Origin of the sequence: Occultella glacieicola (genome assembly GCF_004353825.1) — a bacterium.
Taxonomy (GTDB): Bacteria; Actinomycetota; Actinomycetes; order Actinomycetales; family Beutenbergiaceae; genus Occultella; species Occultella glacieicola.
The window spans coordinates 168763-284105 of sequence record NZ_SMNA01000006.1; the positions used below are offsets into that span (position 1 = coordinate 168763).

General features: G+C 71.4%; 99 protein-coding genes and 1 pseudogene (2 of these 100 only partly in view). 42 read left to right on the plus strand and 58 right to left on the minus strand.

The features are described from left to right. The 4 genes from EXU48_RS13595 to EXU48_RS13610 all read right to left on the minus strand — a co-directional run. Window positions 1–323: the 5' portion of a DUF4395 domain-containing protein gene (locus tag EXU48_RS13595; protein ID WP_133108205.1), read on the minus strand. The gene continues 139 nt to the left of window position 1, outside the view; only the first 323 of its 462 coding nucleotides appear in the window; the start codon lies at window positions 321–323; its stop codon lies off the left edge, out of view. Beyond that, on the minus strand, window positions 320–892 hold the full coding sequence (locus tag EXU48_RS13600) for a thioredoxin family protein (protein ID WP_165962811.1): 573 nt from the start codon (window positions 890–892) through the stop codon (window positions 320–322). The genes EXU48_RS13595 and EXU48_RS13600 overlap by 4 nt, the downstream gene beginning before the upstream one ends. A gap of 88 nt (window positions 893–980) precedes the next feature. Beyond that, window positions 981–3500: an ATP-dependent helicase HrpB gene (hrpB, locus tag EXU48_RS13605; protein WP_207947731.1), complete on the minus strand. Its 2520-nt coding sequence runs from the start codon at window positions 3498–3500 to the stop codon at window positions 981–983. A gap of 47 nt (window positions 3501–3547) precedes the next feature. Then, window positions 3548–6406, minus strand: a complete 2859-nt coding sequence (locus EXU48_RS13610) for a cation-translocating P-type ATPase (protein WP_133108207.1) — start codon at window positions 6404–6406, stop codon at window positions 3548–3550. A 167-nt stretch (window positions 6407–6573) separates the two neighbouring features. Between EXU48_RS13610 and EXU48_RS13615 the strand changes: the two genes are divergently transcribed. The 3 genes from EXU48_RS13615 to EXU48_RS13625 are packed head-to-tail and all read left to right on the plus strand — an operon-like array spanning window position 6574 to window position 10569. After that, window positions 6574–8109: a leucine-rich repeat domain-containing protein gene (locus EXU48_RS13615; protein WP_133108208.1), complete on the plus strand. Its 1536-nt coding sequence runs from the start codon at window positions 6574–6576 to the stop codon at window positions 8107–8109. A gap of 33 nt (window positions 8110–8142) precedes the next feature. Next, window positions 8143–9294, plus strand: a complete 1152-nt coding sequence (gene rlmC / locus EXU48_RS13620) for a 23S rRNA (uracil(747)-C(5))-methyltransferase RlmC (protein ID WP_133108209.1) — start codon at window positions 8143–8145, stop codon at window positions 9292–9294. Window positions 9295–9342: 48 nt separating this feature from the next. After that, window positions 9343–10569, plus strand: a complete 1227-nt coding sequence (locus EXU48_RS13625) for a hypothetical protein (RefSeq protein WP_133108210.1) — start codon at window positions 9343–9345, stop codon at window positions 10567–10569. Between the two features lie 31 nt (window positions 10570–10600). Here the strand turns inward: EXU48_RS13625 and EXU48_RS13630 are convergent, their stop codons facing one another. The 6 genes from EXU48_RS13630 to EXU48_RS13655 all read right to left on the minus strand — a co-directional run bounded on the left by EXU48_RS13630 (window position 10601) and on the right by EXU48_RS13655 (window position 17906). Then, window positions 10601–11356 (minus strand): SDR family oxidoreductase, encoded by a 756-nt coding sequence (locus tag EXU48_RS13630; RefSeq protein WP_133108211.1) that lies wholly within the window; start codon window positions 11354–11356, stop codon window positions 10601–10603. A 115-nt stretch (window positions 11357–11471) separates the two neighbouring features. Next, window positions 11472–13499 (minus strand): glycoside hydrolase family 3 protein, encoded by a 2028-nt coding sequence (locus tag EXU48_RS13635; protein ID WP_133108212.1) that lies wholly within the window; start codon window positions 13497–13499, stop codon window positions 11472–11474. Window positions 13500–13573: 74 nt separating this feature from the next. Next, window positions 13574–14992, minus strand: coding sequence for an NAD(P)/FAD-dependent oxidoreductase (locus EXU48_RS13640; RefSeq protein ID WP_133108213.1), 1419 nt, complete (start codon window positions 14990–14992; stop codon window positions 13574–13576). A 159-nt stretch (window positions 14993–15151) separates the two neighbouring features. Next, window positions 15152–16066, minus strand: a complete 915-nt coding sequence (locus EXU48_RS13645; protein WP_235857018.1) for an RNA polymerase sigma-70 factor — start codon at window positions 16064–16066, stop codon at window positions 15152–15154. A gap of 48 nt (window positions 16067–16114) precedes the next feature. Further along, entirely contained in the window at window positions 16115–16858 is a 744-nt protein-coding gene (locus EXU48_RS13650; RefSeq protein ID WP_133108215.1) for a hypothetical protein, read from the minus strand. Window positions 16859–16973: 115 nt separating this feature from the next. Continuing rightward, window positions 16974–17906 (minus strand): hypothetical protein, encoded by a 933-nt coding sequence (locus EXU48_RS13655; protein WP_133108216.1) that lies wholly within the window; start codon window positions 17904–17906, stop codon window positions 16974–16976. A 120-nt stretch (window positions 17907–18026) separates the two neighbouring features. Between EXU48_RS13655 and EXU48_RS13660 the strand changes: the two genes are divergently transcribed. Then, window positions 18027–19526, plus strand: a complete 1500-nt coding sequence (locus tag EXU48_RS13660; protein ID WP_133108217.1) for an MDR family MFS transporter — start codon at window positions 18027–18029, stop codon at window positions 19524–19526. Window positions 19527–19578: 52 nt separating this feature from the next. On the opposite strand, the gene EXU48_RS13665 is transcribed toward EXU48_RS13660, so the two are convergent. The 14 genes from EXU48_RS13665 to EXU48_RS13730 form a co-directional block, all read right to left on the minus strand. Then, on the minus strand, window positions 19579–20406 hold the full coding sequence (locus EXU48_RS13665) for a hypothetical protein (RefSeq protein ID WP_133108218.1): 828 nt from the start codon (window positions 20404–20406) through the stop codon (window positions 19579–19581). Between the two features lie 123 nt (window positions 20407–20529). Next, window positions 20530–21603, minus strand: coding sequence for a sulfite oxidase (locus EXU48_RS13670; protein ID WP_133108219.1), 1074 nt, complete (start codon window positions 21601–21603; stop codon window positions 20530–20532). 34 nt (window positions 21604–21637) lie between these two features. Continuing rightward, on the minus strand, window positions 21638–22519 hold the full coding sequence (locus EXU48_RS13675) for an enoyl-CoA hydratase/isomerase family protein (protein WP_133108220.1): 882 nt from the start codon (window positions 22517–22519) through the stop codon (window positions 21638–21640). 8 nt (window positions 22520–22527) lie between these two features. Beyond that, complete coding sequence (locus tag EXU48_RS13680) at window positions 22528–23871, minus strand: Dyp-type peroxidase (protein ID WP_133108221.1); 1344 nt, start codon at window positions 23869–23871, stop codon at window positions 22528–22530. 17 nt (window positions 23872–23888) lie between these two features. Next, on the minus strand, window positions 23889–25010 hold the full coding sequence (locus tag EXU48_RS13685; protein WP_133108222.1) for a DUF4331 family protein: 1122 nt from the start codon (window positions 25008–25010) through the stop codon (window positions 23889–23891). Then, window positions 25011–25556 carry a hypothetical protein gene (locus EXU48_RS13690; protein WP_133108223.1) on the minus strand — a complete coding sequence of 182 codons (546 nt, stop codon included), beginning with the start codon at window positions 25554–25556 and terminating at the stop codon, window positions 25011–25013. Between the two features lie 134 nt (window positions 25557–25690). Beyond that, window positions 25691–26077 carry an SHOCT domain-containing protein gene (locus tag EXU48_RS13695; protein WP_133108224.1) on the minus strand — a complete coding sequence of 129 codons (387 nt, stop codon included), beginning with the start codon at window positions 26075–26077 and terminating at the stop codon, window positions 25691–25693. A gap of 99 nt (window positions 26078–26176) precedes the next feature. Then, on the minus strand, window positions 26177–27526 hold the full coding sequence (locus EXU48_RS13700) for a dipeptidase (protein ID WP_133108225.1): 1350 nt from the start codon (window positions 27524–27526) through the stop codon (window positions 26177–26179). Next, on the minus strand, window positions 27523–27987 hold the full coding sequence (locus EXU48_RS13705; RefSeq protein WP_235857019.1) for a hypothetical protein: 465 nt from the start codon (window positions 27985–27987) through the stop codon (window positions 27523–27525). Before EXU48_RS13705 ends, EXU48_RS13700 begins: the two co-directional genes overlap by 4 nt. Continuing rightward, window positions 27984–29465 carry an APC family permease gene (locus EXU48_RS13710; RefSeq protein ID WP_133108226.1) on the minus strand — a complete coding sequence of 494 codons (1482 nt, stop codon included), beginning with the start codon at window positions 29463–29465 and terminating at the stop codon, window positions 27984–27986. The genes EXU48_RS13705 and EXU48_RS13710 overlap by 4 nt, the downstream gene beginning before the upstream one ends. A gap of 72 nt (window positions 29466–29537) precedes the next feature. After that, window positions 29538–30659 (minus strand): aminopeptidase P family protein, encoded by a 1122-nt coding sequence (locus tag EXU48_RS13715; RefSeq protein WP_133108227.1) that lies wholly within the window; start codon window positions 30657–30659, stop codon window positions 29538–29540. Next, window positions 30656–32173 (minus strand): MFS transporter, encoded by a 1518-nt coding sequence (locus EXU48_RS13720; RefSeq protein WP_133108228.1) that lies wholly within the window; start codon window positions 32171–32173, stop codon window positions 30656–30658. The genes EXU48_RS13715 and EXU48_RS13720 overlap by 4 nt, the downstream gene beginning before the upstream one ends. After that, the gene (locus tag EXU48_RS13725) at window positions 32170–32484 is read right to left on the minus strand and encodes an SHOCT domain-containing protein (RefSeq protein ID WP_133108229.1); all 315 of its coding nucleotides are present in this window, start codon (window positions 32482–32484) and stop codon (window positions 32170–32172) included. The genes EXU48_RS13720 and EXU48_RS13725 overlap by 4 nt, the downstream gene beginning before the upstream one ends. Window positions 32485–32497: 13 nt before the next feature. Continuing rightward, window positions 32498–32935 carry a DUF6325 family protein gene (locus EXU48_RS13730; protein WP_133108230.1) on the minus strand — a complete coding sequence of 146 codons (438 nt, stop codon included), beginning with the start codon at window positions 32933–32935 and terminating at the stop codon, window positions 32498–32500. A gap of 189 nt (window positions 32936–33124) precedes the next feature. Between EXU48_RS13730 and EXU48_RS13735 the strand changes: the two genes are divergently transcribed. The 3 genes from EXU48_RS13735 to EXU48_RS13745 all read left to right on the plus strand — a co-directional run bounded on the left by EXU48_RS13735 (window position 33125) and on the right by EXU48_RS13745 (window position 37210). Then, entirely contained in the window at window positions 33125–35854 is a 2730-nt protein-coding gene (locus EXU48_RS13735; RefSeq protein WP_133108231.1) for a cation-translocating P-type ATPase, read from the plus strand. Between the two features lie 97 nt (window positions 35855–35951). Continuing rightward, window positions 35952–36440, plus strand: a complete 489-nt coding sequence (locus EXU48_RS13740) for a DUF1269 domain-containing protein (protein ID WP_133108232.1) — start codon at window positions 35952–35954, stop codon at window positions 36438–36440. A 128-nt stretch (window positions 36441–36568) separates the two neighbouring features. Then, window positions 36569–37210 (plus strand): hypothetical protein, encoded by a 642-nt coding sequence (locus EXU48_RS13745; protein ID WP_133108233.1) that lies wholly within the window; start codon window positions 36569–36571, stop codon window positions 37208–37210. Here the strand turns inward: EXU48_RS13745 and EXU48_RS13750 are convergent. The 3 genes from EXU48_RS13750 to EXU48_RS13760 all read right to left on the minus strand — a co-directional run bounded on the left by EXU48_RS13750 (window position 37183) and on the right by EXU48_RS13760 (window position 40899). Then, entirely contained in the window at window positions 37183–39798 is a 2616-nt protein-coding gene (locus EXU48_RS13750) for a LuxR C-terminal-related transcriptional regulator (protein WP_133108234.1), read from the minus strand. The genes EXU48_RS13745 and EXU48_RS13750 overlap by 28 nt on opposite strands. Window positions 39799–40036: 238 nt before the next feature. Next, entirely contained in the window at window positions 40037–40507 is a 471-nt protein-coding gene (locus EXU48_RS13755) for an SRPBCC family protein (RefSeq protein WP_133108235.1), read from the minus strand. Then, entirely contained in the window at window positions 40504–40899 is a 396-nt protein-coding gene (locus tag EXU48_RS13760) for an ArsR/SmtB family transcription factor (protein ID WP_207947733.1), read from the minus strand. The genes EXU48_RS13755 and EXU48_RS13760 overlap by 4 nt, the downstream gene beginning before the upstream one ends. A gap of 164 nt (window positions 40900–41063) precedes the next feature. On the opposite strand from EXU48_RS13760, the gene EXU48_RS13765 reads away from it, so the two are divergent. Then, the gene (locus EXU48_RS13765; RefSeq protein WP_133108237.1) at window positions 41064–41642 is read left to right on the plus strand and encodes a hypothetical protein; all 579 of its coding nucleotides are present in this window, start codon (window positions 41064–41066) and stop codon (window positions 41640–41642) included. 15 nt (window positions 41643–41657) lie between these two features. Here the strand turns inward: EXU48_RS13765 and EXU48_RS13770 are convergent, their stop codons facing one another. The 3 genes from EXU48_RS13770 to EXU48_RS13780 all read right to left on the minus strand — a co-directional run bounded on the left by EXU48_RS13770 (window position 41658) and on the right by EXU48_RS13780 (window position 44365). Continuing rightward, on the minus strand, window positions 41658–42107 hold the full coding sequence (locus EXU48_RS13770; RefSeq protein ID WP_235857020.1) for a nucleoside deaminase: 450 nt from the start codon (window positions 42105–42107) through the stop codon (window positions 41658–41660). 97 nt (window positions 42108–42204) lie between these two features. After that, window positions 42205–42840, minus strand: a complete 636-nt coding sequence (locus EXU48_RS25095) for a nitroreductase family protein (protein ID WP_235857021.1) — start codon at window positions 42838–42840, stop codon at window positions 42205–42207. A gap of 727 nt (window positions 42841–43567) precedes the next feature. Beyond that, a complete protein-coding gene (locus tag EXU48_RS13780) occupies window positions 43568–44365 on the minus strand; it encodes a DUF222 domain-containing protein (protein WP_133108240.1) in 798 nt (265 codons plus the stop codon). 245 nt (window positions 44366–44610) lie between these two features. Between EXU48_RS13780 and EXU48_RS13785 the strand changes: the two genes are divergently transcribed. Continuing rightward, on the plus strand, window positions 44611–45363 hold the full coding sequence (locus tag EXU48_RS13785; protein ID WP_165962812.1) for a chloramphenicol phosphotransferase CPT family protein: 753 nt from the start codon (window positions 44611–44613) through the stop codon (window positions 45361–45363). 96 nt (window positions 45364–45459) lie between these two features. Here EXU48_RS13785 and EXU48_RS13790 read toward each other — a convergent pair whose 3' ends face one another. The 6 genes from EXU48_RS13790 to EXU48_RS13815 all read right to left on the minus strand — a co-directional run bounded on the left by EXU48_RS13790 (window position 45460) and on the right by EXU48_RS13815 (window position 51915). Continuing rightward, window positions 45460–46485, minus strand: a complete 1026-nt coding sequence (locus EXU48_RS13790) for an ABC transporter substrate-binding protein (protein WP_207947734.1) — start codon at window positions 46483–46485, stop codon at window positions 45460–45462. 79 nt (window positions 46486–46564) lie between these two features. Next, window positions 46565–47386, minus strand: a complete 822-nt coding sequence (locus tag EXU48_RS13795) for an ABC transporter ATP-binding protein (RefSeq protein ID WP_207947761.1) — start codon at window positions 47384–47386, stop codon at window positions 46565–46567. A gap of 101 nt (window positions 47387–47487) precedes the next feature. After that, window positions 47488–48546 (minus strand): FecCD family ABC transporter permease, encoded by a 1059-nt coding sequence (locus EXU48_RS13800; RefSeq protein ID WP_133108242.1) that lies wholly within the window; start codon window positions 48544–48546, stop codon window positions 47488–47490. Then, window positions 48543–49616: a FecCD family ABC transporter permease gene (locus EXU48_RS13805; protein WP_235857022.1), complete on the minus strand. Its 1074-nt coding sequence runs from the start codon at window positions 49614–49616 to the stop codon at window positions 48543–48545. Before EXU48_RS13805 ends, EXU48_RS13800 begins: the two co-directional genes overlap by 4 nt. Window positions 49617–49699: 83 nt before the next feature. After that, window positions 49700–50725, minus strand: coding sequence for a siderophore-interacting protein (locus tag EXU48_RS13810; protein WP_133108243.1), 1026 nt, complete (start codon window positions 50723–50725; stop codon window positions 49700–49702). An 86-nt stretch (window positions 50726–50811) separates the two neighbouring features. Beyond that, the gene (locus tag EXU48_RS13815; protein ID WP_165962802.1) at window positions 50812–51915 is read right to left on the minus strand and encodes a hypothetical protein; all 1104 of its coding nucleotides are present in this window, start codon (window positions 51913–51915) and stop codon (window positions 50812–50814) included. A gap of 62 nt (window positions 51916–51977) precedes the next feature. Here EXU48_RS13815 and EXU48_RS13820 point away from each other — a divergent pair, with 62 nt between their 5' ends. Beyond that, the gene (locus tag EXU48_RS13820) at window positions 51978–52886 is read left to right on the plus strand and encodes a serine hydrolase domain-containing protein (protein WP_207947735.1); all 909 of its coding nucleotides are present in this window, start codon (window positions 51978–51980) and stop codon (window positions 52884–52886) included. Window positions 52887–53002: 116 nt separating this feature from the next. Continuing rightward, a complete protein-coding gene (locus EXU48_RS13825; protein WP_133108246.1) occupies window positions 53003–54745 on the plus strand; it encodes an Ig domain-containing protein in 1743 nt (580 codons plus the stop codon). Between the two features lie 217 nt (window positions 54746–54962). On the opposite strand, the gene EXU48_RS13830 is transcribed toward EXU48_RS13825, so the two are convergent. Together EXU48_RS13830 and EXU48_RS13835 are read right to left on the minus strand one after the other, a co-directional pair. Next, on the minus strand, window positions 54963–55925 hold the full coding sequence (locus EXU48_RS13830; protein WP_133108247.1) for an alpha/beta hydrolase: 963 nt from the start codon (window positions 55923–55925) through the stop codon (window positions 54963–54965). Window positions 55926–56044: 119 nt separating this feature from the next. Further along, a complete protein-coding gene (locus EXU48_RS13835) occupies window positions 56045–56371 on the minus strand; it encodes a hypothetical protein (RefSeq protein ID WP_133108248.1) in 327 nt (108 codons plus the stop codon). A 305-nt stretch (window positions 56372–56676) separates the two neighbouring features. Here EXU48_RS13835 and EXU48_RS13840 point away from each other — a divergent pair, with 305 nt between their 5' ends. The 10 genes from EXU48_RS13840 (at window position 56677) to EXU48_RS13885 (ending at window position 68529) form a co-directional block, all read left to right on the plus strand. Beyond that, window positions 56677–57789, plus strand: coding sequence for a LacI family DNA-binding transcriptional regulator (locus EXU48_RS13840; RefSeq protein WP_133108249.1), 1113 nt, complete (start codon window positions 56677–56679; stop codon window positions 57787–57789). Then, window positions 57786–59414: an FAD-dependent oxidoreductase gene (locus EXU48_RS13845; protein WP_133108250.1), complete on the plus strand. Its 1629-nt coding sequence runs from the start codon at window positions 57786–57788 to the stop codon at window positions 59412–59414. Before EXU48_RS13840 ends, EXU48_RS13845 begins: the two co-directional genes overlap by 4 nt. Before the next feature lie 64 nt (window positions 59415–59478). Next, window positions 59479–60780 (plus strand): ABC transporter substrate-binding protein, encoded by a 1302-nt coding sequence (locus EXU48_RS13850; RefSeq protein WP_235857023.1) that lies wholly within the window; start codon window positions 59479–59481, stop codon window positions 60778–60780. 38 nt (window positions 60781–60818) lie between these two features. Next, complete coding sequence (locus tag EXU48_RS13855) at window positions 60819–61742, plus strand: carbohydrate ABC transporter permease (protein WP_133108251.1); 924 nt, start codon at window positions 60819–60821, stop codon at window positions 61740–61742. Next, window positions 61732–62676 carry a carbohydrate ABC transporter permease gene (locus EXU48_RS13860; RefSeq protein WP_133108252.1) on the plus strand — a complete coding sequence of 315 codons (945 nt, stop codon included), beginning with the start codon at window positions 61732–61734 and terminating at the stop codon, window positions 62674–62676. The genes EXU48_RS13855 and EXU48_RS13860 overlap by 11 nt, the downstream gene beginning before the upstream one ends. Before the next feature lie 64 nt (window positions 62677–62740). Further along, window positions 62741–63493, plus strand: coding sequence for a sortase (locus EXU48_RS13865; RefSeq protein WP_207947736.1), 753 nt, complete (start codon window positions 62741–62743; stop codon window positions 63491–63493). Between the two features lie 135 nt (window positions 63494–63628). Further along, window positions 63629–64318: a ferritin-like domain-containing protein gene (locus tag EXU48_RS13870; protein WP_133108253.1), complete on the plus strand. Its 690-nt coding sequence runs from the start codon at window positions 63629–63631 to the stop codon at window positions 64316–64318. 9 nt (window positions 64319–64327) lie between these two features. Beyond that, window positions 64328–64939 carry a ferritin-like domain-containing protein gene (locus tag EXU48_RS13875; protein WP_235857024.1) on the plus strand — a complete coding sequence of 204 codons (612 nt, stop codon included), beginning with the start codon at window positions 64328–64330 and terminating at the stop codon, window positions 64937–64939. Between the two features lie 180 nt (window positions 64940–65119). Next, a complete protein-coding gene (locus EXU48_RS13880; RefSeq protein ID WP_133108254.1) occupies window positions 65120–67543 on the plus strand; it encodes a DUF4127 family protein in 2424 nt (807 codons plus the stop codon). An 83-nt stretch (window positions 67544–67626) separates the two neighbouring features. Next, on the plus strand, window positions 67627–68529 hold the full coding sequence (locus EXU48_RS13885) for a sulfurtransferase (protein ID WP_133108255.1): 903 nt from the start codon (window positions 67627–67629) through the stop codon (window positions 68527–68529). 55 nt (window positions 68530–68584) lie between these two features. Here the strand turns inward: EXU48_RS13885 and EXU48_RS13890 are convergent. From EXU48_RS13890 to EXU48_RS13900, 3 genes and pseudogenes are all read right to left on the minus strand, one after another. Continuing rightward, a pseudogene (locus EXU48_RS13890) lies at window positions 68585–68920 on the minus strand (HepT-like ribonuclease domain-containing protein); the annotation flags it as partial. Window positions 68921–68953: 33 nt separating this feature from the next. Beyond that, window positions 68954–69553: a GNAT family N-acetyltransferase gene (locus tag EXU48_RS13895; RefSeq protein WP_133108257.1), complete on the minus strand. Its 600-nt coding sequence runs from the start codon at window positions 69551–69553 to the stop codon at window positions 68954–68956. Window positions 69554–69563: 10 nt separating this feature from the next. Continuing rightward, window positions 69564–70907: an MFS transporter gene (locus EXU48_RS13900; protein WP_133108258.1), complete on the minus strand. Its 1344-nt coding sequence runs from the start codon at window positions 70905–70907 to the stop codon at window positions 69564–69566. A gap of 99 nt (window positions 70908–71006) precedes the next feature. Here EXU48_RS13900 and EXU48_RS13905 point away from each other — a divergent pair, with 99 nt between their 5' ends. After that, window positions 71007–72188 (plus strand): MalY/PatB family protein, encoded by a 1182-nt coding sequence (locus EXU48_RS13905; RefSeq protein WP_133108259.1) that lies wholly within the window; start codon window positions 71007–71009, stop codon window positions 72186–72188. 13 nt (window positions 72189–72201) lie between these two features. On the opposite strand, the gene cls is transcribed toward EXU48_RS13905, so the two are convergent. Both cls and EXU48_RS13915 read right to left on the minus strand, forming a co-directional pair. Next, the gene (gene cls, locus EXU48_RS13910; RefSeq protein WP_133108459.1) at window positions 72202–73644 is read right to left on the minus strand and encodes a cardiolipin synthase; all 1443 of its coding nucleotides are present in this window, start codon (window positions 73642–73644) and stop codon (window positions 72202–72204) included. Between the two features lie 165 nt (window positions 73645–73809). Beyond that, window positions 73810–74349 carry a GNAT family N-acetyltransferase gene (locus tag EXU48_RS13915; RefSeq protein ID WP_207947737.1) on the minus strand — a complete coding sequence of 180 codons (540 nt, stop codon included), beginning with the start codon at window positions 74347–74349 and terminating at the stop codon, window positions 73810–73812. A gap of 162 nt (window positions 74350–74511) precedes the next feature. On the opposite strand from EXU48_RS13915, the gene EXU48_RS13920 reads away from it, so the two are divergent. Both EXU48_RS13920 and EXU48_RS13925 read left to right on the plus strand, forming a co-directional pair. Continuing rightward, on the plus strand, window positions 74512–75459 hold the full coding sequence (locus EXU48_RS13920; RefSeq protein WP_165962813.1) for a phosphotransferase: 948 nt from the start codon (window positions 74512–74514) through the stop codon (window positions 75457–75459). A 49-nt stretch (window positions 75460–75508) separates the two neighbouring features. Continuing rightward, window positions 75509–75847, plus strand: a complete 339-nt coding sequence (locus tag EXU48_RS13925; RefSeq protein ID WP_133108261.1) for a hypothetical protein — start codon at window positions 75509–75511, stop codon at window positions 75845–75847. Window positions 75848–75872: 25 nt separating this feature from the next. On the opposite strand, the gene EXU48_RS13930 is transcribed toward EXU48_RS13925, so the two are convergent. The 4 genes from EXU48_RS13930 to EXU48_RS13945 form a co-directional block, all read right to left on the minus strand. Continuing rightward, window positions 75873–78746: a hypothetical protein gene (locus EXU48_RS13930; protein ID WP_133108262.1), complete on the minus strand. Its 2874-nt coding sequence runs from the start codon at window positions 78744–78746 to the stop codon at window positions 75873–75875. Next, entirely contained in the window at window positions 78746–82048 is a 3303-nt protein-coding gene (locus EXU48_RS13935; RefSeq protein ID WP_133108263.1) for a tubulin-like doman-containing protein, read from the minus strand. Before EXU48_RS13935 ends, EXU48_RS13930 begins: the two co-directional genes overlap by 1 nt. Window positions 82049–82120: 72 nt before the next feature. Continuing rightward, window positions 82121–84880 carry a hypothetical protein gene (locus tag EXU48_RS13940; protein WP_133108264.1) on the minus strand — a complete coding sequence of 920 codons (2760 nt, stop codon included), beginning with the start codon at window positions 84878–84880 and terminating at the stop codon, window positions 82121–82123. Further along, window positions 84877–85197 carry a hypothetical protein gene (locus EXU48_RS13945; RefSeq protein WP_133108265.1) on the minus strand — a complete coding sequence of 107 codons (321 nt, stop codon included), beginning with the start codon at window positions 85195–85197 and terminating at the stop codon, window positions 84877–84879. The genes EXU48_RS13940 and EXU48_RS13945 overlap by 4 nt, the downstream gene beginning before the upstream one ends. A 189-nt stretch (window positions 85198–85386) precedes the next feature. On the opposite strand from EXU48_RS13945, the gene EXU48_RS13950 reads away from it, so the two are divergent. Together EXU48_RS13950 and EXU48_RS24795 are read left to right on the plus strand one after the other, a co-directional pair. Beyond that, complete coding sequence (locus EXU48_RS13950; protein WP_133108266.1) at window positions 85387–86310, plus strand: HNH endonuclease family protein; 924 nt, start codon at window positions 85387–85389, stop codon at window positions 86308–86310. A gap of 32 nt (window positions 86311–86342) precedes the next feature. Continuing rightward, the gene (locus EXU48_RS24795) at window positions 86343–86573 is read left to right on the plus strand and encodes a PIN domain-containing protein (RefSeq protein ID WP_268958174.1); all 231 of its coding nucleotides are present in this window, start codon (window positions 86343–86345) and stop codon (window positions 86571–86573) included. Window positions 86574–86640: 67 nt separating this feature from the next. Here EXU48_RS24795 and EXU48_RS13960 read toward each other — a convergent pair whose 3' ends face one another. The 4 genes from EXU48_RS13960 to EXU48_RS13975 form a co-directional block, all read right to left on the minus strand. Continuing rightward, window positions 86641–88638, minus strand: coding sequence for a glycoside hydrolase family 127 protein (locus EXU48_RS13960; protein ID WP_133108267.1), 1998 nt, complete (start codon window positions 88636–88638; stop codon window positions 86641–86643). Further along, complete coding sequence (locus tag EXU48_RS13965; RefSeq protein WP_133108268.1) at window positions 88601–89455, minus strand: carbohydrate ABC transporter permease; 855 nt, start codon at window positions 89453–89455, stop codon at window positions 88601–88603. The genes EXU48_RS13960 and EXU48_RS13965 overlap by 38 nt, the downstream gene beginning before the upstream one ends. 2 nt (window positions 89456–89457) lie before the next feature. Next, a complete protein-coding gene (locus EXU48_RS13970; RefSeq protein ID WP_235857026.1) occupies window positions 89458–90393 on the minus strand; it encodes a carbohydrate ABC transporter permease in 936 nt (311 codons plus the stop codon). Window positions 90394–90464: 71 nt separating this feature from the next. Beyond that, window positions 90465–91778: an ABC transporter substrate-binding protein gene (locus tag EXU48_RS13975; protein WP_133108270.1), complete on the minus strand. Its 1314-nt coding sequence runs from the start codon at window positions 91776–91778 to the stop codon at window positions 90465–90467. 318 nt (window positions 91779–92096) lie between these two features. Between EXU48_RS13975 and EXU48_RS13980 the strand changes: the two genes are divergently transcribed. Next, complete coding sequence (locus tag EXU48_RS13980; protein WP_133108271.1) at window positions 92097–93131, plus strand: LacI family DNA-binding transcriptional regulator; 1035 nt, start codon at window positions 92097–92099, stop codon at window positions 93129–93131. 37 nt (window positions 93132–93168) lie between these two features. On the opposite strand, the gene EXU48_RS13985 is transcribed toward EXU48_RS13980, so the two are convergent. Together EXU48_RS13985 and melA are read right to left on the minus strand one after the other, a co-directional pair. Continuing rightward, window positions 93169–93657, minus strand: a complete 489-nt coding sequence (locus EXU48_RS13985) for a GNAT family N-acetyltransferase (protein ID WP_165962814.1) — start codon at window positions 93655–93657, stop codon at window positions 93169–93171. A 128-nt stretch (window positions 93658–93785) separates the two neighbouring features. Then, window positions 93786–95174 (minus strand): alpha-galactosidase, encoded by a 1389-nt coding sequence (melA, locus tag EXU48_RS13990; protein ID WP_133108273.1) that lies wholly within the window; start codon window positions 95172–95174, stop codon window positions 93786–93788. Window positions 95175–95259: 85 nt separating this feature from the next. On the opposite strand from melA, the gene EXU48_RS13995 reads away from it, so the two are divergent. Continuing rightward, entirely contained in the window at window positions 95260–96093 is an 834-nt protein-coding gene (locus EXU48_RS13995) for a helix-turn-helix domain-containing protein (protein ID WP_133108274.1), read from the plus strand. A 194-nt stretch (window positions 96094–96287) separates the two neighbouring features. Here the strand turns inward: EXU48_RS13995 and ppk2 are convergent, their stop codons facing one another. Beyond that, window positions 96288–97088 (minus strand): polyphosphate kinase 2, encoded by an 801-nt coding sequence (gene ppk2 / locus EXU48_RS14000; RefSeq protein WP_235857027.1) that lies wholly within the window; start codon window positions 97086–97088, stop codon window positions 96288–96290. Window positions 97089–97167: 79 nt separating this feature from the next. Then, entirely contained in the window at window positions 97168–97992 is an 825-nt protein-coding gene (locus EXU48_RS14005) for a CYTH domain-containing protein (protein ID WP_133108276.1), read from the minus strand. A 154-nt stretch (window positions 97993–98146) separates the two neighbouring features. Here EXU48_RS14005 and EXU48_RS14010 point away from each other — a divergent pair, with 154 nt between their 5' ends. From EXU48_RS14010 to EXU48_RS14020, 3 genes are all read left to right on the plus strand, one after another. Further along, entirely contained in the window at window positions 98147–99718 is a 1572-nt protein-coding gene (locus EXU48_RS14010; protein WP_133108277.1) for an MFS transporter, read from the plus strand. Window positions 99719–99879: 161 nt separating this feature from the next. Continuing rightward, on the plus strand, window positions 99880–100671 hold the full coding sequence (locus EXU48_RS14015) for a PIG-L deacetylase family protein (RefSeq protein ID WP_133108278.1): 792 nt from the start codon (window positions 99880–99882) through the stop codon (window positions 100669–100671). Window positions 100672–100860: 189 nt separating this feature from the next. Continuing rightward, window positions 100861–101478, plus strand: coding sequence for a hypothetical protein (locus tag EXU48_RS14020; RefSeq protein ID WP_133108279.1), 618 nt, complete (start codon window positions 100861–100863; stop codon window positions 101476–101478). Window positions 101479–101542: 64 nt separating this feature from the next. Here the strand turns inward: EXU48_RS14020 and EXU48_RS14025 are convergent, their stop codons facing one another. Continuing rightward, window positions 101543–101857, minus strand: a complete 315-nt coding sequence (locus EXU48_RS14025; protein ID WP_133108280.1) for a hypothetical protein — start codon at window positions 101855–101857, stop codon at window positions 101543–101545. 345 nt (window positions 101858–102202) lie between these two features. Between EXU48_RS14025 and EXU48_RS14030 the strand changes: the two genes are divergently transcribed. Further along, window positions 102203–102421, plus strand: coding sequence for a helix-turn-helix domain-containing protein (locus tag EXU48_RS14030; protein WP_133108281.1), 219 nt, complete (start codon window positions 102203–102205; stop codon window positions 102419–102421). 12 nt (window positions 102422–102433) lie between these two features. Here EXU48_RS14030 and EXU48_RS14035 read toward each other — a convergent pair whose 3' ends face one another. Further along, window positions 102434–103213 (minus strand): hypothetical protein, encoded by a 780-nt coding sequence (locus EXU48_RS14035; RefSeq protein ID WP_133108282.1) that lies wholly within the window; start codon window positions 103211–103213, stop codon window positions 102434–102436. 292 nt (window positions 103214–103505) lie between these two features. On the opposite strand from EXU48_RS14035, the gene EXU48_RS14040 reads away from it, so the two are divergent. The 10 genes from EXU48_RS14040 to EXU48_RS14085 all read left to right on the plus strand — a co-directional run bounded on the left by EXU48_RS14040 (window position 103506) and on the right by EXU48_RS14085 (window position 114546). After that, a complete protein-coding gene (locus EXU48_RS14040; RefSeq protein WP_133108283.1) occupies window positions 103506–103955 on the plus strand; it encodes a PIG-L deacetylase family protein in 450 nt (149 codons plus the stop codon). After that, window positions 103898–104425: a hypothetical protein gene (locus tag EXU48_RS14045; RefSeq protein WP_133108284.1), complete on the plus strand. Its 528-nt coding sequence runs from the start codon at window positions 103898–103900 to the stop codon at window positions 104423–104425. Before EXU48_RS14040 ends, EXU48_RS14045 begins: the two co-directional genes overlap by 58 nt. After that, window positions 104418–105431 (plus strand): Lrp/AsnC family transcriptional regulator, encoded by a 1014-nt coding sequence (locus tag EXU48_RS14050; protein WP_133108285.1) that lies wholly within the window; start codon window positions 104418–104420, stop codon window positions 105429–105431. The genes EXU48_RS14045 and EXU48_RS14050 overlap by 8 nt, the downstream gene beginning before the upstream one ends. 165 nt (window positions 105432–105596) lie before the next feature. Continuing rightward, window positions 105597–107216, plus strand: a complete 1620-nt coding sequence (locus tag EXU48_RS14055; protein WP_207947739.1) for an N-acyl-D-amino-acid deacylase family protein — start codon at window positions 105597–105599, stop codon at window positions 107214–107216. A gap of 3 nt (window positions 107217–107219) precedes the next feature. Continuing rightward, window positions 107220–107621, plus strand: coding sequence for a RidA family protein (locus EXU48_RS14060; protein ID WP_133108286.1), 402 nt, complete (start codon window positions 107220–107222; stop codon window positions 107619–107621). Continuing rightward, the gene (locus EXU48_RS14065) at window positions 107618–109936 is read left to right on the plus strand and encodes an alpha-N-acetylglucosaminidase (protein WP_133108287.1); all 2319 of its coding nucleotides are present in this window, start codon (window positions 107618–107620) and stop codon (window positions 109934–109936) included. The genes EXU48_RS14060 and EXU48_RS14065 overlap by 4 nt, the downstream gene beginning before the upstream one ends. A 3-nt stretch (window positions 109937–109939) precedes the next feature. Continuing rightward, complete coding sequence (locus EXU48_RS14070) at window positions 109940–111346, plus strand: ABC transporter substrate-binding protein (RefSeq protein ID WP_133108288.1); 1407 nt, start codon at window positions 109940–109942, stop codon at window positions 111344–111346. A gap of 4 nt (window positions 111347–111350) precedes the next feature. Further along, window positions 111351–112307 (plus strand): carbohydrate ABC transporter permease, encoded by a 957-nt coding sequence (locus EXU48_RS14075; protein WP_133108289.1) that lies wholly within the window; start codon window positions 111351–111353, stop codon window positions 112305–112307. Further along, the gene (locus tag EXU48_RS14080) at window positions 112304–113164 is read left to right on the plus strand and encodes a carbohydrate ABC transporter permease (RefSeq protein WP_235857028.1); all 861 of its coding nucleotides are present in this window, start codon (window positions 112304–112306) and stop codon (window positions 113162–113164) included. The genes EXU48_RS14075 and EXU48_RS14080 overlap by 4 nt, the downstream gene beginning before the upstream one ends. After that, entirely contained in the window at window positions 113161–114546 is a 1386-nt protein-coding gene (locus tag EXU48_RS14085; RefSeq protein WP_133108290.1) for a Gfo/Idh/MocA family protein, read from the plus strand. The genes EXU48_RS14080 and EXU48_RS14085 overlap by 4 nt, the downstream gene beginning before the upstream one ends. Before the next feature lie 54 nt (window positions 114547–114600). Here EXU48_RS14085 and EXU48_RS14090 read toward each other — a convergent pair whose 3' ends face one another. After that, on the minus strand, window positions 114601–115343 hold the 3' portion of the coding sequence (locus EXU48_RS14090) for a shikimate dehydrogenase family protein (protein WP_133108291.1). 115 nt of this gene lie beyond the right edge of the window; 743 of the gene's 858 nt are visible here — the last part of the coding sequence; its start codon lies beyond the right edge, outside the window — the gene reads right to left on this strand; its stop codon occupies window positions 114601–114603.

The following is a 115343-nucleotide window of genomic DNA, read 5'->3' on the forward strand; positions in this document are numbered from 1 at the left end:
AGGCCGAGAACGAGACCGACGCCGGTGATGATGAGGCCGACGAACTGCGCGAAACGAGGCGGCGCCGGATCCTCCCGCTCCGTCGGCGGGCTCAGGCGAGGCCGGATGAGCGCCGCGTAGAGCGTCCCCTGCCAGGTGCCCTGGACCCCACGGGCGACGCCGAGCGCGAACGAGGCCACGACGAGCGCGAGCAGCACGAGACCGGCCGGCGAGTCCCCGGCCAGGATGGTGGCGATCAGCAGGGCGGCGGTCAGCGCCGCTCCGAACCGGGGGCCGCGCGGGTCGATGCCTGCGGCCCTCCCGGTCGCGTCGGGTGCGGTCATCGTTCGGCTCCGATCCGGTCGGTCGTGGTCGAGTTGTCTGTGCCGGCCGAACCGGCCGAGTTGTTCGGGTCGGTCGAGTTGTTCGGGCGGGTCAAGCCGATCGTGTTGGCCGAGTGCGCCAGCGCCTGGGTGGCCTGGACGCGCGTGGGTGCGCCGCCGATCCGCCCGACGAGTGTCCCGTCGGTGTCGAACAGCAACGACGTGGGTGTGCTGAGCACGCCGAACTCACGGGTCAGGTCGAGGTGCTGGCCGCCGTCCACCTCGACGAACGCCAGGGCGGGGTCCGTGGCCACCAGGTCGGTCCAGAGCGCTGCGCTGCGGCGGCAGGGGCTGCAGTACTCCGCGGAGATCTGCACCACCGTGGCCCGGGCTCCGGCGGTGACGGCGACCGCCGTACGGACCCGGTCGAGGGTCGGTGGCGCCGGTTCGCGGCGGCCGGCGCTGGTCGACCGGCGGGTGCGGACCGGGCGCAGCTCGCCGCGCCGGCGGGTCGCGAACCACCAGGCGAAGCTGGTCAGCCCCAACAGCGCGACGACGGCGCTCGCGCGAAACAGCACATCCGGATCCACGGCACCGAGGCTAGGGCGGCCGACGGCCGCGTGACGGCGCACCCCCGATCCGTCCGGATCGTGGACGGGCTCCCCTGGGGGCGCGTGCTCAGGCTCTGCGCGCGGTGCCGCGATGCGCGGTCGCGGTGCGTGGGTCCTCGGGCCAGGCGTGCTTGGGGTAGCGGCCCCGCAGGTCCGCGCGCACCTGCGGGTAGCCCGTCTCCCAGAAGGACTCCAGGTCACCGGTGACGGCCGCCGGGCGTCCGGCCGGTGAGAGCAGCTGCACCACCAGCCCGCTCCGGCCGCGGGCCAGGCGGGGCGGGTGCCAGCCGAACGTCTCCTGCAGCTTGACCGCGACGACCGGCCGCTCGGCCGAGTAGTCGACCCGGATCGAGGAGCCGCTCGGGACCCGGACCCGCTCCGGCGCCCACTCCTCCAGGTGGGTCGCCTCCGGCCACGGGAGAAGTCGGCGCAGGGCGGCGAGGGTGTCGATCCGGGACAGCCCGGCGGTGCCCCGGACCCGGTCCAGATCGGGTCCGAGCCAGCGGTCAAGACTCTCGAGCAGCGCCTGGTCGCCGACATCCGGCCAGGGTTCGCCGAGGGCGACGTGCAGGAACGCCAGCCGGGCGCGCAGGCTCCGGCCCGCGTCCGTCCAGCGCAGCGCGCCGATCCCATCGGCGGCGATGCCCTCCTGGACGGCGGCGCGCACGAGATCGGGTGGCGGGTCGGGCAGCGTGGCCGAGGAGAGTTCGATCGCGCCGAGCCACTCACCCCTGCGGGCGACCACCCGGCCGCGCTCCCAGATCACCCGCTCCCCCGACGCCAGCAGCGCCGGGGCTGCGAGCCGGGCCAGGTCGGCGTCCAGCGGCGCCGCGGAGCGGATGGTGGCGTCCCGACGGCCCGGCGCCCGGTCCGCGTCCGCCACGGCCAGCCATTCGAGACCGGCCAGTGCGCCCTCGGGGAGGCTCGCCCCGGTGCCGGACGCCATCAGGTAGGCGCCCGAGGCCGTGCGCCTGCGCGCGATCCGGTCCGGATGGGCCAGCGCCACGACCAGCCCGACCGCGAGGTCGTCCCCGAGGGCGAGATCGCCGCGGCCCGCGTGCCCGCCGGTGTCGCCCGCCTGACGGGCGAACCGACCCGCCTGGTCCTGCCAGGCGCGGGTCCCCGGTCCGCCGCGGCGCACCGACCGCAGGGCCGCGACCAGATCGCCACCCGGGGCCCTGATGTCCTCGCCGAGGAGAGCCACCACCTCGGCCGCCCGCCGGGTCCCGACCGCCGGCGACGCGTCGAGCAGGGCCCGGGCCAGGCGCGGGTCGGCACCGACGGCGGCGATGGCTCGCCCGCGGCCGGTCAGCGCCCCGTCGGGGTCCAACGCGCCGAGACCGGAGAGCGTCTTCCGCGCGGCCGCCAGCGCGGTCGGCGGTGGTGGGTCCAGGAGTGCCAGTCCGGCGCCGTCGGGGCTGCCCCAGCACGCGAGTTCGAGGGCGAACGCGGTCAGGTCGGACGTCTCGATCTCCGGTACCGGGTGGGCGTCGAGACGGGCATGGTCGCCCTGCGACCAGCATCGGTGCACGGCTCCGGGACCCTCCCGCCCAGCCCGGCCCGCCCGCTGCTCGGTCTCCGCCCGGCTGGCCCAGGTGGTCACCAGACCGGCGAGCCCGCGGCGGTGGTCGGTCCGTGGCCGCCGCGCGAAGCCGGCGTCGACGACGACCCGAACGCCGGGAACCGTCAGCGAGGACTCGGCCACCGCCGTCGACACCACGACCCGGCGCCGCGGGCCCGGCGTGAGCGCGAGGTCCTGCTGCTGCGCGGGCAGGCGTCCGTGCAGCGGGCGGATGTCGACGTCGGCTCCGACGGCGGACGTCAGGGACCGGCACACGGCGTCGACCTCGTAGGCGCCGGGCAGGAACACCAGCACGTCGCCGTCGTCGTTCGCCAGGGCCTCGCGGGTGGTCGTGGCGACGTGTTCGAGGTAGGCCCGGGTGACGCCCCGCTCGTCGGTGCGGGCCACCCGGGTGGGCGGTGGGTGCCAGTGCTCGACCACGGGGTGCAGCGTGCCGGGTACGGTGACGACCGGTGCGGCGTCGCCGGCCCCGAGCACCTGCGCCGTGCGCTCGGCGGCGACGGTCGCGGACATCGCCAGCACGGGGAGGTCCTCGCGCAGGTTCGCGCGGACGTCGACGCACAACGCCAGGGTCAGGTCGGCGTCGAGCTGGCGTTCGTGGACCTCGTCCAGGATCACGGCGCCGACGCCCGGCAGGTCCGGGTCGGCCTGCAGGCGGCGCAGCAGCAGGCCGGTGGTGACGAACTCGATGCGGGTGCCCGGGGCGACCCGGCGCTCACCCCGGACGCTGTAGCCGACGGTGCGCCCGACCCCTTCGCCGAGGAGCCCGGCGAGGCGCCGTGCGGCAGCACGGGCGGCGATCCGGCGGGGCTGGGTGACCACGATCCGGCCGGGAAGCTCGGCGGCCAGCGCCGGCGGGACCAACGTCGTCTTCCCGGTGCCGGGCGGCGCCTGCACCACGGCGACGCCTCGGCCGAGGGCTGCGGCGACCACCTCGGGCAGTCCGGCCACGACCGGGTAGTCCGGGGGTGCGGCCAGCAGCCGGGCGATCGGGTCGGTGGGCACGTCCTGCAGTCTGCCAGCCACCCGCGCCGCCTGGCGGCGGCCGGCCGTCAGGCGGCGCGAGCGTCCCGGCCCCGCAGCACCAGCTTGCGCACCTCGTCGAACCAGAGGACGGCGGACGCCATCGCGAGGCAGACCAGCCAGTGCGCCAGGTCGAGCGACGCGGTGCCGAACGCGATCTGCAGGAACGGGACCTCGACGATCGCGAACTGCAGCACGAGCCCCAGGATGATCGCCCCCCAGAGCCACCGATTCGAGAACGGACGCGAGAACGCACTCGTGGTCTCCGACCGCGAGTTGAACGCGTTGAACAACTGGGCGAGCACCAGGGTGGTGAACCCCGCCGTCCGCGCCACCTCGAGGGAGTCGCTTCCGGCGACCAGCCCCCCGGGCAGGAAGATGTCGATCGTGAGCAGGGTGATCAGTCCCATCACGAGCCCGATGCTGAGGATGCCGAGCCACATCCGCCGGTCGATGATCCGCTCGCTGAGCGGCCGGGGTCGCCGGGCCATGACGTCGTCCACCTCGGGATCCACGCCCATCGCCAGGGCCGGCCCGGAGTCCGTGACCAGGTTGATCCACAGGATCTGGGTCGCGAGCAGCGGCACCACGACGGCGTCGGACGAGGCGTCCGTGAGGCCGATGGCCCCCGCGAACACCACCCCGAGGAACACGGTGGCGACCTCGCCCATGTTCGAGGAGAGCAGGTAGCGCAGGAACTTCTTGATGTTCTCGAAGATGATCCGGCCCTGTCGCACCGCGGAGACGATCGTGGCGAAGTTGTCGTCAGCGAGGATCATCTTGCTCGCCTCCTTGGTGACCTCCGTCCCGGTGATGCCCATGGCGACGCCGATGTCCGCGGACTTCAGGGCCGGTGCGTCGTTGACGCCGTCACCGGTCATGGCGACGACCTGACCGTCGGCCTGGAGCGCGTCCACGATGTCGTTCTTGTTCTTCGGGGCGACGCGCGCGTACACGCTGACCTCACGGACGACGTCCCGCAGTCCGCCCCCGTCGAGCCCGTCCAGTTCGGTACCGGTGACGGCCCGCGCGCCCTCGCCCACGATGCCGAGGTCCTGGGCGATCCGCGCTGCCGTGCTCGGGTGGTCGCCGGTGATCATGATCGTCCTGATGCCGGCACGGTGGGCCTCGGCCACCGCGACCGCCGCCTCGGGACGGGGCGGGTCGATGATGCCCACGACCCCGAGGTAGATCAGGTCCCGTTCGTCGCTCTCGTCCAGGACATCGTCATCCAGCTCGTCGAACCTGCGGTAGGCGACGCCGAGCGTGCGCAGGGCGGCTGCCGAGAGCTCCTCGACGTCGGCCAGGGCCTGGGCCCGGCGCTGCGCCGTGAGCTCGATGACCTCCGTGCCCACCTGGACCCGGTCGCACAGTCCCAGGAGTACGTCCGGTGCCCCCTTGGTGACGATGCCGTGGGCGTCCTCGGAGGGCCGGAAGTGCTGGGTGCTCATCCGTTTGCGTTCGGACGTGAAGGGCACCTCGGCCTCACGCCGGAACTCGGCGATCACCTCCCTGGTGCCCGGGAGCTTGTGGGCCGCCACGAGGAACGCGGCCTCGGTGGGGTCGCCGTGGATCTGCCAGGTGCCGTCGGTCTCGCGCAACTGGGCGTCGTTCGCCAGCGACCCGCCACCGAGCACCATCCGCGCCTCGTGGAGCAGCGCGGCGTCGGTGACCGGCAGCCCCCCGGTGAGCGCCTCGCCGTCGGGCACGTAGCCGACGCCGGTGAGTTCGACCCGGCCCGAGGCGGTGACGACCCGCTCGATGGTCATCTCGTTCTTCGTGAGCGTGCCGGTCTTGTCCGAGGCGATCACCGAAGCGGACCCGAGCGTCTCGACCGAGTGCAGCCGCTTCACGACGGCGTTCTGACGGGCCATCCGCTGGACCCCGATGGCCAGCACCACCGACAGGATCGCGGGCAGGCCTTCGGGCACGGCGGCGACCGCCAGGGAGACTCCGAGCAGGAGCACGGTCACGAACTCGGTGGGGGTGCTGACCTGGTTCACAAGTGCGGTGACCACCATGACCACGACCGCGATGACGATGACGGTGATGCCGAGCAGACGGGAGACGCCGGCCAGATCCTTCTCGAGCGGGCTGGCCTCCTCGACCGTCGCGTCGAGCATCTCGGCGATGGAGCCCATCTCCGTGCCCATCGCCGTCCCGGTGACCACGGCTCGGCCGGTCCCCTGGGCGATGGCGGTGCCCTTGAACACCATGTTGAGACGATCGCCGAGCGGCGCGGGCTCGTCGAGGGCGGCGGCGTCCTTCAGGACCGCCTCGCTCTCCCCGGTCAGCGACGCCTCCGCGACCCGCAGGGCGCTCGTCCGGAGCAGCCGGGCGTCGGCGCCGACGGCATCGCCCTCACCGAGCACGAGGATGTCACCACGGACCAGTTCGCTCGCGGGCACGGCGCGCAGCTCGCCATCCCGGAGCACGGTCGACGACGCGGCGGTCATCCGGGCCAGCGCCGCGACGGCGTTCTCGGCCTTGTTCTCCTGGACGAACCCGAGCACCGCGTTCAGCAGAACCACCGCGGTGATCACGATGGCGTCGATCGGAAGTCCGTGCCCGCCCTCCACCGTCCACGCGGCCAGGGAGATCACCACCGCGACCAGCAGCAGGTAGATCAGCGGGTCCTGGAACTGGGCCAGGATCTTGCGCCACAGCGGGACCGGCGGCGCCGACCGCAGTTCGTTGGGGCCGTCGGTCACCAGCCGGCGGGCGGCCTCGGCCGTGCCCAGCCCGGCGTCGGGATCCACGCCAAGATCCGCGGCTACCTGCGCGGCGTCGGTGATCGTCGGGTCCGGCCCCGACGTCGGTGGACCCGGATCGCCGGTGGTCCGGTCCTTGACATCCCTGGCATCCTGACTCGGCCCTACCGCCTCCATGATGCTCCCCTCACGCCGTGGGTCGTCCCTGTGCCAGTGTCCCAGCCGTCGCCCGCGGCGCCACGGGACGAACGTCCGAACAGACGTCGAACTCTCGGCCCAGCGGCCGGGCGGACCGCAGGGCGGTCGCACACACCTCGTCCACCCCGAACGGCTAGCGTGTCGGCGTGCCCCTGAAGTCCGTCTGGTGGGTGGCGGCCGGGCTGGTCGCCGCCGTCGCCGTCGTCCTTTGCCTGGTTCGCCTCGCCTCCGGGACCCCGTTGCCGTTGCCGTTGGTGCTGCTGATCGCTCTGGCGGGTGCCTCTCCGGTGCTGGTCGCCGCGGCGGCAGGGACCACGCGGCGGCCTCGAGCGCCGGGTGCGGCGGTGTCCGCGCTCGTGGCGGCCGGTGTCCTGCTCGCCGGGGGCGGGCTGCTGGTCGCGTCGACCGACGGCTTCCTCGCCTTGCGGCTGGCGACCATCGACTGGCGGATCCTGGCCCGGGCGGCCACGGCGACGGCGCCCCTCGGGCTGGTCGGGGTCGGTGCGGCCTGGGTGGTCGCCGCGGTCGGTCTGGCCCGCCGGCGGCGTGCCTGGATCCGCGCCGCCGCGGGGGTCCTCGCGCTGACGTCCCTGTGGTTCGCCGCCTCCCTGACCGCCGCCTCCGTCTGGCGGGTCCGCGCCGGGACGCCTCTGCTCGTCGACGGCGGCGGTATCGCCGTCGCGGTCCCGCTCGCCGTGGCCGGGGTGCTCGCGCTCGGCGTGCCGTGGGTGGCCGGCGCCCGCGACCCGGGCCGCTGGGCCGAACCACGGCCCCACCCGCACGCCCGCCCGGTCGCGGCAGGGCTCGCCCTCATCCTCGTGGCCGGTGGTGCCGTGGCGCTCTGGGTCGAGCGGGGCGAGCGGCACGTGCTCGCCGAGGTCTTCCCCGATCCGGCGTTGGCCGCCTGCGTGGCGGACGCCGTCGGGGCGAGCACCCCCGCGGCGCAGGTCAGCGACGCCGACCTCACCGACGTGCTCTCCCTGGAGTGCCCGGGGCCCGGGACCGGCCCCGACACATCCGTGGCGGCGATCGTCGATCTCACCGGTCTGGACCGTCTCAGGGAGCTGTCCAGCCTCGATCTCACCGGAAACACGGTCACCGACCTGACCCCGCTGACCGGACTGGACCTCTGGGGCGTCGTGATCACCGACAACCCGGTCAGCGACCTCACCCCGCTCCAGGGGATGGCGACCCTGACGAACCTCGGCGCGAGCGGCACCCGGGTGGTCGACCTCACGCCCCTGGCCGGGCAGGCTACCCTCGCCTACCTCGGACTGCGCGGTACCGGAATCAGCGACCTCCGCCCGCTCGCGTCGATGGGGAACCTGAACGAGGTGGACCTCGGCGACAACGCGATCACCGACGTCGCGCCGCTCGCCGAACACCCCTATCTCACCAGCCTGGACCTCGCCGGGAACGACGTCGCCGACCTCGGCCCGCTCGGGCCGCTCCCGCAGTTGTGGACCCTGGAGCTCTCCGGGAACCGGATCACGGACCTGTCCTCGGTGCCGGCGTTCCCGGTGCTGTCCGAGCTGTGGCTGGGCGAGAACCCGCTCACCGACGTGACCGCGTTGACCACGCTCCCGGCGCTGACCGGGGTGGACCTGGCCGGCGCGCCGCCGGGTCTGCCCGGGATCGCCGAACTGCGCGCCACGGGGGTGTACGTCGGCGGGCTCGCCTAGGCCGGGCCGGCCGGCCGTAGGCTTGACCTTCTGATGCAGTGCTCCTACTTCGACGCCGGCCGGTGCCGTTCGTGCACCCTGATGGGACACGCCTACGCCACCCAGCTCGCTGGCAAACAGGCGCACTGCCAGGAGGTCCTCGCCGACTTCCCGATGGCCTGGTCCGAGCCCGTCACCAGCCCCGAGTCCGGGTTCCGGAACAAGGCGAAGATGGTGGTCGGCGGGAACGTGGCGGCGCCGACCCTCGGCATTCTGGACCGCGCCGGGCACGGGGTGGACCTGTCCGACTGTGGCCTCTACCCACCCGAGCTGTCCGCGACGTTCGCGCCGCTGGCCGCGTTCATCACCCGCGCCGGGCTCGAGCCGTACGACGTGCCCGGGCGGCGAGGTCAGCTGAAGTACGTGATCGTCACCGTCTCGCCCGACGGCGAACTCATGGTCCGGTTCGTCGTCCGGACCGCTGAGGTGCTCGGGCGCATCCGCGCCGGGCTCGGCTGGCTCCGGGAGCAGCTGCCGTCGCTCGCGGTGCTCTCGGCGAACATCCACCCCGAGCACAAGGCGGTCCTCGAGGGCGCCGAGGAGATCATCCTGACCGACCGGGATACCCTGCCGATGGTCGTCAACCGGACCGTGCTGCACCTGCGCCCCCGTAGCTTCTTCCAGACGAACACGGTCGTGGCCGCCGCGCTGTACCGCCAGGCCACACAGTGGCTCGACGAGATCGCACCGGCGACGGTCTGGGACCTCTACTGCGGCGTCGGCGGTTTCGCGCTGCACGCGGCCGGTCCGGGCCGCTCGGTACTGGGCGTGGAGACGTCGGCGGAGGCGATCGACGGCGCACGGCGCAGCGCCACCGAGCTGGGACTGTCCGGGGTGCGGTTCGAGGTCGGTGATGCCGGCGCGTTCGCGGTCGGCGGGCACCCTGCCGGACTCGCCGGCCCGGCTGCGGCGCAGGCACCGGACCTGGTGATCGTGAACCCGCCGCGCCGGGGCATCGGGCCCGAATTGGCGGGCTGGCTGGAGTCCTCGGAGGTTCGCAGCGTCCTGTACTCGAGCTGTCGCGCCGAGTCGCTCGCGCGGGACCTGGCCGCGATGCCCTCGTTGCTTCCGCGCCGGGCTCGAGTGCTCGACATGTTCCCGCAGACCGATCACTACGAGGTCCTCGTCGAACTCCGGCGGGCCTGAGACCCGACCGAGCGGACGGGGCATCGGTCCCTTTGACATGATGCACGCGTGAGCACCGCGAAGTCCCCACGGACCTCGCCCGCCGAGCCGCGGCCGTCGGGCACCGGACGCACGCCGACCACCGGGCCGCCGGTCCCCACCACGAGCGAGCCGACGCCGTCGGGAGCCGTTCCGGACCACGAACGCTACGTGCGTGGCGAGACGGAGGCGTTGGTCGCGGCGGCCACCGCCGCCGTGCTCGCGGCGGGCGTGGGGCTGATCGTGTTCCGTGGCAGCGCGACGCCCCTCTGGGGCGAGTCCTCGATCGGGCTGGTCGCGCTGGCCGTGACCCTGGTGGTCGCCGCGGTCGCGGGGGGCGTCGGCTATCTGCGCTCCTGGAGCCTGCCCGGCCGCCAGTGGCGGCGCTCCCTGCGCCCGTGGCTGAAGGCCCTCGACGTGCTCGGCGTGGTCCTGGTGCACACCGCGCTCGGTGGGCTGCTCACCCTCGGGGCGTTCGCACTGCTGCAGCAGAGTTTCCGTGGGCTCGCGCTCGACCCGTTCCTGGCGTCCGGTGCCGTCGCGCTCGCCGCCGGCCTGGTCGCCTACTGGGTGTACCTGTCGGTCCAGTCCACCTCCACCGTGCGGCTCGCGAGCCTGCTCGTGGCCTTCCTGGCGATCGGCACGTTCACGTCGATGGCGACCGCGCAGGATCCCCGCTGGTGGGAGTACCACTTCAGCCAGCTCGGCAGCTTCGGGGACGGCTCGAGCGGCCTGTTCAACATGACCCTGGCGATCGCCGGGTTGCTCGTGACGAGCTTCGCGCTCTCCCTTCATCGCAACCTCCAGGCGCTGCACCGCGCGGGCGTGCTCGTGTACGACTTCGCGCCCCGGGTCGTCGCGGCGGCGTTCGTGGTGATGGGGCTGATGCTGTCCTGTGTGGGCATCGTCTCGATCCCCGTGAACGAGTCGCTGCACAACGTGTTCGCGTGGGGCCTGGTGCTGGCGTTCGGGGTGCTCCTGCTCGGCTCACCGATCCTGCTGCGTGGCCTGCCCGGGCAGTTCTTCGGGGTGACCGCCGTGATGGTCGCGGTGCTGATCGGGGCCGCGGTGGCCTTCTTCCTCGGCAGGATCGTGTTCACCGCGTTCGAGCTGACGGCGTTCGTGGTCATCTTCGCCTGGATCATGGTCTTCATCCGGATCGTCGACGCCTCGGCGCGGCCGGGGCAGGATGCCCCCGGCGCGGTCACCGACCAGGGACCGACCTCGGCCTCGGAGCGAGGTCGCTCCGAGGCCTGAGACCACGCCCGGGCGCTGCCCGCGGCCGGCGCTAGACCGCGGCTCGGGCCGCCGACCAGTCCGCCAGGTGGGTGGGCGCGAGCTCGGCGTCCTCCGCGGTCGCCGCCAGGGAGGTCTCGCCGAGAGTCGTGCCGAAGTACCGCGCCCCCGGGTCGTCGATCACGTCGCGGGGGTCGTCCTTCGCGGCCAGGGCGCCGCGGACCAGATCCGCCATCCGGAACCGCTCCGGACCGCCGACCTCGTGCCGCCCGTTCAGGGGTGCGTTCGCGGCGGTCCGGGCGACCACCGCGGCCACGTCGGCTGCCGCCATCGGCTGGAAGTACGCGGTGGGCAGGCGGACCTCGTTGCCGTCGGTGGCCTCGTCGGTGATCCGGGCCAGGAACTCGAAGAACTGGGTGGCCCGGATGATCGAGTAGGGCAGCCCGGAGTCCTCGATGAGGCACTCCTGCGCGACCTTCGCACGCAGGTAGCCGCTGTCCGGCAGCTCGTCGGCGCCCACGACCGAGAGCGCCACGTAATGACCGACCCCGGCCTCCTTCGCGGCGGCGACGAGGGTGTTCGTGGAAGTGGTGAAGAAGTCCAGCACGTCCTGGTCGGCGAACGAGGGCGAGTTCGAGACATCGACCACCACGTCCGCCCCGGCGAGTGCCTGCGCCACCCCCTCCCCGGTGATGGTGTTGACACCGGTGTTCGGGGCGGCCGGTACGGCCTCGTGCCCGTGCTCGGCCAGCCGGGTGACGACCTGTGAGCCGATGAGTCCGGTGCCGCCGATGACGACGATCTTCATGATCAGAGCCTTCCTGGGTCCGCCAGGCAGGCTGTCCCACCCGGTCGTCCACTAGGACCGGACAGCACCCCGGGCTGTGACAGCCGGGTGGGATCGGCGTCGGCCGGGTCCGTCGTCAGAACGAGGTGCGCCCGTACCCGAACACGTACTCCGCGCCGGTGGCGTCGGTGTAGGCGTACCCGGTCGGCTCGTCCGCCCCGGGGATGTCGGAGGCCTTCCCGAGGACCTTCTCCCGGCTCGCCGGGATCGAGTACGGGAGCCTCCCGGACGGCGACACCGCACCGGTGAGCAGGTCGCTGAGGGCGTCGGTGAGGACCCCGAACGCCCCGACCACGGCGGCCGCGCCAGGTGCGAGAGTGTCCAGCAGCCACGGGTTGGCGAACGAGACGGCCAGCACGGTCGGCACCGTCGCCTCGATCTCGAGGACGCGGTCGGCGTCAACACCGGTCGCGGCGTCCAGGGCGATCGAGAGCTCGGTGTCCGGCTTGTCGCTGAGCAGCGACATCGCCGGACGCACCAGCGCGAGTGCGTGCGTGGCCTCCACGAGGGAGTCCACGACGGTGACGCCGGACCCGATCGAGGCGGCCACCTCCGCGCGCACGCGTGCCTGCTCCGCGTCGCGGTCGGTCCCGGTGAACAACTCGACGTACAGGCGGGCCGGTGCGCCGCCGTCGGGCGTCAGCGGCAGCACGCCGCGGTCATTGCGCAGCAGCACCAGCGAGCGGCGGTGCGCGGAGTCGGCGAGGGCCTGGATCTCGCGGTCCTCGGCAAGGGCCTGGGCCCGGTCCGGGTCGACATACGGGTTCTCGAACAGGCCGAGCCGGAACATCTCGTCGAGCAGGTAGGTCACGTTGTGGTCGAGCTGGTCCGTGCTGACCAGGCCCTGGGCGACGGCGTCCAGGAGCGGCTGCGGGTTCCCGTCGCCGGCGAACGTGTTCACCCCCGCATCGATCGCCTTGGCGAACCGCTCCGGGCGGGTCAGCGACTCCACCCCCCACGGCATGCCGGTGGAGATCCCGGTATCGGAGTTCACGTAGCCGGTGAAGCCCAGTTCACCGCGCAGCACGTCGGTGATCAGGTACTTGTCGTAGGCGAACCCGACCTCCTCGAACGTTCGGCCGTCGTGCAGTTGCGGCGCCGACATGGCGTTCGTCGTCTTCGCGTAGTACGGCATGATCGACGTCGTGCCGGCCTCGATGGCGGCCCGGAACACCGGCAGGTGGTAGCGGTACAGGCTGCCCTCGGTCGGGTACGGCTGGAACCGGCCGTGCTCGAAGTGTGGGTCGTGACCCTTGTCCCGCGGCCCGCCACCGGGGAAGTGCTTCGTGGTCATCGACACCGAGTCCGAGCCGAGTTCGGCGCCCTGGAAGCCGCGGGTGACGGCGGCGATCAGCCTGGCGGCCAGATCTGGGTCCTCCCCGAACGTGCCGGCCGCCCGGGACCAGCGGGGCTCGGTGACGATGTCCGCCATGTACTGGTAGCCCTTGGTGATCCCGGCGGCGCGCCACTGCGTGGCGGCCAGCCGCCCGAACTCCTCCACCAGTTCGGCGTCGCCCGTCGCTGCCAGGCCCAGCTCGCCCGGCCAGTTCGACATCTGGTCGCTGGCCTCGGCTATCCCGAACAGCTTGGTGTCGGAGACGTGGTTGCGCGGGTTCGAGACCATCACCACGGGGATCCCCAGCGGGGTGCCCTCGGCGAGTTCCTGGAGGGCGTTCACCCAGGTGGCGAGGTCGAATGACGTGGGGTTGTCCCGGATGATCAGATACCGCAGCCCCAGTTCGGTGATCGCCCGGTGCGAACCGGCGTAGTCCAGGACGGGCGGGTCGAACCGGTAGGTGGAGGACGACTCGGCCGCCCAGAAGTTCGTCTCGGACCACTTCTCGTGGGTGTTCAGGATGCCCTGCTCCGGGTCATCGATGATCCTCGAGGCGCCCATGTGGTGGGACGTGATCAGCATCAGGCCGACCTTCTCCTCGGTGGACATCCGCCCGACCAGGTCGGCGACCCGCTCGGCCACCGGCAGCCGCCAGTCCTCGTACGGGTCCAGACGGCCGTTGCCGTTGAGGTCCTTGAACCGGAGACCGTCGACGTCGAGGACCCGGCCCGAGCGGGAACCGAGGGTGGGTTGGCTGACTGCTGGCATGGCGGCGTGGCCTTTCCGGAGCGAGGACTGGCGGGCCGGGGTCTGCCCGTCCCGCCAGTCTCACCGCGGTGGGCTCAGGCGGCCACTCCTTGCCTCGACTTGCCGTCCGCGTCGGCACGGGCCGCGACGGCGTCGGTGACCCTGTCGACTCCGGCCGACGGCCTGCGGGAGGGGTCGCTGCCCGCGTCGCCGGCACCGACGAACGCGGCCCGTGGGTTCATCGCGGACTGCAGCGAGACGATGTCCCGGCCGAACACGTGTGCGCTCGCCCAGATCGCGAGCACCTGGACCTTGCGGTGCCAGGTGGGCACGGCCAGCACGTGGTAGCCGCGGTGGACCAGCCACGCCGGCCAGCCGGTGAGCGTGATCGGACCGGACTGGAACACGCCGCGCCCGATGCCGAGCGTGGCGATCACACCGAGGCTGTGGTGCGCGTAGTCCTTCGGGGCACGGCCACGCAGGACGGCGGCGATGTTGCGGCCGAGCCGCCGGCCCTGCCGGACCGCGTGCTGAGCGTTCGGCACCGTGTAGGCGTCGGCCCGGTCGACGGCCAGGTCCGGCACCGCGGCGGCGTCCCCGGCGGCCCAGGCGTCCGGGACGGGGCCGTCGGGGGTCCGAACGCGCAGGTCCGCGCCGACGACGAGCCGGCCGCGCGCGTCCACGGGAAGGTCCGTGTGGTTCGCCACGACCGGATTCGCACCGTTGCCGGCGGTCCACACGATCAGGTTCGCGTCGAAGGCGGTGCCATCGCTCAGTTCCACGCGGGAGTCGACGGCGGAGGTCAGCTGCGCGTTCAGGTGCAGCGTGGCGCCGCGGTCGCGCAGACTCTGCGCCACCTTCGCCGCCGTGGCCGCCTTGAACTCGGGCAGGATCCGACCCTGCGCCTCGACGAGTCGGAAGTCCAGGTCCGCGCGCGTGAGCTCGGGGTAGTCGGCCAGCAACGCCGTGGACAGGGACAGCAGTTCGCCGAACCCCTCCACGCCGGCGAGGCCGGCCCCGACGAACACGACGGTCAGCAGGGCCCGGCGCTCCGGTCCGGGTGGCAGCACGGACGCCTGGTCGAAGGCGACCAGCAACCGGTCCCGGATCGCGATGGCCTCCTCGACGTGCTTGAGCCCGATCGCGTGCTCGGCCAGGCCCGGGATCGGGAACGTCCTGGTCACGGCGCCGGCCGTGATCGCGATGACGTCGTAGCCGACGTCCAGGTCCGGCCCGGCGGCCGGGTGTACCCGGACGGTCCTGGTGGCGTGGTCGACCCGGGTCACGCTGCCGGCGATCACCCTCGTGCGGTGCAGCCGCTTGCGGACCGAGATCACCGCGTGCCGGGGCTCGATGGAGCCGGCCGCGACCTCGGGCAGGAACGGCTGGTACGTCATGTACGGCCGCGGGTCGATCACGGTCAACTCCGCTTCGCCCGGACGTAGCGTGCGCTCCAGGGTCCACGCGGCGTAGAAGCCCGCGTAGCCGCCGCCGACGATCACGATTCTGCGCATCTGTTCCTCGCGCCTCCCACACCCTCGCCGGCCGGCGCCGTTCGCCCGCCGCTCCCGGGGTGTCACTACCTATGACCCGGTAGCGTCCACCGGCGTGACGGCCGTGGTGCGGTGTGGGCCGTGACGTGCGCCACAGTGCCCCGGTTCGGCCGGTCCCGGTCAGTCGGTCCGGGCGATCCGCTCGAGCTTGGCCGGGGCCATCATCCAGCGGATCTGCTCGACGCCGTCCTCGCCGGCGGTGACGGAGACGAGGACCAGCGGCTCGTCGCCACGACGCACCAGGATCGCCGGCTCGCCGTTGGCCTCCACCCATTCCTGGTCGGTGCCGGTCCAGAAGTGGTGGGCGAACGCGGCGATGAACTTCGCCACCCGCTCGCGGCCGACGACGAGTCTGCGGGCGGCGTTCTTGACGCCGTTGCCGTCGGTGGTGCTGACCACGTCGGCCGCGAAGAGGTCCTCCAACGCGGCCATCTCCCCGGCCTGGGCCGCCGCGAGGAACGCCGCCAGGAGCCGCCGCTGCTCGTCGGCGTCCACCCGATCCCGTCGCTGTTCGGCGAGGTGCTTGCGGGCCCTGCTGACCAGCTGGCGCACGTTCGCCTGGGTCTGCTCGAGGATGGACGCGATGGTCTCGTAGGGGTAGTCGAAGGCCTGCCGGAGCACGTACGCGGCGCGCTCCATCGGGGTCAGCCGCTCCATCAGCATCAGAATCGCGAACTCGAGCGCCTCGCCCCGCTCGGCACCGAGGGCCGGGTCGGCACTGGTATCTACCGGCTCGGGCATCCACGGCCCGATGTAGGACTCGCGCCGGGCGCGGGCCGATGTCACCGAGTTGAGCGCCAGGCGCGTCGTCGTGGTGGCCAGGAACGCCGCCGGGTTCTCCACGGTGTCCCGGTCATAGCGCTGCCAGCGCACCCAGGCCTCCTGGACGATGTCCTCCGCCTCACTGGCGCTTCCGAGCATCCGGTAAGCGATGCCGAACAGCCTGGGCCGCACGGCCATGAACGTGTCGAGGGCGGCGTTGAGGGCATCATCACGAGGGTCGGGTCGTGCGTGCGGAGGGGCCTGCGGTGCCACGACGACGATCATAGGGCCGGGTGGCGTCCCACGGGACGGGCATCCGGCTCAGGATCCGCCCAGGTCGAGGCCGCCGTCGAAGTCGTGCTCCGGCCCGCCCACCGGGTCGTGGTCGTCGGCCGGTTCGGTCCCGTCCTCCGCGGGGCCGGTGTTCGCCGGGCTGCCGCCGAAGCCGTCCCGCGCCACACCGGCTTCGCCCACGCCAACAAGCCCGAGCCCCTGACCGACCGCACCGCCGGAGTCCGCCGGTGCTCCGCCGTCGAGCACTACGCCGAACATGGCCTGCGCGAGTGCTGTGCCGACGTACGCGCCGGCGATCGAGCTCAGCAGCGAGGAGCCGGCGCCCCGATCGTCGAAGACCCGCCGGAGCACGCCGGGGCGGCGCGCCTCGGTGCGGGTCGCGGCGCGGGCGAGGGTCTCCGGCGAATCGTCCTCGGGCCGGTCGGCGGGCGCGGCCGCGCCGAACAGTCGATCCCGCACCTCCAGCCGCTGCGCCTGCGTCAGCTGCGCGAACGCCTCGGCGTGGGCCTGCTCGATCTGGTCCGGGGGCGCGGTGCGCAACAGGTACTCGTACCGCTCGATGGCGCGCCGCTCCTCGGCGCTTCCGATGGCGCTGTGCTGAGGGGTGCCGGGACGTTGGAACTGCGGGTCGGTGAGCCGGCTCTCGGGATTCTCGGAACTGCGGAACTGCGGAACGGTCCACTGGCGCCCGCCGGCCGCCATCGGGCTTCGCTCCGGCGACTGGTCCGGGTCGGCGTCGGCGCGCCCGAACAGCCGTTCGATGATCCCCATGCTGCGCTCCGTCCACTCGGGTGCCGCCGAACCCGCCGGCGGGTGGAACCCACCGTAGCCCGCGATCCTTCGCGCCTTCCGCCGAGGGCCGGGGACATCTGCCCGGCACGGTCCCTCACCTGCGGCGCTTGCCCTCCAGCCGGACCACCTCGGCGCGCGCCCGTTCGGCACCGCTGTCCGCGCGCTCGCGGGCCGCCTCGGCTTCGGCACGGTCGGACTCAGCGGTCGCCAGGGCCCGCTCGACCTGATCGAGCTCGTGCTCCAACTCGAACGCCTGCCGCCGCAGTTCCTCGACCTGGGAACGCACCCGCAGCGACTGGGCCTGCAGCGTGTCCGCCCGCTTGCTCGCCCTGGCCTGAACCTCCGTGGCGCGGCGCTGCTGCCGGTCCGCCTCCGCGGCCTCCTCCCTGGCCTCGGCGAGCAGGCGGGCCGCGGCCTGATCCGGCGTCTCGGCTGGTTCCACGACGGCCGCCAGGGGCGCGCTGCGATGCTTCGTGCCCGGCCGGCTCCCGACGGCCCCTTCGATGGCCACGGCGCCGGTCAGGTCCACCGGACCCATCCCGATCACCTGGAGCGGCTCGACCAGCAGGCCGCTCAGGACGGCCCCCTCCGCATCCGGGTCCGCCATCGCCGCTTGCAGGGTCGCCTCCACCTGGGTGGCCACGGCCTCGCTGACCGGCTGGCCCAGCGAGCGGCACAGGGACCGGCCCTCCTGGACCACCGCTCCGACGAGCCGCCGCCGCCCCGTCGAGAGGGCACGGAGCTGGGCGCCGTCCAGGTCCTCCTGGGCCTCCCGCAGTTCGGCACCGAGATCGAACAACTGCCCGAGCCGCTCATCCATCCGCCGGACCATCGTGTTCACCGCCCAGGCGGCCGTCCCGGGCTTGCGGAGCGCCTTCACGCGCTTGCTCTGCTCGGGGTCGCCCTCCGACCTCAGCGTCGCGGCGGCCGCGTTCCGGGCACCGGTGAAGTCGCCGGGCAGGAGGCCGTACAGTTCGTACGCCTGAGCGCGCAGCGCACCCTGGTCGGGATCAGTCGCGGCCGGCATCGGTCCTCCCTCCGATGCCCGAATTCTTGCATCCCCGACCGGAAATGTTCTTTCCCTCGCCCGTGTTGCTGACTCAGACTCGACACACCGCCCCGCCGCACTACCGAACTGGACTCCCGCATGCCTGGAACCACCCCCAGCCCCTACGCCGCCGCGCCGGCCGGCGTCCCGGAGCGGCTCGAGCCGTCCACCCGGCTGGTCATCACACTGCTCCTGGTCTCCTCGTTCGTGGTCATCCTGAACGAGACGATCATGTCGGTGGCGATCCCGAACATCATGTCGGACCTGCACATCGAGGCCTCGACCGGTCAGTGGCTCTCGACGTCGTTCCTGCTCACGATGGCCGTGGTCATCCCGATCACCGGCTACCTGCTGCAGCGTTTCAACACCCGCCCGATCTTCCTCGCTGCGATGACCCTGTTCAGTGCCGGCACCTTGATCGCTGCCGTCTCCCCGACGTTCGGGCTCCTCATCGTCGGGCGCGTGGTCCAGGCCAGCGGCACCGCGATGATGATGCCGCTCCTGATGACCACCCTGATGACCGTGGTGCCCGCGACCCTACGCGGGCGTACCATGGGCAACGTCTCGATCGTGATGGCCGTCGCCCCGGCGGTCGGCCCCGCGATCTCCGGACTGGTGCTGTCGGTGCTGCCGTGGAAGTGGCTGTTCTGGCTCGTCCTCCCGATCGCGATCGGCGCGCTCGTGCTCGGCGCCCTCCGGGTGCCGAACGTGTCCACCCCGAAGCGGGTGCCGCTCGACCTGGCCTCGGTGATCCTGTCCGGGCTGGCGTTCGGCGGCCTGATCTACGGGCTCAGCGGACTCGGTGAAGCCGCCCGAGAGACACCGCCGGTCCCGCTCGCGATCCCCATTGGTGGCGGTGCCCTGGCCCTGGTCCTCTTCGTGCTGCGCCAGCTGCGGCTGCAGCGTGAGGATCGGGCGCTGCTCGACCTGCGGGTCTTCACCTCACGCAGCTACTCGGTGTCCCTGACCCTGATGGTGCTCCTGATGATGTCGCTGTTCGGCACGATCATCCTGCTGCCCCTTTACCTGCAGAACGTCCTTCGGCTCGAGACGGTCACCATCGGACTGATGCTCCTGCCTGGTGGGCTGGCGATGGGGCTCCTCGGGCCGGTCGTCGGTCGACTGTACGACCGGTTTGGGCCGCGACCGCTGGTCGTCCCGGGCGCGGTGATCGTCTCCGGGGCGCTCTGGTCGATGACCCTGCTCACAGAGCACTCCCCCGCGCTCCAGGTGCTGGCCGGGCACGTCGTGCTCAGCCTGGGCCTCGGCCTGATGTTCACGCCGTTGTTCACCACCGCCCTCGGCTCGCTCCGCCCGAGCCTGTACTCGCACGGCAGCGCGGTGCTCGGCACCCTGCAGCAGTTCGCCGGCGCGGCCGGCACGGCCCTGTTCGTGGTGCTGATGACCGTGAGCCAGGTGAACGCCCTCGACGGCGGAGCCACCGAGGTGCACGCGACCGCCGTCGGGACCCGGACCGCATTCACTTGCGGTGCGGTGCTGTCCCTGGTGGTGATCGTCGCGGCGCTGTTCGTCCGCCGACCGGACGAGCCGGAGGAGGCCGCGGCGCCGGAGCACGAGACCCCGGTAGCGGTGCACTGACGGACGGCTCCGGCACGAACGGCCGGGCCAAATGGGGCCCGGCCGTTCGTGATCAGGCTCCGGCGCTCGCCGTCACCCGCACCACACCGGCCTCGGTGCTGATTGAGACGTCGCGCACCCTGGCCCCCGCGAACGCGTACTGGGCCAGGTCGACCGTGCGCCCGTCCCACTCGTCGGTGTAGCGCTTCGCGACCGTCAGGAGCGCCGCCACCAGCGGGTTCCCGCTGGTCAGCTTGAGGTTGCGCACGGTCATCCGGGAGGTCTCGTCGAACGACGCCTCGCCGGTCAGGACCGCCTTGGCGGACAGGATGGACTTGCCGACGGTGGCCTCGGCGCGCAGGGTCGCGGACTTCGGGGTCGTCGCCCGCACGTCCAGGGTGAGGTCCTTGAGGGTGAAGCCGCGACGGACCAGGGCGGCGGCGCCACGTGCCTTCAACGCTGCCGTCACGTCCGCCAGGACCGCACTCGCCTCGGCGTGCCCGTCCGGGGTGACCTCGCTCCCGGCTTCCTCGTCCGGCCAGAGCCAGAGGTCGCCGTCGGTGGTGTGACGCCACGCGAGGGGGAGGTTGCGGACCTGCGCGGCGGCCGTCAACGGGACCCCCTCGGCGCTGATCGGCGACCCGGAGACGTGCAGTTCCCCGAGCAGCACCGGCTCACGATCGGTGAAGGTCGGCTCATTTCGGGCGGAGCCGCTGGTCCGGATCTGTACCCCGCTGAGATCGATCCGCACGCTCGGGATGGAACCGTGGTCGGCGAGGCTCGCGGTCACCTGGATCGGGGTGTTCGCGGCAAGGCCCATCAGCTCGCGAAGGCCGGCGGCGAGGCGCCGTTCGAGCTCCTCCGAGGTGGTCGGGACGGGGCCGGGGCCGAGCAGGAACATCTGGTCTCCAGAAGGTCGGGGGTGCGGTGGCGAAGGCCCAGCGGCGCATGGCTGTGGCCATCCGCCAGCGTAGGTGATCGCGGAGCCACGCCCGGTCGCGAGCCCACCTCCGAGGGATGCCGGTCAGGCGACGTCGACGTACTGGACCTCGACCGCGTTGTTGCCGTAGCCGAGACGGTTCCAGGGCGGGACGTCCGGCTGCACGTTCCCGGCCGCGTCGGTGGCTCGGGCACGCAGGCTGTACCGCCCCGGCCCGCCCGGTTCCCAGGTGTAGCTCCAGCTCTGCCAGGTGTGCGGCTCGCGTCGCGGTCCGAGCTCGGCCTCGTGCCACACCCCGTCGCCGGCGAAGCACACCTGGACGGCGGTCACCGGTCCCGTGCCGGACCACGCCTTCCCGCGCACGGTGCAAGGACCCAACGGGATCACGGCCTCGGGCGCCGGATCGGTGATGCGTGCCCGGACGCGCAGGTGCGTGACCGGCTCGTGTTGCCGGTCCGGCCACTCGTACATGTAGTGGCCGGTCTGGAACTCGCCGACGAACGGCTCGGTGAGCACATCGAGCCGGGTGAGCCACTTGACCGAGGCGACCGCGAACCAGTCCGGCACGATGAGCCGGAAGGGTCTGCCGTGGTCCGGCTCGAGGGGCGCGCCGTTCATGGCGTAGGCGACCATGATGTCGCTCGCGGGATCTGCGGCATGGGCTAGCGAGAGGGAGCGCACGAACCTCAGCTGGTCACCGGTCTCGGGAAGGATGGGCGTGAGGTGATAGGTGCCGCTGTCGGCGCCCTCGCACCGCACCTCGATGCCGTCGATACGCGGCCCGGCCAGGTCGAGGATGTCGCTGAGCCGGGCTCCGGTCCACCTGGCCGTCGACACGGCGCCCCGACCCCACGGCTCACCGGTGGGGAGCGGGCGGGTGTCGAGGCGGCCGTTGCCGGCGCACTCCAGGGTCACGGCGGACTCCACAGCAGGCAGGTCCCGGAGCTCGGCGAGGGTGAGCGTGAGCGGCCTCTCGACGGCGCCGCCGACCACGAGCGTGCCGTCATGCGCGGGGAGCGCGAAGTTACTGCGCACGTAGTGCTCGCTGGTCGGCGTGATGTCGTCGACGAGTCCCCGCGGCGGCGCCTCGGCGTTGTAGGGCTGCGGGTTGATCATCACCAGCTCGGCACGTGCCTGGCGGAGGTCGTCGACGGTCATGGAGGGCTCCTGGGGTCGGGGATCGTGTTCGGCGTCAGTGGTCGGAGTCCTGGAAGACGGGGTCGCGGCCGTCGTTGAATGCCGCGATCCCCTCGACGCGGTCGGGGTGGACCGCGGAGCGCCAGTGCGCCTCCATCATGATGGCGATGGCCTGCTCGGTGGGCTCGCCCTGCCCGGTCCGCACCGCGTGCTTGACGGCCTGCACCGCGGTGGGTGAGTTGGCCGCGATCTTGGCTGCGACGTGGTGCGCCGTCTCCATGAGGTCGTCCGGGTCGCACACCTGGTTGACCATGCCGAGCCGGTGGGCCTCGGCGGCGCTGAGCGGATCGCCGGTCATCAGGAGTTCGAGGGCCTTGCCCGGTGGCAGCAGGCGTGGGAGGAAGACGGGCGAGCCGCCGCCTGCGGCGAGGCCGATCATCGCCTCGGGCTGCCCGAAGGTCGCGTTGCGGCTGGCGATGATGAAGTCGGTGCTCTGCGCGATCTCGGAGCCACCGCCGTAGGCGATGCCGTTGACGGCCGCGAAGATGGGTTTGCGCAACTGACGCAGCGTGTACAACGTGCGGTCGAAGTCCTGACGTTGACGCAGCCAGCCCTCCTTGGTCATGTTCTTGCGCTGTCTGAGGTCGCTGCCGACGGAGAAGGCGCGGGTGCCGGCGCCGGTGATGATGGCCACTCGGACGGCGCTACGCACGGCGATCGTCTCCAGCACCTCGGTCAGAAGTGCTCCCATCTGCGTGGTGATCGCGTTGTCGGCGTGCGGCCGGTCCAGGGTGATGACTGCCACCCGCTCGTCCTCTGTGTAGTCGACCCGCACCGGGGGCCCGGTCTCGTCGACGTCGGCATCGGGAGGGGCGAAGTCGAGCGCCTGCCAGCGGGTGCTTCGAGGTGCCCTCGAACCTGCGTGTTCGTCAGACATGGTTCTCCTCAGGTGTCCAGCTCGCCGAGCCACCGAAGTGCTCTCAGTCCGGGCGCGAAGCAGTACTCCCCGCCGCGGGTCACGACGAACGGCGGCACGTCCCGCAGCCTCCTGCGGATCGGGCGGCGGGCCATCGTGAAGTCCGTCGGCTGCTGGTGGGCACCCACCAGCGGGTCCCTTTCGGCGGGAGCGCCGATGAAGATCCCGTCGTTGAGCCACTGGGTCTTGACGAACTCGAACTGGCGCTTCAGGTGGGCCCCCGCGAACACGAAGATGATGCCGCGGTCGGCGCCGTCGTCGTCCAGGACATCGTCCGGCAGTTGCGGGCCGTAGCTCGTGCCTCGCCGGACCATCCGGTGCAGCCGGGTGTCCGTGGTCAGCTCGGACTCGAGCGAGTCCCGCGGGTTGGCCCGGCGTGAGTGCGCTCCGGCCGGGCACTTGAAGCCGCCCGGGTCGTCGCCGTAGGCGAAGTCGTTGTTGCGGTGCGGGTCGGCACCGAGGCTCGGCTCGTCGCGGTCCGGTGCCAGCGCCAGGGGCGCGCCGCTCGGCCAGCGGCCCACCATCTTGGCGGCGAGCAGCCGCTCCTCCTGGCGGTCGCGTGCGCGGTCGCGAAGGTAGCGCCGGTAGGCCGCCACGTTCGTGTGCAGCTTGCGGAACACGAGATAGGTCCCGTTGCGGCCCAGCACGTCCGGGATCGGCATCGGGGCGAGCGATCCGGTCTCGTCGGGGTACCCGAGGATGAACTCCCCCGCCTTGATCGGTCGCTCGCGTGAGTTGCGCGGCACGAGTCCGCTGCCCTCGATGTCGGGATTCCCGATTCCGTCCTTGAACCCGAACGATGTTCGTCCGGAGGGCAGTTGATAGCAGTCCTGCCGCCACACCACCGCCACCGATGCCAGGTCGGCGTACCTGGACCGTGCTCGTTCCGCCACCGCCTCGAGGGCTGGTGGGTCCGGCGCGAGCACCGAGACCGCGACATGGACGTCCGGGCTGCCGAGCGGTGGCTCCCAGCGCTCCGGGCCGCTCTCGCCGACGTCCCCCAGTTCCTGCGCACGTGCCGCCATGCCCTCGCGGAACTCACGGGGGAAACTGTCCAGCGATGACGGGGGCACTCCGAGTGCCTTGAGTCCTTCGTAGGTGAAGGCGACGGTCAGCCAGGCCCGGGTCGCCGACGGCGACGCCGAGCGCTGATCCTCGAGGAGGGCGTGCAGTCGACGGACGAGCTCACGGCCCTGCGCGACATCGTCAAGCCGAAGCAGCAGATATCTGCCGACGTACGGCGACGGCCGTTCGCGCAGCGCTCCGGACTGGATGTCGTCGAGGTCGAGTGTGACGTCGTCACCGGTCGTCATCGTGTGAACCCACCGCCTCAGACGTGTGCCGGGGGCGTCGGCGGAGTCGGGTTCGCCGAGGCCAGATAGGGGAAGGTCGTCGAGGCGGGCCGGCTGGCGGCATGTACGCCGTCGCTGATCACGGGGCCGGCGCCGCCGTTGATCCAGAGTGTGTAGAGGACATCCATCACGTCGTCGTTGAGCGACCGCCCCCCGCAGGTCTCGTGGGCGCGCCCCTCCCGGGTCGCCCGCTCGATCTCCAGGAAGCTGCCGCGCTCGGTGTACGGCTTCGTCGGGTCGACGACGAGGTAGTCGGCGAGCACCATCTCGGTCAGGGGATGGGTGCCGGCGTCGCTGAGCGGCCAGTGCACCTCACCGTCAAGACCGTCCCAGAACGCGAGGTTGGCGTTGAGCCGGGCACGGTAGGCGCCGGCGTAGGAACTGCCGAGGTGGAACCCGTCCTCCATGTTGTAGAGGTCGCGGATCTCCAGGTCCCGGTTGATCGTGTCGAACTGCTTGGGAGCGAGCAGGAGGTTCTTGACCTCCGGCCGGCCGACCCGTTCGATCCGCACCTGGAACGTACCCCGGGTCTTCGTCTCGGCGACGAGCCCCACCGGCCCTGGCCGGCCGAGGACCGCGGCGCAGTCCACCTCGACCACCAGACTCAGCACGTTCTTGCCGTCCATGAAGATGGAGCCGGGATCGGTGAAGGAGAGTCGCTGCTCGGCGATCGTGCGCAGGCCTGCCGGTGCGTCCATGATGAACGGGTCCCAGCGTGGACCTGCGAACATCCGGATGCCGCTCGACTCGCCGCCCACCGGGTCGGCGACCGTGCAGTTCGTGCCCTGACCGTTGCCCAGCGTGCACCGACCCTGCTGGGCACCCGCTGTTCCCGGCACGTCGAACACACAGTCCAGAACCCATTCCCTCGCCCCATGAGGAGATTCGACCCGCCGGTCGGCGAGGTCGACGTCGACCGGGCGCAACCTGAACCGGTAGACGAGACCGTCGGAGAACCTGCCGTCCGCTGCGGCGAACGGCATCGTGTTCATGACGAGGACCAGCCACCCCGGCCGCTCCGGGCTCGGGAACGCGTACACGTCGGTGATGTCGGCGATGGGGTCTGCCAGCGCGCGTGGCCCCGAGATGTGGTCTGACACCTAGGCCACCGACGCTTCGTCCAGGAGCGGCTTGAGGGCCGGGTGGCTGAGGGCTTCCTCGGCCCGGGGGTCGTCCAGGACCTGTTGGAACGCCGCCGCGAGCCGCAGTGCCCTGCGGTGCTCCTTCACCGTGCCCGGGTAGTTCCTCGCGTACGCGGCTGCGCTGACTTGCGCGCCCAGGATGAAGCTCTTCACGGCCGCGACGTCGGGCAGTCCGTGGAACCCCTCGACATGCTCGAAGATCGCCGCGAACAACTGGAGGGGTTTGGCAGCGAAGTCCTCCATGTAGGCGTCCCAGGGTCCGTCGAAACTGGTCGCGAAGAGCAGGCGCGTGTCGTCGTCGAACAGTACGAATCGGGCCTCATGGATGCTGGCGATCGGCACCTCGTAGTCGCCGGGCCGGTAGCCCGGGGAGTTCTGCAGGTCTCTCAGCGCGTCGCGCAGCGCCTGCGCATGGCCAGGCAGAACCGTGAAGAACAGGGTGAACTCGCTAGCGGAGCCGACCTGCACACCTGGCCGTGCCGGCACGTCGTTCGTCGTGGTCATGACTTTCCATTCCCGCTCGGTCGGACATCGATGGACGTGAGGACTTCCTGCCCCGTCGGTCCTGTTCCCCCACGCTGTCGGCCGCCGGGGTGGCTGTGCATCACCCGCTGCGGGGTGGGCAGGCGCTGCTCCCATCACGCCAGGAGTTTGGCCTTCGCCTGCACGAACTCGTCCTCGGTGAGGGCGCCGGTCTGATGGAGGCCGGCGAGCTTCTCGATCTCGGACGCGGTGCTCCCGGAGGGACTCGCGAAGCTCTGGACGTAGTCGCGCATCTGCTGGTCCCGGAGCTGAGCGTCCCGGGCGGCGTGCTGACCCAACTTCTTCCCGCGCGCGATCAGGTAGACGAAGACTCCGAGGTACGGCAGCACGATCACCAGCAGTGTCCAGAGCGCCTTGGCCCAGCCACCCATGTCGTCGCTGCGGAAGATGTCGGCGAAGACGCTGATCAGCAGCCAGACCCAGATGAAGAAGAGGAAGAACCAGAGCATGCTCCAGAACACCTCTCCGAGTGTGAGGTCCATCGTGTCCTCCATTGCCGTGGTGTTCGGGCCACCGGGTGGCGACCCGCTGCTTGCCGGCGCCGGGCCGGGTCCGCGCACCCGGATCGCGCGCCCGCGGCTTCAGGCGTTCCCGGCGTACCGCCGCAGGAAGAGGGCCTCCGCCGTCGCCAGATGCTCGATCTCGCCGGGATGCACGCTCTCGTTCGGGGCGTGGATGAGGGCGAGTGGATCTTCGACGCCCAGGAGCATGAGTTCGGCGTCGGGAAAGGTCTCGGCGAACACGTTGCACAACGGGATGGACCCGCCCTGACCGAGTTCGACGGGTTCCACGCCGTACACCTCGTGCATCGCGGTGCGCATCGCCGCATACGCGGGGCCGCTTGTCGCCGCGCGGAAGGGCGAACCCAGCGCCTCGGTCTCCACGGTGACGGCGACGCCCCAGGGTGCCGCCTGCTGGACGTGCTCGACAAGCGCCGACTCGGCCTTGACCGGTGTGATCCCGGGAGGGATCCGGAGGTTGAGGCGTGCGCTCGCCCGCGGGACCAGCGCGGCGGTCGAGCCCACCACGGGCGGGCAGTCGATGCCGAGGATCGTCAGGGCCGGTCGCGCCCAGAGCATGTCCGAGACACTTCCGGACCCCAGCAGCGCCTCGTCGACGAGGAGGTGCGCGTCATCCCGGAAGGTGTCCGGGTCGTACGGCGTGCCGGTCCAACGTTGCGTGTTGTCCAAGCCTCGCACGGTCGTGTTCCCGTCGGCGTCCCGCAGGGAGGACAGGACGGCCACCAGCGCCGCCAGGGCGTCGGGGACAGGGCCCCCGAACATCCCCGAGTGCAGCTCGCTGCGCAGCGCCTGGACATGCACGACGACGTTCACCATGCCGCGCAGGCTGACGGTGAGCGCCGGTCTTCCCACGGCGGCGTTCCCGGTGTCGCAGATCAGCACGGCGTCGGCACGCAACAGGTCGGCATGTCGCGGCACGAAGTCCTCGAGCCCACCCGTCCCCTGTTCCTCCGACCCCTCGACGACCACCTTGAGTCCGACGGGGACGTCGTCGCCGAGCGCGCGCAGCGCGGCCAGGTGCGTCACGATGTTCCCCTTGCAGTCGGCCGTCCCCCGGCCGTACCACCGGCCCTCGACCTCCGTGAGTTCGAACGGCGGTGTCCTCCACGCGCTGTCGTCGAGCGGGGGCTGCACGTCGTAATGGGCGTACAGCAGAACCGTGGGCGCCGCCGGATCGGGTCCCGGTCGTGAGCCCACCACGGCCAGGCTGCCGTCTGCGGTCGGATGGAGGTCGACGTCGGCGAAACCGAGTTCACGGAAGGACTCCGCCACCCATCGGCCCGCCAGCGCGCACTCCGCGGGAGAGGACTGGCGCGGATCGGCGACCGACCGGATGGCGACGAGGTCCGCGAGCTCCGTGCGGGCCCGCGGCATCAGGGCTGCGACCCGCTCGGCGAGCGCCGTGCTCATCCGATCACATCCTCGAACTGCAGGTCCTCGATCTGCTCGCGGAAGGGCTCGAGCTCGTCCGGGCAGTAGGTCTCGATGATGAGCAACTGTCCCTGGACGGCGCGGCTGTCGGCGATGATCGGTCGTTGCCCCGGCCCGGCTGCGCCGTTGGTGAGCATGGAGAACAGCACCGCGCGTCCCAGCGCGCTGCCGGGGTCGGCGCACGTGGCTCCCCCGTCGTCGCCGAGCACCCGCACGACCTGTTCCCGCGACGGGGTCGGAGCTCCGGCGGCCTCCAGTGCGGCGATGAACTCGTCCGCCCGCTCCTCGGCCCGGGCGGTGGAGCGCGCCGTGCTGAACATGAGGACCGCGACCACGGTGAGCCCGATCAGCAGCACGATGCAGACCCAGTACGTCCAGCGCCGCTGCTTGGGGTCGGAGACCTCGTACTCGATGGGGTCGGAATGCTCGTACGTATTCATGTCGCCGCCTCCTCCGTGTTCTCGGTGTTCTCGGTGTTCTCCGAGAGCTTCCAGGAGGGCTTGCGCAACCGGTAGAACAGGAACGGGACGAGGAGGCCGAGACCGAGAGCGCCACCGCCGACGATCGCCAGGTAGACCAGGGTGTTGCCGCCCCCGAACTGCGACGGCGGCACGAAGCCCACGAGCAGCGCCGCGAGCGATGCGGTGAAGCCCACCCCGCACAGGGTCTTCAGGAGTGGGGCCCGGTAGCCGCGAGCGCGGCCGGGATCCTTGCGCCGCAACTGGACCGCGGCCACGAACATGAGCAGGTACATGATCAGGTACACCTGGGTGGTGATGACCGAGAAGATCCAGTAGGCGCTCGAGACGCTCGGGACCAGTGCGTACCCGAGGGCGATCACGGTGGTGACCAGGCCCTGGGCGACCAGGATGTTCTGCTGGATCCCGTTCTTGTTCAGCCTCTGCAGGACGGGCGGAAGGTAGCCCTCCTGCCGCGAGATCAGCAGGAGGCCCTTCGAGGGGCCGGCGAGCCACGTCAGCATCCCGCCGAGTGAGGCCGCGACCAGCATGACCCCGAAGATCGGGGTCAGCCACTGGGTCCCGAACTCGGCGAAGATGGTTTCGAACGCCTGCATGATGCCCGCTGTGAGGGACAACTGTTCCGCGGGGACGATCCAGCTGATCGCCAGGGCGGGCAGGATGAAGATCACCAGCACCAGGCCCATGGCCAGGAAGATCGCCTTCGGGAACTGCTTCGCCGGATCCTTCAGCGAGCCCACGTGGACGGCGTTCATCTCCATGCCGGAGTAGGAGAGGAAGTTGTTGACGATGAGCACGAGGCTGGCCAGCCCGGCCCAGGCCGGCAGGAGGTGGTCGGAGTCCATCGGGGCCGCCGAGGCGTTGCCCTGGCCGAGGAAGATGAGGCCGAGGATGACCAGGACGGCGCCAGGAACGAGGGTCCCGATGATCAGGCCGCCGCTCGCCAACCCGGCGACGCCGGACGTGCCACGCGAGGAGATCCAGACGCCGGCCCAGTACACGACGACGATGACGCAGGCCGTCCACACGCCGCTGGCGGCGAGGGCGGGATTGATCACGTAGGCCAGCGTGCTGGCCACGAATCCGAGCAGACTCGGGTAGTAGAAGATCGTCATCGCGAACTGGCACCACACGGCGAGGAAGCCCATGGGCTTGGAGATGCCGAGCGACACCCATCGGTACACCCCGCCCTTCCAGCTGGAGGCCAGTTCGGCGGACACGAGGGAGGTGGGCAGAAGGAACACGAGGGCCGGCACGAGGTAGAGGAACACACACGCGAGCCCGTACATCGCCATCGTCGGTGAGGGCCGCAGGCTCGCCACCGAACTCGTGGTCATCAGCGCCAGCGCGGTCCACGAGATCCAGGCCCGGGCCGGAACCTTCGCTCGGGCGGTGCCCTTCGGAACCGCCCCGTCGGCCGCGGCGTCGATCGCGCTCATCGTGCCTCCTCGGTATTCGTCGGTCATCCTGACCCCGGCGCGGGTGGGCTCGCGCCACACGGTGACGGGTAGTTATCCCACGATGCGCAGGCCGCGGTCGGTGGTGTTGAAGCGCAGCCCGCCGTCCACGGTGACGGTCACGATGTCCTCGATGCGAACACCGAACTGCCCGGGCAGATAGACGCCAGGCTCCACCGAGAAGCACATCCCGGGCACCAGGGGCAGATCCTCACCCGCGACGATGTACGGCGGTTCATGCGTGGTCACCCCGATCCCGTGGCCGGTCCGGTGAATGAACCGCTCGCCGTAGCCCGCGTCCGTGATCGAGTGCCGCGCCGCGCGGTCGACCTCCTGGCAGGCGGCCCCCGGACGCACGGCGTCCACGCCGGCCTGCTGGGCCAGACGAACCACCTCGTGCACCTCACTGATGAGTGACGTCGGCTCGCCGACACAGACCGTCCGGCTGGTGTCCGAGCCATACCCGGACATCAGCCCACCGAAGTCGAGCACGACGCAGTCACCGACCTCGATGACGCGATCGGCCGCCTCGTGGTGGGGATTGGCACCGTTCGGTCCGGACCCGACGACCGTGAAGTCCACCTGTTCGTGTCCGTGCTGGCGCAGCAGGTTCGCCAGATCGGCGGCCACGTCGACCTCGCGGCGACCTGCGAACGGGACGTCGACGATCGCCTCGTAGGTCGCGTCCGCGGCGGCACCCGCCGCCGCCAGCCGGGCCAGCTCGTTGTCGTCCTTGACCGCACGCAGCATCGGCAGCGCATTGGTGAGCGAGTGGAGAACCACGCCGGGCAGCCCGGCCTGGAGGCCGAGCACGTGCAGGGCCCAAGCGCTGTCGGAGACTCCGTATCTGCCGTCGGGGCGCAGCAACGACCCGGCGACCTCGTACGGATCGGCGCCGTCGGCCCAGTCGAGCACCGCCGTCTCGGCTGTGCCCTCGGCGGCCTCGGCGTCCGGACGCTCGAGGATGGGGACCAGCAATGTCGGCGTCCGGTCGGTCGTGAGGAACAGCATCGTGAGACGCTCGGTGATCGCGGTCGGCCGGTATCCGGTCAACCAGAGCATATCTGGCCCCGGCGTAACCAGGACCCCGTCGAGGCCGATGGCGCGCGCCTGCGCCACGGTCCGGGTCATCCGGGCTGCGTAGTTCTCGCGGGTGAACGGCACGACGGTATTCATCGGGCTTCCTTCGAGACGGCCTCGAGCGTGTTGGTCGGGAGGGTGTGCAGGTGGGCCGCGGCAGCGGCGGCCGAGTCCTGGAGGGTCGCTCGAGTGCCGCGGTGGCGTCGGATCGTCAGGACGGAGAGCGCGAGTGCGAGAGAACTGATGATGGCGAACATCCAGGATGCGGCCGCAAGCCCGGCGGCGAGCGCATCCGCCTCGGCGGCGCCGGCCAGGCGCTGGTTCGCGTCGACGCCGCCGTAGATGGTGGCGGCGAGGGCGGTCGCCAGTGCGGCACCGACGTACCGCGCCATGTTGGACACCCCCGAGGCGCCTCCGACCTGCTCCTGCGGCACGCTCGCCGTGGCTGCCGAGGACGCGGGCCCGTTCGAGAGCCCCATGCCGATGGCGACCGCCACGAGCGGGATCAGGAACGTCGCGTAGCGCCAGGACGCGTCCGTGAAGCCGATCGCGACGAAGCCTGCCGTGGTCAGCAGAAAGCCGAGGCCGATCGTCTGCCGTGCACCGAAACCCTTGGCGAGCCGCGGCACGAGCGGTGCGACCACCACGAGCCCGACCGTGGCGGGCAGGGTGGCCAGGCCGGCCTGGAGTGGCGAGAAGCCGAGGGCAACTGGGCTCTGGAAGTACAGGCTGAGCAGGTACATCAGCCCATTGATGGTGCCGGCGCCGACCAGGATCGCAATGGTCGAGCCCACGAGGACCCGGTTGCGCAGCAGGGCGAGGTCGAGCAGGGGTACCTTCACGCGCCGCTCGACGACCAGGAACAGCCAGCCCGCGACCACCGCGACCGCGAAGCACCCGAGGGTGGCGGCCGAGAACCAGCCCCAGTCGCCGCTCATGCTGACGCCGAGGATCAGCGGGGTCAGGGTCAGTGCCACCAGCACCGCACCGAGATAGTCGATCGACCGGGGCCGGTCCGGGTCCCGGGACTCGGCGACGGTGACGTAGGTCAGCACCATACAGACCAGCGCGACACCGGCGTCGATCCAGAAGAGGCCCTGCCAGCCGGTCAGTTCGACCAGGACGCCACCGAGCAGCGGCCCGGCCGCCGCACCGACCGCTGCCGCAGCTCCCCACAACGAGATGGACCGCAGCTGATCATCGCCACCGGCCCTGCTGGCGTCGTCGGTGCCGACCGAGAGCAGGCTGAGCCCGCAGGCGAGGATCGTCGCGCCCGCGGCGCCCTGGATCGCCCGCCCGGCGATGACCATCGCGCCGGAACCGGCGAGCGCGATCATCACGCACGAAACGACGAACAGCAGCAGACCGAGTTGGAAGACACGCTTCCGCCCGAACACATCACCGAGGGACCCGGACGTGATGATCACCGCCGCGCCGACGAGCGAGTAGCCCGTCACCGCCCACTGCAGGTCGTGGACCGACGTCCCGGTGTCCGCGCTGATCGCCGGCAACAGGATGCTCACGGCCGACGTGTTGGCGTTCACCACCAGCGTCGACAGGCAGGTGGCTGCCAGGACCCCGGCCGCCGAGCTCACGGTTCGCGCGGTCACTGCAGGAGCTTGGCCTTCTGCGCCTCGAACTCGGCATCGGTCAGGATGCCCTGGTCACGCAGCGCTCCGAGCTTCTGCAGCTGCTCGATCAGTTCCTCGGAGCTCACCGGCCCGGCCGGTCCGGCCGGTGCAGCGGCCGGCGGTTGCGCGTACACCGGCTGTTGCTGGTACTGGGGTTCGTTGTACGTCGGCGCCTGTTGCGGCTCCTGCGCAGCCCAGCGTCCTGCCTGCCGCCGCGACACCCGGTTCGACACCGCCGTCGCAGTACCTGCGACCACGGCGGTGCGGACCATTCCACGGATCAGTCCCATATCGCCATCCCTCTCATGCCTCGGCAGCCTCGAGCGAGTCGAGCGCTGCCATCACGTCGCCTGCCGGAATACGCCCGCCGGCAACCACTTCCGCCCCGGCATCACGCATCGCCGAGACGAACGGAGCCGCCCAGGTGTTCTCGTACACGAGCAGGGCCACCGCGTTCCCCGGTGCGACGAGCGCCGCGCCCTGCGTGATGTCGTCCTCGTCCAGGAGCCCGGAGCGGACGCCGTCGAACATCGCCAGATCCAACTGACCGTCACCGTCGAGGTCCCTCACCTCGACCACGCCGACCTGCCCGTCCTCGCCCACGACCGCGACCACCAGGTCGAGGATCCGGATGGTCCCGCGCTCGGTCAGATCGACGAGAGCCGCCAGTCCCTTTCCCTCCATTCGAGCCGCCGGCAACTCCAGGGCCAGGTAGTCGATCGGTCCAACACCGTCCGTCATCGGTCCATCTCCTTCGCGTGTCCACCAGTTGGCCGCTCGCGCTCACCGTCACATGGGGATGGGTGGTTCGGTGCCACCCCTCATGGGGTGGACCGACCGATGCCCACCCCACGAGGGGGGAGGCGGGACCACCCGCCCGGGGCCCACGATCGGTGGTGAGGCACCCGGGCGAGGAACGGAGACGAACCGATGCTGGATGACGCGCACACGTCCGTGACCGAGGCAGGGATCAACCCTGCCGCGTCCCAGGTGGACGAGGTCGCAGCCGACCTGGACGTCGATCCGAGCCGGGGGTTGTCGTCCGAGGAGGCACGCTCCCGCCTGTCGTCGCATGGAGCCAACGTCCTCACCGGTGCCGCGAAGGAACCCGGCTGGCGAGCGTTCCTGCGTCAGTACGAGGACTTCATGCAGCTCGTGCTCCTGGCCGCCGCCGTCGTCAACCAGGTCATCACGGGCGACCTCGGCACCACGGTGGTGCTCGCCGGCCTGACCCTGTTCAACGCCGTCATCGGATTGCGCCAGGAGGCCAAGGCCGAGGAGAGCGTGAAGGCGCTCTCCACGATGATGAAGACCATCGCGCGGGTCCGGCGGGACGGGCGGGCCGTGGAGATCGACTCCGCGGAGGTGGTCCCGGGTGACGTGGTGCTCATGGAGGCCGGCAACCTCGTCCCGGCGGACGGGCGGATCTGTCTGGCTGCCACGCTCGAGATCGAGGAGGCCGCGCTGACCGGGGAGAGCCTGCCCGTGGCCAAGTCCACCGATCCCGTCATGGGGACCGACGTCCCGCTGGGCGACCGCGTGTGCATGGCCTACATGAACACGTCGGTCACCCGTGGACGCGGCGAGCTCATCGTCACCGGGACCGGAATGAACACCGAGATCGGTCACATCGCCGACATGCTCGCGAGCACCGAGACGAGCAAGACCCCGTTGCAGAAGCAGCTCGACTCCCTGTCGAAGATCATCGCGACCATCGCCGCCGCGGCGCTGGTGCTCGTGGTCATCCTCGGTGTGGCCCGCGGCCAGTCCTTCGACACCCTCTTCGTCACCGGTGTCGCCCTCGCCGTCGCGGCGATCCCGACGGGCCTTCCGGCCGTCGTAACGGCGCTGCTGTCCATGGGTACGCGTGAGATCGCGAGCCGTCACGCCATCGTGAAGCGTCTCCCCGCCGTCGAGACCCTGGGCTCCACGTCCGCGATCTGCTCCGACAAGACCGGGACCCTCACGCTCAACAAGATGACCGCGCGCCAGCTCGTCGTGCCTGGCCGGAACCGATACACCGTCACCGGTGAGGGTTACAGCACCGTCGGTGACATCAAGCACGTCGGCGGCGAGAACTACGACCTCGATCCCTACCTGTTGCCGATGGTGTTGTGCGCCGACGCCGTCCTCGACGGGGAGAGCCTCATCGGCGACCCGACCGAGGGCGCGCTCATCGTCCTCGGCGCGAAGGGCGGACTCGACATCGCCCAGACCCGGGCCGCGCTCCCCCGGGTCGCCGAGGTGCCGTTCGACTCCGACTACAAGTTCATGGCGACCTTCCACGAGATGACCGATGACGCCGGTCGGCCGGTGGTGCGGTGCTACGTCAAGGGGGCGCCGGACGTGCTCGTCGCGCGATCGACGAGCATCCGCCTGCCCGGCGGCAGCCTGGCCGCCGTGACCGACGCGAACCGGAGCGTCGCGCTCAAAGCCAATGAGGCGATCGCGAACGCCGGTGAACGGGTCATGGCGATCGCGCAGCGCGACCTCGAGCCGGACCTGGTCCGGCCCGACAGCGATCTCATCGGGCTGGTCGACGGGCTCACCCTGCTCGCGCTGGTCGGCATCGTCGACCCGCCGCGACCGGAGGCCAAGGTCGCGATCGCGGAGTGCCGGAAGGCCGGGATCCGGGTCCGGATGATCACCGGTGACCACGCCAGCACCGCGGCCGCGATCGCGAAGGAGCTCGGTATCGAGGGGCGCGCCATCACCGGGAACGAGTTCGCAGCGATGCCCGACGACCAGCTCCGCCGCGAGATCGCGGAGATCGGCGTCGTCGCCAGGGTCGCGCCCGAGGACAAGGTCCGCCTGGTTCGCGTGCTCAAGGAGGAGGGCGACGTCGTCGCGATGACCGGCGACGGCGTCAATGACGCCCCGGCGCTCAAGACCGCCGACATCGGGGTCGCGATGGGGATCACCGGGACCGAGGTATCGAAGGAGGCGTCGGTCATGATCCTGACCGACGACAACTTCGCGACGATCGTGGGCGCCGTCTCCTACGGGCGGACGCTCTACGACAACCTGCTGAAGTATCTGCGCTTCCAGATGTCGACGCTGGTGGCCTACATCGCGATCTTCGTCTGTGCGGGGGTCGTCGGCATCGCCGGTGGGGTCCCGCTCAACCCGCTGCAGATCCTCTGGCTGAACATGGTCATCGACATTCCGCTTGCGATCGCGCTCGGATTCGACGAGCCGGCGCGCGGTGTCATGTCACGACCGCCCCGCCCCGTCGGCGCACCGGTGCTCTCGCGCTCGAACTGGATCCGGCTCTGTGTGCAGGGAGCCGTGATGACCGCCGGCTCCCTCGCCGCCTACCAGATCGGCGCAGGTCTCGGCGACGCCCTGCTCGCCGCCACCATGCTCCTCACGACGCTGTCGCTCTTCCACCTGTTCGGCGCGCTGCTCAGTCGCGACCAGCTGGGGACGATCTTCAGCCGGAGCGCCATCCCCGCCGCCAGCCAGTTGCGCCGGTACGGAATCGCTCTGGTCGCCATCATCACGGTCACGGCGCTGGACTTCCTGCAACGGATCTTCCACACGACCGGGCTGTCCTTCACGCAATGGTGCAACTGCATCGGGATCGCGCTGTCCCTGGTCGTCGTCGAAGAGCTCGTCAAGATCGTGCTGCGACGTCGCACCCAGGCGGTGACGGCGTGAGGTCATCGACGACGGGCTCCGCTCGCACGCGCCGGCCCGCGACCACCACACCAGACGCCCACGCCGCATCCGCGGCGGGGAGAACCGAGGAGAGACCATGACCACGTTCACCGTGTGGAAGTTCAACGACACCGACGGGGCCGCTCACGCCGAGACTGCGCTCAAGGCCGCGCAGTCCGACGGGCTGGTCACGATCGTCGACCATGCCATCCTGAGCTGGCCGGAGGGCGCCGACAAGCCGGACCTCAAGCACAAGGAGGACAGCAAGAAGCGCGGCGCGGGCTGGGGGGCCCTGTGGGGGCTGATGGGCGGGGCGCTCTTCATGGTGCCGGTGCTCGGCGTGGCGGTAGGTGCGGGCATCGGCGCGCTTGCGAAAGCCACCGAGGGGACCGGCATCACCAAGGACGATCTCGAGCGCATCCGCACCTCCGTGACCCCTGGCACCTCCGCCCTGTTCATGGTGACCGAGCAGGCGGATCTCGACAGGCTGGGCGAACGCTTCCGAGCCGGCGACGCGAAACTGATCAGCACCAACCTCACCCCGGCCGAGCGCTCCATCCTGCTCGAGACGTTCGGGGGCGCCTGAGACCATCCGACGTGATCCGCTCGGGCTGATCCGCGGTGGAGCGGGGAGGTCGACGGCCTCACCCGCTCCGGGGTGATGCCGATCCACCCGGCCACGGCCGATCATCGCCGTGACGGACCTCCCCGCCGATGCGAGAGCTGGAGATCGTGTCCCTCCATCCTGAACCCGGGCGTGAACCACCCGACGACCTCGACCTCTGCGAGTACGTGATGGTCTCGGCGCCGTCCCTCGCCGCCCTGGCGCAGGTGGCCGCAGCCATCGAGGAGCTCATCGGTGACGGCGCCCTTCGGCTCCGCGACGTCGCGGCGCTGGAGCGCCTGGAGGGCCGGACCACCGTGATCTGTCACGAGGCCGGGGACGTCGAGGCGCTCCACGGTCTCGCCGCCGCGATCGACGGCGGCGCACGGTTCAGCCGCCACGACCTCGAGCTCGCCGGTGTGACGATTGCGCCCGGGTCCGCGGCCCTCCTGCTCCTGCTGGAGGGCCGGTGGGCCGCCCCCCTGTCCGCGGTCGCGGGACGGGTCGGCGGACGCCTCGGGACCGGCGAGCGGATCGATCGCGAGCGGCTGCGCGCGCAGCTCACGGAGCCCGACGAGCGCCGATCGGATCGGACCGACCTCCTCGCCCGCGGCCCGGCGAGCCCCCACCTGCCGGATGTGCGGCTGGTCGACCCCGTCGATCAGATGCGCTCACTCGCCGACCTGGTCGACCGTGGGCTCCTGACGGTCGACCAGTACGAGGTTCAGCGACGCCGGGTGATCGACGGCTGAACCGCCCGGCCTCGGGAGGCGAGTGCTCGCGCCGCTTCGGACGCCTCCGCCCGCGAGTTGCAGTCCAGCTTCCGGTAGATGACCTTGAGGTGGAACTTCAGCGTGTTGATGGAGATGAACAGCTCGCTGGCGATCTCCCGTAGCGTGAGCCGGCTCGGGAGCATCCTCAGCACCTCGAGCTCACGTTCCGTGAGTGGATCGATGAGCGTCAGCGGCGAGGCACTCCCCCGTTCGGTGGGCGCGGCGGCGCGCCGTAGACGGGTCAGCCACGCCGCCGGAACCTGCCAGGCGAGCCGCTCGACATCCTCCAGGACCTGCATCCCCTCGGCGGCCACCGTCTGCACGAGTCCGTGAGCCGACGCCACGCGCACCGCCTCGAGGAGGTGCTCGTTCGCCTCCGGAGTCCCCGCCACGGATCGGGATCGGAGCAGCCCGGCCACGACCCGGTGTCGTTCGCAGCGCGGCTCAGCTCCCTTCAGCACGTCGAAGGCACGCCCGGCCTCGTGGGAGGCGAGCAGGATACGAGCCTCGCTCACCGGTGCCCAGAACGGGTCCTCCACGCGCAGGGCCCAGCTACGAGCCTCGGTGAGATCGCCGCCGGCGATGGCGAGCACGGTTCCGGTTCGCGCCAGCCATGACCGTGCCGCCGGCCCGGACACGGCGGTGTCGACAAGCTCTGCGGCGCTCCCGAACGCCTCGTTCGCGGCGTCGAGCGCGCCGTCCGCGATCCCGGCCTGCACGAGCTCCAGATGGGCGAGCAGGCAGCAGTACAGCGTCGACGCGATGTGGTCGGCCGAGAGCTCCTGGAGCAGCCGCAAGGACTCCTGGGCGTCGCCGACCTCCCGCCGGGCGATCCCCTCGGCCGTGGCGAGTTCCATGCGCAGCACTGTCAGGTTGACGTCCTCGGACGCTCCGCGCACCCCGGCGGCGATCCTGATCGCGTTGACGGGTCTGCCCGCAAGTGCTTCGCCGAGGGCACGTGTGCCCTCGAGGACGAAGCGACGCTCCGGCGCGATCGTCAGGGAATGGATGACTTCCTGCGTGCCTGCCGAGGATTCGTCCCACCGCTCCGACAGGGCGAGGTTGCGACCGATCAGGTTCCACGAATAGCGTCCGAGCGGATCGAGCCACCATGTCTCCCCGAGCTCGCTGAGAGCGGTCCTCGCCAGGGCACTGCCGTCGGTCCAGGAGCCGCGTCCGGTCGCGGCGATCGCCTGGAGCGTGAGGCACCTGGCAGCCAGGACAGGGTCGACGTCCTCGGTGGGCAGCCCCGCGAGGTCGTCGACGAGTCGATCGAACCGCTCGTGGTCGACGAACAGGTGACACCATGCGTACTCGATCCGCGACTCCGCGTCCTCGCTTGCGACCGCATCCGGGATGGCACCGATCACGCGCAGGATCGTGTGCACATGGCCGTCGTCGAACAGCCCGACGACCTCCTTCGCGAGCAGCCGCAACGCCCGGCGCGGGAGGTGGGCCCGTAGCCAGCTGTCGAGGGCCGCGGTCGTCTGCCCGTGTGCCTCGTACCAGGCCGCGGCCCAGGCGTGCAACTGCTGGAACCGCCCCGGTGATCGCTGTTCGAGCGCCCTCGTGAGCAGGTCGCGGACGAGGGTATGGATCTCGAACTCGCCCGACGGCTCGTTGCGGGAGACGAAGAGTCCCCGCTCCTCGGCGCGGGCGAGGAGCTCGCCCGCGTCGGTCCGGCTGGCCAGGATCCTCGCGAGTCCGGCGCCGAGGCGTGGCACCACCGATGCCGTCAGCATCACGTCGATCAGATCGGCACTCTCGCTGCCCAGGACCTCCTGCCAGAGATAGTCCTCGAGGTAGTGCAGGTCGTCGTGGGTCACCGGTGCGGAGCCGTCGAGGGCCTCCAACGGCTCCTCGCCGCGCGCGCGGGCGGAGCGCGCCGCGAGGGCAGCGAACTGGATGCTGGCGGCCCACCCACTTGCCTTGGTGGCGAGCTCGGCAACGACGTCCGGCTCGAGGGTCGGCACCAGCCGCGCGAGCATCGCCCTGGCTTCCTCGAAGGAGAAGCGGAGCTCCGCGAAGTGCACCTCACCGAGCTGCCCGCGGGCCCGCAGCCGGTTCACCGGGAGACGTGGACTGCGCCGACTGGCGATCACGACGTGCAGCCACTCGGGCAGGTGTTGGAGGAAGATGGCCATCGACTCGGCTGCCTCGTCGTCACCGTCGATGAGGTGGACGTCGTCGATCACCAGGACCTTCAGGGTGTAGGTGCGCGCCTCGAGGTCGTCGAGCAGTTCCCCGACCGCTTCCAGGAAGTGGCCGCCACGACGCAGGCGCCGGGCGGCGAGCGTCGCGCAGCCCGGTGCCAGGCTGTCCAGCGCGGCCGCGACGGCCCGCCACATCTGGACGGGATCGCGGTCCGCCTCCTCGAGGGAGACCCACGCGCAGGGCAGCGGACTCTGCGCCATCCAACCGGCCAGGAGCGCCGTCTTGCCGGAGCCGGCAGGGGCGACGACCAGGGTCACGGGCGAGGTGACGGACTCGTCCAGCAACGCGTACAGACGCTGCCTGTGGACCAGGTAGGACGGGCTGAGGGCTGGACGCAGTCGCGTCCTGGACACCGCGAGGAGGGAGGCACCCGACCGCTGCAGCCGGTCCGCCTCCAGCCGACTTTGCTGAGAGTCCGTGCGCCGGTCCATCTTGCTGCCATTCCCACAGTTGCACCCTCGGGGGGCACACGGCCATCAGTTTGACACAGGGCCCTGCTTCTCCGACAGGGGCAGGCGCGACGGGCCCACCAGGACGGCACTCGTCCCGGCGCCGGCAGAGACGACCGCGACGGCACGGATCACCGCCCGGTCAGACCGCCAGCAGCTCGTCCAGGCGCTCGTATCCGTCGTTGATCCCGCTCTCCATGCCGGACTCGACCATGCCGTCCCGAGCCTCCTGGGTCGGGTAGGCACTCCGGCCGGTGATCCGGGTCCGGTCGCCGTCGAGTGACTCGAACGTCAGTGTCTCGATGCTGACCGTGTCCGGGAACCCCTCGTACTCGAAGGTCTGGATGATGAGTTCGTTCTTCCGGGCGGTGTGGAAGACACCCCGGAAGCGGTACTCCTGATCGCCGTCGACGTGGCGGTAGGCGTACCCACCGCCGGACGTCACGTCGTACCGGTCGATGGTCATCTCGTACCCGCGGGGGCCGAGCCACTGCTTGACGAGCTCCGGCTCGGCGTGCGCTCGGTAGACGGCATCGACCGGCGCGTCGAACTCCCGGGTGATCTCGATGAACGGAACTCCGGGTGGTGCGGTGATGGTGGTCGGGTTACTCATGATTCCTCCTCGCTCGTAGATGTGCCGTGTGCGGTGGTGGTGCCTGGGTTCGTGGCCGGGGCTGATCTGCCGTCGGACGCGAGGACCGCGTCGAGCGCCCGGTACTGCTGCTCGTGGACCAGGCGGTAGCGGTCGATCCACGCGGTGAGCAACTCCAGTGCGGCGGCATCCAGGTGCACGGGCCGGCGTTGGGCGTCCCGGCTGCGGGTCACCAGGCCAGCCTGCTCAAGGACCTGGATGTGCTTGGAGATCGCCTGCTTGCTGATCTCGAACGGCGCTGCCAGGTCGTTGACCGTGGCCGGGCCCGTGCTCAGGCGGGCGATGATCCGTCGGCGGACGGGATCGGCCAAGGCCATGAAGCCTCGGTTGAGCCCGTCCTCGCCAGCACCCATCGTCAAATCCTTCGTTGATCAACTGTGTGGTTGATTACGCTACCGCGCTCGACACCACCGGTCAAGGCCGTCGACGCGGGCGACCGGACCGGCCGCGCCCGTCCAGGCGGCGAAGCGCGCGACCGCACCCCGCCGCGCACCTCGGGCCGGTTACGGTGACGGGCGTGCCCCTGCCTCCAGTCCCCGAGCCCGGTCCGGACCTCGTCGTCCATCATGTGCCGTCGGCCGTGGCCGCGATCTATCGCCCGCGCCTGAGCCTGCTCGGCATCGTCCTGGTGGCCTGGCTCGGCGTCGGCGTCGGTCTCGTCGTCACCGGGCATCCCGTCGTCGGTGCCGCGCTGCTGGTCGCAAGCCTGGTGGTGTTCGTGATGTTCGTCGAGACCCTCAGGGGGTGGCTCTCCCGATCCGGCGCCGGTCCGGCCCTCGTGATCGGGGCCGCGGGTATCGAGATCGGCAAGCCGCCCCTGCGATTGGCGTGGCATGCGCTCCGGGCGGTGGAGGTGCTCGCGGGGCGGGGCTGGCTGCGCACTCCTACCCTCGTGCTCCGTCTCCGTCCCGGGGTGACCGGCGGGTCAGCCGGCGCCCTCCCCGGGCACCACAGCCGGGCCCGCTGGCGACGCTGGCAGGAGCGCGGTGTGCTCATCGACGCCACCGCCCTGGACGCGCCGATGCACACCATCGTGGCCGCCGTCGCACACGCGAGCAGGGGGTCGGTCGAGGTGCCCACGACCGGCCTTCGCTGAGGCCACGCCCGGCGCTCACTCGCCGATGTCCTCGTTCCACAGCGCGGGCTCGGCAGCGATGAAGTCGCTCATGACCTGCGCGCACGCGGGGTCGTCGAGCACCACCACCTCCACACCGCGGGAGCGGAGCAGGTCCTCTCCCCCACGGAAGGTGCGGTTCTCCCCGATGACGACGCGCGGGATCCCGTACAGCAGGATCGCGCCGGTGCACATGTCGCACGGCGACAGCGTGGTGACCATGATGGCCCGCCGGTAGGTGCTGGCTGGCAGACGCCCGGCGTTCTCGAGGCAGTTCGTCTCGCCGTGGTGGATGGCGCTGCCACGCTGCACCCGCTGATTTCGACCGACGGCGATCACCTCGCCGTCGACGATGAGTGCGGCTCCGATCGGAATGCCACCCTCGGCTCGCCCGGCACGCGCCTGTTCGAGCGCATGCGCCAGGTACTGGGTGTCGGTCTCGGTCACGGGGTGCTCCGATCGGGACATGGACGCCTCGGATGAGGGGCGGTCCGGTGGCCGGCAGTCGCCGCGAAAGCCCGCACCGCGAGGTACTCGGCCCGGATCATGGTGCCTCGACATCCCTGGGTGAGTGCCAGCGTCCGCGGTGTACGACGTCGCCTAGCGGGCGGCGGGTCCGGGTCCGCGCCGAGTGTCCCGGTCGGTCGTCCGGGTCAGGATGCCCGACGGCGATCGCACCGATCGGCTCGAACGCCGCCGGCACGCCGAACGCGTTCCGGAACGACTCCTGCCCGGGCCGCGGGATACCGAAGAAGCACGCGCCGAGTCCGAGGTCAACGGCACTCTGAAGGATCAGGAGCGAGGCCATACCGGTGTCGATCTGCCAGTACGGGGCTGCCCATTGCTGTTCGCCGGGAGGCGTCGACCCCTTGTCCCGTTCCCGGTACCGGTCCCGATAGGCCGTCTCCGATGCCAGTGGCACGATGAGCACGGGCGCGGTCCGCATGCCACGCAGCCAGGCGCTCGATTCACCTGCCCGTTCCGGCGGCGTGGTCACGCGCCAGAAGCTCGCCACGTCGTCCGGATCCTCGAGCACGAGGAAGGCCCAGCCCTGGCTGAAGCCGGCGCTGGGTGCCCGGACCGCATTCGCGAGCATCGTCTGGACCGCCACCGCCGGAACTGCCTCGTCCGTGAACGACCGCACCATCCGGCGGCGGCGGACCACCTCTGAGAACTCCATGGTCACGATCATGCCCCGAACGGTGGCTGGTCGGCGGTGCGGCGACTCACCGCGCACCGATGTGGATGGACTGCTGCCGCGCCGCACACGGTCAGCCCCATGGTGGGGTGGTGGGCTGAATCTCGGTGCCGTCGGGTCGGTAAAAGTGCCGGGCGCCGTGGCGGTGGAGCATGGTGATGTTGTGGGTGTGGACCCAGCGATGGTGGTAGTAGCAGAGCAGGGCGGCGTCGGTGAGGTCGGTGGGGCAGCCCTCGCTCCAGCGTCTGCTCGCGTGGTGGGACTCGGTGCGTTCCGGTGGAACGGTGCAGTCGGGGTGGACGCAGTGCTTGTCCCTGGCGACGAGGGCTCGGCGTTGGGCTGCGGTGTAGCGGCGGTGGGCGCGGCCGTGGTTGAGGATCTCGTTGTCGGGTCCGAAGATGATCCGGCTGCACCCGCTGCTGCTTCGGTGGCCTCGGTGGTGTTGATGATGTCGAGGAACTCCGGGGTGCCGATCAGGACACCGAGGTGCGGACTTACGGACGCCGAGGTGCCGACCCTGCCCCGGTCCAGTGCGGTGTGGGCGAGGTCGGCGAGGGCCTGGGCGCGCCGCTGGGCACAGGTGCGGGTCTCACCGGCCGCGGGTGGCCCCATGATCGCTTCGAGCGCCGTCCGGATGTACTGGCCATGCTCAAGGGTGAGGAACTCGGCCACGTTGTAGCCGCCCAGGGTGCGGTCGATGCTGAGGTGCTCACGATCGGCCGCAGCACGGTACGCGCCTGTCAGTGGCATCCGGGTCCGCGATCGCGACGAAATGGTCAACCACCTGGCAGAGCCTCCGGAGAACCCGACATCGCTGCCCTCGGACGTGCCGCCGCCATCGCTCGCACCGGCCGTCCCGCCCGTCGCGGCCGCCTCGGTCTCGTCCGAACCGTCGGTGCCGGGCGCAGGTCGCCTCGGTGCCGGCGCCGGTCGCGTCGGTGCCGGTGCCCGTGCCGGTCGCGTCGGTGCTGTCGGCGTTGTCGGGGGTGGGGCCGGCGGGGAGTTGGAGGGCGTCGGCGGCGGCCTGGGTGGCGACGGCCTTGAGCAGGATCTGGGCCCGGTCGATCCCGATCTGACCGGCTCGTAGCCGTCGCCTGGTGGCGGGCAGGCTGTTGCGCAGGCCCTTGGCCAGGCTCACGATCCGGCGGGCGTTGGCGGCGGTGATGCCGTAGGTCTTGGCCACGCAGGCGGCGTAGGTACGGAACCCCTTGCTGGTGTCCCCGGTGCCGGCTTCCTCCTCCAGCCCCATCCAGTCCAGGCGGGCCCCGGTCAGGCACTCCGTGATCGGGTGGGTCCGGAGCGCGGCCCGACCGAGGAATGTGGCCCCGTACCGGCCGGACTGCTCGACCGGGTCAGCCACTGCGATCGAGGCGGTGAGCGCCTCCAGGGCGATCAACTTGTCATCCAACGACGCGTTCAGCAACTCTCCCAGCGGCAGGTGCAGGCGGGACGCGAGCGCCACCCCGGCGCCGTCGCCGCTGCCGGTGGTGGTCGTGAAGTCATCCACGTGTGCTCACCCCCTCAAGAAAGCTCGTGCCCGGTACCGCGATCGAACGGTTGTTCGACCTACATGAGCCACTCTAGGACGCACCACCGACATCACAAGATTCCCGATTTCCGTTGTGGATACTGGCGAATCAGGCGCCACCGCGAGATTCGTGGCATGGCAGGATGACCCTCTATGCACAACCTCGAGCGAGCACGTCTGCCGAAGTCACCCGGTTCAGCGTCCGCCTGTCCGAGCCCGCCCCGATGAGCACGGTCGTCATCCTCAACGGCGTCCCCCGCTCGGGGAAGTCGTCGATCGTCGAGGCGATCCAGGACACGTACGAGCGCCCGTGGCTCAATCTCGGCGTCGACATCTTCCAGGCGGCCACCCCGGCGCGCCACAGACCCGGTATCGGGTTGCGCCCCGGCGGCGAACGGCCCGACCTGGAACCCTTCGTCGTCGTCGCCTATCGGGCGATGTTCGCTGCGATCGCGGAACACCTGCGGCAGGGGCTGGACGTCGTCGCCGACGTCGGCCTGCACGATGACTACTCCGTGCCACTCGGGATCCAGCGCGAGGCTGCCTCGATTCTGCAGGGCCTCGACGTGCTCTACGTCGGCGTGCGGTGCCCTGATGAGGTTGTCCGCCAGCGTCGCCGTGACACCTGGGGTGGCACCGGCGTGACCGGCGGTGCCCTCCGGACGGGCGGTACCCGCGCCGATGGTGCCGACCGGGCGAGCGGCGCCGACGGGGACCACAGCGTGGCCGAGGGCCGCCGCGGGCCAGCCCTGGCCGACAACGACCGCGCCGACGACCCGGTGACGCGCTGGGACCGTGCCGTGCACTCACCCGGCCGCTACGACCTGGAGGTCGACACATCCCGACTCACACCCCAGCAGTGTGCGGAGCGGATCGCGGCCCGGCTCCGGGCCCTCGTTGCGGCTGCCGTGCCGCTACCGGACCCGGCGTCGCCACGGTTCGGAGCGCCGCCGTCGGCCTTCTTCGACGTCGCCTAGGCCCCCGACGAGCCCGCATGCGCTCCGGAGGGGACGCAGAAGCGGGCCCCGGCCCGCTCCCCCGAGCGGCCGAGACCCGCTACCACCGTGACCGTGCTACTGCACGTTCGCGGCGGCCTCACTGATGGTCGTCACGTAGTCCTCGAGGCCCCAGACCAGGGACAGCGCGGTCGGCGGGGACATCGCCGCGATCAGCGGGTCACCGGTGATGTTCGCGATCGCGCCGGCCTGCACGGCCGGGATGGCCTGGGCGTAGGACTGGCCCAGGAACGTCTCCACGTCCGCCTCGGTGGAGGCGTAGTTCACGATCAGCTGGGCGTCCAGCTGGTCGGTCTGCTCGTAGGACAGCGAGTACACGAACGTCTCACCGCCGGAATCCAGCGCCTCCACCGACGGAGCGCTCACCAGGCCGAGATCGAGCAGGAAGTCCACGCGGGAGTCGGCCGGCTTGTACACGTAGAACGTGCCGCCGATGTCCCAGACGGCCGCGACGGTGATGCCCTCGAGCTCCGGGTGCGCCTCGGCGACCGCGGCCACCTCGGCGTCCAGGTCGGACACGACGGCCTCGGCCTCGGCGTCCAGACCGAGCGACTGTCCCACGATCGTGATCAGCTCGCGCCACGGCGTGGTCCACGGCGCCTCGGGGTAGGCCACGGTGGGCGCGATCTCCGCGAGCAGGTCGTACTGCTCCTGGGTCAGGCCCGAGTAGGGGGCGAGGATCAGATCGGGGTCGAGTGCGTCGATGTCCTCGTAGGCCGGTTCCTCGACGGTGGCCGGGATGATGGTGGGCTCGGCACCCTCGGCGTCCAGGAACTCCGCGACCCAGGGCAACAGGCCCTGCTCGTCGACGGCGTAGGTCTGCGCCTCGATGCCCACCGGCACCACACCGAGCGCCAGCGCGGCCTCGGTGGAGCCCCAGCCGAGGGTCACAACGTTCTCCGGCGCCTCGGTGATCTCGGTGGTACCGAGGGCGTGCTCGATGGTGACCGTCTCCCAGTCACTTCCCCCACCGGCTCCGGCGTCGGTCGGATCCTCGGCGCCGCCGTCACCGCTCGAGCATGCGGCCAGCGCGAGCGTGGTCAGGGCGGCAGCCGCCACCAGGTGGAACGGGCGTCGGGACACGGGACTCCTCAGGGGATCGGGTTCGGGGAAGTGGTGCGGCGCGGCCACAACGGCCGTCGGGGAGTAAGGCACGCCTATCCTAAGGCGTGCCGCTCGGTGCTGGCAAAGCGGCGGTGGGATCCGGACCGTGGAAGCGCCCGATCGGCACCACCATCGGCGCACCGCAGACCGGATCGGCCACGATCCGGGCCCGCAGGTTGAACGCGTCGGCGACGAGCTCGGGCGTGAGCACCTGCTCCGGGGAGCCGATCGCCCGCACCTGACCGGCGTGCATCACCACGAGGTGGTCCGCGTACCGGGCCGCGAGGTTGAGGTCGTGCAGGACCATGACCACCGTGGCCCCACGGGTCCGGTTGAGCTCGTGCAGCAGGTCGAGCACCTCGAGCTGGTGGGTCACGTCCAGGAACGTGGTCGGCTCGTCCAGGAGCAGGATGTCCGGGTCCTGGGCCAGGGCCATCGCGATCCAGACGCGCTGGGCCTGCCCACCGGAGAGTTCCTCGACCCGTCGGGCCGCGAGCTCCAGGGTGTCGGTCGCGGCCAGGGCCGCAGTCACCACGGCGTCATCGGTCGACGTCCATTGCCGGAACCAGCCCTGGTGCGGGTAGCGTCCGCGGCCGACCAGGTCGGCGACCGTGATGCCCTCCGGCGCGGTGGGGCTCTGCGGCAGGATGCCGACGATCCTCGCGACGTCCTTCGCGGGCATGGCGTGCACGGCGGCTCCGTCGAGGAGCACCTCCCCCGCGCTGGGCCGCAGCAGGCGGGCGATCCCCCGCAGCAGGGTGGACTTGCCGCACCCGTTGCCACCCACGATCACCGTGACCTTCCCTGCCGGGATCTCGAGGTCGAGGTCGTGCACCACGGGCGCACCGTCATAGGCGAGGGACAAGCCCCGGGCGTGCAGACTGTGCTGGGCCTTGGGGTCGCCTCCGCGATGTCTGCCCGACGGCGCAGCGTGCGTGCCGCCGTCGGCGGCACTCGTGTGGGTGGTCGTCCTGAGAATGCTCACGCTCCGCGTCCTCCACGGTTCGAGGTGGCCAGCAGCCACAGCAGGTAGGGCGCACCGATGACGCCGGTGATGATGCCCACCGGCACCTCGAGGGAGCCGAGCAGGTACTGGGCGGTGAACTCCGCGGCCAGGACGACCACCGTCCCGACGAGCGCCGACGGGACCAGGGCGAGCCCCGCCGTCGGGAGCAGTCGGCGCGCGATCGGTGCGGAGACGAAGGCGACGAACGCGACCGGGCCGGCGAACGCCGTCGCCACGGCGGCCAGGGCGACCGCCACGGCGAGCACCGCGAGCCGCGCGCGTTCGGCGGACACGCCGAGCCCACCCGCGAGCTCGTCGCCGAGCTGCAGGATCCGCAGCCGCTTGACCGTCACGGCCACCAGCGGCGCCAGCACGAGCAGCGCGACGCTGAGGACCCCCACGTCGGGCCAGGGCGGGGTGCCGATGCTGCCGACCATCCAGACCAGGGCCGAGCGCACGTCGTTGACCTCGGCGCGGGTGAGGAGGTAGCCGATCCCGGCGTTCACGGCGAACGCGATCCCGACCCCGATCAGCACGAACCGGTATCCGGACACCCCGTCCCGCCAGGCGAGCAGGTAGATCGCGGCCGCCACGACCACGGCTCCGGCGAACGCGAACACCGACAGGGCGATCCCACTGACTCCGAGCACGAGCAGCCCGAACGCGGCCGCGAGGCTCGCTCCCCCGCTGATCCCGATGATGTCCGGGCTGGCCAGCGGGTTGCGCAGCACGGACTGGAACAGGGCGCCGGACACTCCGAACGCGACCCCGACCCCGAGCGAGAGGGCCACCCGCGGCAGCCGCAGTTTGGTGATGGTGAAGGCGCCCTCGCCGTTGCCGGCGCCGAAGACCGCGAGGATCTGGTTCCACAGGTCCGAGGCGTGCCCGCCCCAGACCAGGGTGGCCAGGGAGAGCGCCACGGTGAGGCCGACCAGGACCAGCGTGACGGTGCGCACCCGGGTGGCGGTCTGCGCGCGGGCGGCGCTGAGCACGCCCGGCGCCCCGGCCGGGAGGGCCTGCTCGGTCCGGGTCATAGCCCCGCCAGCTTCACGCGGCGCACGATCGCGATCATCACCGGCGCGCCGACCGCGGCGACCACGAGGCCCGCCTCGAGCTCACCCGGGCGAGCGACCAGGCGGCCGACCACGTCGGCGGCCAGCAGCAGCACCGGACCGACGAACAGCGAGTAGCCGAGGATCCACCGGTAGTCCCCGCCGATCAGCGGGCGGATGATGTGCGGCACCACCAGGCCGACGAACACGATCGGCCCGGCCAGCGACGTCGCCGTGCCCGCCAGCAGCACGATCGAGACGGCCGCAATGCCGCGCGCGAGGGTCAGGTTCGCGCCGAGACCGCGGGCCAGGTCGTCGCCCATGGCCAGCAGGTTGAGGGAGCGCCCGGACAGCAGCGCCAGGCCCAGCCCGACGCCGAGCAGCACGAGCAGCAGCCAGCTCAGGCCCCAGGTACCGGCGCCGCGGGAAGCGAGCGAGCCGACCTGCCAGAACCGGAACGCGTTCGTGGCCTCCGTGCTCGAGATCAGGATCAAGGTCACGATCGAGGTGATCCCGTACGTCAGCGCGGTGCCCGCGAGGGCGAGTTTGACCGGCGTGGCGCCCTCGCGCCCGATCGCCCCGATCGCGTACACCAGGGCCGCCGCGGCCGCGGCGCCGGCGAACGCGAACCAGATGTAGCCGGACGGGCTCGTGATACCGAGGACCGTGATGGCCAGGACCACGAACAGCGAGGCGCCGGCGTTCACCCCGAGCAGCCCGGGGTCGGCCAGCGGGTTGCGGGTGATGCCCTGCATCAGCGTGCCTGCCACGCCGAGCGCGGCACCGACGAGCAACCCGACGAGGGTCCGTGGCAGTCGCTGGTCCCAGATGATGTTGTGGAGCGTGTTGCCGTCCACCCGGTCGGTGAGCGCCGCGAACACGACGTCCAGCGGAATGTCCCGGTTGCCGAGGGCGAGGCTGACGGCGACCGTCAGCACGAGGAGCCCGACGGCGCCCGCCAGGCCGAGCACCCGGGTGCTGCGGGTGCGGTGCACCGTGCCGGTCAACGTGGGTGTCGTCCGCGGGTCCTCCAGCTTCGGCAGCTTCGGCACGGTCGGCGCCGTTGACACACTCGGACTCGACTCGGCGGGACCATGCGGGTCGGGTCGGGCGGTGGGCTCGGGGTGGGTCGTGGTCACTGGCCCTCTGCGCGGCCCTGACGCCAGTACCCCATGAAGGCCACCCGCCGGCGGCACACGCCCACGTCTGTGACCAGGATGCGGCGCAGGGTCTTGATGACCGAGGCCTCGCCGGCGAACCACGCATAGAAGTCGGAACCGCAGCGCTCGCCGCGCCCGCACGAGTCGATCGCCTGGACCTGCAGCACCGGGGAGTCCCAGAGAAGTTCGGAGTCGACGTCCACGTCGTCCATCGTCTGCGGCACCACGGCGAGCACGTCGCCCACGACCGCGGCGTTCGCCTGCACCCAGGCGCTCACGGCGGGCACGAGCAGGTGGCCGTGGTCGTGCTCGTCACGCGCCAGCCAGGTGATCCGGACCCCGTCGTGAACCTCGACCTCGAGGGCGTCGGCCGCGGTGGGCACCTCGATGAAGGCTCGCGCCGTGCGCCCGGCCGGCAGGGTCTCCAGGATCGAGCAGATCGCCGGCGCGGCGGTCTCGTCGCCGGCGAGCAGGAGTTCGGTGGCCGTGCCGGGCGCCCAGTCCGCGCCGACGGCGGAGTCCCTGGACCGTGCGTCCGGGCCGACGACCACGAGCCGGTCCCCGACCTGCACCCGGGCGAGCCAGCGGGAGGCCGGCCCGGCGTCCCCGTGCGCGACCATGTCCACGTCGAACTCGCCGGCCTCGGGGCGCACGTCCCGGACCGTATAGGTCCGGAACGGGGAGCGGCCCTCCTCCGGGAGGGCACGCCAGGTCTCGTACCAGGTGCCGGCGAGGATGGTCTCGGGGTCATCGGCTCCGACCTCGCTGACCCGGCCGTCCTCATCCGGGATCAGGACCTTGATGCGCTGGTCCTGGCGGTCGGTGCCGAACCACCGGACGTCCGGCCCCGTGAACGTCATCCGGAGGAAGTGGGGGCTCAACTGCTGGATGTTCGCCACCTGCACCGAGAACGGGCGGTAGGCGGGACGGTCATCCTTGGCGACGTCCGGGCGCGCGTCGACGTCCGGGCGCGCGTCGACGTCGGTCGGTGAGGTGAGCATTGCCTAAGTAAACCATCGCGACATCCGGCACGTCCATGTTGACTAATTCACTCCCCTGGCACCGGATCAGGGTGCCGGAGGTGCCGTCATCGCTGCAGGAACCCGACGTTCAGCCGCTTGGCGAGCAGGTCGAACAGCACGTCGGCGTTGGCGACCGTCTGGACCCCGATCAGGCCCACCACCTTGGCCCTCTGGTCGCGGAACTCGTAGTACGTGCCGTTCTTGTCCCGCATCAGGGTGATGCCGCTGAGGTCGGCGGCGGCCACCGACTTCCGCTTGAGCACGAGCATGCTCCCGGTGAGGGTGATCTCGCCGAAGTCGGTCGGCTGGCTCGCCTCGAATCGTTGCGCGGCCACGCCCGCGACCGCGCCGTTGATGTGCCGCCGCATCGTGGCGAAGAAGTCCTTGTCGTCGATGTCCAGGGTGCCCTTCCGACCCACCCAGGACAGCCACACGGCGGCGTCCTTGCCGAGGCCGGACAGGTACTGCATGTCCTGCCAGGGCACGTCGTGGATCCGGCTCTGCGTGACGATCCGCACCACGGCCGGGTAGGCCCACACGAGGGTGCAGCCGTTCGGCCGTGCGACCCACAGGAACAACAAGCCAAGGGCCAGCAGGAGCGCCCCGAACACGATGCCGATCCACGGGGTCCCCTTGCTGCCCGTGGCACCCACGGCCAGGAAGGCCCCGAAACCGCCGGCGAGGAAAGCGAGCACGGCGAACAGTCCCGTCGTCGTGCCGGTGGTGGTGACGTAGGCGGTCAGCGGGGCCTGCTCGCCGGCGAGCTGGTCGGCCACCGCGAGATCGCGGCGCCAGCGGATGACCACGGCCACGATCAGGACCACGGCGAACACGGCCACGAGCAGGCCGCCGACGGCCACACCCTGGCTCTGCGCCTGGACGAAGTCCAGGCGCTCCTCATAACTCCACGTGGTGCCGCCCCGGTTACGGCGCGACGAAACGATGCAAGTGTCGCCCTGGCCCATCACCTGCCCCTCGCAGGTCGGCAGCACCTGCGCGCCGATCCGCGCGAGGAACAGCGCCAGACCACCCGCCCCGAGCACGCCCAGGAAGACGATCAGGGAGATCGGGATGCGGCGGAATGCCGTCATCGGGTCGGCCCCGCGCGCGGGCCGATTCTGCTCCGCCGACGGGCCGGAGCCCGGGGAGACGTACTCGTTCGTGGTCACGGCGGGCAGCCTACCGATCTGGCCCACCACCCCGTGGTCGCGCGGGACCATACTGGGCGACTGTGACCCGTGACGCGAACCTCCTGACCGGCTTCCGCCTGCGCAACGCCGAGCAGCAGCTCGGTGCCTATGGCATCCACCTCCACCGCGACGGCCACGAGAGCGTCGAGCACCGGTTCCGGGCCGACGACCGGGTGAACATCTACTCGGGCTCCAAGACCTTCACGTCCCTGGCTGTGGGGATCGCCAGGGGCGAGGGACTCCTGGAACTCGAAGACGCCGTCGTCGGGTTCTTCGACGGCACCCCCGTCGCCGACGGCAACGAGCGGATCACGGTCCGTGACCTGTTGCAGATGTCCTCCGGCAACCCGTTCAACTGGTTCGAGCCCCCGCAGGACTCGCCGACCGACATCGCCGCGACCTGGTTCGGCACCGAGCCCGTGCGCCCACCCGGTGAGAGGTTCGAGTACTCGAACGCGTCGACCTACCTGCTCGGCCGGATCGTGCACGCCGTCAGCGGGCAGGACGTGCGGGAGTACCTGATGCCCCGGCTGTTCGACCCGCTCGGCATCGCCGTGCCGCAGTGGCACCGCTGCCCGCTCGGGTTCCCCGAGGCCGCCAAGGGCCTGCACCTGACCACGAGCGAGTTCGCGCGACTCGGCCGGCTGCTGCTCCAGGACGGCCAGTGGGACGGCACCCAGCTGGTGCCCGCCGACTACGTGGGCGCCATGCATACCGACATCGTCGACACCACCCACCATGGCGTCGACCCGGAGTCGGTCGCCGGCTACGGCTACCAGGTCTGGAACTGCACGCCCGACGGCGCCTGGCGGGTCGACGGCAAGTACGGCCAGTTCTCGATCGTGCTGCCCGCGCAACGCGCCGTGGTCACGATCACGGCCCACAACGAGAAGGCCCCGAACGACCTGCTCCGGGCCGTCTGGGGTGAGGTGCTGCCGCGGCTGCGGTGAGTGGACCGACCGTGAACCGCGCGCCGAGGGGTTGCGGTTTTACGCATGACGGGTTTGCGTCGAGGTCGCGGCGCGTCAGGTGCGCCGTGACATGACATCGACGTCTTGGAGTATCGGTGAGCCCCCGTCCCAGCCTCATTCGTTCTGCCGCCGCTCCGCTGGCGGCCGCCCTCGTCCTCGGCCTCAGCGCCTCCGCTGCCGATGCCGCGGGACCAGCCCCTGCGGCGTCTCCACCACCGGCCGACTCGCGCACAGTCTGGGAGGGTGAGGGTCTCCCGCCCGGCCGGGACTCGCTCGGCGACGTGGCGCTGCTGCCCCTCGATGACCGCCCCTACACCTGGTACGAGCCGCTCGAACTGGGCGCCGCCGCGGGCTATGAGGTGGTCACGCCCACGCAGGAGATCCTCGGCCGGCACTTCACACCCGGGGACGGCGGCGCGACGATGTCGCTATGGAACATGATCGCGGCGTCGTTCCTCCTGGACCTCGAGACGACGGTCGGCACGCACGACGGCCGCTACGGCGACTCGGCGGCCCGGGCACGGGCTTTCCTGGCGGAGGGTCTGGAGGCGAACACGGACTGGTACACCGTCCGGTTTTCCTCGACCCAACCGGCCCGGGACCGGATCGTGGCGATGCGCGCGAGCCGGGCCGACTGCCAGGACAATCGGTGGCACCGCAAGAGCTCCTGCGACTACGTCGACGGCGGGCCGTCCGGAGGGAACCTGGGCACCGACATGATCGAGTACGGTCTGGCCGGCCTGTACCGCTACGAGCACGCGCTCTCCGGCGCCGAGGCCGCCCACGCGGCCGTGGCAGACACCTACCGGCGGTACACCGCCCTGCCCGCCATCCACACGGCGTCATCCACCGACCCGCTGGACTGCGTGGACGACACCCGCTCCGGCCCAGTGGATCCGTATTATCCGCCGGACAACCAGGGCACTGACCCCACCGGCGACCCCTGGGACTTCGATCCGCACCTGTCCTTCGGCGGCTACATCCGCTCGTCGGGCACCATCCTGACGCTGGAGGCGAAGTACTACGACATCGTCGGCTTCGGGATCCTCGCCGAGGTGCGACACGCCGTCGTCCCGGACCGCTACGACCTTGCCTGGTCGCGCGTCGCGGCGAGCGGTGACGACGCCCTCGTCGCCATCCAGTACCGGGACCTGAGCCCGATGGCCCTGCCCACCCGGGACATCGACGACACCGACGGCGATGGCGACCTGACCGAACCGGTCTGCATCGTCACCCTCGGCACCCTGCCGATCGCGCACAACGGCATCGGCTTGCTCGCCACCTACGGGTACGTGCAGCCGCTCGAGGTCGGTGCCGCAACGATGCCCGACGGCGTTCTCTCCTCCGGTTATGACGGTCACCTCGTTGCGACCGGGGGTCGGGTGCCGTTGGCGTGGTCGGTGCTCGAGGGGCACCTGCCAGCCGGGTTGGCCCTCTCCCCCGGGGGCGACCTGACCGGTGTCCCGGCGTTGCCGGGGACCACGTCGTTCACCGCGCAGGTGGCCGACGCGGACGGGCGCACCGCGACCACCGAGGTGGCTGTCACCGTTGGCGGGTGCGACCGGTCCCTCACCGGACCGCAGACCGGGGCGCTCATCGTCGCCACCGGGGTGGTGTGCCTGGACGGTGCGACCCAGGCGGGCCGGGTCACCGTCTCCGGCGATGTGGTGATGGTGGTCGTCTCGAGCACCGTGCGCGGCGGCATCAGCGCGACCGACGCCGCCGCCGTGGCGATCTGCGGCTCCACCGTCACCGGCCGGGTGCACACGGAGACCACCACCGGGCGGGTGCTCGTCGACCCGGCGGGCTGCGCAGGTAGCGACATCAACGGACGCTGAGAACCGCGGTCAGCGGTCGCGGGAGAGTCCGGTTCCTTGCCTGGGTGATGTCGAGCGCGTCTCGGTGACCAACCAGTCCGAACGCGCGAACCTTCTCCCGTGGGGTGATCCCGCCGAACTATTCGGTCGACTTCGGCTCGCGCGAACTGCCCGGGGAGCTGACGGTCGTCAACTCCGTGCCCAGCCCCGAGCTCATCTTCGCCGAGGGTCGGGCGCTTCATCCGTCAGGTGCCAACTCCCGGCGCAAGAACGCGGCCAGCCGGTCCAGGGCCGGACCGGACGCGGCGCACCAAGTAGGGAACGAGAAGATGCCGTGCGGGCTATCGACGAGGCGAGCAAGCTCCACCCGGACGCCCGCCGCACGCAGCGTTTCGCCGTAACGGATGCCGTCCTCGTACAGGTAATCGTGGTCCGCGGTCAGCACGAACGCCGGCGGCAACCCGGAGTGGTCCGATGCCAGCAACGGCGAGATCAGGGGGTCGGCGGGATCGCCATGCTCGCCGAGGTAGGCCCGGACCATATCCGGCGCATCCGTCGGGCGGCCGAACGGCTCGGTGGAGCGGGTGGTCATCAGCGGGGAACGCGGGCGCACGTCGAACGCGCCCTGCAGCAGACCCTGCGCCCGGATCGCCGGGCCGCCCGAGTCCCGCGCCATGAGAGTCACGACCGCAGCCAGGTTGGCACCGGCGCTCTCGCCGATGACCGCCAGACGCCCGGCGTCACCGCCGAACCGTTCCGCATTGGCGGCCAACCACGCCGTCACCGCGTAGCAGTCCTCGCCCGCCGCCGGCGCCGGGTGGGCGGGCGCCAGCCGGTAGCCCGGTGACACCACGACCGCACCGAGGCGCGCACAGAGCCTGGAGGAGAGCCAGTTCAGGAGGGTCTGGTGTGCGAACACGAAGCCCCCGCCCGGAAACACGACCACGAGCGGCTTCGTGACGTCGTGGCGTTCGTCGCCCGGCTGGAACATGCGGGCCGGGATGTCGCCCGCAGGCCCAGGCACCGCGATGTCGGCGATCCGCACCGTGGGGTCCGGCGGACCGTTGAGAAGGTCACCGATCCAGGACGGGCCATCATGCGCCTGGAGCAGCCGGCGCTTCGCGTCGGGCATCGTGGCGTACCGCCCCACCACCACGCGCAGCACGGCCCCCAGGATCCGGACTCGCCAGGACAATGCCATTGCCGGGTCGCCCCTTCTCCTTCGCCCCGCGCGCTCCGCAGCCTACTCCTCGCCAAGTCAGGGCTGGTGGCCCGCCGACCAGTGCCGGAGCGCTGCCCGGGCTCTCCCGCATCGCGCGTTCAGGCGGCCTGGTCGCCGTTGAGCCGTCGACGGGCGGCCTCGATCGCCTCCAGCGCCGCACAGAGACCTGCGCTCACCCCGCGCCCGAAGTCGCTGCTCCCGCCGACCTCGTCCCGCAGCCCTCGGAGCGCCGTGGACATCTCGCTCAGGGCCTCTGCTGCCCCGTCGGCGACTAGGTGCGCCTCATACTCGGCCTCCCACTCACGCCAGGGGAGGCGGTGTCCGCAGGAGCAGTACCGCTCGTGGATCTCGGTGCCGCCTGGCCCGTAGCTCGTCAGTGTTCCGGGCAGGTGCTCGCGCCGGCACGCCGGCCGCGCCTTGCTCATCGAGACCACCCTCCTCACAAGCCTGTCCATCACGAGGAGGGTCGCGATGGGGTTCTGATGCGTTCGGACCAACCTGCACGTCATGCGAACGCCGCCACGATCTCCGGGTGCCATGACGCTGCGGGCCAGTTCCCCTCGGGTCATGCGCAAAAGGGTCCTGCCCGCACCGAGTGTCACACCGTCATGGAAACGGGAGCTGAGCGGCCCGCAGCGCGGCTCAAGGTTGCAGTTTTGCGCAAAACCCGATCTGGTGGCGTCAGACCACCACAGAACCGCACACCCGATCGAGCCAAGGGAGGCAGACGATGGCGCAGCGTAGACCGGCCAACGGGCGCGTGACCCAGGCCGACGTCGCCCGGATCGCCGGGATCAGCCAGACGGTCGTCTCGATGGTCCTCAACGGCACCGGGATCGCCCAGCGCCGGGTCAGCGACGACACCCGCCGTCGGGTGCTCGACGCCATCGAGCGCACCGGCTACGTCGCCAACCCGATCGCGCAGCGCCTCGCCGGTGGCAAGAACGCACTGGTGGGCGTGTACACCTACGAGCCGGTCTTCCCGAGCAGTGCCGGCGACTTCTACCAGCCGTTCCTGGAGGGTGTGGAGCGCGCGGCCCAGACGCGTGGGGTGGACCTGGTCCTGTTCACCTCGATGTCCGCCCACCACGGCGGGCCGCTGGTCGACGGCGGGAGCCTGCACCGGCTTCGGGTGGCCGACGGGTGTGTGCTGCTCGGGCGTCACTCCCACGCCCAGGACCTGGTCGCGCTGGCGAGCCAGGACTTCCCATACGCGTTCGTCGGTCGGCGCGCGGCCCCCGGGGTCACGGTCCCGTTCGCCGGTGCCGACTACGACGGCGCGACCGCCGCCGTCACCGAGCGGCTCCTCGATCTCGGGCACCGGCGCGTCGCGATCATCTCCGAGGCCGGTCCGCACGAGTCGATCGAGGACCGGGTGCGCGGATACCGCCGGGCGATGCGTGCCGCCGGGCAGCTGCCCGTCACCTTCGAGGACCCGGACTTCACCTCCGGTGAGTTCTTCGAGACCCTCGCGGTCCACGAGATCACCGCGGTCCTCGCGATGTCCGACCTCGCCCGGCCGCTGCGGGATGCGGCGCTGGCGCGAGGGATGCGGGTGCCACAGGACCTGTCGATCGCCCGCCTCGGGGACCCGGAGCGGCGCGACGCCGGCGGGGTGGACTGGTCCGGCTTCACGATCCCCCGGGTCGAGATGGGCGCGCAGGCGTTGCAGATCGTGCTGCACCAACTCTCCCCGTCCGAGCCCACCGGGAGCCGCGACGACCCCGACCGGCCCGAGGCCACCCTCCAGGTCTTCATCCCGTGCGAGCTCGTCCCGGGCTCCACCATCGCTGCCACGACGACCACCACCTCGACGAACACCAAGGAGAACGCCACCTCATGAGCGGCATCACGCACGACGAACACACCCAGGTCCTCGTGGTCGGGGGTGGGCTCGGCGGTGTCGCCGCCGCCCTCGCTGCGGCCCGTTCGGGCGCCACCGTGGTGCTCACCGAGGAGTTCGAGTGGATCGGCGGGCAGTCGACCTCCCAGGCCGTGCCGCTGGACGAACACCCGTGGATCGAGGACTTCGGCTGCACCCGCTCCTACCGCCGGTACCGCGACGGCATCCGCGACTACTACCGGCGCGCCTACCCGCTCACCGACGAGGCGGCCGCCCGGCGCGACCTCAACCCGGGTGCCGGCTGGGTGAGCAAGCTCTGCCACGAGCCCCGCGTCGCCGTCGCCGTGCTGGAGGAGATGCTCGCGCCGTACCGGTCCAGCGAGCGGCTGCGCCTGTTCACCGGCTACCGCCCGGTCGCGGCGGACGCCGTCGACGGCGTGGTGTCCTCGGTCACCCTGGCCCCCGTCGACGGGGACCGGCACCTGCGCATCGGTGCCGACTACGTGATCGACGCCACCGAGCTGGGTGACCTGCTCCCGCTGGCGGGCATCGACTACGTCACCGGATTCGAGTCCCGTGCCGAGACCGGCGAGCCGAGCGCTCCCGAGCAGGCCCAGCCGGAGAACATCCAGGCGCTGAGCATCTGCTTCGCCGTCGAACACGAGGCCGGAGCCGACCACACGATCCCGAAGCCGGAGCAGTACGAGAAGTGGCGTGCCGTGCAGCCGGACTTCTGGGGCGCGCCGCTGGTGAGCTGGACCGCGCCGCACCCGCGCACCCTCGAGATCACGTCCCGGCACTTCGAACCGAACCCCGGCGACGACGTGCTGGCCGTGGTGGCCGACCAGAGCGCGAACCCCGGGGACACGAACCTGTGGAGCTTCCGCCGGATCATCGCCACGGACATGTTCGCCAAGGGCACGTTCGACAGCGACGTCACCCTGGTCAACTGGCCGTCCATCGACTACTTCGAGGCACCGGTCATCGACGTGCCCGAGGACGTCGCGGCAGCCCGGCTCGAGGACGCCCGGCAGCTCAGCCTCTCGATGTTGTACTGGATGCAGACCGAGGCACCCCGCCCGGACGGTGGTGCCGGCTGGCCGGGACTGCGGTTGCGCCCGGACATCATGGGCACCGAGGACGGCCTCGCGATGGCGCCCTACCACCGGGAGAGCCGCCGCATCCGGGCCGTGGAGACGATCCGGGAACAGGACGTCTCCCCCGCCGCCCGCGGCACCGACACCGCCCGCAGTTACCCCGACAGCGTCGGCGTGGGCATGTACCGGATCGACCTGCATCCCTCCACCGGCGGCGACAACTACATCGACGTCCCGGCGGCGCCGTTCCAGATCCCCCTCGGCTCGATCATCCCCGCCGGCGGCGGCAACCTGCTCGCCGGCGCGAAGAACCTCGGCACCACCCACATCACGAACGGCTGCTACCGGCTGCACCCCGTGGAGTGGAACATCGGCGAGGCCGCCGGGATGCTCGCCGCGCACTGCCTGAACACCGGCCTCACCCCCACGGGCGTGCACGGCGATACCTCCGCCGTCGGAACCTTCCAGCAGGTCCTCGAGGCGGACGGCTTCGAACTGAGCTGGCCTGACGGCGTCTACGCCTACTGAGCCTCACCGCGACATCCACAGCAGAACCTGACAACGAAGTCCCCCACGAGAAGGAGTCAGTCCCATGAATCCGCAGATCCGCCGTCGTCATTTCCTGTCCATGGTGGGCGTCGGTGCCCTCGGCACCACGGCGCTCGCCGCCTGCTCCGACGACGGCGGCGCAGGCGAGGAGGCCCCCGAGGGCCCCGTCGAACTGCGCATGACCGTCTGGACCGCGTCCGAGGACCACCTCGGGCTGTTCCAGGAGATCGCCGACGCCTACGTCGCCGACCATCCGGACGAGGTCTCGGCCGTTACGTTCGAGACCATCCCCTTCGACGGCTACACCACCAGCCTGACCACCCAGCTCGCCGGCGGGAACCCACCCGACCTCGCGTGGATCTTCGAGTCGAACGCCCCCGAGTTCGTGCAGTCCGGTGCGCTCGTGGACGTGCGCGAGACGCTCTCGTCCACGGAGGGCTACGACTTCGAGGACGTCGGCGAGACCGCCCTCGAGCTCTGGCAGGACGGCGACGCGCTGTACGCCTACCCGTTCTCCAACTCGCCGTTCGTGATGTTCGTCAACACCGACCGGATCGCCGGATCCGGTCAGCCGAACCCGGCCGACCTCGTGGCCTCCGACGGCTGGACCTACGACGCGGCGCGCGACATCTCCGCGGCCTCCGCCGCCGCCCTCGGCGGCGCGGGACTCGTGGTCCGCGACTTCGACTACATGAACTGGACCAACCTCGCCACGGTCTGGGGCGGCTGGGACGCCGAGCCCTGGAGCGCGGACGGCGCCACCTCCGAGTTCGACTCCCCCGAGATGGTCGACGCCCTGGAGTGGTTCCACGACGCGATCTTCACCCAGAACGCGATCCCCGGACCCGGCACCAGCGCGGACTTCTTCGCCGGCGACACCACGATGACGATCACGCAGATCTCCCGGGCGTCCTCGCTGGACGGCTCGTTCGCCTGGGACATCGTGCCGCTGCCGGCCGGTCCGACCCAGCAGCAGAACATCGTCGGCCAGGCCGGCGTGGGCGTGCTGGCCGCGGGCAAGAACCCCCAGGCGGCGGCGAACTTCCTCGCGTACTTCACGAACCCGGAGAACTCCGCGTCGCTGTCCCTGTACTTCCCGCCGCCGCGGGAGTCGCTCCTGAACCCGGAGACGCTCGCGGCCGGCAACCCCGTGTTCTCCGAGCCGCAGCTCGGGATCGTCATCGACTCGATCAGTGGCGCCACGACGAAGCCCTCGCACGCGAACTTCGCCCAGGTCGACACCACCGCCCGCGGCGCACTGGACGCCATGTGGACCCCGGACGCCGACGTCGCCGCCGTGGCGGCCGACGTCAGCGAAGCGATCCAGCCTCTCCTCGAGGCCTGAGCGGACCGGGCACAGGCACAGCACTGCACAGGAGCGAGATGACCTCGATCACCACTGCTCAGCCGGACCGGCCCCAGCGCCGGTCCGCCTGGCGGCGGCGCGACGCCGCCACCGGATACGCCTTCGTGGCGCCGGCCGTCATCGGCGCGATCGCCTTCGTGATCGTGCCGCTCGGGGCCGTCATCTGGTATTCGCTGCACGAGTGGAACGTGCTGGCGAACACGTTCACGTTCGTCGGCGCGGAGAACTACCAGCACATGCTGGACGACGCCGCCCTGCACGACTCCCTGATCGCGAGCCTGTGGTTCTCGATCGGGGTCGTCGCGGTGAACATCTCGCTCGCGCTGTTCCTCGCGGTGCTGCTGAACCAACGGCTGCCCGGCACCACGCTGTTCCGGGTCCTGTTCTTCACCCCGGTGGTGGTCTCGCTCGTCGCGTGGACGATCGTCTGGGGGTTCCTGCTGCAGGCGGACAACGGCATCAACGGATTCCTCGCCGAGTTCGGCGTCACCGGCCCGAACTGGCTGCGCAACAACGTGACCGCGATGATCGCGGTGGTCGTGGTGCAGGTCTTCAAGAACGTCGGCCTGAACATGGTGTTGTTCCTGTCCGCGCTGCAGTCCGTGCCCGAGGAGATCCAGGAGGCCGCCCGCCTGGACGGTGCCGGTGCCTGGCGCCGGTTCTTTGCGATCACCCTGCCGATGATCAGCCCGACCATGCTCCTGGTCGCGATCCTCACGGTCGTCGGGTCCCTGGAGACGTTCGCCCTGATCGACGTCCTCACCGACGGCGGCCCGGGCACCTCGACGACGGTGCTCGTGTTCTACCTGTACCGGCAGGCCTTCGAGTTCAACCAGTTCGGGTACGCCAGCGCCATCTCGGTGCTGCTGTTCGTGATCGTGCTGGCCCTGACCCTGCTCCAGTGGCAGACCCGGAAGCGGTGGGTGTTCCATGAGTCCTGATCAGCTCACGCACAGGCGCACGACGGCGGAGGGCGCCCCGGGCTCGTCGGTCGCCGATGGTCGCGGTACGCCGGCCGCGCGACGCCCCCGGCGCAGGTTCGGCAGTGAACACCTGGGCCGTGCCGCCCTGGTGTTCCTGATGATCATCGTCGCGGTCCCGTTCGTGTTCCCGATCTGGTGGATGATCACCTCGAGCATGAAGACCACGAGCGAGATCCTGCGGCTGCCGCCCAGCCTCTGGCCGGAGTCCCCGTCGTTCGACTCCTACCGCCAGGTCTTCGAACTGCAGCCGTTCGCGCAGCAGTACCTCAACAGCCTCTACATCGCGGTCCTGGTCACCGTCGGCACGATGGCCGTGGCGGCCCTGGCCGGCTACGCGTTCGCGCGGATCCGGTTCCGCGGTTCGAACGCGCTGTTCGTGCTCGTCCTGGTGGGCCTGCTGGTGCCCTCCGAGGTCACGATCGTCCCGCTGTTCCGGATGGTGAACTCGGCCGGGCTGATCGACACCCACTGGCCGCTGATCGTGATCCCGATCCTCGGCGCGCCCAGCGTGCTGGCCACGTTCATCATGCGTCAGTTCTTCGTCACGCTCCCGGGTGAGCTCGAGGAGGCGGGCCGCATGGACGGTCTGAGCCGGTTCGGGATCTTCGCCAGGATCGCGCTGCCGCTGTCCCGCTCGGCCCTCGCCGCCGTGGCCATCTTCACGTTCCTGAAATCCTGGAACCTGTACCTCGAACCGCTGGTGTACCTGTCCTCGAAGTCCAACTTCACCCTCCCGCAGGCCCTCACCCAGTACGTCGACGCCTACGGCGGTCCGATCTGGAACGTCCAGCTCGCGGCGACCACCCTCACGGTGATCCCGGTGCTGATCGTGTTCATCGCGGCCCAGCGGCAGTTCATCCAGGGGCTGGCGAACTCCGGCCTGAAGGGCTGAGGCTGAGAGTTCCGACCCGTCGGTCCAGACCCAACCGGATCGGCTGCGGCTCCGAATCGTCGGTATGGGACCGCCACTGCCGACGCAACGAGGCACCACGGAGGCCGGCGCCGTCGGGGCACGGCGCCGCAGCCGCCCGTCGACGCTCGGACGACGGGCCGCGACGGGCGTCGTGGTCGCCGTGGTCGGCGTGGCCCTGGTCGTGCTTCCGGGTCTGGGGGGCGACGACCCGCAGTCCGGGCCGGGCGATCCCACGGTTTCCGTGCCGGACGCGGGCCAGGGCTCGGAGGACCGACGCCCGACCCTGGAGACCGTGCAGGGTCTGGCCGCCGAACTGAGCGACACCACCGGCGACCAGCCTGTCGACCCGGACCGCGTGGCGGCCGTGGTGACCAGCCCGGGTCCGTTCGTGGCCCTCGGTCGGTTGCAGATCCCCGCCATCGGGCTCGACGTCGAGGTCGGCAACGGGGTCGACCCGAACACCCTGACCCTCGGTCCGGGCCACTGGCCGGGCACACCATTGCCGGGCCGGCCCGGCAACGCGGTCCTGTCCGGTCATCGCACCACCCACACCGCTCCGTTCCGCGACCTCGACGAGATGGTCGAGGGTGACCGGATCACGGTGTCGACCCCGACGGGCACGGCGACCACGTTCGTGGTCACCGAGGTGCTCCTGGTCGGTGTCGCCGAGTACACGAACGAGGTCCTCGCCCAGCCCGAGGACCCGTCGGCACGTGAGCTGACGCTGTTCGCGTGCCACCCGGAGGGCCGCCTCACCCACCGGATCGTCGTGCACGCGCAGGTACCGCCGGCCTGATCCCCGCCCACCGGGTGGATCCATACGAAAGGAGCGACACCTCGATCGGAACCAGGATCGCCGCGAGCCCCCGGCCTTCATCGGCGGTGCGACGCGGACATGAGCAGATCACCAACGAAAGCAGGTGTGACTTCCATGCACGAGACCAACGAGCCCCTCGGGGCCGACTCCGGGCGGGCCGCGCGAGTGCGCCGTTCCAGCCAGATGTTCGGCGGCAAGCCGGTGCTGCAGTTCCGGACCGAGACATCACGCCGGGGATTCATCGCCGGTGCCGCGCTGGTCGGGGTCGGGGCGACCTTCGTCGCCTTCAACCGCAACGACCCACGCGCCTTCGCCGACGCCGGTGGCGACATCGACATCCTCAACTACGCGCTCACCCTGGAGTACCTCGAGGCGGAGTTCTACACGCAGGGAATCTCCGGCAACGTCCTCACCGACGAACGTGAACTCGAGCTCGTCAGCCCGATCCGGGACCACGAGCAGGCACACGTCGACGGCATCAGCCAGTTGATCACCGACCTCGGCGGCACGCCGGTGGAGTCACCGACGTTCATGTTCCCCGAGGGCACGTTCACCGACCGGGACGTGTTCCTCGAGACGGCGTCGATGTTCGAGGAGTTGGGCGTGCAGGCCTACCACGGTCAGGTCGCCCTGATCAGCGACGTGCAGATCCTGGGCACCGCGGCAGCCATCGCGGGAGTCGAGTCCCGGCACGCGGCGGTTGTCGCCGACCTCATCGGCGGTGCCCCGTTCCCCGCACCGTTCGAGGCGAACCTTCCCGTGGAGGACGTCCTCGCGGCGGCCGGCCAGTTCATCGAGAGCTAGGAGAACACCGTGTACACACGCAAGAACCTGATCCGTGACGCCGGGCTGGTGATCCCCGGCGCGATCGCCCTGACGATGCTCGGTTCGAAGTTCGCGTTCGCCGACGACGGCGACTTCGAGAGTCCGCTCGACGTGCTCAACTATGCCCTCACACTCGAGTACCTCGAGGCCGAGTTCTACCGGCAGGGCAACGACGCGGGACTGCTCACCGGGAAGGCCGCGGAGTACTTCGCCACGATCCAGACCGACGAGGAGACGCACGTGATGACGCTCCAGGACACCATCGCGTCGCTCGGCGGCGCGGCCGTGCCGGCTCCGATGGTGGACTTCGGGGAGTCCTTCGCCAGCGAGGAGAGCTATCTCGAGACGGCCTACACCTTCGAGAACCTCGGCGTGCAGGCCTACCTCGGCGCGGCCCCGTCGCTGTTCCAGGAGAAGGAGCTGCTGACGGCGGCGGCGAGCATCTTCGGGGTCGAGGCACGCCACGCCGCGATCATCGGCGTGCTGCAGAACAAGCCCGCCGAGGGCGGCGTCTACCAGGGCGCTCTGGAGACCGCACTGGCGCGCGCCGACGTCCTCGAGGCGGCGTCTCCGTTCATCGTCAGCGCGGAGACGCTCTGACGGCGAACGGTTCACGGCACGGCGCCGGCGCGATCTCGGGGGTCGCGCCGGCGCCGCCGTCGGAAGGCACACCTTGCAGTTTTACGCATGACTCGGTTGCCTGGGCGTCAGGACCCCATCGGGCTTCCGTGGCCACCGCACCGAGGCGGAGGCGCCGGACCCGGAGACAGGAAGTTCCGGATGCGTTCCATTGCCGCCCTGGTCGGCGCCGTCGGCCTCCTCGCCGCTGGGCTCGTCGCCGTCCCGCCCGCCCCCGCCGGCCAGGCGATCCCACCGGCCGGGGCGCCCGTCTCCCTCGGCGAGATCGCCGTGGTGCCGCTCGACGACCGGCCGTTCCCCGCCGTCACACCGCTGGAGATCGCCGCCGCCGGCGGCCACACGGCGATCGCCCCGCCCACCGATGACCTGGGTGAGTTCTTCACCTATGGCGATGCGGACGCCGTCGGGCAGTGGTGGCTCGAAGCCGCCGCGGAGGCGGACGCCTCCGTCGTCGCGCTGCCGATGCTCGCCTACGGCGGCCTCGTCGCCTCCCGGGCGTGCGGCACGGACCTGGAGACGGCGCGGGAGCGGTTGAGCGTGCTCGAGGAGGTCAAGACCGCGAACCCGGACCGGCCCGTCTACGCCTTCGACGTGATCCAGCGCCTGACCATCGAGCCAACCAGCGGCTACCCCGGTTCCTACTCCGGTCCGGTGCGCCGTTGGGCCGAACTCATGGACCAGGTGGAGAACCTGGGCATGGAGGAACTGCGGGCCGAGTACGAGCAGGTGGCCGCCTCCATCCCGGAGGAGATTCGGACCGACTACCTGTGCGCCCGGGCCCGCAACCACCAGATCAACCAGGACATGATCCACGCGGCCGCGGACGGCACCATCGACTTCCTCGTGCTCGGTCAGGACGACGCCAGCGCCTACGGCCCGCACCGCGCCGAGAAGGAACGGCTCGCCGCCCTGATCGCCGAGCTCGGCGTCGGGGACCGGGTCAAGATCTACCCCGGAGCGGACGTGCTCGGTGCACTCCTGACCGCGAAGCTGGTGGTGGAACGCCTCGGCGTGGATCCCTCGGTCGCCGTCGAATGGTCCCGCACCCCCGGCGAGGAGTGGACCGCGCCGTACCAGGACATCCCTTACGGCGACCTGGTGAACGAGTACATCACCACCCTCGGCGCTGTGCGTTCGGACACCCCGGACGCGGATGTGCTGCTGATGGCGAACACCTCCGGTGCGGGTTCCCTGCACCCGTTCGTGGACCGGATCAGTGCCGAGGTGGCGCATGGCCGGCTCGTCGCGATCGGCGACGACGCCGTGGCCGGGGTGGTCGACCCCGAGCTGATGTCCCTGGTCTCGCCGCGGATCGACCTGGCCGAACTGGGTGGCTGGTCCGGGTGGAACGTGGGCATCTCGTTGTCGCAGTCCGTGGTCCGGGCCGCGCTCCTCGAGGCGGGCGGGACGCTGCGGGCGGGCGAGGGCCCACGGGACAACCTGGTGCCGCGTCAGCGCGCGCAGGTGCTCACCGGCGCGGCGGCCGCGCACCAGCGCCTGCTCCTGGAGGAGCTCATCCACACCGACCTCTACCGCAACAACGTGCGGGCCGCCGTCCGGCAGTACGCCGTGGACCACGGCGACGACCCGCAGTACATGACGCAGGTGTTCGAGGGTGCGAACGCCCTGGCCGTGCAGCGCACCGACGCACTGGCGGAGGCGCTCTTCGCCGAGGAGTTCGCCGGGGTCTCGATCCGCCTCGGCAGCGACGGGCGCCGCGAGCACACCGCCGTGGTCTCCGCGATGGCGGGCCTGGACCTGCGCCTGGGGTGGCCGCGCTACCAGGAGCTGGACGTGTTCCCGGACGTGGTGCTGACCGACGAGCCGCCGGCGGATCCTGTCACGCTCGCGCTGCTGCCCGCACGGCTCGACGTGCGCCCCGGCGAGGCGACCTCGCTGGAGCTGACAGCAGTGCTGCGCAACGACACCGCCGCCCGGGTCACCGCGACCCTCGCCGTCGCCGCGCCGGAGGGCTGGGCAACCCCGACGCCGGCCTCCGTCCGGCTCGAACCGTTCCAGGTGTTCGAGGTGCCCGTCGAGGTCACGACGGCGGAACTCACCCCGGACTCCGACGCGGCGGTCGAGCTCTCGCTCACCCCGCGCGGCGGCACCCCGGTCACGACGACGGCCACCGTGTCCGCCGCGTGGCGCAACGTCGCCCTGGCCTCCTCCGGCGCGAGCGTGACGGCGTCGGGGTACTGGAACCAGTACTCCCCCGACCGCGCCATCGACGGCAACTCGGCCAGCACCGCGAGCCGGTGGATCACCGCCGCCGGACCCGCGCACTGGCTCGAGGTCAGGTTCGCCGCCCCGGAGCCGGTCGACACGGTGGACCTGTACCAGTACGGCGGCTACCTGCTCACCGACTACACGCTGTCGGCGCTGGTGGACGGCACCTGGCAGGACGTCGTCGCGGTCACCGGGAACACCGAGGTCGCCCCGCAGCACACGTTCGAGACCGTGGTGGCCACCGCCCTCAGGCTGGAGATCACCGGCACCCGCGACGGCCAGGTGCGCCTGTACGAACTCGAGGCGACCTGCCGCACGGCGGGTGCCTGCGGCTGAGCCCGCCCGGGCGTGATCCCACACGATGGAACGACACCCGCGCCCGGTTCGAGGGGCACGGGCACGCAGGTAGCGTCCGGTTCATGACCACCACCGACCACACCCGCACCACCGGCGCCGCCCGCCTCATCACCCCAGCCGACCTCGCCGGGATCGCCGGGCGGCCCGGCGTCGTCATCCTGGACGCCACCTCGATCATCCGCCAGCCCGACGGCGACGGGTACTACTCGGCCGACACCGGCCGTGGCCTCTACGAACAGGGCCACCTCCCCGGCGCCGTCTACGTCGACCTCCTCGACGACTTCGCCGACCGCAGCAACCCCGACTTCTGGACCGCCCTTTCCCCGGAGCAGTTCGCCGAGAAGATCGGCGCGCTCGGTGTCTCCAACGACTCGACCATCGTGGTCTACGACCAGGGCCAGACGATGTGGGCCACCCGCCTGTGGTGGAACCTGCGCTACGTCGGCCACGACGACATCCTCGTGCTCGACGGCGGACTGCCGGCCTGGCAGGCCGCCGGCCGGCCGGTCGAGACCGGCCCCGGGACGGCGCTGCCGCTGGCCACGTTCGTGGCCGACCCCCGCACCGAGCTCTACGCCTCCGTCGAGACGGTCACCGCCGCGCTCGGGGACCCGGGTACGGCGCTCGTCAACAGCCTCGACCGCGAGACGTTCACCGGCGAGCGGGTCACCTACGCGCGACCGGGCCGGATCCCCGGCTCGAAGCACATCTTCTTCGGCGACCTGGTCGACGCCACCGGCCTCGCCGCCGGGGTGGAGACGGTGCGCGCCGCCGGCGACGCCGCGGAGGTCATCGGAAGTGACGGCCCGGTGATCGCCTACTGCGGCGGCGGCATTGCGGCGACGTTCGTCGCCTTCCAACTCGCCCGTGCCGGCCGCTCGGACGTGGCCGTCTACGACGGCTCGATGACCGAATGGGCGAACAACCCCGCGCTGCCGTTGGAGACGGGCGAGCCCGCGTCCTGAACCTCGGCACGGCCCGCCGGCGCCGACCTCGGGGCCGGCGGGGTTGCCGCACCCCTCACCCGGCTGCGAGCCAAGAATTGGGCGAACGAGCCACTACAGCGGGCCAGCCTCGGCCAGCAGGGTGGTCGAGGTCGGCGATCAGTGGTCCGATGTACTTCGTGACGACCGCCCACACCGTCTCGTAGTCGATGTCACCGTATTCGTGCGCGATGACATTGCGCATGCCGATCATCTTGTGCAGGTTCGGGATCCGGTCCGCTGTCTCGAGGTCGTCGTGGCGGAGACGGACGAGCGCCTCGCCAAGGACCTCCAGTTGCCGCTCGACTGCGGAGCGCAGGAGCAAGTCGGCGAAGAACTGCTCCTTGGTCACGCCGTCCGTGAACGTGCGTACAGCCTTCGCAGCCCCACGATCGGCTGACCCGGTTCAGCCATCGTCGGTGAGGGTCTTGCGCATGATCAGGCGGGGCATCCTGCTCGCGACCGCGTCCGTGGTTCCGACCACGGAGAACCCGGCGCGCTCGAACATCGCCCGGGTCCCGACGAACGCCATCGTGGTGTCCATGCGGCCGTCCGGGTCGACCGGATGTGCCTCGACGGCCGGGGCGCCCATCCCCGCCGCGTAGGCGAGGGCGCCGCTGATCATCGCGTCGGTGACGCCCTGCCTGCGGTGGCCCGAGCGCACCACGAGGCAGATGATCGACCAGACGGGCACCTCGTCGATGCGGCGGATGAGTTTCGAGCGCTCGAGTCGGGGGATCTCGGTGCGGGGACTGATGCTGCACCATCCGACCGGCACGCCGTCGCGGTAGGTGACCACGCCGGGCGCGGTGTCCCGCTCGCACAGGGCCCGCATCGCCCGCTCCCGGCTGCCGCCGCCGAGTTCGTCGATCTGCCGCGCCGGGATCCGGTGCGAGAGGCACCAGCAGTGCGTCGCCCGACGGGTGGGGTTGATGACGTCGGCGAAATCCTCGAAGCGGTCGGCCGTGACCGGGTGGGTCTGCCAGCCCGCGCTCACCTGGCTCATGGCGCGCCCTTCACGATTGTCGGCTCGGTGAGTCGGCGATCTCGCTGACGCCCGACGGCGGCGCCTGCTCCTGGAGGATGGCGGCGGCCGCTGCGGCGTCCCCGGCCACGTGCCGGCGCAAGGCCGGCAGCACGAGCAGGATCGCCGGCGCCAGGATGATCGCCGCGGCGATGTTCACCGCTCGAAAGTCCCCAAACGCGAGGATGGGACCGGCGAGCGCTGCCGCGGCGGCGCCAGCGTAGTTCATGCCGGCGTCGGTCGCGCCCTGCAGCGGGATCCGCACCTCCTCGGAGGACACGGCGGCCAGCAGCGAAGACGCGGAGATGATGCACGCGGACCAGCCGATCCCGAGGATCGTCAGTGCGACCGCGGTGAGGCTGCTGTTGCCCGCGTCGCCGGGCCCGCCGGTGGCCAGGGCCGCGGCCATGAATCCGAGCGCCACCGCGACCACGAGGGTCACGATGCCACCGATCGCCGTGTGCACGGCGCCCCACCGGTCCGCGAGCCAGCCGAACACCGGGCTGAGCGCGTACATGCCCAGCACGTGCAGGCTGATCACAATCCCCACGAGTTCCAGCGACATGCCGTGGTGCTGCATGTGCAGCGGGGTCATCACCATCACCATGACCATCACCGAGTGCGCGCACGCGGTCAGGACCACCGCGAACCGCGCGACCGGGTGCCGGCCGGCCCAGCGCAGCGCGGCGACCGCCCCCACGGGGTGAGCCGTTCTCGCCGACCCGACGGCCGCCGTCGGGCTGGGTACGGCCGGTGCGGCCACGGGCCGGAAGAGTACGGCGAGGACGGTCGCCGCGGCGGCGAACGAGATCACGGAGAACAGGTAGACGCCGACCAGGTGCGGCAGCCCGAGGGACAGGCCCAGCCGGTCCCCGACGGCCGTCAGGTTCGGGCCGGCCACCGAGCCGACCGTGGTCGCCCAGATCACGATGGACATCGTGCGGGCACGGCTGGCGAGCGGGGCGTTGTCCGCGGCCGCGTACCGCGACTGTAGGTTCACGGCTTGGGCCACACCGAACAGGCCGAGGCCCACGAGCATCACGATCAGCTGGGAGAGCACGGCGGACAGGATGATCAGCAGCGCACCGACCACCGCGAACGCGTACCCGAGCGACAGGGCCCACCGCCGCCCACGTCTGGTCGCCATCGCCGCCAACGGCACCGCGGCCACCGCGGCGCCCAGCACGCTCGCCGCCTGGGCCAGGCCCGCCACGGACGTCCCGCCGAGCTCCTCGGCGAGCAGTCCGCCCACGGCCACCCCGGAAGCCACGCCGACTCCACCGAGCAGGTTCGAGACGATCAGGACGCCGACGCTGCGGCCGTCGATCCGCGCCATCAGGCGAACTTCCTTCCCAGACGTTTCCATGGACGGTCCACGGTACTTCTCCCGTCCGACATGATGGTCCGTGCACACGGTCGATCGAGAAGGTGGGGCATGGACTCAGCGGTGGGATTCGACAGTTCGGGCTTCGATGATCTGACGATCGAGTCGCTGCGCGGGTCGGGCAGCGTGAAGTGGTCCACCTTCCCGGACCGCATCGGTGCGTTCGTGGCCGAGATGGACTTCGGCACCGCCCCGGCCGTCAGCGCGGCCCTGCACGAGGCCGTGGACCGTGGCGTGTTCGGGTACCTACCGGGCGCGGTCCTCACGCCGATGCAGGAGGCGTGCGCGGCCTGGTCGCGGACGGTCTACGGCTGGGACGTCCCCGCGGCGAACGTGCGTCCCCTGCCGGACGTGATCAGCGCCCTCCAGGCCGCCATCGAACACTTCTGTACACCGGGCTCCCCGGTGATCCTGCCCACGCCTGCCTACATGCCGTTCCTGACCGTGCCGCCGGCGATGGGCCGGGAGATCATCCAGGTGCCGATGCTGCGCGAGGCCGGCCGCGACGTCTACGACCTCGACGGGCTCGATGCGGCCTTCCGCGCCGGCGGGAACCTGCTCATCCTGTGCAATCCCCACAACCCCATCGGCCGGGTCCTCGAGCGGGACGAGATGGAGGCCATCGCCGCGGTCGTCGAGCGGCATGGCGGGCGGGTGTTCTCCGACGAGATCCACGCTCCCCTGGTGTTCTCCGGGCACAAGCACGTGCCCTACGCCTCGATCAGCGACGCCACGGCCGGGCACACCGTCACCGCCGCCTCCGCCTCCAAGGCGTGGAACCTCCCCGGGCTCAAGTGCGCGCAACTGATCCTGTCCAACGATGCCGATGTGGCGACCTGGCGCGAGGTCGGCATGATGCCCGAGCACGGCGCCGCGAACCTCGGCGTCATCGCGAACACCGCCGCCTACTCCGCCGGCGGCCAGTGGCTCACGGACGTGCTGCGCTACCTCGAGGGCAACCGGGACGTGTTGAGCGACCTCGTCGCCGAGCACCTGCCCGGCGCCGACTGCACGCCGGCCGAAGGCACCTACCTCGCCTGGATCGACTGTCGCGCCCTCGACCTCGGGCCCGAGCCCGGCGGCTTCTTCGCCGAGCACGCCAGCGTCGCCTTGGTGGACGGCAGCGCGTGTGGGGATGCCGGCACCGGGTTCGTGCGCTACAACTTCGCCACGCCCCGCCCGATCATGGTCCGGGCGCTGGAGCAGATGGGGGCGGCGTTGGCCCGCAGGTAGGGCCGCCTGCCGGTCAGTTCAGGGCCGACGTCAGGCGAGCCAGGCCGTCCAGGAACGTCGCCCTGAGCGGCTCCTTGCGCCACTCCTCGAGGGTGAGCTCACGGCCAGCGTCACGGTAGCCCTGTTCGACCTCACGCATCGCCTCGACGAACGACCGTCCGTGCACCAGCAGGGAGACCTCCATGTCGAGGGTGAAGGACCGGATGTCCAGGTTGCTCGATCCGATCACCGCGATCTCGTCATCGATCGAGAAGTGCTTCGCGTGCAGGATGTAGGGAGCGGGGTAGAGGAAGATCCGCACGCCTGCCGCGAGGAGGGTGTCGTAGTACGAGCGTTGTGCGTGATACACCAGTCCCTGGTCGCCGATCTCGGACACGAAGAGCTGCACCTCGAGGCCCCGCTGGCACGCCGTGGTGATCGCGTAGACCATGGCCTCGTCCGGTACGAAGTACGGGCTCGTGAGAATGACCTTCTCGGTCGCGCCGTAGATGAGCGAGAGGAACAGGCGCAGGTTGCTCTCGGTCCGGTACCCCGGACCGCTCGGCACGACCTGGCACATGAGCGCGCCGGGCGAGGTGCTCACGGCGACATCGGCGGCGGGGACGTGCTCGGTGTCTAGTTGCTCCCCGGTCTCGATGAGCCAATCCGAGAGGAACACGGCGTTCGCGGACGCCACCACCGGCCCCGTCACCCGGGTGACAAGCTCCTGCCACATGAGTCCGCGTTTGATGTTCTTCGCGGAGTCGTAGTCACGCGAGATCAGGTTCTGCGAACCGAGGAACGCGACCTCGCCGTCGACGACGACGATCTTGCGGTGGTTGCGCAGATCCGGCCGCTGGTACTTGCCACGCAACGGCATGACCGGCAGCATCCACGACCACGAGACGCCGATGCGGTCGAGTTCGGCGAACGTCTCCTTCGAGCGGGCGACCTTCCTCGACGGGATGTGGTCGGCGAGGAGGCGCACCGAGACACCGCGCGTCACGGCGCGCTCCATCGCCGCGAAGAAACCCCTGGTCGTGTCGTCCAACGCGACGATGAAGTACTCGACATGCACGAAACGCTCGGCACGATCGATCTCCGCGGCCATGGCGTCGATCGACTGCTGATAGTCGCCGTGCAGGGTCGCGACGTTGCCGGCCACGGCAGGCAGCGCGGTCAACGTTTCGTTCTGCTCCAGAACGCGCTGGAACCATCGGGGCAGGCCGGCAGCGTCGGCGACCACGGCGTCGGACCTTGAGACCCGCTCGCTGACGATCCCGACGATGCGCTCCTGCTCCTCACGCCGCCTCTTGGGCAGCCGCACGCTCCCGATGAGCAGGAACAGCAGGATGCCGATGAAGGGGATCAGCATGATTGCGAGCAGCCACGCCATCGCCGCCGTCGGCTTGCGGTGTCGCGGAATGATGATCAGCGCCGCGATCTTGATCGCGAGGTCGATCAGAAACGCCGCCATCCAGACGAGGTTCGCCGCGAGCACTGGGTCCACACCCCAGAGTGTGGCAGTTCGCGGCGTACCGCAGTCATCCGTTTCAGCGGAGATTCGCCGGGGGCGACACCGCCCCGGGCGGGCCTCCCGGTTCCCGGTCAGGGTCAGGAGGTGCCGGTGGTGCGCTCCTGCTCACCGACGGCGCGGGCTGAGGAACCGGTGCGCGTCGACCGGCACGGCGCCGCCGGGCACGGGCGCCGGGTGGACGAAGCGACCGTCGTCGATCCACCCCTGCCGTTCGTAGAACCGGCGGGCAGCCGTGTTCCCGGTCGCCACGGCCAGCCAGGCCCGGTCGTGGCCCGCCGCGATCACCGCCCGTTCGCCCGCACGCAGCAACGCCGAGCCGATGCCGCCTCCACGCGCGGCCCGGTCCAGGTACAGCTGGTCGACCTGGTCGCCCTCGATCGTCACGAACCCGATGACCGCGCCGGCCCGTTCGGCGACGACCGTGTCCGTGAGGACCTCGGGAACCCGTTCGAGGAACGAGGCGGCGGTCCGGGCCTCGACGAGGGCGGGCGGCACGTGGCCGAGGTGGGCGTCGGCCCATCCCTGCCCCCAGATCCGGGCGATCTCGGCCGCGTCGGGAGGACCCGCCGGCCGCAGTTCGACGGCGCCACCGGCCGGTTCGGGAGCGCCGTTCTCCCCCGGCCCGCGTTCGGATGACATCGTCATGACAGGCCCCTTCTCGGCAGTCGGAGGCTGACGTGCAGTGTGGCACCGGCGTCGGGGATGTTTCAAGAAGCCCGGTGACGCGACGGTCGCACGGCCTCAGCTTCGGCTGAGGCGCCGAGGGCAATGGCGGCCGGGTCCGTCGCCGACGAGTACCCTGCCACGATGCGCGAACCACCGCCCGGCGTCGCCGACGACGCGATCGCCGCACTCCTCGAGCAGCACTGGTCGATTCGCGTCGCGTCGATCCACCACCTGCCCTGGGGCTTCGGTGCCTGGCACTGGCGGGTGGACGACTCCGACGGCGCGCGGTGGTTCGTGACGGCGGATGAGACGCCCGACGCCGCCCGGCGCCTCGAACTCGAAGCGACGTACGCCGCGGCTCGCGAGTTGCACTCTCGCGGCCTGGAGTTCGTGGTGCCGTCCGTGCCGTCCAGGTCGGGCCGCATGGTCGCCGCGATCGAGGGCTATGCGGTGAGCCTCGCGGCCTGGGTGTTCGGCGAACAGCCGACCGGCGCCCTCACGGCCGACGCCGCCGAGGCGACCGCCGCGATGCTGCGCCGGCTGCATCGCGAACCACCGCCGCCGGGCACGCGCGCCTGGATGCCCGCGCTACCGGGCCGCGCCGACCTCGAGCGGATGCCGGTGCTGCTCTCCCGGGACTGGACCGGAGGCCCGTTGAGCCGGGACGCCGAGGGCGTTGTGAACGAGCATCATGCGCGGATCCCGGCCTGGTTGTCGCGGTACGACGCGCGGGTGGAGCAGGCGCTCGCCGGCCGCGGCGACTGGGTCCTGACCCACGGTGAACCGGGACTGCACAACCAGATCGTGACGCCGTCCGGACGCAGGTGGGTCGACTGGGAGTCGATGCGAGTGGCTCCGCGCGAGCGGGACCTGACCGACCTCGCCCGGACCGGCGGCAGTGCGCACGGGGTGCGCGTCGGTGCGGACCCCGGGCTGCTCGAGCTGTTCGACCTGCGCTGGCGCTTGGACGAGATCGCCACCTTCTCGGCGTGGCTGCGCGGACCACACACCGGCACGGCTTCGGACCGGGTCGCGCTCGGCGGACTGATCGAGGAACTCACCCGCGAGGACTGGGTCACCGGGAACTGACGCCTGGCATGATCGACCTCATGGTCGAGCAGCCGACGGGTCCGCAACCGTGAACGCCGAGTCCGCCCTGCGGGAGGCGCGGATGGTCGGGCTGATCACGCTCGCCACGGGGGTGACGCTCACCGCCGCGCCCGGTCGCGTCGGTCCGCTCTTCGGCGTCGAGGACCGGTCGACGGCGCGGCTGCTCGGGCTGGCCGACCTCGCCCTGGTCCCGGGTCTGCTGGGCGGTACGCCGCGCTGGCCGTGGACGGCCGCGCGCGCCGTGGTCAACCTTCCCATGGCCGCCGTGCTCGCCCGCGGCCCGCGTACCGCCGGACGGGTCGTGGCGCTCGCGCTCACCGTGCGCGACGCCCAGGTGGCGCGGACCCTCCACCGCGAGCGACGCTGAGACCTGCGCCCCGACCGGCGACGCGCTAGAGGAACTCGCGGTCCGTCGTCGTCTCCACCGCGTGCAGTCCGGTCGGCCGGTCCGCGCGGTCCACTGCCGCCCGGCGCCCGGTCGGTTCCTTCGGCGCGAACAGCGCGACCTCGCGCCGCAGCAGCCGGGGCGAGAGGTCCACGCGCAACGCCGTGTCCGCATCGGCGGGTCGCAGGCTGACCGTGGGCCCCACCCGGTCGTTGGGCGTGATTCGCTCGGCAGCGGGGTAGGCGACCTGCGGGAGCCACAGCCGCGCGGTGTGGACGTAGTGCCGGTCGGCGGCCCGCGCCGTGGAGGTGAACATCTCCTGGGCGAAGGTCGTCTCACTGACGGTCGTGGGCAGGAAGAATGCCGGCTCCTCCTGCCAGACGTCGTCGGAGTACTTCCCCACCCGGCCCACCCGCCGGTGCGGCAGATCGAGTTCGCCGTCGTTACTGAGCTGGCGGAGCCGCCTCGTGCGCTCCTGACCGAGGTATCCGCGGGCCTGTCCCGACCCCCAGAACTCCACGAGTTGCCCCCGGGCACCGAGCTCGCTCCCGGAGACATCGGTGTCCACGTCGAGGTGGCCGCGTTCCTGACCGCCGGGCACCCTCGCCGCGAATGCCTCGTAGGCCTCGGCGAATGCCTGCTGCGCCCACCCCTCGGTGTACACGGCGCGGTAGGCGGCGACCAGGAGCCGGGTGCCGATGTCGACCTGCTCCTCCTCCTGGCGGGCGACCGCCATCGCCGCCGGGAACCGCTCGATCACGTCGTCGGTGAGGTCCTCGTAGACGGCCTCGGCGGGCTCCCACGGCCGGTGGATCACCTCCGCGATCACGGTGGCCCAACTGCGCCAGCCTGCCAACAGTAGCCGCAGCCGCGCGAGTTGTTTGCCCTCCCACAGGAAGGCGGCGGCGTCGCGGCGCTGTCGGGCCAGCACGTTCGCCACCTCCCACTCGTAGTGGCGGAACGCCTTGTAGAACGCGTGGTTGAAGCCCACCAACGCCACGACCGCCAGGATCACCACGCCCCCGGTGAGCCAGGCGTACACCGACCAGTCCGGTTCGGGGTCGGCCTGTGTGGCCCACACCCACACCACCGCGATGACCACGGCGGCGATCGCGAGGGTCCACCGCCACTGGCGCAGCAGCCGCTCCTTGGCCCGGTCGAGCGCTGCGGTCGCGGGGGCGGTGACGTCGTCACGCCGGTCGAGGAACCGCTGCCGGCTCGCCTCCACCTCGTCCAGGCGCCGGGCGACGTCCTCGCCGACCCGCGACATCACACTGCGGCTGTGCTGGGCGTGCCAGCGGGCGAACTCCGCCTCCACGGCGCGGGCCTCGCGCACGGCGCGCTCCGCGTCGGCGATCGCGGCCGCCAGCCGGGCGTCCTCGCCGGCTGCGTCGGCGTCACCGCCCGACGGCGCCGGCTCGCCCGCGGCGGGTGGCGGCGCCTGGGCGTCGGCTCGTTCGGCGACGGCCAGGGCACGGGCCTCCTGGAGCCGGATCACCTCGCCCTCACGGACCTCGCGGTCCCGGGCCAGGTCGAGCCGGTGGGAGCGCAGGTCCTGAACGGCGAGGGCGTCGAGCCGGCGGCCGTCGCGGGTGCGGAAGACCGTGCCGGGTGCGGGCACCACATCGCCGGGCCGCAGAACCTCCCGGACGCCCGTCTGGGTCGGGGACTCCATCCCCGGGATCGGGCCACCGTCCGCCAGGGCGAAGGCGAGGTCGCGCAGCCTGATCCAGGTGTTCGCGGGCGGCGGGGCGCCGCGGGTGGCCTCATAGGCGATCTCGTCGTCCATGGTGCGGCGCGCGGCGTCGATCGCATCGCGCGCCACCGCCTCGGCGTCGTCGACGGCCCGCGGACCGACGGTGACCAGCACCCCGGAGCCGTGCCCGACCAGGTGCTCGGTCGCGGAGCGTTCGAGACTGGTCCGGCCGCTGTTCGCCGTCCACGCCGCGACCGCGCCCACGGTGCGCAGGTTGAACCGGGCGGCCCGGCCCAGCGCCCGGCGCAGCCCCTCCCGGGTGCGCTCGGGGGCGTCGCCCGCGGGCGGGGTCTGCGCGACCCACTCCGGTGCCTCAAGGACGGTCTGCGCCGCCCGCCGGGCGATCAGGTCGGGCTCGCTCGCGGGCGCCGCCCAGGCGACCACGCGGCCCGGGCCCTGGGGTCCGAGGCCGGCCGGGTCGAGGGCCTTGCGGGCGAGCACGTCGACCACGCCCTCCCCCACGACCGAACGGATCGAGACCCTGGCGACCACCACGTCCTCGGGGTTGGCGGAGGAGTCCGTGGTGACCTTGTCGAACGCGCCGCCCGGCACCCCGCGCAGGATGCCTGCTGCGACCGACACCGCCGCCGCGGCGTGACCGGCGTAGTTCTCCGCCGCGCGCACGTAGATGGACATCCGGTCCAGGTCCGGACGGTCCTCGGGCGAGATGACCACGTTCGCCTCCCAGCCCGGTGCTAGGATCTCGCCGGGCAGCCCGTGCACGCCCGACGCCGGGATCACCAGGATCGAGCGGTGCAGCCGGGTCATGACCCGCCCCGACGGGTCCCTCGGCAGAGCTCGCTCGATCGTCACGCCGATCTCCTGGCCGAGGTCGGTGAGCTCGGTCGAGACCGCGTCTGCGGTGACCGCGAACTGGACGGCGACCACCCGCACGAGGTCCAACCGGTACCGGCCGAGGTGGGCGAACAGGTCCACCCGGTGCTCGCCGTCGCGGTCGACGAGGACGGCGCTCACGTGCACCGGCGCCGGCGGTGCCTCGATCACGTCAACGGGGTCCACCCACAGCGACGCCCCCGTGATCCCCTGCTTGGCCCACACGGCGACCAGCGAGCGGACATCGCGGGCGGCGGGCCCGCCCGCGATGATGACGGAGGCGGTGTCCATCAGAGGAACTCGCGTTCGTCGTCCACGAACGAATCGATCGCCCGATAGAGGTCGCGCAGCACGGACCGGATCAGGTGGCGCAGGTCGAAGGATCCGGGATAGCCCAGGAGGTCGTTCGCCCGCTCGAGGTCGTCGAAGTGGCGCCCGAACCCCTTCGCGATCCGCTCCACATCCGCCTTCGCCGCGGAACGTCGCTCCTCCGCCGTGGTCGGGTCGGCGTCCTCGGTCTCGTCGTCCTGGGCGCGGCGGCCCTCCTGGATCCAGGCCCGCAGGTCCGCCGGCAGGGAGTTCGTCGCCCCCTCGCCGAGGTCCAGCAGCCGGAAGTACGGGCGCATCGGCGTGAGCGACTCCTCGTCGTTCACCCGCAGCAGGGTCAACGAGAGCGACTCGAGTACCTGCGGCAGGGCTTCGGCGCCGCGGCCGTCACCGACCAGCAGAGGTTCCTCGAAGGTCAGCCAGTCCGCGGCCCCGGACGCACCGGCCGGCACGAACAGCCGCACCGGCGACGGCTGGACCTGCTTGAGCAGGGCCGCCACGAAGTAGCCACGGACCATCGCCGCGAGTGTGGTCGGGTGCATCGGCACCGCCTCGCCGAGCGGTCGGGACCGACGCCAGCGCCAGAACTCCTCACGGTCGGTCGTGGTCGCCTTCTTGCTCCCCCAGTCACTCGCGATCGGACGCATCAGGCTGTCGAACACGACCGGTTCGTACGGCTCGGCGAGCACCGTGAACACGTCGATGAACGCGGCCTCGGTGTCCGAGAGCGCCTGCTCGACGGCGGGACCGTACTGCTTGCGTGCCTCGAGGACGCCGATCAGGCGCTGCCGGGCGGCGGACTTCTCCGGCAGCGGGATCTCGCTGAACTGCCGCGAGTACTGGATCTCGCGGTTGTGCACCCGGGTGAGCACGGCCGTGTTCACCCGGACCAGCGGTGAGCCCGCGTTCAGTGCTGCGACGAACTGACCCTCGAACCTGGTCAGCCGGTCGGCGTGCTCCCGCGGGGAGACCCCGTCCTCGGACAGGTAGGACCGCAGACCCTCCTGCATATAGCCCCCGATGGGGGTGCCCGGCTCCCGGATCCAGGCCGTCGCCCGGCCCAGCACGTCCTCGGCCGAGACCGCCATCGAGACCGCGGCCCGGGCCGGCGCCGCGGACGAGGTCCGCTGGAACTGGGCGTCCGACGGCACCCATCGCTGGGTCAGCCGCAGCACGCTCTGCCGGGTGCCCTCCTTCGCACCGGTGAGGATCTGACGCTCCGCCACGCCGCGTGCCTCGTTCTCGAGGTCCAGCCCGACGGTCCGGGTGATCAACGCGCGCAGGGTGGCCGGGAACGTCTCGACGTCCTCGAGGAGGAACTCGTTCGGACCCGGCTTCAGCCGCGCCGGGATCACGTCCGCGTCCGGCCAGGTGGACACCACCGAGCCGCGGCCGTCGAGCCCGCTGGCCACGGCGGTGCCCAGGGCCTCGACGCCGTGGTCGACCGCGTCGGTGAGCGGCTGCAGCAGACCCTTGGCGAGGTCGGCCACCAGACCGTGCGCCATCTCGCGGACCTCCGCCTCCTGCTCCCACTCCAGGGTCTGCACGGCCCGGTCGACCGCGGACTCGACCTCCTGCTCGGTCACGTTGCGGTTCGAGCCGAGGACGCGGCTGATCTCCGAGTCGAGGTCGGCGGCCCAGCGGCGCCGGTGGTCGGCCTCGCTGCGTAGCTCCCGGCCGACCTCCTCGAGTTCGGCGACGAGTCGCTTGAGCATCGCGGCGGCCACCGGACCGCCGTGCTTGGCCACGGCGTCCGCGGTCACGTCAACCACCTGGACCTGGATCGCGTCGACCCATTCGCGGGAGCGCTGGGTGCGCAGGCTGCGCATCCGGGCGGCGAACTGGCCGCGCCGGTCCACGACCGCCTGCCGGATCCGGATCCGCACGTCGTCGGTCGCGAACCCCTTGCCACCGGCCCCGACCCGGACCACCTCCATGACCTCGGCGGTGAGTTGGTTGCCGGCCGCCTTGACGTCGTCGCCGCGCTGCAGCGCCTCGATGATGTCGTTGCGTTCCTCCCCACGCTCGTCCAGGCCGGACGCGGCGAGGAACGCGCCGAACGCGTTCGTGGCCTGCTCCTGGATCAGGTGCCGCGGCGGGCGCTCGTCCTCGCGGCTGCGGAGCAGCTCGTGCCGCTCGAGCACGAGGTGGACGACGGACCGGGCCAGGTGCTCGGAGGCATAGTCGCGGAACCGGTCGCGGCCCAGGCCGACCCGCGCCGAGCCGAGCGCGGTGAACGGGGTCTCGGTGCCACCGGGGTGCAGGCGCAGGTGATCGGTGACGGCCTGGGCGGTGGACGCCCACTGGGCCTGGGTGTACGCGGAGAGCCGGTCCTGCAGGCTGGAACTGGCCACCCAGGAGGCGATGGACCGCCCCATCGCCCGGTAGACGTCGTTCTGGGTCCGGTAGGTGACGTGCTCGTTCCGGGCACCGACCAGGAAGGGGAACCGGGGTCCGAGCCGACGGCTCGACCCGGTCGAGACTCCGGCGGCCTGGAACAGTTCGCTGGTGCTCTCGCTCGGCCCGTCGGCACTCCAGTAGCCGGCCATCAGCTCGGCGAGCGCGCCGAGCGAGTTCGGCCGTACGCCGCGTCGCAGGCCCTCGTCGAGGTCGTCGAAGACGTCCGGGCAGTACAGGATCCCGACGGACTCGTTCGCCCACTTGTCACCGAGGGACCGGATCACATCACACACGTCCAGGACCGCACCCGAGCCGCTGCCGCCGGCGATCGACGCGATGACGATGACCTGCGGCTCGTCCGCGACGCTGCGCGCCGGGGACCCGAGCGCCTCGCTGAGCCGCTGCAGTTCCCCGGTCACCTCCGCACCGGTGAGCTGCCGGCGGGCCTCCCGGACCGCCGTCGCGATCCGCTTGAGCTGCGACAGCGCGATCGTGCGCCCGAGCGCGCGGTACTGACCGGCGCCCTTGCTGGCGGGCACGTGGACCTTGTCCGGGTCCGGCCGCCACCCACCGAGGGCGTCCCGGGCGTGGGTCCCGGCGGACTGGATCAGGGAGTCGTCCAGGGTGCGGTAGTCGATACCGGAGCCGACGAGGCCCTGGTAGGACCGCTCGGGCAACTGCTCCGGGAGGTCGCGTTCGTTGCCGTCCGCGGTGGTGGGCACGTCGATGTGGAGGAACTGCCAGGCGCTCGGCAGGCCCTCGGTCCACCCGGCCTGCAGCAGCCGCCGGCTGAGGTCCTCACGCACCACGCGCAGGGTCTTGCCTCCGGAGCCGCCGACGCCGACGAGCAGAAACGGTCGAAGCATGTGAGTTCCTCACTGTGGTGCGGGTGGATGTCCGGGCCGGTGGGTCACCGCCGGATCGTCACGGTCGGAGCGTCACCTGCGTGGTGGCGGCGGTGGTGGGAGCCCACCCTCGGTCGGGCCGGGCGGCCCACCGGGTCGCGAGGGTGTGGCGGGCGACGGCGGCACTCCGGTCCGGCCCGCAGGACGCACCTCGCGCCGGTCCGGGGGTGGTGGGTTGTCCGGTCCGCGGCGCGGGGGTGGGGGCCCGCCCGCGACGGCGCCCGTGGCCGGCCCCGGACCGCCCGCAGATGGTGGCCCGGCCGCACCGACCGGCGCCGCGGCGCGCGGCTGGCCGCCCGGGGATCCCGTCGACACCCCGGGCACGTTCGGCGCAGCCGTGGTCAGGTCCGCCCAGGCCCGGTGCGCACGCTCGATCTCCTTGCTCCAGGTGACCCGATCGAGTTCGGCGAGCCGGTCGGGCAGGAGTTGGGCGACGCTCGCGGTCTTGCCCGGGTCCACCACCATCACCAGCGTGCCGCGGATCGTGTCGGTGTCGGCGCCGGGCTCGGGCCGCTCGGTGACGATCACGAACCCGGTGGAGCCCGGGAAGTCGGTGAGCCGGATGCTCGGATCCGGATGGCCGACCGTCCGCTGGGTCATCGGTACCTCCGAGCCGGTCCCGCTCACCAGTGCCCGCGCCTCCGCGAACGGGTTCCACGGGCGGTGCGCCCAGTAGCGCGCGGTGCCGGCCGTGAAGGTCGTGGGGCGCCCGCTGGTGCCGAGTCCCCGGAACTCCTCCGGTCCGAGCAGCCTGGTGGCGCCGTCGCGGCGTTGGGGTCCCCGCGCGGTGACCACGACCGGAGCGGTGACGTAGCGGGTGAACGGGCTGAGGTCGAACCGGCCGGCGATCCTGCGGGTCACGACCAGGGCACCATAGGCGAACGCGAGCGCAGCGCCGACGAGAACGGCGACGAGCCAGTTGCGGGTGGCGGCATCCACGGGCCGCAGCATGGTCCCGGTGACCGGTACCTCGAGGACGATCGGGTCCCCGGGGTCGACGCCGTGCAGCTCCACCGGCAGGAGCCCGTCCACCCGGCCGTCCGCCTGTTCGGCGGTGGTGAGCGTGACCGGCACCTCGACCGTGGCCCCGGCCGCCACGTCGAGGCACTCGGCACCGGCGGCGAGGGAGGCCGCTCCGGCCCGTTCGGGTGCGGCCACGGTGCCCTCGCTGAAGCAGACCTCGGTCGGCCCACGATCGGCGCCGGTGAGGGTGAGGGTCGCCTCCGCCGTGGTGGTGCCGTCCAGTCGGCCGAGCTCCAGGCGGGCGGGGCTGATCGTCGGGAACGACGGCGGGTAGGAGGTGGTGAGCGCTCGCTCGACCGCGACCGGGCCGAGCGCGATCGCGTTCGGGGTGGTCTCGGCGGTCGCCCGGGCGGCGACCACGAGCGAGGAGACGGCCGCGTCCGCGGGCACGGTGATCTCGCCGGACCAGCCGTCGGCGTCCGCCGCGAACGGGGCCGGTGCGCCGTCGACGGTGACGGTGAGGTCGACGGCGCCGTACACGTCGGGAGCCACGAGCCCGCCGGCGGCGTCCCGGGCGGCGATCCGCACGTCGCTCGGCTCGCCGATCACCACGCCGTCAGGGGCCTCGACGGTGAGGGTCACGCCCCAGAAGTAGTAGAGGTCGACGACTGTGACCAGATCCGCGTCGGTGACCATGGTCCAGGTCCCGACGGCCGGCTCGGGGTCGGTGACGGCGACGTCGATGGTGGTCAGCGTTTCGTTCTTGGTCACGCTCACCGCGGCTCCGCTCGCCTCGGCCGTGGCCGCGTCGAGGACCACGGTGGTGCCGTCCGGCGCCACCAGCTGCGGTGCGGGTGCGCCATCGGCGGCCTCGACGACGAGCCGGAAGCCGCCGACCCCGGCATCCACCGGCACCGCGAGCCGCCCGTCGACGCAGGCGTCCGAGGGACAGTCGAAGGAGTCCGCGGGCGTGCCGCCCTCCAGCAGCGCGCCCATCTGCGCGAAGAGCCGGTTCAGCAGGCTCGCGTCGTCGGCCGTCAGGAAGGCGCCGTTCGTCACGTTCCCCGGCACGGGTGCGGTCCCGCAGACCTCGGACCCGGCGGCGCCCTCCGCGATCGCCTGGAACCGGTCCCGGTCGATCTGGTCGACGGCGCCCTGCCCCTGCGCGGTCATCAGGCCCATCGCGACGACCGCGACCCCGTCGGCCCGGACCCCGTCGATGATGCCGCCGGGAGCGCAGATCTCCTCGCGGGCCGCGTCCGTGGCCGGCCGGTCCCCCCGCCCGTCGACGTCGAGACGACCGTCGGTGAGCCAGAGCATCATCTTGCAGGTATCCCCGCCCACCTCGGCGCTGCGCGCCGCGAGTGAGGTCTGGGCACCCGAGAGGGCCTGGCGGTAGTCGGTCAGGTTGGCGCCGTCGCGCTCCGGCAGCTCCTGCTGGGCGGCCGTCCGGAGCTGCGCGCCGTGGGCCCCACCCGGCTCGAGGCTGCCCCAGCCGACCAGCTCGGTGTACTCGCTGCCGAAGACCGCCAGGTTCGCCTCCACGGCCAGTTCGGTGTCGCCCCCGAGCCGTTCCAGGGAGTCCAGTGCGGTGAGCACCGCACCGACGCGCTGGTCCTCGGGATCGGTCCACTGCAGGCTCTGCGACTCGTCCACGACGATCGAGACCAGGAGCGTGCCCGCCTCGGCGGTGCAGGCGGCGATGTCGGAGAAGCTCGCCGAACCGGTCGGGCTGAGGTCGCCCGCCGCATCGCCGCGCGCCGAGGTCCCCGCCAGCGCGAGCGCCAGGCCGAGCCCAGCCGCGATCCCGGCGCGGAGCGCCCGCCTCACCACTTCGCAACCTCCGTCGCGAGCAGGTACGCACACGCGATCCCGGCGGCGACGCCGACCACCATGACCACCGTGACGACCCGGTCGAGACCCGGGCTCGGTCGGAAGATCTTGCTGCGGCGCGCGGCCCGGATGCTCCGGTAGAGGGCCGCGAAGACGACCGTCACCACGGCGCCGAGCACGTAGCCGACCAGGCAGATCCACCAGGTGGTCACCGTCAGGTTCAGCGCGACGACGGTGAGCGCGCCGAGCACCGCGAGGAGTTCGAGCGCGACCGGCCAGCGCGCGGCCTGCACCGAACTCGCTGTCGTGGTCACATCCACTCCTTCGGCCTGCGCTGCTGCACCCGCCGCCCGCACGCTGGACGTGGGGTCTGCCGGCACGCTTGTCATCGTAACTAGCGGTCCTGACATACCGGGCCCAGAATCGGGTCCGTCGCTGCGGACGACCCGTGCCGTCAGATCCGCCCGAGGTGTCCGCCGAGGGCGTGGCAGCATGAGGACGCCATGCCTGTCCCCGCCTCCCCGACCGACGGGGCGCCGCCGCCTCCGCCGCCGCGGCTCCCGGTCCCCCGCGACGCCACCAGCGCCGATGCCCGGCGGCGCTCGCGCGGCACCCGATGGACGATCCTCGGCATCGCCGCGGCGCTGATCGTGCTGCTCACGGTCGCGGTGGTCGCGCTCGGGCGAGGCGGCCGGGAGGCGACGTCGACGCCGACCGCGCCACCGCCGTCGAGCAGCAGCCCGAGCGCGCCACCTCAGGAGGTCACGGCCGGGCCGAGCCCGCCCGGCACGGCCCCGTCACCCGAGGCGCCCACCGCGGACCCGCCGCTGCCCGGGACGGCCCTGGCCGCCCTCGAACGGCTCGCCGTGACCGCGAACGAGACGTTCGAGGGTTACGACCGGGACCTGTTCGGGTACCGGTCCGTGGACCTGGACCGCAACGGCTGCGACGTCCGCAACGACGTGCTCCGCCGCGACCTGGCGGACGTGGTGGTCCGACCCGGGACGAACGGCTGCGTCGTCGAGACCGGCATCCTGGTGGACCCGTACACCGGCGCGGTCATGGCGTTCCAGCGCGGCGCCGAGACCTCCGGACAGGTGCAGATCGACCATGTGGTGGCGCTGGCGAACGCCTGGGTCACCGGCGCCCAGAGCTGGGACGAGGCCACCCTCGAGCGGTTCGGGAACGACCCGCTGAACCTGCTCGCGGTGGACGGGCCCACGAACCAGGGCAAGGGTGCCGACGACGCCTCCGAGTGGCTGCCCGCGAACACGGGGTTCCGGTGCGAGTACGTGGCGCTGCAGGTCGCCGTGAAGGGCGCCTACGCGCTCACCGTCACGGCGGCGGAGCGGGATGCGATGGTGGAGGTGCTCGAGACCTGCCCGGCGCAGCCGCTCCCGACCGCGGCGGACACGGCGACGCCGTAGGACGAGGGCAGAGGCTGCCGTGCGCCCGCCAGTTGCGACGCCTGCTGCTGCGCGCTCACCTACTCGGTTGCGACCCGGTCGCGGATTTCGAGGCGGCGGCCGTGATCTACCGGCGGTGCCGCACGCAGGGCATCACGCGTCGTGGCATGGTCGACTGCCTGATCGCGGCGGTGGCACTGCGCACGGGTGCGAGCCTGCTGACCTGTGACTCCGATCTGGTCCGGGTCTGCGGCGTCCTCGGGATCGAGCTCGACGTTCGCTAGGCACGGCGCACCGACACGGCCACTCGGACCGTCGGACCCGTGCCGTGCCGCACGGCAGCGGGCGGCCTCAGACCGAGCCGGAGTCGCAGGGCAGCCACACGCGCATGGTGGACGGTCCCCGGTTGGCCCAGTCGTGGTACGCGGTCAGGGGCACCTCGACCGCGACCGGGTCCCCGGTGCCCGCGGGCTCCGACCGGTAGGGCCACGCGACGTCGGTCGGCGTGCCGAGCACGCCCCGCACCCAGACCCGGCCGTCCCGCTCGGTCGGGGGCGTGCCCGGATCCACCTGGAACCTCGAGACGTCCGCACCGCCGGGCAGGTCGACGGACTCCAGGCAGAAGACCTCCGGGCCGCGCTGTACCGCGACGCAGCCGCGGACGGCGTCGATGCGCGGGTCGGGCCACACGAACCGCGGGATCACGGGCAGGTCGAGGACGAGTTCGGCGCCTGGCTCAAGGTCCACGGGAAGACGGGCCAGGCCGGGCGCGACATCCTGGCGGGTACCGCCGGAGATCACTGCGCCGCCCTGCACCCACGCCGGGATCCGGAGCGTCAGGTCCCATCGTTGGCGCTCCCGGCCCGCCGCCCGGATCCGCACGGTGCCACGGTGCGGGTAGTCGGTGTCGACGTCGACTGCCACCTCGCGGCCGTCCGCCAGCCTGGTCCGGATCCGCGCCGGTGCGTACTGGTGGAGCTGGAGGCCGTGGTCGTCGGCCGTGGCCAGATAGGCGCCGAGGCCGGCGAAGGTGCGGGCCACGTTCGTCGGGCAGCAGGACACCGTGAACCAGGGCGCGCGCAGGGACGAGGACGCCCGGGTGCTGACGACGTCGGGTTCCGGCACGCTCGCGAGCTCGCGCTGGTGCAGGGTGTTGGCGTAGTAGAAGGAGCGGCCGTCCGGGGCCGGTGAGGTCGCGACCACGTTGAACAGGGCCCGCTCGATGACGTCCGCCCAGGTGGGGTCGGCGTCGGACAGCAGCAACCGCCACGCCAGCTGCACCGACCCGACCGCCGCGCAGGTCTCCGAGTAGGCCCGGTCCGGCGGCAGGGCGAAGTCCTCCCCGAACCCCTCGTCCTGGTGCCGCGAGCCCATCCCGCCGGTGAGGTAGGTACGCCGGGCCAGGGTGGTGATGAACTGGCGGCGCACGGCGTCCCTGAGCCCCTCGTCGCCGGTCTCGGTGGCCACGTCCACGGCGCCCTCGGCGAAGTACATGGCCCGCACCGCGTGCCCCCGCAGCACGTCGGCCTCCCGGACCGGCACGTCGTCCTGGAAGTAGGCCCGCCCGAACTCGATGTCGTCGAGCACGTGGTGTCCGCGACGCTCGACGAAGAGCCTCGCCTGCTCGAGGTAGCGGCGCTCCCCGGTCGCACGGGCGAACTCGACGAGCGCCGGCTCCACCTCGGCGTGCCCGCAGACGGACTCGATGCCGCCGGGGCCGAACACCTCGCACACCTGGTCGGCCACCCGCCGGGCCACCTGGACCAGGAGATGGTCGCCGCGGGTGCGCAACCGCGCGACCGCCGCCTGGATGAGGTGACCGAAGCAGTACAGCTCGTGGCCCCACTCCAGGTCGGAGTACCGCGGGTCCTGCCCGGGGCGCCCGAAGTTGGTGTGCAGGTATCCGTCGGGCTCCTGGGCTGCCGCCACCCGCGCGACGATCGCGTCGTAGCGGCCCTGCACGACCTCGTCACCGGTGCGCCCGATCTCCCAGGCCATCGCCTCGAGGAGCTTGTACACCTCGGAGTCGGCGAACTCGCGGCCCCGACGGGCACCGGGGAGACGGCCGTCCGCGGCGGCGTCGAAGTTGCCCAGCCAGCCCTCCCGCTCGAGCCAGTGCTCGATGTGCACGATCGTCGCCGAGCCGTTGACGTGCTGCCGCCGGCCCCAGAACCCACCGACGATCCGGACCTCCGCCAGGCCGAGCGGGCGCAGTACCCCGGCCGAGGGCGACACCGGCAGGCCGCCTGATGCTCCGCCGTCGGGCCCCTTGGGGCCGGCCCCGGCCGTGGTGGTGTCGACGGACACGCGATCACCCCTTGAGTGCGCCGGACATGAAGCCCCGCACATAGTGCCGTTGGAGGATGAGGAAGAGCAGCACGCACGGTACGGCCAGCACCACCACCCCGGCCTGGGTGGCGCCGTAGTCGACGATGCCCATGACCTGTTGGCGCATGTTCGCGATCGCGAGCGGCAGCGGCACCTTGTCCGAGCTGCTGATCAGGATGAGCGGGGCGATGAAGTCGTTCCAGGCCGCCAGGAACGCGAACAGGCCGACCGTGATCAGCCCCGGCTTGACCGCGGGCACGAGCACCCGGGTCAGGGCCCCGAACGTCCCGCAGCCGTCCACCAGGGCGGCCTCCTCCAGTTCGGCGGGCACGGACTCGAACGAGATCCGCATCATGAACGTCGCGAACGGCAGTTGGAACAGCGTGAGCACCAGGGCGAGACCGACCAGGGAGTTCTGCAGGCCGATGCCGTTCAGCAGCACGTACAGCGGGATCAGCAGGGTCGCGTACGGCACCATCAGGATCGCCAGGGTCAGCATGAACAGCACGTTCCGTCCCGGGAACCGGAACCGCGCGAAGGCGTAGCCGCCCAACAGGGACACGCCCAGGGTGAACAGCACCGTCAGCCCCGACGTGATGCTCGAGTTGAGGACGTACCGCCAGACCCCGGCCTGGTAGTTCGCCAGCGTGACGTAGTTGCCGAAGCCCCAGCCCTGGGTCTGGGCGGTGCCGCCCTGCGGGGACACCGAGGCGACGGCGGCCCACACCAGGGGCGCGAGGAACAGCACCGCGAGCCCTCCGGTGAGCACGTAGGAGGGGGTCCGCGCGAGCGGGTGCGCGCCCCGCCGGCGGTCGGTCGTGGTCGTGGTCGTGGACACGGTCAGTCCTCCCTCCCGCGCAGCACCCGGAACTGGACCGCGTTCAGCGCGAGCAGGACGAGCAGCACGAGCACCGACAGGGCCGCGGCCCGGCCGAGGTCGTTCTGCCCGGCGAACGCCATGTTGTAGATCAGCTGCACCACCGTGAGCGTGCTGTTGTCCGGACCGCCCTTGGTGAGGATGTAGAACTGGTCGAACGCGAGCAGCGAGCCGGTCACGCACAGGATCGTGCACAGGGCCAGCGAGGGCCGCAGCAGCGGCAGCGTGATCCGAGCGAAGATCTGGCGCCGGTTCGCGCCGTCGATCCGGGCCGCCTCGTACACCTCGTGGCCGATGCCCTGCAGGCCCACCATCAGCAGGAGCATGTAGAACCCGGCGAACCGCCACACGATCAGGAACACCGTGGACCACAGCGCGGACGTCGGCGTGCCGAGGAAGGAGACCGGCTCCTCGATCACGCCCAGGGCCAGCAGCATCGGGTTCAGCGGGCCGCTCTGCTGGGAGTAGAGGGCGTAGAACAGCAACGACGCGGACGCGAGCCCGAGCGCGCTCGGCACCAGGATCGAGGTGCGCAGCACGTTCTTCCACCGCGAGGACTCCTGCACGATCAGGGCCAGGCCGAGGGCGACCGCGAGCAGGATCACGGTCGTGAGGACCGTGTACTTCACCGTGAACGCCACGGCCGGCCAGAGCAGCCGGTCGTCGAGGACCCGGGTGAAGTTCTCGGGCGCGTTCAGGCCCCGGTTGCCTGCGAACAGACCCCAGTCGGAGACCGACATGCGCAGCACCAACAGCACCGGCAGCACGAAGAACACGGTGACCATCACCGCCGTCGGGGCGGCGTACAGCCAGCCCTGCCGGGCGCGGGCGACCCGCCGCCGACGGCGTGGGGCCGGGGCGGGCCGTCGGGTCGCCGGGGCGAGGTCGGGTGTGCCCACGTCACCTCCTCTGCTGGGCGGGTACGCCCGGGACATGGCCGGCCCTGCCGACAAGCCCCGGGCGGACGGGTCTACTGGGCCAGGGCCTCCGTGATGAGTGCGTTGTCCTCCTCGACGGTTCCGGCCCCCTCGAAGATCTGGTTCCGGAAGAGCGACACCCATGGGCTGCCGGCGGCGTTGAACGCCTGCTGGAAGTTCACCGCGACCGGGGTGCGGCTCGACTCGGCACCGGCCACCTCGTTGATGATCTCCAGCCGCGGGTCGTCGGCGGTGTACGCGTTCGCGGCGAGGTCGGTGCGCGACGGAGTGGTCCCGTTCGCCGCGAGGACCTCCACCTGCGCGTCCTCGCTCATCAGCCAGGAGAGGAAGTGCCAGGCGGCCTCGGCGTGCTCGGAGTCCTTCGAGATACCGATGCCGTCGCCACCGATGAAGGTGGCGGTGCCGCCGTCGACCCCCGGGATCGGGACGACGCCGACGTCGACCGTCTCGTCCGCCGTCGCCAGCAGCGTCGCCGGATAGGGCATCACGCCGATCGTGCCCTCCTGGAACGGACCCACCCAGGTGGCGCCGGTCTCGTCCCGCGATGCGGGCGCCACCGCGCCGGCCTCCCAGAGATCGCCCCACATGCCGTAGACCTCCTGCGCGGTATCGCTCGCGAGCAGTGCCTCGGTGCCCTCGGCGTCCATGACCTCCTCGCCGGAGGCCCAGATCATCGGGAACCAGGTGAACACCCCGCAACCGCCGCAGTTGCCGCCGAAGTACGTCCCGTACACCCCGGGCTGGTTCAGCGCCTGGATCGCGAGGGCGTGCTCGGTGAACTCCGCGAGCGTGGTCGGGCCCTGCTCCGGGTCGAGGCCGGCCTGCCGGTACAGGTCCTTGTTGTAGAAGATCACCGACAGGTCCAGCACGAACGGGAGCACGTACTGGGCGTCCTCATACGTGCCAGCGTCGAGGTGTCCGGCGTTGATGGTGTCGGCGTACTCGAGAGAGGCGATCGAGTCCGTGAGGTCCATGAACAGGCCGGCCTCGGTCCAGTTCGGCACGTACACGATGTCCGCGGCGAACAGGTCCGGCAGGTCGCCGCTGCCCGCGGCCGCGCCGACCCGGGCGACGTAGTCGTCGTTGGGGGTGATGGTGAGCTCGACCGTATTCTCGAACTGGGCGTTGTAGGCGTCCACGAGCAGGTTCGCCTGGAACTCCAGCGGTGCCCGGGTCCACAGGGTCAGGGTGGTGCCGTCATCCGCCCCCTCGAGAGCCGCACCGGTGCCGTTGCCGGCGCCGGAGTCCTCGCCGCCGTCTCCACAGGCCGCCAGGCCGGCGAGGAGCAGGCTCCCCGCGGCGAGGCCGGCGAGGGTTCGCGACCCTCTGCTGCGCGCAGTTCTCATGGTGGTTCTCCTCGACCTCGTCATTGAGCGCCGCGGTGGCGACAACCGCGGGGACCGGGCGGCGACCGGAGCCCGCGCATTCGATGAAATCTGGCTTTCTGTCGTACCCACGAGCCGACCTGTCGACTCGGACCACATGCGACCCAGCGGCCAGTTCCCACACCGTTTTACGCGATCCCGACCACCGTCGTCGAGGTTCCCGAAATCTGACCGAAAAGGTTTTCTGACCGTAGGCCCGTCGAGCCTGCACGTCAAGGGTCGCAGCGGTTACAGTTCGATGACACGGGCGACCCGGCCCGACCTGGCGGAAGGGACACCGTGGCGGCTCACCCTCCCCCGGCCCGCGGGCACCGGGCGGTGACGCTCTCGGACGTCGCACGCCTCGCCGGGGTGTCCGTCGCGACCGCGTCGAAGGCGCTGAACGGACGCCGGCAGGTCAAGGCGGAGACGCGGGCGCGGGTGGTCGATGCCGCGGAGCGGCTGTCGTTCTCCCCGAACGCGCTCGCCCGTGGGCTGCTGGCCGGGCGCACCGGCACGGTCGGGCTGCTCACGTCGGACCTGGAGGGCCGCTTCTCGATCCCGATCCTGATGGGGGCCGAGGACGCGTTCGGCTCGGGGCGGACCTCGGTGTTCCTGTGTGATGCGCGTGGTGACGCGATCCGTGAGCAGCACCACGTGCGGGCGCTGCTGTCCCGACGGGTGGATGGCCTGATCGTGGTCGGCGCACGGCCGGACCCGCGGGCCTCGCTCGGGCCCGACCTGCCGGTGCCGGTGGTCTACGCGTACGCGCCGTCGGAGTCGGCGGACGACCTCTCCCTGGTCAGCGACAACGTCGGTGGTGGTCGGATGGCCGTGGAGCATCTGATCGGCTGCGGTCGTCGGCGGATCGCCCACATCGGCGGTGACCCGACCTACGGCGCGGCCCGTGACCGCACGGTCGGGGTCCTGGAAGCCCTCGCCGTGGCCGGCCTGGAACTCGCCGGCGGTCAGCCGTTCTACGGCACCTGGTCCGAGGCCTGGGGCCGGGGCGCGACGCGCATGCTCCTCGACCGGACGCCGGACGTCGACGCGATCTTCGCCGGGTCGGACCAGGTCGCCCGCGGTGTGCTCGACGCGCTGCACGAACTGGGCCGGGACGTACCGCGCGACGTCGCCGTGGTCGGTTTCGACAACTGGGAGGCGATGGCGGCCAACGCCCGCCCACCCCTGACCAGCATCGACATCAACCTCGAGCACCTCGGCCGGGTCGCCGCCCAACGCCTGTCCGCGGCGATCGACGGCGAACCCACGTCAGGCATCGAGGCGTTGCCGTGCCGGCTCGTCACCCGCGGGTCCACGGCACCGCTGACCTGACCGGGTTCGACCGCGCCGGAGTGAGACCGGGAGCGTGTCAGGGCCGCTCGGCCATCGGGTCCGGTTCGAGCACCCGCCGCATGTCGAAGTTCGTGAGTCGCACGCCCCCGCGCACCGGGAACCGTTGCGCCTCGACGACGAAGCCGTGCCGCGCGAAGAACGGTTTCGCCGTCAGGCTCGCGTGCACGGTCAGCTGCGTCAGTCCGCGCCCGACGGCGGCGCTCACCACGTGCTCAAGGAGTGTGGTCGCGATGCCTCGCCGCGCGTAGGCGGGGTCGACGAACATCATGTCGATGTAGCCGTCCTCGCCGAGGTCGGTGAAGCCGGCGACCGCGCCGTCCACGACGGCGACGACCGTCCCGGCTCCCGCGCGACGAACGGCCCAGCGGTCGGTGTCCACCTCCTCCGGCGCCCAGACGGCGATCTGCTCGGGCGTGTAGTCGCGGCTGGCCGTCTCGCGGATCGCCCGCTGGAACACACCAAGGGTGGCCGCGGCGTCATCGTCGGTGTAGGCACGCAGTTCCACGCCCGCCACACTACCGGCGCCGTCCGCCCCGTTGTGGTGCGATTCCGTCGTGCCGGGCGCGTCGGAATCACCCCCTTCACGCTGAGGTGCGCAGCGGGTTGCAGGACCTGGACGCTGCGAGCCCTTCGCTAGTTCGCCTGCCGCAGTTCGTCGGGCAACAGCTCCGCGTGCGCCTCGAGCAGTTCCTCCGTCATGTCCCGGATCTGGGTCAGGGTGCACTGCGCGCTGGTCAGCGGGTCGAGCGCGACGGCGTGGTGCACGTGCTCGACGTCACCTGTCAGCGCGGCCCGGACCGCGAGGGTCTGGGTGTTGATGTTGGTGCGGTTCAGGGCGGCGAGCTGCGGCGGAAGCTCGCCCTGCGCGGTCGGTTGCACGCCACTGGCGTCGACCAGGCAGGGCACCTCCACGCAGGCGTCCGCGGGCAGGTTCGCGATCAGCGCGCCGGCGTTGGGCACGTTGCCGTGGACCACGGTGGGGACGCCCGTCACGATCGCGTTCACGATGGAGGCGCCGTACTCGACCGAGGGGGCCAGTTCCGCCTTCAGCGCGGTCAGCTGGTCGTCGATGTCGCCCGGTTCGTCGTGGGCGGCGCAGATCTCGTAGTAGTCCCAGCGCTGCGGGATGTACTCCAGCACCAGGTCCGGGTTCTTGCGGAAGTAGGGCAGGTACTCCGAGGCGTGATGGCTGGACTCGGTCTGGAAGTAGCCGAAGGAGTCCATGATCGTGGTGCGGACCTGCTCGTTGCCGCCCTCGTACGTGCTCGCCTGCTCGGCGGCGCCGGAGTGATCACCGTCGTCGACGGCCAGGCCCTCCGCGGCGCGGCCGGGCAGGTGCTTGGCCAGCATCGTCTCGCGCAGCCGCGGATACAGGTCCTCGGTTCCGCGCCGGTACTCCAGGATCCAGGCCTGGTGGTTGATGCCGGCGCACCGGTAGGAGACCTCCTCGTACGGGACCCCGAGGGTGCGGGCGAGCATCCGGGTGGTGCCCTGCACGCTGTGGCAGAGCCCGACGGTCCGCAGGCCCTGTGCGTTCAGGTACGCCGTTGCCATCGCCATCGGGTTGGCGTAGTTGATGAACTGGGCGTCCGGGCAGAGCTCGCGGGCGTCCGCGGCGATCGCCGCGTACGCGGGCACCGACCGCAGGAACCTGAACACCCCGCCGGGCCCGACCGTGTCCCCCACGGTCTGGTCCACCCCGTACCTGCGCGGGATCTCGACGTCACGGGCGTAGGCCTCCACCCCGCCGACCTGGAACGTGATGATCACGAAGTCGGCACCGTCCAGGGCCTCCCGGCGGTCCGTCGTGTCCGTCACGTCCACGTCGAAGCCGTGGTGGGCGACGAGTTCGCGGGCGGCGCCGGCCACCCGCTGGAGCCGGCCGGCGTCGATGTCCATCAGACACAGCCGGGCGCCGCGAAGGGCCGGGAAGCTGATCAGGTCACCGATGAGCCGGAACGGGAACACGAAGCCCCCGGCGCCGATGATGGTGATCTTGGGATTCGCCGTCGAGGTCGTCATGGACATCCACCGTAGGACCGAGCCATCCGGCAACGCTTCCGCCTGAGGCGCCTATCCTTCCGGGATCCTTGGCTACGCTTCCCGGGTGGAGGATGCCGTGGTCGAGACGATGCCATCCGGGATCTGGACGCATCACGGCCCCGCCCCGGTGATGGACCGCGCGCACCGCCATGACGACGTCGAACTGAACCTCGTCCTGCGGGGTCATCTCGACTACCTCTTCGGCGGCGCCCCGGTCCGGGTGCGCGCGGGGGAGATCGCGTTGTTCTGGGCCGCGACCCCGCACCACCTGATCCCCTCACCGACCCGCTCGCTCGGCGCCTGGGTGCACCTGCCGCTCGGGACGGCGCTCGCCTGGACCCTGCCCGCGCCGGATCTCGCGACCCTCCTGAGCCCTCGGCCGGTGATCGTGGACGCCGCCGTGGTCTGCCCCGACCCCGCCGCGGTGTTCACCTCCTGGCAGGCGGAACTCCTGGAGGAGGACCCCACGATCGCCCTCCTCGAGGTGCAGGCCCTGGTGCGCCGCCTGCTGCGCGCGGGGCGCGACGGCCCCGAGCACCCCGACGGCGGCCCGCATCCCGGGCAGGCTCACTCCGCCGTCGAGATGGCGCGGTTCATCGGCGCGCACTTCCGCGAGCCGATCACCCCCGCCGACGTGGCCGGCGCCGTGCACCTGAACCCGACCTATGCGATGACCCTGTTCCGCAGGTCGGTGGGGACCACGATCGGGACGTACCTGAGCCGGTGCCGGGTCGCCGAGGCGCAACGGCTGCTGATCGGCACCTCGATGACGACGGCGGAGGTCGCCCACGCGTCCGGGTTCAGTTCGCAGAGCGCGTTCTACGAGCAGTTCAGCCGGATCTGCGGGCTGCCTCCGGGCCGATATCGGCAGGTGAGGCGATCCGGTTCGCCCGCGTAGCGGGCGCGCCGGCGCGGAGCCGGGGGCCGGCGGTCACGTCACCCGAGGTCGGCGGGTCCCCGGGTAAGGCTCGCGATGCCGGCGAGTGGGCGCGGGAGGCAGAGGTCGGCCGCTGCTCACGCGTGCCGCACGGCCGCATCCCGGGTCGTGCGGCGATCCGAGTGCATACGCGCACACGGCTGCCCGGCCGCCGGTCAGAACGGCGCCGGGATCAGGTACGGCGTCAGGTCCGGCTCGACGTATCCGTCGGCGGTCGGGCGCTGCGGCAGGGTGGTCGAGCGGGCCGGCAGCGGTGTGTACGGAACCTGGCCGAGCAGGTGCGTGATCAGGTTCAGTCGTCCGCGCTTCTTGTCGTCGGTACGAACGACGTGCCAAGGTGCCCACGCGCTGCTGGTCATCGCGAGCATGTCGTCGCGGGCGGCGCCGAACTCGTACCACTTCGTGTACGACCTGAGGTCCATGTCGGACAGCTTCCAGACCTTGCGGGGATCGTCGATCCTCGACTGGAGGCGCTTGGTCTGCTCCTGCTCGCCCACCTCGAGCCAGTACTTGACCAGGACGATCCCGGACTCGACCATGGCGCGCTCGACGTCGGGCGTCATCGCGAGGAAGCGTTGCGCCTGTTCCTCGGTGCAGAAACCCATGACCCGCTCGACCCCGGCCCGGTTGTACCAGCTGCGGTCGAAGATCACGACCTCTCCGGCCGCGGGCAGGTGCGAGATGTAGCGCTGGATGTACATCTGCGACCGCTCGCGCTCGGTCGGTGCCGGCAGCGCCACCACCCGGAACACGCGCGGGCTCACCTTGGCGGTGATCGCCTTGATCGTGCCGCCCTTGCCGGCCGAGTCACGGCCCTCGAAGACCACGCAGATCTTCGCTCCCGAGGCCTTGACCCACTGCTGCAACGCGACCAGTTCGGCGTGCAGGCGGGCGAGTTCCTTCTCGTAGACCGGCCGGGACATCCGCCCCGGCCCGGCGTGCTGGTTCTTCTCCACGCCCCCACGGTGACCGGGTCCGGGGTGGCGCGACATCACCCGGACCCGGGTGGGACCCCGACGGGGAGGTCCCGCACGCTCAGCGAGGCTCGACCGTCGCGGTCGCGGTCTCCGAGCCGGCCGCCAGCTCCGCCGCGTAGAAGTCGAGCGCGGTGCGCGTCTTGGTCTGCTGTTCGGCGAGCAGGTCGACCCCGTGGGCCGCGAGGAACACCTTCACCTCGGCCGCGACCTCGAACGCCTCGTGGGGCAAGCACTTGGTCGAGAGTTCCAGGAGCCGGGTCCCGTCCGGGTAGAGCCAGAGCTCCGCGACGAGCCGTCGGCCGAGGCCCTCCGGGGTGAACTTGAGCTTCAGGACGTTGATGGGTCCGAGCCGCGTCAGCGCGTCCGGCGCGAGCCCGTCGGGGGCGTGGTCGGCGAAGAAGGCTCGCTGCTCCTTCGAGAGCAGTTTGCGGACCGACCCGGTGCCGGCGAACACGGCCTTCACGGCGCCGTCGTCACGCTTGGCCTTCACGCTCGCGGAGCAGACGAAACCTCCCGGCATCGCATCGACCTCGACGCCGACGGAGGTCGACTCACGCCACACCGGGGGCAGTTCCTGCGGAACGACCGGCCGCAACTTGACCACGGTGTCCCCGTCGCGGCCCTGCACCCGGCGGGCCCGCACCACGACCCCGCTGCGATTCAGCGCGAGATCCGGCGTGTCGAAGAACATGACCTGGCGGATCTGGCTGTCCAGCGGGTCCATGCGCAACGCCGCCACGGTCGAACGTCGGTTGTCGTCGGGAACGCTCAACTTGAGTTCGACCGTGTCCGCCCCCTTCATGAGTGGGAGCAGTTCGCCCAACTGCTCCGGCGACAGCGGCTTCGCCCGTCGGCTCTCCTTCGCCTGCATCGTGTCCGACACGGCGGAACCTCCTCGTCCTCGTTTCCCCGAACCCTCCCTCTCGACAAGGTGGTCGGGCACCACCCTGGCCGGGGTGGGGCTGTCCCACCCGATCCGGCGCCACCCTGGGTCAGCGACGCGACCACGTGCCGCGGGATCCGGACGAGGAGTCCCCATGTCCGAGGCTCGCAAGGGCAACCGGCTCGCCATCCTGCTCGCGATGGCAATGTTCGTCCTCGTCGTGGACACCTCGCTCATGAACGTGTCGATCTCCCAGGTCGTCGTCGACCTGGACACGACGGTCAGCGGCGTCCAGTCCGCGATCGCGCTCGAAGCCCTCGTCTCCGCCGCGTTCATCCTGATCGGGAGCAAGGTGGCGGACCTGATCGGCCGCAAGCGCGCCTACGCGATCGGGCTGATCTGCTACGCGATCGGCGCCATCGCCATGACCCTCTCGCGCGACCTGACGGCGATCATTGTCTTCTGGGCGATCGTCGGCGGACTCGGCGCATCGTTGCTCCTGCCGTCGATGCAGGCGCTCATCCACGGCAACTTCCGCGACGACGAACAGCGCCGGGTCTACGCGCTCGTCGGTGCCGCGGCCGCGATCGCCGCCGCGGTGGGTCCCCTCCTCGGTGGGGCGATCACGACCTTCCTCTCCTGGCGCGTGGGCTTCCTGCTCGAGGCGGTCATGATCGCCGTGGTCCTCGCCGGCCTCGGCCTGGTCCGGGATGCGAAGTACACCGGCCCCCGCGGGATCGACCTCGTCGGCGCGATCCTCTCGGTCGTCGGCATGGGCGGCACCGTCCTGGGCATCCTGGTCTGGCAGGAGGGCGGCGACTCGGTCGCGATCCTGATGGGCATCGGCGTCGCGTCCCTGCTCGGACTGGGCGTCTGGCTCTTCCGGGCCAAGGCTGCCGGCCGCCTCACCCTCATCGACCCGGAGGTGTTGCGCTCGGCCGGGTTCCGGCTCGGCATCAGCGGTCAGCTGCTCCAGCAGATCGCGCTCGGCGGCTCCATGATCGTCCTGCCGATCTACTTCCAGATCGTGCTCGAGTACGACGCGCTGCGGGCCGGCCTGTCCCTGGCGCCCCTGTCGCTGAGCATGTTCGGTGCCTCCCTGCTGATGTCCAAGCGTGGCGGCAGTCGGCGGCCTAGCTCGATCATCGGAGCCGGCTACCTCCTGATGCTGGTCGGGATGGCGGTGCTCATTCCCTTCGTGCCCCGCGCCGGTTCCGGCTGGGCGTTCGTGATCCCGCTCGTCATCACCGGCACGGGCCTCGGGCTGCTGGTGTCCCAGCTGAACAACTACACCCTCTCCCCGGTCGACGAGCAACGGGTCAGCGAGGCGGCGGGCGTGAACTCGGCCGGTGGGTCGTTCGGCCTATCGTTCGGTCTGGCACTGGCCGGTGCCCTCATGCTCGCCACGCTCTCGGTGACGTTCACCTCCATGGCCAACGACAGCCACGTGCTGCCACCCGAGGTCCAGGGACAGGTCGCCGATGCGCTCGAGACCGACGCCGAACTCGTCACGAACACCAACCTCGACGCGCTCCTCGAGGACGAGCCGCCCGAGATCCAGGCCGAGATCATCCGGATCAACACCGAGGCGCGTCCGCTCGCTCTCCAGATCGCCCTGGTGGTCCCGCTCCTCTCGGCGGCGCTCGGGCTCGTCGTGGCCGCCCGGATGCGACGGCTGCCCGATCCGGTGGCCTCCGGTGCGGCCGACAGCGTCCTCGGCGGCTGACGAACGCGAGGCCGCGGGGCCCGGGGTGGCCCCGACCCGGCACCGACCTGCGGCACCGGTATCAGAATTGCATGGACCCACCTCCTTCGAGCACGTAGAACTGACTCTCCCCGAACTCGACCGGCGATCGGGGATCACGGCACGTACCGGAAGGCTTCCCGATGCTCGACGTACGCTCCCTCGGGACGATCCTGGGCGTCTGGGCGCATCCGGACGACGAGGCGTTCCTCACGGCCGGTCTGATGGCCGCGGCCCGCGACGCCGGGCAACGCGTCGTGGTCGTCACCGCGACCCACGGCGAACACGGCACGACCGACCCCGCCGGTTGGCCGCCCGACCGGCTCGGCCGGATCCGTGCACTTGAGCTGGCCGCTTCCCTTGCGGCGCTCGAAGTGAGGGAGCACAGGCACCTGGGTCACCCCGACGGCAGCCTGGCCCGCCAGCACCAGCTGCAGGCGATCGACGAGCTCGCGGCAATCGTCGAGGACGTGCAGCCGGACACCATCGTGACTTTCGGGCCGGACGGGCTCACCGGACACGAGGATCATCAGACCGTGTCCGCGTGGGCAGGCACGGCGCGCGCGGCGTCGGCCCCGCAGGCCCGGCTGCTGTTCGCGACCACCACGGAATCCTTCGTGCGCCGCTGGGCACACGTGCACGACCGGCTCAACGTGTTCCTCGCCGACGGGCTGCCGCTGCGCACCCCCGACGCCGACGTGGCGCTGACCCTCGACCTGAGCGGCGCGGACGCCGACCGTAAGCTCGTCGCCCTGCGGGCACATGCCTCCCAGACGGCCGGCATGCTCGCCACGATCGGCGCGGACACACTGCGCGAGTGGTGGTCGGTCGAGACGTTCCTGGACGCCGACCGCACGCCGCTCCCCCAACGCCGGGGCGCGGATGCGGGCGCTGCCGCGGTTCCGGGCTGGGGCACCTGGCAACTCGTGGGCTGAACCGCTGAGGAGTGCGTCGGTAGCATCCCGGGCATGCTGCGCCACGACCGCGATCCCCTGACCGAAGCCGAGCAGGTCCGGGTCGACGCGGTCCTCACCGGTGCCGTGGATGCCGACGGCGAACTGATCGGGGTCTAGGGCCAGGGCTCGCGGTTCACGGGCCTCGCCACGGGTTCGGACCTCGACCTCGTGCTCGTCTGGGACGCCACACTTCCGACCACGCCACTGCAGACCGACGCGACGCGGCACGTCGTCGACCCCGAGCACCACCTGGAGGTCCGGCGCGACGCCGCGGACGGCATCGACGTCGACCTCGTGCACACCACCCTGGGTCGGCTCGAGGAGACGGCCGACCGGGTCGGGTGCGGGGAGGGCTGGAACACCTCGGAATGGCCCGATCCGCTCTACACGGTGGCCGGACTCGCACAGTCCACCCTGCTCCTCGACCGCTCGGGAACGGTCGCGGAACTACGTCACCGTGTCCAGGTACCGACCGATACGTTCCGCAGCGCGGTCGACACGACGTTCCGCAGCGCCGCCCCCGCGTTCCTCGCGGAGCTCGGGAACGCGGACCGGAGCGGTCATCACTGGCTGTCTCACAAGCTTCAGACCGACCTCATGCGGCTCGCGTACGTTCAACTCTTCGCACGGTCGGGCCACTACGCACCTTTCCCGAAGCACCTGCCCGCCTGGTTCCGACGCCTCGAGATCGACCGGGACGTTCGGGAGGCGGAGCGAGCCGCCTGGGAGAGCGGCGAACGACTGATCGCCATGACGCGACTCGTCGAACTCCTCGGCGTCCGGTGACTGCGTGTCCTTGACGCACGTCGACCTGCGCATCATCCCCGGGCGCCGTAGCCGGGGCGCGGGGTCAGCACATGATGCGCTGGAGTCCCGGGATCAGCGAGAGCACCACCGGCACGAGGAAGATCGACGCGAGGAACGCCCATCCTCCGGTCAGCCGGCGGTCGCGTTGCATGGCGCTCTCACGGCGCCACCAGGGCACCGGCTCGAGTACCAGGAACACCAGCCAGAGCGGTCCGGCGCAGCCGAGCCAGAACCACGCCCACTTGGTCGCGAGCCGGGGTTGGGGACCGGCCACGAGCAGGATCAGGGCGACAAGCACGCCGAGCGCACCGACGTTGATGTGAACGGAGGGCTCGAGCGGGTCGTGCGTGATCGTCACGTTCACCGTTGCCCCACCCCCGCGCCCGGGTCGGCGCCGTCGCGGAGGCCGCCGGCACCAGCGCGCCTACCGTCTCCCTGTGTCTGGCCACCCTCCTCGGGCCGGTCGTGCGAGTGATCGGCGTCCTCGATCAACAGCGGGCGCATGCCGGGTTCGCCGTCTTCCTCCGGCTGCGGTGGGTGCCGGGCGCGAGCGCCGACGTGGCCCGCGCCGTCTCCGATTGGCCCGATTCCGGCTACGTCTGCGTGATCGGCGGCGAACTCGACTGCGCCGCACAGCTGCATGTGCGCTCGACCCGGCACCCGCTCGAGACCACCAGCGACCAGCTGAAGTCGGTCCGACGCGATGACGTTGTTCCGTCGCTCGGTGGGCGCCACGATCGGCTCCTATCTCACCCGGTACCGCGTCGCCGCGGCGCAGCGGCTGCTCATCAGCACCGTAATGACGACGGCGGAGATCGCCCACGCAGCCGGGTTCGGCTCCCGGAGCACCTTCTACACCCGGTTCACCCGAATCTGTGGGCTGGCGCCGGGGGCGTATCGGACCGCCGTGCGGGCCGGGTGACTGTGAGTGCGCTCAGGCGGCCGGCGCAGTGACCGCTGCGATGATCGCGGCACCGATGCCGACCAGGACTCCGGGCACGCCGGCGGCGAGCGCCATCACCACGCCGAACTTCTGGGTGGCCGGCATCACGTCGTCGAAGCCGACCGCCTCGATCGCAGCCTTGAGCGGCTTGGCGATCTCTGCCGAGGAGAAGGTGTAGTCGACCTTCTTGCCGATACCTTTCGCGTCGGCGCCGACCTCCACCTGCTTCTGGATGGTGTAGACGCGTCCACCCACCGTTCGGCCCTTGCCCGTGAACCGTGGCCTCGCCGTCCCGTCGACCCACACCGTCCACTCCAGGTCCTGGAGCGTATCCTGCCGGGCGACGGCGCCCTGGCGCACGGGGATCACGGCGGTGGTGAAGAGGGTCGCGACGCGGCGCGCGCCGCCGATGGTCAGGAAGCGCGCATCGGCGAGGTCCGCGCTGACCCTGATGCTGCCCGGGGTCGCCCGAACCGCGTACGGCGAGCCCGCGAACGCCCGCTCGATCTCGGCGTGCAGGCGATCCCATCCCTGCATCGCCGCAGCGTCAGGCGTCGCCGTACCTTCGATGAGTCGCTCCTGCGCCCGGATGCGGGGCGCGAAGGTGAACGCCACGATCGCGACGACGGCGAAGATGGCACCGACCACGAACAAGACGATCGGCGCGACCGCTACGTCGTCGACCGTCAGCACTGCGCCGATCACGAGCAGGACCAGGGACAGGACGCCGAAGATGGACCCGAGCAGCCAGGCCAACGTTGAGAGTTTCATGCCGCCATGAAATCAGAACTCGGAACGCATCAAGCGGCATCGTTCGACGACGAGCAGCCCGCAGGTCTCACCCAGGAGGCAGTCCGACCCGCAGCGCGATCTGGGCGTCGCGCAGCCCGGTGCCGGCTCAAGCGAGCCCCCACAACCGCTCCACGACTGTGTCGGGCGGTCACGGCACCGGGTATCAAGATTCCGTGGACCGTCTCCGCCACGAGCAAGTACGGACTGGGCCCGATCTCTCAAGGACGACCGGCGATCGGGGGATCACCGCACGGACCGGAAGGGTTGCCCGATGCACGACGCAGGCTCCCTCGGCACGATCCTCGGTATCTGGGCGCACCCGGACGACGAGGTGTTCCTGTCCGCCGGCCTGGTGGCCGCCGCCCGTGATGCCGGCCGGCGGGTCGTGGTGGTCACCGCCACGCTCGGCAAGCACGGCACCACGGACGCGACGCAATGGGCGCCCGATCGCCTCGGCCGGGTCCGCGGACTCGAGCTCGCCGCCTCACTCGCCGCGGTCGGGGTCACAGAGCACAGGCAGCTGGGTCACCCGGACGGCAGTCTGGCCCGCCAGCAGCAGCTGCAGGCGATCGATGAGCTCGCGGATCGTGGAGCAGGTGCGGCCGGACACCCATCGTCACGTTCGGACCGGACGTGCTCACCGGACACGAGGACCATCAGACCGTGGCCGCCTGGGCGAGCACGGCGCGCGCGGCTGCGGCCCCGCACGCCCGCCAGCTGATCGCGACCACCACGGAGTCGTTCGTACGCCGCTGGGCACACGTGCACGACCGGCTTGAGGTCTTCCTCGCCGACGGGCTGCCGCTGCGCACCCCCGACGCCGACGTCGCCCTGACCCTCGAACTGAGCGGGCCGGGCGCCGACCGCAAGCTCGTCGCCCTGCGGGCGCACGCCTCCCAGACGGCCGGCATGCTCGCCGCGATCGGCGAGGACGCGCTGCGCGAGTGGTGGTCGGTCGAGACGTTCCTAAACGCCGACCGCCCCGCTGCGCCAGCGCCGCAGCGCGGATCCGGGCAGCGCCGCGGTTGCAACCTGGGGCACCTGGCAGCTCGTCGGCTGAGCCGCGCTCTCCCGAGGTGGTCCGAGGGCCCTCTGCAGCGTGTGGACCTCAGCGCTCACGTGAGGACTGCGCATGTGACAATCGACCACCTGATGAGCACATCCACTCCGTGCAGGAACCCCGATGACTGATCCGGTCGACGTCCAGGACGTCGACGTCCGTATCGTCGCCGCCCTGCTCGCGCATCCGCGCGCTCGCGTGGGCGCCCTCGCCGAGGCCGCGGGCACCAGCGCGCCCACCGTCTCCCGACGCCTCGCGTCCCTGCTCGGACCGGTCGTGCGGGTGGTCGCCGTGATCGATCAGCAGCGCTCCGACGCCGGGTTCGCCGTCTTCCTGCGGCTTCGGTGCGTGCCCGGCGCGAGCGCCGACGTCGCCAGGGCCGTCTCCGAGTGGCCCGAGTCCGGGTATGTCTCGGTGATCGGCGGCGAGCTCGACTGCGCGGCACAGCTCCACGTGCGCTCGACCCGGCACCTGCTCGAGATCACCGGCGACCGGCTCAGGTGCGTGCGCGGCGTGATCGGAAGCTCGACGTCGAAGATCATCCGCCGGTTCTCCACGCCGCACGGCTGGACCGGTGCGGTCCTGTCCGAACGCGCCATGACGGTGCTGCGGTCGGGTCGCCTGGACCACTGGACCGAGGACCGCCGCCAGGTGAGCCACCGGATGGACGACCTGGACCACGCGGTCGCGGCCGAACTCGCCGAGCACGGGCGCCGCAGCTGGCGGGAGGTGGCGGACCCGCTCGGGATCCAGCCGGCGACGGCGCGGCGGCGCGCCGAGGCGATGATGGCGGCGGGTCTGCTCCGCCTGCGCACCGTCGTCCAGCCCGCCGCGCTCGGCCAGCCGGTCGTCGCATTCATCTGGCTGCGGGTGGCCCCGTCGCGGCTGGAGTCCGTGGGCCGAGCCCTGGCGGCACACCCGAACGTGCTCAACATCGCCGCCACCACCGGTCATACCAACCTGTGCGGCGAGGTCGCGCTCGCCTCGGACGAGGCCCTGTACCGGTTCATCACCGAGGACGTCGGCCAGCTCCCGGGCGTGGCAGGCGTGGACGTGTCCGACGGTCTCGACGTCATCAAACGCGCCTCGCACGTGTTCGAGCCGGTCGCTGCCGGGAGCGCGGACCCCGCTCGCTGACGCCGGCTCCGAGCGGCGGGATCGCACCGACATCCACTCGGCGCGACGATTTCGTTCAGATGATGCACCTGCATCGGCTGGAATCCTCAATCCCGGACCGGTTCGAGCCCATCCGCGCTCGTGTGGGTATGTTCTCGCGCAACCCATCCACGAAGCGGAGCACGCGTGACGACCACCCTGATCGCCGGCGGTCTCCTCATCGACGGCACCGGCGCCCCGGGCCGACTCGCCGACGTCCGCGTCGCGGACGGACGGATCGCGTCGATCGAGCCCGTCACCGGGCCCGACCGCGTGGCCGGACCCAGCGGCGCCGCCACGATCGGCGCCGACCGGTTGATCGAGGCGACGGGTCTGGTGGTCTGTCCCGGCTTCATCGACATGCACGCCCACTCGGATCTCGCCCTGATCCGTGAGCCGGACCGGCTCGGCGCCGTCAGTCAGGGCGTCACCACGGAGGTGATCGGTCAGGACGGGCTCTCCTACGCGCCGGTCACCGCGCAGGTGGTGGGGGAACTGCACGATCGCATCCGTGGCTGGAACGGGGACCTTCCCGACGGCGGCATCACCTGGCGCACCGTCCCCGAGTTCCTCGACCATGTCAGTGGCGCGGCGGTGAACGTGGCCTATCTGGTCCCACACGGCACCCTCCGGTTGCTCGTCATGGGCACCGAGCACCGCCCCGCGACGCCCACCGAACTGGACCGGATGGCCGGCCTGCTCGCCGATGCCCTGGCGGGCGGCGCCGTCGGGCTCTCGACCGGACTGACGTACGTGCCGGCCATGTTCGCCGACGACGACGAGCTGGCCCGGCTGTGCGAGGTGGTCACCGCCCACGGCGGCTACTACGCGCCGCACCACCGCAGTTACGGCGCCGGGGCACTGGCGGCGTATGCGCAGTGCCTGGACCTCGGCCGACACACCGGTGTGGCCGTGCACCTGACCCACGCGCACCTCAGCTACCCGGTGAACCGCGGCCGCGCCGCGGAACTGCTCGCCCTCGTGGACGCCGCCCTGGCCGACGGTGTCGACGTCACCCTCGACTCCTACCCGTACATCGTCGGGTCCAGCTACCTGCACGCGCCGTTGCCCGGGTTCCTCCAGCAGCGGGGCGTGGACGAGATCGTCGAACTCCTGGACCGCCCCGATGTGCGCGAGGACCTCCTCGTACGTCTCGAACGGCGTGGCACCACCGGTTCGAACGGCGTGCCCGTGGACTGGACCAGGGTGGTCATCGGTTCGGCCGGGGACCCGGCACTGCCCGGGCTCTCCGTCGCCGACGTCGCGCAGCGCCGGGGCGTCCGGTCGATCGACGCCTACTGCGACATCCTGATCTCCGAACGGCTGAGTGCCCTGGCACTGTTCCACGACGGTGACGAGACCAACGTGCGCACCGTCCTGTCCCATCCGCGCCACTGCGCCGGCAGCGACGGTCTGCTCGTCGGGCAGCGGCCGCACCCGCGCGCATTCGGGACGTTCGCCCGCTACCTCGGCCGGTACTCCCGGGACCTCGACCTGGTGCCGCTGGAGCGGATGATCCACAAGATGACCGCACTGCCGGCCGGCCGGATCGGGCTGGCCGACCGCGGCGTCCTCGCCGCGGGCGCCGCCGCCGACGTCGTCTGCTTCGACCCGGCCACGGTGGCCGACCGCGCCACCTTCGACGAACCCCGCCGGAGGGCCGTCGGCCTCCACCACGTGCTCGTGAACGGCGAACCGGTCCTGACCCACACCCGCCCCACCGGCGCCCGACCCGGACACGCCGTGACCAACCGAGAGGCAGCCTGAGGCATGAACCAGCAGTCGATCACCAAGCGCACGCTCACCGAGGGGCTGCCGCAGCCCGCGGGCCCGTACAGCCACGTCGCCACCATCGGCGACCTGGTGCTCACCGCCGGCTTCGGGCCGCAGGACCCGCTCACCGGCGCCGTCCCGGACGGCGTCGCGGCCCAGACCGACGCGGTCCTGGCGAACGTGGCCACCGCCCTCGGCGCCGTGGGAGCGGACCTCGACGACGTGCTGAAGGTGACCGTGCACCTGGCCGACGTCCGCCGCGACTTCGCGGAGTTCAACACCGCCTACGCCACCCACTTCGACGCGCCGTACCCGGTGCGAACCACCGTGGGTAGCGACCTGCCCGGCATCCTCGTCGAGATCGACGTGGTCGCCCGGCGCGGACCGGAGGCGCGATGAGGGGGCACCCGGGAGACCCCGACCCGCCCGACCCGGCCCGCGTCCCCTCCGCCCTCGCCGGCACCACGGCGCTGCTGCACCGTCTGCTCGGCGACGCCGCGGTCGCCGTCGACCTCGGCCTCTGCGGTCGCGACGGCGACCGGCAGGTGTTCTCCTACGAGGCCGACGCCGGCCGGCTGCGCCTGCGCGGCAGCGACCCGAGCGCCCTGGCCAGCGGCTTCTACCACTACGCGAAGTCGCACGGCGGCGCCCAGTTCACCTGGGACGACGCCGCCCTCGACCTCCCCACGCCCCTCCCGGACGCGCCGGCGACCCGCCGTAGCACCGAACTGACCACCCGCTACTACCTGAACTTCGTGACGTTCTCCTACTCCGCCGCCTACTGGGACTGGGACCGGTGGGAACGCGAGATCGACTGGATGGCGCTGCACGGCGTCACCCTGCCGCTGATGGTCCTCGGCCACGAGGCCGTCCTGCTGCGTGCCTTCACCGACCTCGGCCTGGCAGCCGCGGACGCGCTGGCCTGGATCGGTGGCTCCGCGCACTTCGCCTGGACCTGGATGGGTGGCACGAACACGTGGGGCGGGCCGTTGCCGCGGGACTGGGTGACCCGACACCTCGACCTGGCCCGCCGGGTGCTGGCCCGCCAGCGGGAACTCGGGATGACCCCGGTGCTGCCCGCGTTCGCGGGGCACGTGCCTGCGGCACTCGCCCCCGACGGCACACCGACGATCGAGTGGCAGGGCTGGCGCACCCACCTGCTGCCCGCCGACTCCCCCGAGTTCGCCCGGGTCGCCGGCGCGGTGATGGCCGCCCAGCGTGACCTGCTCGGCACCGATCACCACTACGCCGTGGACCCGTTCATCGAGTCCGTGCCACCGTCCGGTGCGCCGGACTACCTGCGCGGGATGGCCCGCGGCATCTACGCCGCACTCGCCGAGTCCGACCCGGAGGCGGTGTGGGTGCTGCAGGGCTGGCCGATGCACTACCACCGCGACTTCTGGACCTCCGAACGGGCCCGCGCGTTCCTGGAGGCGGTGCCCGCGGATCGGCTGCTCCTGCTCGACCTGTGGGCCGAACACGCACCCATGTGGCAGCGCACCGACGCCATGTTCGGGCGACGCTGGCTGTGGTGCGCCGTGCACAACTTCGGCGGCCGGTTCGCACTGTTCGGGGATCTCGACGGGCTGCGGACCGGCCTCGAGGAGGCGCGCCGCTCCCCCGGCCGTGGCCGCCTCGAGGGCACCGGTCTGACCATGGAGGCGATCGAGAACAACGCCGTCTTCTACGAGTTCTGGTCGGACCTGGTCTGGGAACCGGGACCGGGCACGGACGGGCAGGACTGGCTGGACGGGTTCGCCCGCGCACGCTACCGGACCGATGACCCCACCGCCGCGCGAGCCTGGGAGATCCTCGCCCGCACCCTGTACGGTCCCGGTCGCACGCGGTCCATCCCATCGCCTGTCATCGCCCGGCCGTGGGGGCCGGACGCGCCGTTCGCGACCCAGCGACTGGCCGGCGAGTTCGTCGACCCGGGGGCCCCCGAACGGCAGTCCGCGAACATCGACGCCGAGAACGACCCGCGGGTGCTCGGGGATCTCACCGACCTCACCGAGGCCGCGCACCTGTTGATCGGCCTGCACCCGGACGCGCCGGCCACGGGGCCGCTCGGTCGGGACATCGTGGACCTCGTCGGACACATCGTCGCCCAGCGCGCGCGCCTGCCGATCCGGTCGATCCTGGCCGCCTCGGCCCGGCGTGACGCCGACGGCGTCCGGCGCGCCATGGCCGATCTGCGCGCGCACATCCTCACCCTCGACGAACTCGCCGACCAGATGCCGGCCTCCCGCCTGGCCACGTGGATCGATGCCGCCCGCTCCTGGGGCACCGACGGTGCCGAGTCCGACGTGCTCGAGCGCGACGCCCGTACCCTGCTCACCGTCTGGGGCCGCCAGGACAGCGGCCTGCACGACTACTCGGGCCGGCACTGGTCGGGGCTGCTCGCCGGGTTCCATCTGCCTCGCTGGCAACTCTGGGCGGACTGGCTCGCCCAGGCGACAGCCCGGCCCGACGGCGTCACCGGCGCCGACGTCTCGGTCCTGCGGGAGGCGATCGTCGCCCACGAGGAGGCCTGGCGCACCACGGTCACGCGCGCCGCCACCACCGCGACCGAACGGCCCGAGGGGCCGGTCCTGCCGGGCCTCGCCCTCGCCGCCCTGACCAGGTTCCCTCCCCCACCCGCGGCGACCTCCGCCGTCGTGCCCGCGTCCGATCCACTCGGAAACACCACCGCAGTCCCCGACACAAAGGAGTAACCGATGTCCATCAGGAGAAGGTCATCAGCGATCACGATCGCAGCCACCGCCGCGTTCGCCGTCCTGCTCGCGGGTTGCTCCGGCGACCCCGACGACGGCGGCAACGACGGCGACGGCGGCGAGGGCGAGTACAGCGACATCGTGTTCTGGACGCCGCAGGTCACGCCGTCCCGGCTGGCCGCACAGGAACAGATCGCCGCCGACTTCGAGGCCGAGACCGGCATCGGCGTGGAGGTTGTGCCGCTCGGTGGCGCCGATCAGAACCAGGCCCTCGTGACCGGGGCGGCCTCCGGTGACGTGCCGGACGTCATCCTGCACGGCGCGGACCAGACCGCCGCCTGGATGGCCCAGGGGCTCCTCGACGCCGAGGTCACGGCCGCCGCCGTCGAGTCCCTCGACCCGTCGACGTTCAACGAGAACGCCCTCAACCAGGTCACCCTCGACGGCGAGATCGCCTCGGTGCCGTCCGACGGCTGGGTCCACCTGATCGTCTATCGCCAGGACCTCCTCGAGGCGGCCGGCCTCGAGGTGCCCACGAACCTGACCGAGCTCGCCGAGGCGGCCACCGCGCTCAGCGAGACCGGGGTCACCGGGATCGCGCTCGGCACCCAGTCCGGGACTCCGTCGTCGACGGAGGCGGTCAACTCGATCCTGCCCACGAACGGCTGCGAACTGGTCGTCGACGGTGAGGTCACCATCGACTCCCCGGAGTGCGTCGAGGGCCTCGAACGCTTCCTCGAGCTGCGCGACTCCAGCGTCTCCGGTGACCTCGACGTCCCGGCCGCTCAGGCCGCCTACCTCGCCGGCGACGCCGCCATGCTGCTGTTCTCCACGCACATCTTCGACGAGCTCGCCGGCCTGTCCCCGGACGTGCCGGTGACCTGCGCGGAGTGCGTCGACAACCCGAACTTCCTCGCCGAGAACTCCGGGTTCATCACCGTCCTCGACGAAGCGAACCCGAACCAGTACGGCACCGTGCTCGGCTACGGCGTGCCGGTCGGCGCGCACACCACCGAGGCGCAGATGTTCATCGAGTACGTGATGAGCACCGGTTACGTCGACACCCTGGCCACCGCCACCGAGGGCCGGCTTCCGCTGCGCCTGGGCACCCCGGACAACCCCACCGAGTACATCGACGCCTGGGGCGGGCTGCCGATCGGGCCGGCGCCGGAGGAGGGCGTCTCGATCGCGTCGATCTATGGCGAGGAGATCGTCACGGACATCAACGCCGGCATGGAGTCGGTGTACCGGTGGGGCTTCGGCACCGAGGACGCCGAACTGGCCGGTGCCGCGTTCACCCAGGGCACCCTCGCCTCGAACCTGGATGCGCTGTACAGCGGCACCCCGGCCGCCGACGTCGCCGCCACCATGGCGGAGCAGGTGACCGCACTCCAGGCCGAGCTCGGCTGACGTCTTGACCTCGACGACCCGACGGTTCTCCCCCTGGGCGCGGCTGACCCGCGCCCAGCGGGAGAACCTCAACGGCCAGCTGCTCACCGCACCGACCCTGCTCGTGATCCTCGCGATCGTGATCGTGCCGTTCCTCGCGGTGATCGTGTTCGCCTTCGCCGACCTGCGGCTCGTGGACATCCCGTACATGAGCCTGGGCACCATCGACTGGACCCTGGACAACATCCGCGACGCCATGGGGTCGCAGGCGTTCTGGGGCGCCCTGGGCACCACGATCGCGTATGCCACCCTGACCACCCTCGGGGCGATCGCCTGCGGCCTCGTCACCGCGCTCGCCATCCGGCGTCCGTTCCGCGGGCGCGGCGTGATCCGGGCACTGCTGCTGGTGCCGTACGTACTGCCGGTGATCGCGGCGGCGACGATCTGGCGGACCCTGCTGAACCCGCAGTACGGGCTGATCAACGCGTTCGGGCTCGAGTTCCTGGGCTGGGACCGGCCGATCGGCTTCCTGAACACGACCACCTATGACGTGTTCGGCATCGGTATCCCGCTGACCCTGCTGACCGTGGTGGCGTTCGAGGTCTGGAAGACCACGCCCCTGACGTTCCTGTTCATCACGGCGCGGCTGCAGTCCATCCCGGGCGACATCGAGGAGGCGGCCGCGCTCGACGGTGCCTCCAACCGCAAGATCCTCACCCAGATCATCGCGCCGCAGCTGCGCGCGGTGGTGCTGCTGCTGATCCTGTTGAGGTTCATCTGGTCCTTCCAGAGCTTCAACGACATCTACCTGCTCACCGGCGGTGCCGGGGGCACCCAGGTGATGGCCGTGAAGGTCTACACCGAGCTGATCACGCGCGCCGACATCGGGAGCGCCGCGTCCTACGGGCTGCTGATGTCCGTGATCCTCGCGGTGCTCCTGGCGTTCTACGTCCTGCTGACCCGGAGGAAGGAGGCCCTGTGAGCAAGGCGATGAGGGCGCCCCTGCCCGAACGGATCCTGCGTGTGGTCGTGATCGTGGTCGCACTGGTGCTCGCCGTCGGCCCGGTCCTCTATGGCGTGGTGCTGTCCATCCGGCCGTTCTCGGCCGTGCTGAACGCCCCGTTGGACCTCTTCCCGAGCCCGAGCGAGTGGGACTTCTCGAGCTTCGGAACCGCGCTCGCGGACGAGGCGGACGGCGGGTTCGGCCTCGGCCGGTTCATCCGCAACTCGTTGCTCCTCGCGCTCGGCACCGTGGTGGCCTCGCTCCTGGTCAGCGTCCTCGGTGCCTACGCCGCCGCCCGGCTGCGGTACAAGGGCCGGGGCGTGGTCAACGGGATCATCCTGTCCGTCTACCTGCTGCCCGGCATCGTGCTGGCGGTCCCGCTGTTCGTCATGCTCAGCCGGGTCGGTCTGACCGGCAACCTCGTCGGCCTGCTGATCGTGTACGTCTCGACCACGGTCCCGGTGGCGATCTACATGGTCCGCAACTACTTCATCGCGCTTCCGGAGAGCGTCGAGGAGGCCGCCATCATCGACGGGTGCTCGCTGCCCGTGATGCTCTGGCGGGTGGTGCTGCCGATCGCCGCGCCCGGGGTCGCGGCCACCGCGATCTACGTGTTCATGATCGCCTGGAACGAGTACCTGTTCGCGCTGCTGTTCCTGGTCCAGAAGCGCGAGCTGTGGACGGCGCCGCTCGGCCTGTCACAGCTGACCGAGATCAGCGTCCCGGTCACGGTGCTGCTCGCCGGATCCATCATCGTCACCGTGCCCGTGGTGGTGCTGTTCTTCATCTTCCAGCGGTTCCTCGTCTCGGGCCTGACCACCGGGGCCGAGAAGTGAGCCGGCCGCTGCGCCTGGGGGTGCTCGGCGCCGGGGCCCGGGGGCAGGAGGCGTACGGGAGCTGGATCCTCGCGCACCCGGACCGGGTGGAACTCGCCGCGGTCGCGGACGTCCGTGAGGAGCGAGCGCTGCGGTTCGCGCGGGCGGCGGGCACGAACGCGGCGGTCTTCACGGACTGGCGTGACCTCGTGTGCCGTCTGCGCGACCTCGACCTGGACGCCGCCGTGGTGGCCCTGCCGGACCAGCTGCACGTGGACCCGGCGATCGCCCTGGCGGACGCCGGGGTCCCGATGCTCCTGGAGAAGCCGGCGGCACCCACCTCGTCCGAGCTGGAACGGCTGGCGGCGCACTGCGAGCGGACCGGCGCCAGGGTGGCCGTCGGCCACGTACTGCGGTTCACCCCGTTCTGGCGCACGGTCTCCGAGCTGATCGGCTCCCCCGCGTTCGGGCGGATGCTCACCCTCGAGCTGAGGGAGAACATCGGGTTCTGGCACTTCGCGCACTCCTACGTACGGGGGAACTGGCGCCGGGTCGCGACCTCAAGCCCGATGGTGCTGGCGAAGACGTGCCACGACCTCGACCTGATCCGGTGGCTGGCCGGCCGTGCCCCGAGCACCGTCTACAGCATCGGCTCGCTCACCCACTTCCGTGCCGAGAACGCCCCCGACGGCGCACCGGAGTTCTGCATCGACGGCTGCCCGGCCGCGGCCCAGTGCCCGTTCTACGCCCCGCGCTACTACGAGGACGCGCTGGCGCAGACGCACGGCGTGCCCGTCACCCTGCTGAGCGAGGACACCTCACCGCAGGGACGCCGTCGGGCCCTGGCCGTCAGCGACTACGGCCGGTGCGTGTACCGGTCCGGCAACGACGTCGTCGACCACCAGCAGACCACGTTGTCATTCGCCGGCGGGCTGACCGCGAACCTCACCGCGTCCGCGTTCACCGGCCGCAACACCCGGGACATCGCGATCACCGGCACCCGCGGCCAGCTCGTCGGGAACATGGAGACCGGCCGGATCGAGCTCGACCTGTTCGCCCCGGACGCCGAGGCCCCGGCGCTGACCGCCGGGACGGTCGACGGCCATCACGTGCGGGCGCCGATGGGCCACCGGGTGTGGACCATCGAGGCCCGCCCGGAGGGGGCGGATGCCGACGACCACCGAGGCCATGCCGGTGGCGACGACGGCCTGATGGAGGCGTTCGTGGCCGCCCTCGAGCGGGGTGACCTCGGCCGTGACCCGGTGCTCTCCCTGGACGCCGCGATGGACAGCCACCGGATGGCGTTCGCGGCGGAGTCCTCGCGCCTGCTCGGCAAGCCGGTCGAGTTCACCGGTGCCGCGGCAGCGGCGGAGGTGGCCGCCCGAACGGGCGGTGCGGCGTGAGGTCCACCGAGCGGGTGGGCGTGGGCACCGACGATGGCTCGAGCTCCCTTGCGGTCAGGGCCGGGCGTCCGGATCTGCCAGGAACGGCTCGACGGCGGTGCGCATGACGTCGGTGGGATCGGCGGCACCGGTCCAGCGGACGAACGCCGTCGCGGCCTGGGCGATCAGCATCCCCTCGCCGTTCGCGGCCGGTCGCCCGGAGGCGCGGGCCTGCCGGACCAGTTCGGTGGTGCGCGGCAGGTAGACCACGTCGAACACGGCGCACTCCGGTGCCAGCGACTCGACCGCGACGACCGGCCCCGGGCTCAGCATGCCCACGGAGGTGGCGTTCACGAAGAGGTCCGCCGCGGCCAGGGTCTCGCCGAGTCCGGGATCGTCGAAGGTAGTCGCGTCGATCTCGGCTGTGTCCACGATATCGGCGAACTCGGTCGCGAGGCGTTCCGAGTCCGCGAGCCTGAGGTCGGCGACGGTCATGGCGGCGGGGTGCTGGGTCGCCAGACCGTAGGCGACGGCGTGGGCCACGCCGCCGGCGCCCGCGACCACCACGCGGGCGCCCTCGACGGGCCGCTCGAGGACCGTCGCGAGGCCGGCCAGGAAGCCCAGGACGTCGGTGTTGAAGCCCACCAGACGTCCGTCCGGCGTCACCTCGACGCTGTTGACGGCCCCGATCGCCGCCGCCGCGGGCTCGACCTCATCCAGGAGCGGCACGATCGCCTGCTTGTGCGGGGCGGTGATCTGGAACCCGTACCAGCCCTCCTCCCGGGCCCGCGCCACCTGGCCGGGCAGCTCCGCGGCGG

Bases quoted from the DNA above. Each gene is read 5' to 3' on its own strand.
- EXU48_RS13855 (WP_133108251.1), top strand. From the start codon at position 60,819: ATGACCTCGATCACCACTGCTCAGCCGGACCGGCCCCAGCGCCGGTCC.
- EXU48_RS13610 (WP_133108207.1), bottom strand. From the start codon at position 6,406: ATGGAGGCGGTAGGGCCGAGTCAGGATGCCAGGGATGTCAAGGACCGG.
- EXU48_RS13975 (WP_133108270.1), bottom strand. From the start codon at position 91,778: ATGAGAACTGCGCGCAGCAGAGGGTCGCGAACCCTCGCCGGCCTCGCC.
- EXU48_RS13635 (WP_133108212.1), bottom strand. From the start codon at position 13,499: ATGCCAGCAGTCAGCCAACCCACCCTCGGTTCCCGCTCGGGCCGGGTC.
- EXU48_RS14065 (WP_133108287.1), top strand. From the start codon at position 107,618: ATGAGGGGGCACCCGGGAGACCCCGACCCGCCCGACCCGGCCCGCGTC.
- EXU48_RS13850 (WP_235857023.1), top strand. From the start codon at position 59,479: ATGAATCCGCAGATCCGCCGTCGTCATTTCCTGTCCATGGTGGGCGTC.
- EXU48_RS13705 (WP_235857019.1), bottom strand. From the start codon at position 27,987: ATGAATACGTACGAGCATTCCGACCCCATCGAGTACGAGGTCTCCGAC.
- EXU48_RS13915 (WP_207947737.1), bottom strand. From the start codon at position 74,349: ATGACGATGTCATCCGAACGCGGGCCGGGGGAGAACGGCGCTCCCGAA.
- EXU48_RS14030 (WP_133108281.1), top strand. From the start codon at position 102,203: ATGACGTTGTTCCGTCGCTCGGTGGGCGCCACGATCGGCTCCTATCTC.
- EXU48_RS13935 (WP_133108263.1), bottom strand. From the start codon at position 82,048: ATGCTTCGACCGTTTCTGCTCGTCGGCGTCGGCGGCTCCGGAGGCAAG.
- EXU48_RS13785 (WP_165962812.1), top strand. From the start codon at position 44,611: ATGAGCACGGTCGTCATCCTCAACGGCGTCCCCCGCTCGGGGAAGTCG.
- EXU48_RS13870 (WP_133108253.1), top strand. From the start codon at position 63,629: ATGCACGAGACCAACGAGCCCCTCGGGGCCGACTCCGGGCGGGCCGCG.
- EXU48_RS13650 (WP_133108215.1), bottom strand. From the start codon at position 16,858: ATGGGGATCATCGAACGGCTGTTCGGGCGCGCCGACGCCGACCCGGAC.
- cls (WP_133108459.1), bottom strand. From the start codon at position 73,644: ATGGCGGCGTTTCTGATCGACCTCGCGATCAAGATCGCGGCGCTGATC.
- EXU48_RS13695 (WP_133108224.1), bottom strand. From the start codon at position 26,077: ATGGACCTCACACTCGGAGAGGTGTTCTGGAGCATGCTCTGGTTCTTC.
- EXU48_RS13630 (WP_133108211.1), bottom strand. From the start codon at position 11,356: ATGAAGATCGTCGTCATCGGCGGCACCGGACTCATCGGCTCACAGGTC.
- EXU48_RS13860 (WP_133108252.1), top strand. From the start codon at position 61,732: ATGAGTCCTGATCAGCTCACGCACAGGCGCACGACGGCGGAGGGCGCC.
- EXU48_RS13865 (WP_207947736.1), top strand. From the start codon at position 62,741: ATGGGACCGCCACTGCCGACGCAACGAGGCACCACGGAGGCCGGCGCC.
- EXU48_RS14050 (WP_133108285.1), top strand. From the start codon at position 104,418: ATGACTGATCCGGTCGACGTCCAGGACGTCGACGTCCGTATCGTCGCC.
- rlmC (WP_133108209.1), top strand. From the start codon at position 8,143: ATGCAGTGCTCCTACTTCGACGCCGGCCGGTGCCGTTCGTGCACCCTG.
- EXU48_RS13760 (WP_207947733.1), bottom strand. From the start codon at position 40,899: ATGGGTGCTGGCGAGGACGGGCTCAACCGAGGCTTCATGGCCTTGGCC.
- EXU48_RS13950 (WP_133108266.1), top strand. From the start codon at position 85,387: ATGCCTGTCCCCGCCTCCCCGACCGACGGGGCGCCGCCGCCTCCGCCG.
- EXU48_RS14060 (WP_133108286.1), top strand. From the start codon at position 107,220: ATGAACCAGCAGTCGATCACCAAGCGCACGCTCACCGAGGGGCTGCCG.
- EXU48_RS13880 (WP_133108254.1), top strand. From the start codon at position 65,120: ATGCGTTCCATTGCCGCCCTGGTCGGCGCCGTCGGCCTCCTCGCCGCT.
- EXU48_RS13725 (WP_133108229.1), bottom strand. From the start codon at position 32,484: ATGGGACTGATCCGTGGAATGGTCCGCACCGCCGTGGTCGCAGGTACT.
- EXU48_RS13640 (WP_133108213.1), bottom strand. From the start codon at position 14,992: ATGCGCAGAATCGTGATCGTCGGCGGCGGCTACGCGGGCTTCTACGCC.
- EXU48_RS13735 (WP_133108231.1), top strand. From the start codon at position 33,125: ATGCTGGATGACGCGCACACGTCCGTGACCGAGGCAGGGATCAACCCT.
- EXU48_RS13665 (WP_133108218.1), bottom strand. From the start codon at position 20,406: ATGTTCCTGCTCGGCCCCGGCCCCGTCCCGACCACCTCGGAGGAGCTC.
- EXU48_RS13835 (WP_133108248.1), bottom strand. From the start codon at position 56,371: ATGAGCAAGGCGCGGCCGGCGTGCCGGCGCGAGCACCTGCCCGGAACA.
- EXU48_RS13670 (WP_133108219.1), bottom strand. From the start codon at position 21,603: ATGACCGTCGACGACCTCCGCCAGGCACGTGCCGAGCTGGTGATGATC.
- EXU48_RS13895 (WP_133108257.1), bottom strand. From the start codon at position 69,553: ATGAGCCAGGTGAGCGCGGGCTGGCAGACCCACCCGGTCACGGCCGAC.
- EXU48_RS13715 (WP_133108227.1), bottom strand. From the start codon at position 30,659: ATGAATACCGTCGTGCCGTTCACCCGCGAGAACTACGCAGCCCGGATG.
- EXU48_RS13755 (WP_133108235.1), bottom strand. From the start codon at position 40,507: ATGAGTAACCCGACCACCATCACCGCACCACCCGGAGTTCCGTTCATC.
- EXU48_RS13810 (WP_133108243.1), bottom strand. From the start codon at position 50,725: ATGCTCACCTCACCGACCGACGTCGACGCGCGCCCGGACGTCGACGCG.
- EXU48_RS13900 (WP_133108258.1), bottom strand. From the start codon at position 70,907: ATGGCGCGGATCGACGGCCGCAGCGTCGGCGTCCTGATCGTCTCGAAC.
- EXU48_RS13660 (WP_133108217.1), top strand. From the start codon at position 18,027: ATGCCTGGAACCACCCCCAGCCCCTACGCCGCCGCGCCGGCCGGCGTC.
- EXU48_RS13920 (WP_165962813.1), top strand. From the start codon at position 74,512: ATGCGCGAACCACCGCCCGGCGTCGCCGACGACGCGATCGCCGCACTC.
- EXU48_RS14015 (WP_133108278.1), top strand. From the start codon at position 99,880: ATGCTCGACGTACGCTCCCTCGGGACGATCCTGGGCGTCTGGGCGCAT.
- EXU48_RS13740 (WP_133108232.1), top strand. From the start codon at position 35,952: ATGACCACGTTCACCGTGTGGAAGTTCAACGACACCGACGGGGCCGCT.
- EXU48_RS13710 (WP_133108226.1), bottom strand. From the start codon at position 29,465: ATGAGCGCGATCGACGCCGCGGCCGACGGGGCGGTTCCGAAGGGCACC.
- EXU48_RS14070 (WP_133108288.1), top strand. From the start codon at position 109,940: ATGTCCATCAGGAGAAGGTCATCAGCGATCACGATCGCAGCCACCGCC.
- EXU48_RS13655 (WP_133108216.1), bottom strand. From the start codon at position 17,906: ATGCCGGCCGCGACTGATCCCGACCAGGGTGCGCTGCGCGCTCAGGCG.
- EXU48_RS13675 (WP_133108220.1), bottom strand. From the start codon at position 22,519: ATGTCTGACGAACACGCAGGTTCGAGGGCACCTCGAAGCACCCGCTGG.
- EXU48_RS14010 (WP_133108277.1), top strand. From the start codon at position 98,147: ATGTCCGAGGCTCGCAAGGGCAACCGGCTCGCCATCCTGCTCGCGATG.
- EXU48_RS13885 (WP_133108255.1), top strand. From the start codon at position 67,627: ATGACCACCACCGACCACACCCGCACCACCGGCGCCGCCCGCCTCATC.
- EXU48_RS13700 (WP_133108225.1), bottom strand. From the start codon at position 27,526: ATGAGCACGGCGCTCGCCGAGCGGGTCGCAGCCCTGATGCCGCGGGCC.
- EXU48_RS13730 (WP_133108230.1), bottom strand. From the start codon at position 32,935: ATGACGGACGGTGTTGGACCGATCGACTACCTGGCCCTGGAGTTGCCG.
- EXU48_RS13845 (WP_133108250.1), top strand. From the start codon at position 57,786: ATGAGCGGCATCACGCACGACGAACACACCCAGGTCCTCGTGGTCGGG.
- EXU48_RS14040 (WP_133108283.1), top strand. From the start codon at position 103,506: ATGCACGACGCAGGCTCCCTCGGCACGATCCTCGGTATCTGGGCGCAC.
- EXU48_RS13745 (WP_133108233.1), top strand. From the start codon at position 36,569: ATGCGAGAGCTGGAGATCGTGTCCCTCCATCCTGAACCCGGGCGTGAA.
- EXU48_RS13840 (WP_133108249.1), top strand. From the start codon at position 56,677: ATGGCGCAGCGTAGACCGGCCAACGGGCGCGTGACCCAGGCCGACGTC.
- EXU48_RS13960 (WP_133108267.1), bottom strand. From the start codon at position 88,638: ATGTGCGGGGCTTCATGTCCGGCGCACTCAAGGGGTGATCGCGTGTCC.
- EXU48_RS13905 (WP_133108259.1), top strand. From the start codon at position 71,007: ATGGACTCAGCGGTGGGATTCGACAGTTCGGGCTTCGATGATCTGACG.
- EXU48_RS13830 (WP_133108247.1), bottom strand. From the start codon at position 55,925: ATGGCATTGTCCTGGCGAGTCCGGATCCTGGGGGCCGTGCTGCGCGTG.
- melA (WP_133108273.1), bottom strand. From the start codon at position 95,174: ATGACGACCTCGACGGCGAATCCCAAGATCACCATCATCGGCGCCGGG.
- EXU48_RS13690 (WP_133108223.1), bottom strand. From the start codon at position 25,556: ATGACCACGACGAACGACGTGCCGGCACGGCCAGGTGTGCAGGTCGGC.
- EXU48_RS13680 (WP_133108221.1), bottom strand. From the start codon at position 23,871: ATGACGACCGGTGACGACGTCACACTCGACCTCGACGACATCCAGTCC.
- EXU48_RS25095 (WP_235857021.1), bottom strand. From the start codon at position 42,840: ATGGAGTTCTCAGAGGTGGTCCGCCGCCGCCGGATGGTGCGGTCGTTC.
- EXU48_RS13930 (WP_133108262.1), bottom strand. From the start codon at position 78,746: ATGGACACCGCCTCCGTCATCATCGCGGGCGGGCCCGCCGCCCGCGAT.
- EXU48_RS14035 (WP_133108282.1), bottom strand. From the start codon at position 103,213: ATGAAACTCTCAACGTTGGCCTGGCTGCTCGGGTCCATCTTCGGCGTC.
- EXU48_RS13800 (WP_133108242.1), bottom strand. From the start codon at position 48,546: ATGACCCGGACCGAGCAGGCCCTCCCGGCCGGGGCGCCGGGCGTGCTC.